Source organism: Achromobacter sp. SIMBA_011 (assembly GCF_046535435.1).
Taxonomy (GTDB): domain Bacteria; phylum Pseudomonadota; class Gammaproteobacteria; order Burkholderiales; family Burkholderiaceae_B; genus Achromobacter; species Achromobacter dolens.
This window is the reverse complement of the sequence record NZ_JAWRWN010000006.1, coordinates 223357-333847: the sequence shown is the minus strand read 5'-3', so window position 1 is coordinate 333847 and position 110491 is coordinate 223357. Positions and strand designations below refer to the sequence as shown.

122 protein-coding genes, 2 tRNA genes and 5 pseudogenes (1 of these 129 cut by a window edge) are annotated in these 110491 nt (G+C 64.0%); 85 read left to right on the top strand and 44 right to left on the bottom strand.

Translation table 11 applies throughout. The features are described from left to right. The first annotated feature begins 87 nt into the window (after positions 1 to 87). Positions 88 to 2355 (top strand): RNA polymerase sigma factor RpoD, encoded by a 2268-nt coding sequence (rpoD, locus tag SB816_RS21640; protein ID WP_064523216.1) that lies wholly within the window; start codon positions 88 to 90, stop codon positions 2353 to 2355. Between the two features lie 7 nt (positions 2356 to 2362). After that, positions 2363 to 2441: transfer RNA gene (locus SB816_RS21635), tRNA-Ile, on the top strand. A gap of 16 nt (positions 2442 to 2457) precedes the next feature. Here the strand turns inward: SB816_RS21635 and SB816_RS21630 are convergent. The 8 genes from SB816_RS21630 to SB816_RS21595 form a co-directional block, all read right to left on the bottom strand. After that, positions 2458 to 3543, bottom strand: coding sequence for a tyrosine-type recombinase/integrase (locus tag SB816_RS21630; protein WP_410547543.1), 1086 nt, complete (start codon positions 3541 to 3543; stop codon positions 2458 to 2460). 202 nt (positions 3544 to 3745) lie between these two features. Continuing rightward, positions 3746 to 4129 (bottom strand): hypothetical protein, encoded by a 384-nt coding sequence (locus tag SB816_RS21625; protein WP_410547542.1) that lies wholly within the window; start codon positions 4127 to 4129, stop codon positions 3746 to 3748. Then, the gene (locus SB816_RS21620) at positions 4126 to 4404 is read right to left on the bottom strand and encodes a hypothetical protein (protein WP_410547541.1); all 279 of its coding nucleotides are present in this window, start codon (positions 4402 to 4404) and stop codon (positions 4126 to 4128) included. Before SB816_RS21620 ends, SB816_RS21625 begins: the two co-directional genes overlap by 4 nt. Further along, a complete protein-coding gene (locus SB816_RS21615; protein ID WP_410547540.1) occupies positions 4397 to 5218 on the bottom strand; it encodes a hypothetical protein in 822 nt (273 codons plus the stop codon). Before SB816_RS21615 ends, SB816_RS21620 begins: the two co-directional genes overlap by 8 nt. Next, complete coding sequence (locus SB816_RS21610; RefSeq protein WP_410547539.1) at positions 5215 to 5619, bottom strand: hypothetical protein; 405 nt, start codon at positions 5617 to 5619, stop codon at positions 5215 to 5217. The genes SB816_RS21615 and SB816_RS21610 overlap by 4 nt, the downstream gene beginning before the upstream one ends. A gap of 379 nt (positions 5620 to 5998) precedes the next feature. After that, positions 5999 to 6967, bottom strand: a complete 969-nt coding sequence (locus SB816_RS21605) for a hypothetical protein (RefSeq protein ID WP_410547538.1) — start codon at positions 6965 to 6967, stop codon at positions 5999 to 6001. Positions 6968 to 7056: 89 nt separating this feature from the next. Continuing rightward, a complete protein-coding gene (locus SB816_RS21600) occupies positions 7057 to 7464 on the bottom strand; it encodes a helix-turn-helix domain-containing protein (RefSeq protein ID WP_410547537.1) in 408 nt (135 codons plus the stop codon). A gap of 361 nt (positions 7465 to 7825) precedes the next feature. Next, positions 7826 to 8032 (bottom strand): ECs_2282 family putative zinc-binding protein, encoded by a 207-nt coding sequence (locus tag SB816_RS21595; RefSeq protein WP_175144014.1) that lies wholly within the window; start codon positions 8030 to 8032, stop codon positions 7826 to 7828. Positions 8033 to 8184: 152 nt separating this feature from the next. Between SB816_RS21595 and SB816_RS21590 the strand changes: the two genes are divergently transcribed. From SB816_RS21590 to SB816_RS21550, 9 genes are all read left to right on the top strand, one after another. Next, a complete protein-coding gene (locus SB816_RS21590) occupies positions 8185 to 8385 on the top strand; it encodes a hypothetical protein (protein WP_410547536.1) in 201 nt (66 codons plus the stop codon). Between the two features lie 104 nt (positions 8386 to 8489). Then, positions 8490 to 8735: a hypothetical protein gene (locus SB816_RS21585; RefSeq protein ID WP_155873500.1), complete on the top strand. Its 246-nt coding sequence runs from the start codon at positions 8490 to 8492 to the stop codon at positions 8733 to 8735. Positions 8736 to 8746: 11 nt separating this feature from the next. Next, complete coding sequence (locus SB816_RS21580; RefSeq protein ID WP_410547535.1) at positions 8747 to 9829, top strand: hypothetical protein; 1083 nt, start codon at positions 8747 to 8749, stop codon at positions 9827 to 9829. Next, positions 9826 to 11553: a toprim domain-containing protein gene (locus SB816_RS21575; protein WP_410547534.1), complete on the top strand. Its 1728-nt coding sequence runs from the start codon at positions 9826 to 9828 to the stop codon at positions 11551 to 11553. The genes SB816_RS21580 and SB816_RS21575 overlap by 4 nt, the downstream gene beginning before the upstream one ends. A gap of 20 nt (positions 11554 to 11573) precedes the next feature. Then, positions 11574 to 11951, top strand: coding sequence for a hypothetical protein (locus SB816_RS21570; RefSeq protein WP_410547533.1), 378 nt, complete (start codon positions 11574 to 11576; stop codon positions 11949 to 11951). A 10-nt stretch (positions 11952 to 11961) separates the two neighbouring features. Next, positions 11962 to 12342, top strand: coding sequence for a hypothetical protein (locus SB816_RS21565; RefSeq protein WP_410547532.1), 381 nt, complete (start codon positions 11962 to 11964; stop codon positions 12340 to 12342). Then, a complete protein-coding gene (locus tag SB816_RS21560; protein ID WP_410547531.1) occupies positions 12339 to 12932 on the top strand; it encodes a hypothetical protein in 594 nt (197 codons plus the stop codon). Before SB816_RS21565 ends, SB816_RS21560 begins: the two co-directional genes overlap by 4 nt. A gap of 174 nt (positions 12933 to 13106) precedes the next feature. Further along, the gene (locus SB816_RS21555; RefSeq protein WP_410547530.1) at positions 13107 to 14120 is read left to right on the top strand and encodes a hypothetical protein; all 1014 of its coding nucleotides are present in this window, start codon (positions 13107 to 13109) and stop codon (positions 14118 to 14120) included. After that, a complete protein-coding gene (locus SB816_RS21550) occupies positions 14120 to 14647 on the top strand; it encodes a hypothetical protein (RefSeq protein WP_410547529.1) in 528 nt (175 codons plus the stop codon). The genes SB816_RS21555 and SB816_RS21550 overlap by 1 nt, the downstream gene beginning before the upstream one ends. Before the next feature lie 287 nt (positions 14648 to 14934). On the opposite strand, the gene SB816_RS21545 is transcribed toward SB816_RS21550, so the two are convergent. Both SB816_RS21545 and SB816_RS21540 read right to left on the bottom strand, forming a co-directional pair. Further along, a complete protein-coding gene (locus SB816_RS21545) occupies positions 14935 to 15261 on the bottom strand; it encodes a hypothetical protein (protein ID WP_410547528.1) in 327 nt (108 codons plus the stop codon). Between the two features lie 101 nt (positions 15262 to 15362). Continuing rightward, positions 15363 to 15644 carry a DUF3892 domain-containing protein gene (locus SB816_RS21540; RefSeq protein WP_410547527.1) on the bottom strand — a complete coding sequence of 94 codons (282 nt, stop codon included), beginning with the start codon at positions 15642 to 15644 and terminating at the stop codon, positions 15363 to 15365. A gap of 200 nt (positions 15645 to 15844) precedes the next feature. Between SB816_RS21540 and SB816_RS21535 the strand changes: the two genes are divergently transcribed. The 28 genes from SB816_RS21535 to SB816_RS21400 all read left to right on the top strand — a co-directional run bounded on the left by SB816_RS21535 (position 15845) and on the right by SB816_RS21400 (position 38473). Then, a complete protein-coding gene (locus tag SB816_RS21535) occupies positions 15845 to 16249 on the top strand; it encodes a hypothetical protein (protein ID WP_410547526.1) in 405 nt (134 codons plus the stop codon). 11 nt (positions 16250 to 16260) lie between these two features. After that, positions 16261 to 16584, top strand: coding sequence for a hypothetical protein (locus tag SB816_RS21530; protein ID WP_410547525.1), 324 nt, complete (start codon positions 16261 to 16263; stop codon positions 16582 to 16584). Positions 16585 to 16782: 198 nt separating this feature from the next. After that, the gene (locus tag SB816_RS21525) at positions 16783 to 17172 is read left to right on the top strand and encodes a hypothetical protein (protein ID WP_006387885.1); all 390 of its coding nucleotides are present in this window, start codon (positions 16783 to 16785) and stop codon (positions 17170 to 17172) included. Beyond that, the gene (locus SB816_RS21520; RefSeq protein WP_410547524.1) at positions 17120 to 19021 is read left to right on the top strand and encodes a terminase large subunit; all 1902 of its coding nucleotides are present in this window, start codon (positions 17120 to 17122) and stop codon (positions 19019 to 19021) included. Before SB816_RS21525 ends, SB816_RS21520 begins: the two co-directional genes overlap by 53 nt. Continuing rightward, positions 19021 to 20247 carry a phage portal protein gene (locus SB816_RS21515; RefSeq protein WP_410547523.1) on the top strand — a complete coding sequence of 409 codons (1227 nt, stop codon included), beginning with the start codon at positions 19021 to 19023 and terminating at the stop codon, positions 20245 to 20247. Before SB816_RS21520 ends, SB816_RS21515 begins: the two co-directional genes overlap by 1 nt. Further along, positions 20231 to 20878 carry an HK97 family phage prohead protease gene (locus tag SB816_RS21510; protein WP_410547522.1) on the top strand — a complete coding sequence of 216 codons (648 nt, stop codon included), beginning with the start codon at positions 20231 to 20233 and terminating at the stop codon, positions 20876 to 20878. Before SB816_RS21515 ends, SB816_RS21510 begins: the two co-directional genes overlap by 17 nt. Beyond that, positions 20875 to 22074: a phage major capsid protein gene (locus SB816_RS21505; RefSeq protein ID WP_410547521.1), complete on the top strand. Its 1200-nt coding sequence runs from the start codon at positions 20875 to 20877 to the stop codon at positions 22072 to 22074. The genes SB816_RS21510 and SB816_RS21505 overlap by 4 nt, the downstream gene beginning before the upstream one ends. 56 nt (positions 22075 to 22130) lie before the next feature. After that, the gene (locus SB816_RS21500; protein WP_410547520.1) at positions 22131 to 22424 is read left to right on the top strand and encodes a hypothetical protein; all 294 of its coding nucleotides are present in this window, start codon (positions 22131 to 22133) and stop codon (positions 22422 to 22424) included. Beyond that, positions 22424 to 22726 carry a head-tail connector protein gene (locus SB816_RS21495; protein WP_410547519.1) on the top strand — a complete coding sequence of 101 codons (303 nt, stop codon included), beginning with the start codon at positions 22424 to 22426 and terminating at the stop codon, positions 22724 to 22726. The genes SB816_RS21500 and SB816_RS21495 overlap by 1 nt, the downstream gene beginning before the upstream one ends. A 10-nt stretch (positions 22727 to 22736) precedes the next feature. Continuing rightward, positions 22737 to 23069 carry a phage head closure protein gene (locus SB816_RS21490; RefSeq protein ID WP_410547518.1) on the top strand — a complete coding sequence of 111 codons (333 nt, stop codon included), beginning with the start codon at positions 22737 to 22739 and terminating at the stop codon, positions 23067 to 23069. After that, positions 23066 to 23494: an HK97 gp10 family phage protein gene (locus SB816_RS21485; protein ID WP_410547517.1), complete on the top strand. Its 429-nt coding sequence runs from the start codon at positions 23066 to 23068 to the stop codon at positions 23492 to 23494. The genes SB816_RS21490 and SB816_RS21485 overlap by 4 nt, the downstream gene beginning before the upstream one ends. Further along, entirely contained in the window at positions 23487 to 23837 is a 351-nt protein-coding gene (locus SB816_RS21480) for a DUF3168 domain-containing protein (RefSeq protein ID WP_410547516.1), read from the top strand. The genes SB816_RS21485 and SB816_RS21480 overlap by 8 nt, the downstream gene beginning before the upstream one ends. 57 nt (positions 23838 to 23894) lie before the next feature. After that, complete coding sequence (locus SB816_RS21475) at positions 23895 to 24545, top strand: phage tail protein (protein WP_410547515.1); 651 nt, start codon at positions 23895 to 23897, stop codon at positions 24543 to 24545. Positions 24546 to 24554: 9 nt separating this feature from the next. Further along, complete coding sequence (locus SB816_RS21470) at positions 24555 to 24893, top strand: phage tail assembly chaperone (RefSeq protein WP_410547514.1); 339 nt, start codon at positions 24555 to 24557, stop codon at positions 24891 to 24893. A 56-nt stretch (positions 24894 to 24949) separates the two neighbouring features. Then, positions 24950 to 25201: a DUF1799 domain-containing protein gene (locus tag SB816_RS21465; protein ID WP_410547513.1), complete on the top strand. Its 252-nt coding sequence runs from the start codon at positions 24950 to 24952 to the stop codon at positions 25199 to 25201. A 1-nt stretch (position 25202) separates the two neighbouring features. Beyond that, positions 25203 to 28640, top strand: a complete 3438-nt coding sequence (locus SB816_RS21460; protein WP_410547512.1) for a phage tail tape measure protein — start codon at positions 25203 to 25205, stop codon at positions 28638 to 28640. Then, positions 28637 to 28975: a phage tail protein gene (locus SB816_RS21455; RefSeq protein WP_410547511.1), complete on the top strand. Its 339-nt coding sequence runs from the start codon at positions 28637 to 28639 to the stop codon at positions 28973 to 28975. Before SB816_RS21460 ends, SB816_RS21455 begins: the two co-directional genes overlap by 4 nt. A gap of 5 nt (positions 28976 to 28980) precedes the next feature. Then, entirely contained in the window at positions 28981 to 30456 is a 1476-nt protein-coding gene (locus SB816_RS21450) for a phage tail protein (RefSeq protein ID WP_410547510.1), read from the top strand. Continuing rightward, positions 30457 to 30897: a hypothetical protein gene (locus SB816_RS21445; protein WP_269875657.1), complete on the top strand. Its 441-nt coding sequence runs from the start codon at positions 30457 to 30459 to the stop codon at positions 30895 to 30897. It begins immediately after the preceding gene. Between the two features lie 8 nt (positions 30898 to 30905). Then, positions 30906 to 31634: a phage minor tail protein L gene (locus tag SB816_RS21440; protein WP_064525704.1), complete on the top strand. Its 729-nt coding sequence runs from the start codon at positions 30906 to 30908 to the stop codon at positions 31632 to 31634. A gap of 2 nt (positions 31635 to 31636) precedes the next feature. Further along, positions 31637 to 32410 (top strand): C40 family peptidase, encoded by a 774-nt coding sequence (locus tag SB816_RS21435; RefSeq protein WP_410547509.1) that lies wholly within the window; start codon positions 31637 to 31639, stop codon positions 32408 to 32410. A 3-nt stretch (positions 32411 to 32413) separates the two neighbouring features. Next, positions 32414 to 33028 (top strand): tail assembly protein, encoded by a 615-nt coding sequence (locus SB816_RS21430; RefSeq protein ID WP_410547508.1) that lies wholly within the window; start codon positions 32414 to 32416, stop codon positions 33026 to 33028. Then, positions 33025 to 36189, top strand: coding sequence for a host specificity protein J (locus SB816_RS21425; protein ID WP_410547507.1), 3165 nt, complete (start codon positions 33025 to 33027; stop codon positions 36187 to 36189). The genes SB816_RS21430 and SB816_RS21425 overlap by 4 nt, the downstream gene beginning before the upstream one ends. Continuing rightward, the gene (locus tag SB816_RS21420) at positions 36189 to 36473 is read left to right on the top strand and encodes a hypothetical protein (RefSeq protein ID WP_269875647.1); all 285 of its coding nucleotides are present in this window, start codon (positions 36189 to 36191) and stop codon (positions 36471 to 36473) included. Before SB816_RS21425 ends, SB816_RS21420 begins: the two co-directional genes overlap by 1 nt. Next, positions 36474 to 37157: a hypothetical protein gene (locus tag SB816_RS21415; RefSeq protein ID WP_410547506.1), complete on the top strand. Its 684-nt coding sequence runs from the start codon at positions 36474 to 36476 to the stop codon at positions 37155 to 37157. 91 nt (positions 37158 to 37248) lie between these two features. Further along, positions 37249 to 37434: a hypothetical protein gene (locus SB816_RS21410; protein WP_026384312.1), complete on the top strand. Its 186-nt coding sequence runs from the start codon at positions 37249 to 37251 to the stop codon at positions 37432 to 37434. Further along, complete coding sequence (locus tag SB816_RS21405; protein WP_410547505.1) at positions 37434 to 37988, top strand: lysozyme; 555 nt, start codon at positions 37434 to 37436, stop codon at positions 37986 to 37988. Before SB816_RS21410 ends, SB816_RS21405 begins: the two co-directional genes overlap by 1 nt. After that, positions 37967 to 38473, top strand: coding sequence for a lysis system i-spanin subunit Rz (locus SB816_RS21400; RefSeq protein WP_410547504.1), 507 nt, complete (start codon positions 37967 to 37969; stop codon positions 38471 to 38473). The genes SB816_RS21405 and SB816_RS21400 overlap by 22 nt, the downstream gene beginning before the upstream one ends. A 208-nt stretch (positions 38474 to 38681) precedes the next feature. Here the strand turns inward: SB816_RS21400 and SB816_RS21395 are convergent, their stop codons facing one another. After that, a complete protein-coding gene (locus SB816_RS21395) occupies positions 38682 to 39155 on the bottom strand; it encodes a hypothetical protein (RefSeq protein WP_410547503.1) in 474 nt (157 codons plus the stop codon). A gap of 120 nt (positions 39156 to 39275) precedes the next feature. On the opposite strand from SB816_RS21395, the pseudogene SB816_RS21390 reads away from it, so the two are divergent. Together SB816_RS21390 and SB816_RS21385 are read left to right on the top strand one after the other, a co-directional pair. Further along, a pseudogene (locus tag SB816_RS21390) lies at positions 39276 to 39766 on the top strand (hypothetical protein). Further along, positions 39763 to 40164 (top strand): hypothetical protein, encoded by a 402-nt coding sequence (locus tag SB816_RS21385; protein WP_410547502.1) that lies wholly within the window; start codon positions 39763 to 39765, stop codon positions 40162 to 40164. Before SB816_RS21390 ends, SB816_RS21385 begins: the two are co-directional and overlap by 4 nt. 134 nt (positions 40165 to 40298) lie before the next feature. Here SB816_RS21385 and SB816_RS21380 read toward each other — a convergent pair whose 3' ends face one another. From SB816_RS21380 to SB816_RS21365, 4 genes are all read right to left on the bottom strand, one after another. Beyond that, entirely contained in the window at positions 40299 to 41744 is a 1446-nt protein-coding gene (locus tag SB816_RS21380) for an ATP-dependent nuclease (RefSeq protein WP_156525731.1), read from the bottom strand. A 176-nt stretch (positions 41745 to 41920) separates the two neighbouring features. After that, a complete protein-coding gene (locus SB816_RS21375; protein ID WP_410547501.1) occupies positions 41921 to 42121 on the bottom strand; it encodes a hypothetical protein in 201 nt (66 codons plus the stop codon). Between the two features lie 75 nt (positions 42122 to 42196). Then, positions 42197 to 42445 carry a hypothetical protein gene (locus tag SB816_RS21370; protein ID WP_410547500.1) on the bottom strand — a complete coding sequence of 83 codons (249 nt, stop codon included), beginning with the start codon at positions 42443 to 42445 and terminating at the stop codon, positions 42197 to 42199. A 399-nt stretch (positions 42446 to 42844) separates the two neighbouring features. After that, a complete protein-coding gene (locus tag SB816_RS21365; protein WP_156525730.1) occupies positions 42845 to 43291 on the bottom strand; it encodes a hypothetical protein in 447 nt (148 codons plus the stop codon). A 136-nt stretch (positions 43292 to 43427) separates the two neighbouring features. On the opposite strand from SB816_RS21365, the gene SB816_RS21360 reads away from it, so the two are divergent. Beyond that, positions 43428 to 44696, top strand: a complete 1269-nt coding sequence (locus SB816_RS21360; protein WP_410547499.1) for a hypothetical protein — start codon at positions 43428 to 43430, stop codon at positions 44694 to 44696. A 283-nt stretch (positions 44697 to 44979) separates the two neighbouring features. Here SB816_RS21360 and SB816_RS21355 read toward each other — a convergent pair whose 3' ends face one another. Together SB816_RS21355 and SB816_RS21350 are read right to left on the bottom strand one after the other, a co-directional pair. After that, a complete protein-coding gene (locus tag SB816_RS21355; protein WP_410547498.1) occupies positions 44980 to 45822 on the bottom strand; it encodes a DUF2243 domain-containing protein in 843 nt (280 codons plus the stop codon). Between the two features lie 3 nt (positions 45823 to 45825). Further along, on the bottom strand, positions 45826 to 46107 hold the full coding sequence (locus tag SB816_RS21350) for a hypothetical protein (protein WP_410547497.1): 282 nt from the start codon (positions 46105 to 46107) through the stop codon (positions 45826 to 45828). A gap of 282 nt (positions 46108 to 46389) precedes the next feature. On the opposite strand from SB816_RS21350, the gene SB816_RS21345 reads away from it, so the two are divergent. The 4 genes and pseudogenes from SB816_RS21345 to SB816_RS21330 form a co-directional block, all read left to right on the top strand. Continuing rightward, positions 46390 to 46998, top strand: coding sequence for a hypothetical protein (locus tag SB816_RS21345; protein ID WP_054503909.1), 609 nt, complete (start codon positions 46390 to 46392; stop codon positions 46996 to 46998). Positions 46999 to 47135: 137 nt separating this feature from the next. Next, positions 47136 to 47270 (top strand): hypothetical protein, encoded by a 135-nt coding sequence (locus SB816_RS21340; protein WP_269201485.1) that lies wholly within the window; start codon positions 47136 to 47138, stop codon positions 47268 to 47270. A gap of 569 nt (positions 47271 to 47839) precedes the next feature. Beyond that, entirely contained in the window at positions 47840 to 48982 is a 1143-nt protein-coding gene (locus tag SB816_RS21335; protein WP_144655236.1) for a glycosyltransferase family 4 protein, read from the top strand. A 387-nt stretch (positions 48983 to 49369) separates the two neighbouring features. Next, positions 49370 to 49660 (top strand): annotated as a pseudogene (locus tag SB816_RS21330) (MFS transporter); the annotation flags it as partial. A gap of 13 nt (positions 49661 to 49673) precedes the next feature. Here the strand turns inward: SB816_RS21330 and SB816_RS21325 are convergent. Beyond that, entirely contained in the window at positions 49674 to 50810 is a 1137-nt protein-coding gene (locus SB816_RS21325) for an acyltransferase family protein (RefSeq protein ID WP_240806417.1), read from the bottom strand. Positions 50811 to 51317: 507 nt separating this feature from the next. Between SB816_RS21325 and SB816_RS21320 the strand changes: the two genes are divergently transcribed. The 10 genes and pseudogenes from SB816_RS21320 to SB816_RS21275 form a co-directional block, all read left to right on the top strand. Next, the gene (locus SB816_RS21320) at positions 51318 to 51548 is read left to right on the top strand and encodes a hypothetical protein (protein WP_006393994.1); all 231 of its coding nucleotides are present in this window, start codon (positions 51318 to 51320) and stop codon (positions 51546 to 51548) included. Beyond that, positions 51545 to 52963, top strand: a complete 1419-nt coding sequence (locus tag SB816_RS21315) for a hypothetical protein (protein ID WP_410547496.1) — start codon at positions 51545 to 51547, stop codon at positions 52961 to 52963. Before SB816_RS21320 ends, SB816_RS21315 begins: the two co-directional genes overlap by 4 nt. Then, entirely contained in the window at positions 52960 to 53562 is a 603-nt protein-coding gene (locus SB816_RS21310; protein WP_175142924.1) for a TadE family protein, read from the top strand. The genes SB816_RS21315 and SB816_RS21310 overlap by 4 nt, the downstream gene beginning before the upstream one ends. A gap of 110 nt (positions 53563 to 53672) precedes the next feature. Next, the gene (locus SB816_RS21305) at positions 53673 to 54332 is read left to right on the top strand and encodes a hypothetical protein (RefSeq protein WP_231132855.1); all 660 of its coding nucleotides are present in this window, start codon (positions 53673 to 53675) and stop codon (positions 54330 to 54332) included. Further along, positions 54329 to 55162, top strand: a complete 834-nt coding sequence (cpaB, locus tag SB816_RS21300; RefSeq protein ID WP_410547548.1) for a Flp pilus assembly protein CpaB — start codon at positions 54329 to 54331, stop codon at positions 55160 to 55162. The genes SB816_RS21305 and cpaB overlap by 4 nt, the downstream gene beginning before the upstream one ends. Beyond that, positions 55159 to 56520 (top strand): type II and III secretion system protein family protein, encoded by a 1362-nt coding sequence (locus SB816_RS21295; RefSeq protein WP_054503902.1) that lies wholly within the window; start codon positions 55159 to 55161, stop codon positions 56518 to 56520. The genes cpaB and SB816_RS21295 overlap by 4 nt, the downstream gene beginning before the upstream one ends. 4 nt (positions 56521 to 56524) lie before the next feature. Continuing rightward, positions 56525 to 58198, top strand: coding sequence for an ATPase, T2SS/T4P/T4SS family (locus SB816_RS21290; RefSeq protein WP_144655233.1), 1674 nt, complete (start codon positions 56525 to 56527; stop codon positions 58196 to 58198). After that, on the top strand, positions 58195 to 59040 hold the full coding sequence (locus SB816_RS21285; protein WP_144655232.1) for a type II secretion system F family protein: 846 nt from the start codon (positions 58195 to 58197) through the stop codon (positions 59038 to 59040). Before SB816_RS21290 ends, SB816_RS21285 begins: the two co-directional genes overlap by 4 nt. A gap of 12 nt (positions 59041 to 59052) precedes the next feature. Next, positions 59053 to 59958 carry a type II secretion system F family protein gene (locus SB816_RS21280; RefSeq protein ID WP_064523251.1) on the top strand — a complete coding sequence of 302 codons (906 nt, stop codon included), beginning with the start codon at positions 59053 to 59055 and terminating at the stop codon, positions 59956 to 59958. Positions 59959 to 60023: 65 nt separating this feature from the next. Then, a pseudogene (locus SB816_RS21275) lies at positions 60024 to 60188 on the top strand (DUF192 domain-containing protein); the annotation flags it as partial. A gap of 6 nt (positions 60189 to 60194) precedes the next feature. Here SB816_RS21275 and SB816_RS21270 read toward each other — a convergent pair. Further along, positions 60195 to 60998, bottom strand: a complete 804-nt coding sequence (locus tag SB816_RS21270) for a BPSS1780 family membrane protein (RefSeq protein WP_240806415.1) — start codon at positions 60996 to 60998, stop codon at positions 60195 to 60197. A 65-nt stretch (positions 60999 to 61063) separates the two neighbouring features. Further along, entirely contained in the window at positions 61064 to 62032 is a 969-nt protein-coding gene (locus SB816_RS21265) for a homoserine kinase (RefSeq protein ID WP_175142927.1), read from the bottom strand. A 185-nt stretch (positions 62033 to 62217) separates the two neighbouring features. On the opposite strand from SB816_RS21265, the gene dusA reads away from it, so the two are divergent. Then, positions 62218 to 63234, top strand: a complete 1017-nt coding sequence (dusA, locus tag SB816_RS21260) for a tRNA dihydrouridine(20/20a) synthase DusA (protein ID WP_410547495.1) — start codon at positions 62218 to 62220, stop codon at positions 63232 to 63234. A gap of 108 nt (positions 63235 to 63342) precedes the next feature. On the opposite strand, the gene SB816_RS21255 is transcribed toward dusA, so the two are convergent. Together SB816_RS21255 and SB816_RS21250 are read right to left on the bottom strand one after the other, a co-directional pair. Further along, on the bottom strand, positions 63343 to 63801 hold the full coding sequence (locus SB816_RS21255) for a CBS domain-containing protein (RefSeq protein ID WP_006387928.1): 459 nt from the start codon (positions 63799 to 63801) through the stop codon (positions 63343 to 63345). 31 nt (positions 63802 to 63832) lie between these two features. Continuing rightward, entirely contained in the window at positions 63833 to 65146 is a 1314-nt protein-coding gene (locus tag SB816_RS21250) for a YihY family inner membrane protein (protein WP_054503896.1), read from the bottom strand. A gap of 17 nt (positions 65147 to 65163) precedes the next feature. Here SB816_RS21250 and SB816_RS21245 point away from each other — a divergent pair, with 17 nt between their 5' ends. Together SB816_RS21245 and SB816_RS21240 are read left to right on the top strand one after the other, a co-directional pair. Beyond that, the gene (locus tag SB816_RS21245; protein ID WP_054503895.1) at positions 65164 to 65535 is read left to right on the top strand and encodes a DUF2069 domain-containing protein; all 372 of its coding nucleotides are present in this window, start codon (positions 65164 to 65166) and stop codon (positions 65533 to 65535) included. Further along, positions 65532 to 67019: a protein adenylyltransferase SelO gene (locus tag SB816_RS21240; protein ID WP_410547494.1), complete on the top strand. Its 1488-nt coding sequence runs from the start codon at positions 65532 to 65534 to the stop codon at positions 67017 to 67019. The genes SB816_RS21245 and SB816_RS21240 overlap by 4 nt, the downstream gene beginning before the upstream one ends. On the opposite strand, the gene SB816_RS21235 is transcribed toward SB816_RS21240, so the two are convergent. Beyond that, on the bottom strand, positions 67011 to 67418 hold the full coding sequence (locus SB816_RS21235) for a hypothetical protein (protein WP_240317403.1): 408 nt from the start codon (positions 67416 to 67418) through the stop codon (positions 67011 to 67013). The genes SB816_RS21240 and SB816_RS21235 overlap by 9 nt on opposite strands. Between SB816_RS21235 and SB816_RS21230 the strand changes: the two genes are divergently transcribed. Further along, positions 67302 to 67958, top strand: coding sequence for a response regulator transcription factor (locus tag SB816_RS21230; protein WP_240317399.1), 657 nt, complete (start codon positions 67302 to 67304; stop codon positions 67956 to 67958). The two genes, SB816_RS21235 and SB816_RS21230, sit on opposite strands and share 117 nt — an antisense overlap. Here SB816_RS21230 and SB816_RS21225 read toward each other — a convergent pair. Continuing rightward, on the bottom strand, positions 67940 to 69322 hold the full coding sequence (locus SB816_RS21225; protein WP_410547493.1) for a sensor histidine kinase: 1383 nt from the start codon (positions 69320 to 69322) through the stop codon (positions 67940 to 67942). The genes SB816_RS21230 and SB816_RS21225 overlap by 19 nt on opposite strands. A 164-nt stretch (positions 69323 to 69486) precedes the next feature. Continuing rightward, positions 69487 to 71460, bottom strand: a complete 1974-nt coding sequence (locus tag SB816_RS21220; RefSeq protein WP_240806413.1) for an EAL domain-containing protein — start codon at positions 71458 to 71460, stop codon at positions 69487 to 69489. A 590-nt stretch (positions 71461 to 72050) separates the two neighbouring features. Here SB816_RS21220 and SB816_RS21215 point away from each other — a divergent pair. From SB816_RS21215 to SB816_RS21160, 12 genes are all read left to right on the top strand, one after another. Then, positions 72051 to 73460 carry a putative bifunctional diguanylate cyclase/phosphodiesterase gene (locus SB816_RS21215; RefSeq protein ID WP_410547547.1) on the top strand — a complete coding sequence of 470 codons (1410 nt, stop codon included), beginning with the start codon at positions 72051 to 72053 and terminating at the stop codon, positions 73458 to 73460. 36 nt (positions 73461 to 73496) lie between these two features. Beyond that, positions 73497 to 74564, top strand: a complete 1068-nt coding sequence (gene aroC / locus SB816_RS21210) for a chorismate synthase (protein WP_054503889.1) — start codon at positions 73497 to 73499, stop codon at positions 74562 to 74564. Between the two features lie 42 nt (positions 74565 to 74606). Continuing rightward, the gene (locus tag SB816_RS21205; protein WP_410547492.1) at positions 74607 to 75446 is read left to right on the top strand and encodes a M48 family metallopeptidase; all 840 of its coding nucleotides are present in this window, start codon (positions 74607 to 74609) and stop codon (positions 75444 to 75446) included. Between the two features lie 197 nt (positions 75447 to 75643). Continuing rightward, positions 75644 to 77047, top strand: a complete 1404-nt coding sequence (gene leuC, locus SB816_RS21200; protein WP_054503887.1) for a 3-isopropylmalate dehydratase large subunit — start codon at positions 75644 to 75646, stop codon at positions 77045 to 77047. A gap of 22 nt (positions 77048 to 77069) precedes the next feature. Continuing rightward, positions 77070 to 77720: a 3-isopropylmalate dehydratase small subunit gene (leuD, locus tag SB816_RS21195; RefSeq protein WP_054417925.1), complete on the top strand. Its 651-nt coding sequence runs from the start codon at positions 77070 to 77072 to the stop codon at positions 77718 to 77720. A 37-nt stretch (positions 77721 to 77757) separates the two neighbouring features. Beyond that, entirely contained in the window at positions 77758 to 78834 is a 1077-nt protein-coding gene (gene leuB, locus SB816_RS21190; RefSeq protein WP_144655225.1) for a 3-isopropylmalate dehydrogenase, read from the top strand. A gap of 231 nt (positions 78835 to 79065) precedes the next feature. Then, positions 79066 to 80196 carry an aspartate-semialdehyde dehydrogenase gene (asd, locus tag SB816_RS21185; RefSeq protein ID WP_049075090.1) on the top strand — a complete coding sequence of 377 codons (1131 nt, stop codon included), beginning with the start codon at positions 79066 to 79068 and terminating at the stop codon, positions 80194 to 80196. A 250-nt stretch (positions 80197 to 80446) separates the two neighbouring features. Continuing rightward, positions 80447 to 82360 carry a FimV family protein gene (locus SB816_RS21180; protein ID WP_410547491.1) on the top strand — a complete coding sequence of 638 codons (1914 nt, stop codon included), beginning with the start codon at positions 80447 to 80449 and terminating at the stop codon, positions 82358 to 82360. Between the two features lie 3 nt (positions 82361 to 82363). After that, positions 82364 to 83185, top strand: coding sequence for a tRNA pseudouridine(38-40) synthase TruA (gene truA / locus SB816_RS21175; RefSeq protein WP_064523274.1), 822 nt, complete (start codon positions 82364 to 82366; stop codon positions 83183 to 83185). A gap of 35 nt (positions 83186 to 83220) precedes the next feature. Beyond that, positions 83221 to 84315, top strand: coding sequence for a TRAP transporter substrate-binding protein (locus SB816_RS21170; protein WP_175142930.1), 1095 nt, complete (start codon positions 83221 to 83223; stop codon positions 84313 to 84315). A 92-nt stretch (positions 84316 to 84407) separates the two neighbouring features. Continuing rightward, entirely contained in the window at positions 84408 to 85070 is a 663-nt protein-coding gene (locus SB816_RS21165; protein WP_175189101.1) for a phosphoribosylanthranilate isomerase, read from the top strand. A gap of 174 nt (positions 85071 to 85244) precedes the next feature. Beyond that, positions 85245 to 85321 (top strand) — tRNA-Val (locus SB816_RS21160). Between the two features lie 140 nt (positions 85322 to 85461). On the opposite strand, the gene SB816_RS21155 is transcribed toward SB816_RS21160, so the two are convergent. From SB816_RS21155 to SB816_RS21145, 3 genes and pseudogenes are all read right to left on the bottom strand, one after another. Beyond that, the gene (locus SB816_RS21155; protein ID WP_082889807.1) at positions 85462 to 86718 is read right to left on the bottom strand and encodes a tyrosine-type recombinase/integrase; all 1257 of its coding nucleotides are present in this window, start codon (positions 86716 to 86718) and stop codon (positions 85462 to 85464) included. A gap of 7 nt (positions 86719 to 86725) precedes the next feature. Further along, complete coding sequence (locus SB816_RS21150) at positions 86726 to 87871, bottom strand: AAA family ATPase (RefSeq protein WP_410547490.1); 1146 nt, start codon at positions 87869 to 87871, stop codon at positions 86726 to 86728. Between the two features lie 3 nt (positions 87872 to 87874). Beyond that, a pseudogene (locus tag SB816_RS21145) lies at positions 87875 to 87973 on the bottom strand (cell division protein FtsK); the annotation flags it as partial. Positions 87974 to 88441: 468 nt separating this feature from the next. Between SB816_RS21145 and SB816_RS21140 the strand changes: the two are divergent. Then, positions 88442 to 88639, top strand: coding sequence for a hypothetical protein (locus tag SB816_RS21140; RefSeq protein ID WP_410547489.1), 198 nt, complete (start codon positions 88442 to 88444; stop codon positions 88637 to 88639). Between the two features lie 64 nt (positions 88640 to 88703). On the opposite strand, the gene SB816_RS21135 is transcribed toward SB816_RS21140, so the two are convergent. Continuing rightward, positions 88704 to 89477: a hypothetical protein gene (locus tag SB816_RS21135; protein WP_410547488.1), complete on the bottom strand. Its 774-nt coding sequence runs from the start codon at positions 89475 to 89477 to the stop codon at positions 88704 to 88706. 60 nt (positions 89478 to 89537) lie between these two features. On the opposite strand from SB816_RS21135, the gene SB816_RS21130 reads away from it, so the two are divergent. From SB816_RS21130 to SB816_RS21120, 3 genes are read left to right on the top strand one after another with little or no spacing between them, the layout of a single operon-like run. Beyond that, complete coding sequence (locus tag SB816_RS21130; RefSeq protein ID WP_410547487.1) at positions 89538 to 90152, top strand: DNA adenine methylase; 615 nt, start codon at positions 89538 to 89540, stop codon at positions 90150 to 90152. After that, positions 90149 to 90586, top strand: coding sequence for a RusA family crossover junction endodeoxyribonuclease (locus SB816_RS21125; protein ID WP_410547486.1), 438 nt, complete (start codon positions 90149 to 90151; stop codon positions 90584 to 90586). Before SB816_RS21130 ends, SB816_RS21125 begins: the two co-directional genes overlap by 4 nt. After that, positions 90576 to 91205: a hypothetical protein gene (locus tag SB816_RS21120; RefSeq protein WP_410547485.1), complete on the top strand. Its 630-nt coding sequence runs from the start codon at positions 90576 to 90578 to the stop codon at positions 91203 to 91205. The genes SB816_RS21125 and SB816_RS21120 overlap by 11 nt, the downstream gene beginning before the upstream one ends. 316 nt (positions 91206 to 91521) lie before the next feature. Here the strand turns inward: SB816_RS21120 and SB816_RS21115 are convergent, their stop codons facing one another. Both SB816_RS21115 and SB816_RS21110 read right to left on the bottom strand, forming a co-directional pair. Then, complete coding sequence (locus SB816_RS21115) at positions 91522 to 91821, bottom strand: hypothetical protein (protein ID WP_410547484.1); 300 nt, start codon at positions 91819 to 91821, stop codon at positions 91522 to 91524. 229 nt (positions 91822 to 92050) lie between these two features. Further along, entirely contained in the window at positions 92051 to 92908 is an 858-nt protein-coding gene (locus SB816_RS21110) for a putative phage abortive infection protein (RefSeq protein ID WP_410547483.1), read from the bottom strand. Between the two features lie 239 nt (positions 92909 to 93147). On the opposite strand from SB816_RS21110, the gene SB816_RS21105 reads away from it, so the two are divergent. Next, the gene (locus tag SB816_RS21105) at positions 93148 to 93765 is read left to right on the top strand and encodes a putative metallopeptidase (RefSeq protein ID WP_410547482.1); all 618 of its coding nucleotides are present in this window, start codon (positions 93148 to 93150) and stop codon (positions 93763 to 93765) included. A 10-nt stretch (positions 93766 to 93775) separates the two neighbouring features. On the opposite strand, the gene SB816_RS21100 is transcribed toward SB816_RS21105, so the two are convergent. Next, positions 93776 to 93997, bottom strand: a complete 222-nt coding sequence (locus SB816_RS21100; RefSeq protein WP_410547481.1) for a hypothetical protein — start codon at positions 93995 to 93997, stop codon at positions 93776 to 93778. A gap of 177 nt (positions 93998 to 94174) precedes the next feature. On the opposite strand from SB816_RS21100, the gene SB816_RS21095 reads away from it, so the two are divergent. The 4 genes and pseudogenes from SB816_RS21095 (at position 94175) to SB816_RS21080 (ending at position 96264) form a co-directional block, all read left to right on the top strand. Continuing rightward, positions 94175 to 94618 (top strand): hypothetical protein, encoded by a 444-nt coding sequence (locus SB816_RS21095; protein WP_410547480.1) that lies wholly within the window; start codon positions 94175 to 94177, stop codon positions 94616 to 94618. A 2-nt stretch (positions 94619 to 94620) separates the two neighbouring features. Continuing rightward, positions 94621 to 95113, top strand: a pseudogene (locus SB816_RS21090) (hypothetical protein). 114 nt (positions 95114 to 95227) lie between these two features. After that, positions 95228 to 95590, top strand: coding sequence for an Rz1 family lipoprotein (locus SB816_RS21085; protein WP_410547479.1), 363 nt, complete (start codon positions 95228 to 95230; stop codon positions 95588 to 95590). Between the two features lie 101 nt (positions 95591 to 95691). Then, a complete protein-coding gene (locus tag SB816_RS21080) occupies positions 95692 to 96264 on the top strand; it encodes a hypothetical protein (protein ID WP_327764498.1) in 573 nt (190 codons plus the stop codon). Between the two features lie 6 nt (positions 96265 to 96270). Here the strand turns inward: SB816_RS21080 and SB816_RS21075 are convergent, their stop codons facing one another. The 6 genes from SB816_RS21075 to SB816_RS21050 form a co-directional block, all read right to left on the bottom strand. Next, complete coding sequence (locus SB816_RS21075; RefSeq protein WP_327764496.1) at positions 96271 to 96450, bottom strand: hypothetical protein; 180 nt, start codon at positions 96448 to 96450, stop codon at positions 96271 to 96273. A gap of 54 nt (positions 96451 to 96504) precedes the next feature. Next, positions 96505 to 97131 carry a hypothetical protein gene (locus tag SB816_RS21070; protein WP_410547478.1) on the bottom strand — a complete coding sequence of 209 codons (627 nt, stop codon included), beginning with the start codon at positions 97129 to 97131 and terminating at the stop codon, positions 96505 to 96507. A 418-nt stretch (positions 97132 to 97549) separates the two neighbouring features. After that, positions 97550 to 98416, bottom strand: a complete 867-nt coding sequence (locus tag SB816_RS21065; RefSeq protein ID WP_327764492.1) for a DNA-processing protein DprA — start codon at positions 98414 to 98416, stop codon at positions 97550 to 97552. Positions 98417 to 98496: 80 nt separating this feature from the next. After that, positions 98497 to 99075, bottom strand: a complete 579-nt coding sequence (locus SB816_RS21060; protein ID WP_327764490.1) for a hypothetical protein — start codon at positions 99073 to 99075, stop codon at positions 98497 to 98499. 521 nt (positions 99076 to 99596) lie between these two features. Next, complete coding sequence (locus SB816_RS21055; RefSeq protein ID WP_231132860.1) at positions 99597 to 99908, bottom strand: TM2 domain-containing protein; 312 nt, start codon at positions 99906 to 99908, stop codon at positions 99597 to 99599. 194 nt (positions 99909 to 100102) lie between these two features. Further along, a complete protein-coding gene (locus SB816_RS21050; protein ID WP_054503881.1) occupies positions 100103 to 100636 on the bottom strand; it encodes a phosphonate degradation HD-domain oxygenase in 534 nt (177 codons plus the stop codon). 131 nt (positions 100637 to 100767) lie between these two features. On the opposite strand from SB816_RS21050, the gene SB816_RS21045 reads away from it, so the two are divergent. The 3 genes from SB816_RS21045 to SB816_RS21035 all read left to right on the top strand — a co-directional run bounded on the left by SB816_RS21045 (position 100768) and on the right by SB816_RS21035 (position 103053). Next, positions 100768 to 101481, top strand: a complete 714-nt coding sequence (locus SB816_RS21045; protein WP_054503880.1) for a hypothetical protein — start codon at positions 100768 to 100770, stop codon at positions 101479 to 101481. A 46-nt stretch (positions 101482 to 101527) separates the two neighbouring features. Further along, the gene (locus tag SB816_RS21040; RefSeq protein WP_410547477.1) at positions 101528 to 101947 is read left to right on the top strand and encodes a YbaN family protein; all 420 of its coding nucleotides are present in this window, start codon (positions 101528 to 101530) and stop codon (positions 101945 to 101947) included. A gap of 158 nt (positions 101948 to 102105) precedes the next feature. Then, positions 102106 to 103053: an alpha/beta hydrolase gene (locus tag SB816_RS21035; protein WP_410547476.1), complete on the top strand. Its 948-nt coding sequence runs from the start codon at positions 102106 to 102108 to the stop codon at positions 103051 to 103053. A 9-nt stretch (positions 103054 to 103062) separates the two neighbouring features. Here the strand turns inward: SB816_RS21035 and SB816_RS21030 are convergent, their stop codons facing one another. Genes SB816_RS21030 through SB816_RS21015 form a run of 4 tightly spaced genes read right to left on the bottom strand, consistent with a single transcriptional unit; the run spans position 103063 to position 107830 of the window. Beyond that, positions 103063 to 104844 (bottom strand): IlvD/Edd family dehydratase, encoded by a 1782-nt coding sequence (locus SB816_RS21030; RefSeq protein ID WP_054503878.1) that lies wholly within the window; start codon positions 104842 to 104844, stop codon positions 103063 to 103065. 54 nt (positions 104845 to 104898) lie between these two features. Next, entirely contained in the window at positions 104899 to 105915 is a 1017-nt protein-coding gene (locus SB816_RS21025; protein ID WP_269873634.1) for a TRAP transporter substrate-binding protein, read from the bottom strand. A 59-nt stretch (positions 105916 to 105974) separates the two neighbouring features. Then, positions 105975 to 107255: a TRAP transporter large permease gene (locus SB816_RS21020; protein ID WP_054503876.1), complete on the bottom strand. Its 1281-nt coding sequence runs from the start codon at positions 107253 to 107255 to the stop codon at positions 105975 to 105977. Positions 107256 to 107287: 32 nt separating this feature from the next. Beyond that, entirely contained in the window at positions 107288 to 107830 is a 543-nt protein-coding gene (locus tag SB816_RS21015) for a TRAP transporter small permease (protein WP_116793103.1), read from the bottom strand. Positions 107831 to 107960: 130 nt separating this feature from the next. Here SB816_RS21015 and SB816_RS21010 point away from each other — a divergent pair, with 130 nt between their 5' ends. Continuing rightward, positions 107961 to 108986: a LacI family DNA-binding transcriptional regulator gene (locus SB816_RS21010; RefSeq protein ID WP_410547475.1), complete on the top strand. Its 1026-nt coding sequence runs from the start codon at positions 107961 to 107963 to the stop codon at positions 108984 to 108986. 7 nt (positions 108987 to 108993) lie between these two features. On the opposite strand, the gene SB816_RS21005 is transcribed toward SB816_RS21010, so the two are convergent. Then, complete coding sequence (locus SB816_RS21005) at positions 108994 to 109890, bottom strand: DMT family transporter (protein ID WP_054503873.1); 897 nt, start codon at positions 109888 to 109890, stop codon at positions 108994 to 108996. Positions 109891 to 109898: 8 nt separating this feature from the next. Beyond that, positions 109899 to 110491, bottom strand: partial view of a histone deacetylase family protein gene (locus tag SB816_RS21000; RefSeq protein ID WP_410547474.1) — the 3' portion only. It continues 466 nt past the right edge of the window; the window shows 593 of its 1059 coding nt (coding positions 467-1059); its start codon lies off the right edge, out of view — the gene reads right to left on this strand; it ends in the stop codon at positions 109899 to 109901.

Below are 110491 nucleotides of genomic sequence, written 5' to 3'. Positions count from 1 at the left end.
GCATGGATGCCGCGATGGGCCTTTGCCCGGCAGCGGTTTCATGCGGTGCACATGCCCGAACGGGTTGCGACGACCACGGAAGCGACTATGACCAAATCCACCGGCAAATCCTCCTCTGCAATTGATGCGACCGACACCCTGGCCACCAAGGCCAAGCGTGTCGTCAGCATGGCGGCGGAAAAAGCGCCCGCCAAGACGGCGGTGAAGGTCGCCAAGCCTGCCGCGAAGACGGCCGCCAAGAAGGCGGCTGCCAAGACGGCGGCGGCAGACAAGCCCGAGAAGGTGACCAAGGCGCGTGCCAAGAAGGCCGAGGACAAGCTCGCCGATCTGGTCGGCAGCGCGCGTCCGGTCCCCAGCGGCCGCCGCCCCGGCCGCCCGGCCAAGAATGCCAACAACGATTCCGACGGTTTCGACGACACCATGGACGGCGAAGGCGAAGTCCTGCCGGATCTGAAGCCGCCCAAGCGTGGCGGCAAGCGCGGCAAGGCCGATCCCAAGGATCTGATTGCCCGCGGCCCCGTCTCGGCCGAAGAATACGAAGCCCGCCGCAACCGCCTCAAGCAGTTGATCAAGCTGGGCAAGGATCGCGGCTACCTGACCTACGGCGAAATCAACGACCATCTGCCTGACGACCTGGTCGACGCCGAAGCCATCGACGGCATCATCAGCACGTTCAGCGACATGGGCATCGCGGTCTACGACCAGGCGCCCGATGCCGAAACGCTGCTGATGAGCGAAAACGCGCCGGTCGCGTCCAACGACGATGACGTCGAAGACGAAGCCGAAGCCGCGCTGACCACCGTGGACTCCGATTTTGGCCGCACCACCGACCCCGTGCGTATGTACATGCGCGAAATGGGCTCGGTGGAGCTGCTGACGCGCGAAGGCGAAATCGAGATTGCCAAGCGCATCGAAGACGGCCTGAAGCACATGGTCATGGCCATCTCGGCCTGCCCGACCACCATCAACGAAATCCTCGCCCACGTCCTGCGCGTGCGTGAAGGCCAGGCGCAGATCGACGAAGTGGTCGACGGCCTGGTCGATCCGGAAGACGGCGAAGAGTACGCCGGCGCCGGTGTCACCGCCGACGAAGACGAGAGCGACGACGGCCCCGCCGGCGGCATGTCCAGCAAGCAGTTGGAAGACCTGCGCGTGAAGGCGCTGGCCAAGTTCGACGAGGTCGGCAAGCAGTTCGACAAGATGCGCCTGTCGTACGAGAAGGACGGCTACAAGTCGGACGTCTACGTGCGCGCGCAAGAGTCGATCCAGAACGAACTGATGGGCATCCGCTTCACCGCCAAGATGGTCGAGAAGCTGGCCGACACGCTGCGCAACCAGGTGGAAGAAGTGCGCCAGCTCGAGCGCGCCGTCCTGCACACGTGTGTGGACCGTGCCGGCATGCCGCGCACGCATTTCATCAAGGTGTTCCCGGGCAACGAAACCAACCTGCAGTGGGTCGTCGACGAAGTGGCCGCGGGCCATCCGTACGCCGAAACGCTGGAGCGCCAGATTCCCGCCGTGCAGGAACTGCAGCAGAAGCTGATCGATCTGCAGACCCGCGTGGTGCTGCCGCTCAAGGACCTCAAGGACGTCAACAAGCGCATGGCCACCGGCGAAGCCAAGGCCCGCAAGGCCAAGCGCGAAATGACCGAGGCCAACCTGCGCCTGGTGATCTCGATCGCCAAGAAGTACACGAACCGCGGCCTGCAGTTCCTGGACCTGATCCAGGAAGGCAACATCGGCCTGATGAAGGCGGTGGACAAGTTCGAGTACCGTCGCGGCTACAAGTTCTCGACCTACGCGACGTGGTGGATCCGTCAGGCCATCACCCGCTCCATCGCCGACCAGGCGCGCACCATCCGTATCCCGGTCCACATGATCGAAACGATCAACAAGATGAACCGGATCAGCCGCCAGATCCTGCAGGAAACCGGCGCCGAGCCGGATCCCGCGACCCTGGCGCAGAAGATGGACATGCCCGAGGACAAGATCCGCAAGATCCTGAAGATCGCCAAGGAACCGATCTCCATGGAAACGCCGATCGGCGACGACGACGATTCGCACCTGGGCGATTTCATCGAGGACACCTCGACCCTCGCGCCTTCGGACGCCGCGCTGCATGGTTCCATGCGCGACGTGGTCAAGGAAGTGCTAGACTCTCTGACCCCGCGGGAGGCCAAGGTGCTGCGCATGCGTTTCGGTATCGAAATGAGCACCGACCAGACCCTGGAAGAAGTGGGCAAGCAGTTCGACGTCACGCGTGAGCGCATCCGCCAAATAGAGGCCAAAGCGCTGCGCAAGCTGCGTCACCCGAGCCGGGCCGACAAGCTGAAGAGCTTCCTGGAAGGGCAATAAGTTTCCTGGGCCTCTAGCTCATGCCTGGTTAGAGCAGCGGACTCATAATCCGTTGGTGCCGAGTTCGACTCTCGGGGGGCCTACCAAAAAATACCCGATAAATCAGGTATTTACAGCCGCCAGCAATGGCGGCTGTTTCGTTTCCAGCTCCGACATTGACGTAATCTTGACGTTCTCAGCGTGGTGGGCGAGGTGCGTCGGGGCAAGGTGGGCGTACTTCTGCACCATCTCGATCCGTTCCCAGCCCCCCAGTTCTTTCAAGACCATCAGTGGCGTGCCGGCCTGAACATGCCATGACGCCCAGGTGTGGCGAAAGTCGTGGAAGCGAAAGCCGGTGATTCCAACCTGCTTGCAAGCACTGGCTAGGATCGAAGAATCGATCTGGCTGATCTGGGCGGGTTCACGTCCAGGCCGCGGGCGCCGGCTGAAGACGAGGATGGGGTGAGTTCCGCGCCGGCGTTGCAGCACAGCCATCGCGTCGGAGTTGAGCGGGACGGCACGCGCCCGCTTGTTCTTGGCACGGCCATGCGTGATCCAGGCGTGACGTTTGCCCATATCGACCTGCGACCAGGATAGGGACAGCACTTCTGTTGCCCGCATCCCGGTAGCCACAGCAAATAGGCTGACTTCGCGCATCCAATCCGTGGACATGGCTTGAATCAGGCGCACGATCACGGCCGGTGGCTCCCAGCGAACGCGTACATCCGGTTCGACGAATTTGCGGAGCTTGGGGGCGCGGTTGAGCCAGCCCCATTCGACACACAGCGACAACACGCGCTGGATGGTAGCAAGATAGCGATTCTTCGCTGCCGCAGTGAGAGGTTTTGCCTTGCGGTGAGCGTGGCTCGTGTGTGTCGGCAGGGCTTGTAGTATGGCCCCGCTTGTTAAAGAGCTGACTGCCGTGCCGCCACCCAGGGCACCACGCCAATATTTGACGTGGCGCACCTTGGTGTCGTAGTCCCGTTGACCTTCCGAAAGCCGGAGCATCTGCAGCGCGGCTTCGTCGAAAGTGTGGGTCGGTTCCTCCCCAAACTTCACTTTTCGCCAAGCTTCAGCCTTCAGTCGGTCGTGGTACTCCTGGGCGGCCTTTTTTTCTGTGGTGCCAGAAGAGCATCTAATTCTCGGGATGCCTGGCGAGCAGATGTCGATCTGCCAAACCCCGGATGCTTTGTCTCTGCGGATTGACATGGTGAATCTCCGTCGACCTGCAGCGATAGCCGGGTCACATTGTTGCTTTTCTGCCCCAGCAGGGCAAGTTGGGATGGCCAGACGCGCCAGGCGCGACCGCCCGGCAGTCTGAAGCCGATCTGTTTTCGGCTGGCGAACACGGTTTGGTAGGACAGTCCCAACCGCTTCGCCGCCTCCCGTAGGGAGATGGCGATTTCTTCGGTCATGCCTCGTCCGCCTTATCGAAGAGGCTTTCCAGGCCGGCTCTTGCTGCCCGGGCGGCCACCGGGTCGCGCCGGCCTGGTGGTCGCGCGGCCCGCGGGCCGTGGCCGCTATTTGCCGCGGCGACCGGGATGTCGCTGCCCTCCAGAGGGCTTGCCGCAGCTATGACTCGCCGCGCGTCGTCCATCGCAGCATTCCACCCGCGCACGTAGACCCGAATTTCCGCGTCCACGTGCTTAGGCAGCAGTAGGCTCCAGACCACATCGTCCTGCTTCGTGACCTGGTTGCGCTTCGTGTGGGCGCCGCAGCCTGGCCATTGGCGCTCGAGTTCCTGGATGAGTAGGGCCCGCCGACGCTGGTTTAGGAGTTCGATGATTGTGATCATGCCTTCCTCTCCGCTTCAGTCGGACGCCCAGCCGTGTTGAGCAGGCTTCGCGCCGCGGCGGCGCCGGCCTTCAGTTGCGGATCCGCCGAGGCGTCCAGAATGCGAGTCGTGATCTCGAGCGCGCTTGCCAGTGTGGCGCAGCGTTCGCGCATGGCAGCCGCCTCCGCTTTGGCCTCGGAGAGTTCTGCTGTGGCCTTGTCGTACAGGCGCGTATACAGCGCGCGGCCGCGCACGGCCGCCGCCAATTGCTCGGTAGGGGTGCGCACCTTACTCATCCTTCACCTCCAGCGAGCCAAAGGTGTGTACAGGTCGGCAGCCTTGGCTCCCTCCATCGCTCAAAAGCAGGGACTCGGGTAAGTAGTGGCCGGGGTTCCGCTGAACCTTTGCTTCGTATTCCTGCGCCCGCCGTGTCACTGCTGGCGAGACATCAGGCCCGATCCAGAGAGCCGCGTCGCTGCGTGCGAGCATGCGGAGCGGCACCGCGTGATATCGGCCCGGCTGTACATGGGGCCAGGGGTTGGCGTGGTTGCGCGGTCCTCCCGTGATCCCGTCCAGGTACGCGAGTTCCGCCGCCAGTGCCTCCTGGTGCTTCTGGCCGCGCGGAGTGAGTGGCATCGGCCGGTCGCATACCTGCGACCAAGCCCACCTATCCGCCAGCACTTCGTTGGCATATTCCATGCGGCACAACGTGTCTGCATAGAGCGGATCTTTCCCGAAATGCTTGAACTGATAGGACAGCGTGCTGTAGTTGTTCGCCTTGTGCCCGATCTCGTGGAACAGCCAGAAGCGATACATCTCGGCATCGGTCAGCTTGCTCAGATCGCACTCGTAGCGATCTTGCCCGCGCCGACGGACCTCGCTCGCATTGATGCTCGAGCAGAGAAGCAGGAAGGGGACTTCGACCAGCGATCCGATCTCGCTGCTGGATGTTGCGTCGATCGCAGCGGGGTCGAGGCCACCGACCAATCCGATGATGCGAGCCGGCTGCTCAAACAGGCGCAGCACCATGCCGTGGGCCTTGGCGATTTCCGCATATTCCCGGTATTGAGCCGGGGTGATGTGCAGGACGGTATCGGTCCGCTTGCTCATTCGGCACCTCCAGCCGTGAGGTGCTCGTTCGCCCAGCGCTGCAGATCACTGCACTTGGAATGCAAGGCCCATGCAGTGAATTGCACCAACCCAAGCAGATTATCGGTGTCATACGCCGACAGCTTCAGGTCATCGGAATCCGGATCCATCATGCTGCATCGAAGCAGGCCAACTAGACTCTCGATGCCGGCTGAGGCGGCATGCGCATCTTCCGCGAAGCTGATGAAAGGAAGGACTTTGCGGTGGCCAGCTTCTTTGGTGATGCTTGGGCCAAAGACGAAATGCTGGGTGTCAATGGGGGCCGACGTTGACGATTCGTTGACGGTCAACGATGCTTTTGCTACATTGCAGGGATGAGAAATCCCCTCCGCGCCTTGCGGGCGGATATCTTTCTTGGACATATTGGCCTCCTAAGCCGTCCAGATTGAGGGCCGCAGCTCCACTGCGGTACTTCGCTCAAAAGCCCTGATCGCTCCACGGTCGGGGCTTTGTTTTGCGTAAGGAAACTGAATAATGAGGCACACCTAAGATCGAGTCAATAGGTGTACCTAATATTGGCTGGGCGCTTGATGGACCGCCTTCTGGGATTTTTGAGCGGATTGATGTGCCTCGGGGCCGCTGGTGAACGTTCTGGGCGCATGCCGGCTCGCGACATGACATCCATAGTGAGCTGAACTGCGTTGCAAATTTTTTGTGACCATGCTGCAGCGTAATGCCTACCTAACGGCCTTGGCATCTGATTAGCTGGCAAGTGGTACAGGCGCCGTGCGGAATGTACGTTTAGCTAGCTTGGTGAACAGTCTTTTTTAAGGCTGCAATGGTGTCTCGGACGGTACGAAAAGGCAGTGGCACGACTTTCATGCCTAACTCGGCTACTTTCTCGTTGCTCAAGTTCTTGAACTCTTCGTAGTTAGCCATGTACCAGTCCGAAAGCTCAGTTTTCAGTTGCTTAACTTCCTGGTGTTTCTTGTTTTGACGGGCAGCTTGGCGTGCTCGGTCCGACAACGTCGTCTTGACTGTGGCCGCCACGGAGGCCCGATGCGAGCATGTGGATTCGATATGCTCAGAGGTGCATACCGCGTCCATTGCCTCAATAGCCAGATCCATGACAACGGATAGGCGCCACAGGTGATGCTCGCTTCCAATGGGAATCTTTGTCTCAACTAGCTCTGTACCGCCGTCGTCTGTGTTTGTCACCGATAATTGGCGCAGTCGAAGCAATCTCGCAGCTTCGTCCAACTTCCAGAGGGCAAAGACTGCGTACATCTCTTGTTCGGTCGCATTCTTCATCTCACGCCATTCCCAGTCGTCGACGTCGAAAGCGGCCTTAAACAACTCCAGATCAGTGTATTCCTCGTCTATCGGAGGAAAGCCGATCGAAGTCGCGTCGCCGTCAAATTCCAATCTGTAACCGTTCGCGCTGAAGAGCTTTCGATACTCAAAATACTCATCCGGCGCGTAGAAGGTTTCGCCGCGGCTCTCCCGCCACTCAACGTCTAGAATTAAGTCCCGAAGTTCATCGACCCTGCGGGCTACGTTCTGCTCCCGCTCTTCCTCCAGCCTCTCGGTCTGCCACGCGATGATGGCCTGGATATCTCCGACTCCATTCCGAAGCTCGTCTAGCTTCCGCCCTGGCACGAGATGGTGTCTAGCGCGACGAGCAATGTCGCTCAGCCTTGCCTGCCCGTAAAAGGTGCCGTGGAGAGGATTGAAGTACTTAAAGACATCAACGAGATCGATGAGAGCCATGTCGTCGGTTGTGCGGGCTTCCGTTCAGCGGCTGAGCGTATCGGGCGATAGCCGAGACGCCAACCGTCGATATACCATCTGAGCCTTGGTCATTCGTGGCGCGCTTGAGGTGAGGTGTCTTCGTTAGAGCGTGAGCGTGCCTCCCATGCCTCGATCTCGGCTAGGACACGGCCTTCAATCAACCCTTTTATGTAGTCTGGCAATTGGGCGTATCGCCCAGGGCTGATGGAGCGGAACGGCCATGATTCCTCCGGCTTGGGGAGAGGGGTGGGGCCAGAAGTTCGCAAGCGGGGGCCAGAGCCTTCTGCCAGCCATAAGTCGTTGACGCCTAGAACCGAGGCCGCCTTGACCAAGCTCACGCCCTTAAGGGTCCGCGTCTTGCCCGATAGCCAATTGTTTACCGACGGCGCGCTGACGCCTGTGGCGCGGGCTAGGTCCAGTTGGCGTACGCCGGCGTCGGCCATAGCGGCCTTCAAGCGGTCTGCGAGAGTATTCATAGACGCAATCCTATTCGGAAAGAAATTAGGTGTGTTGTTGACTTTAAATTAGGAGTACCTAATAATAAGTCAATGCGACTTAAACACAACGACTCCGCGCTCATTGACCGCCTAGGCGGCACAACTGCCGTTGCTCGCCTCTGTGAAGTGAGGCCTCCGTCGGTGTCCCAGTGGCGATATGAGGGGATTCCTCGAGCTCGGCTGCAGTTTCTGCGGCTTGCTTGTCCCGCCGCATTCGGCGCCGCGGACCCTGTTGTGCCCCTCACCCTGGGGGGCGTCCATGCCTAACGCCGAAACCACCCTTGTGCTGCGCTTTGACAGTGCCCAGGCTGACCAAGCCCTGGGCACTTTGAGGCACCGTCTACTTGAAGAATTTCCCGAGGCTTCGCTTGAGTTGGTCAGCGATCTGCTTCTTTGCGCTCTCGATAGCGGAGCCATACGTACCGGCAGCTCCGCATCCCTTGCAGGTGATGGTGTCGGTGGTCTTGAGATTTGCCTGGACACCGCCCGGGTAGTCGAATTCCTTGCTTCCACACTTCGCGCAGGACAGGGTAATCGTGTCGCTCATGGTCAGCCCCTTTCGGAATTGATTGATGTTGAGGAACGCCAATCATATCCGGCTGGGGCTGGCCGCCTCATTTCTTGCCGCCACGTTCCCGGCGACACCCGGACGCCGCCGGCGCCTGGTGCCGTCCGCATCGGCCCCGAGGACGTGTAGCCATGGATACCGCCGTCCTCTCTCTGGTCTTGTTCGCCTCTATCACGTGGGCGCTGGCCCTGGCCATTGGGGGCGGCATCGGCCTTTGGCTGCTGTGGCGCCGCCGCGCGATGCGCAAGTGGATCGCAGCTTTCGATCGAGGCCTGGAGCGCGAAGAGCGCATCCGGGCCGACTTTCAACGCCGCCACCGGTTCAGGCCGTAGGCGGATAACGGTGTGCACGCGCCCGGGTAGCTCCCGAAAGCCGGACTCCTCCACCCGGCCCGGCGCTGTGCCTTCATGTGGAGAAGAAAGGAATGGACACGGAGATGAACAAGAGCTTCGACTTCATCGTGGGCGATTGCGGGCAGGTCTATCAAGAAGTGGGTAAAGAGTCGCAGATATCGCTGACGTTTTTGCCGTACCTAGTGGATATCGATGGGCGGAATTTCGAGGACGAGCCTGCCATACGGGATGCCATGGTGGTCAACATCGGCCCGATTACGCCAGAGCAAGCCTATTTGCTCGGGAAATCCTTGCTGCTTGCCGCTAAGGCAAACGGCGTGAGCGAATAGGCGAACACCGAATGGCAACAGATGCACGTCTTGCCGTGGGCTTGGCCACGCACCCGAAGACCAAGAAGCTGGTCCGCCGTCTGGGCGGGGATGGCGCATGGCGCCTGGTCTGCCTGTTCCTCTGGTGCGCTGCCAATAGGCACGATGGGAACCTGACGGGCCTGTCCGATGAAGATATCGAGCTTGCCGTCGACTGGGCCGGGGGCGAAGGGGAACTCGTCGCCACGCTCCGCGATGTCGGCTTTCTGGATGGCGACGAATACTGCCGGACCCTTCACGACTGGGAAGAACACAACCCCTGGGTCGCCGGTTCCGAAGCGCGCAGCGAGAAGGCACGCTGGGCTGCATTGTGCAAGAAATACGGCCGCAAGGAGGCTGCCAGGCGCATGCCCGAGTATGCCGAACGCATCGGGAGCGTAAGCGGCGAGGATTCTCCCGAGTGCCAAGCGCAAGCCGCTGGCACTTCTGCCGCAGTGCTAGAAAGTGCCAATAGTGTGCCTGTGGTGGTGCCCGAAAGTGCCAGTAGCATGCCACTAGCAGAATCTGGCACTGCCCCGTCTCCGTCTCCGTCTCCGTCTCCGTCTCCGTCTCCGTCTCCAAAAGATCAACCCACTTTGTCGGCTGGCGCCGACCCTGGGGCGCCCGCTGTCGCCCTGGAATCACCGGCGGCGCCCAAGCAAGACCCGGTCCAGGAGCTTTTCGCCTACTGGCAGGAGGTCATGCAATCGCCGCGTTCGGTGCTGGACGACAAACGGCGCAGGGCGATCAGGACCGCGTTGAAGAACGGCCATAGCCCCGATGATCTGCGGCGCGCCATCCGTGGCTGCAGCAAGACGCCACACAACATGGGCCAGAACGACAGGCGGGAGAAGTACAACGGGATCGAGCTGATTCTGCGGTCTGCGGACCAGATCGACCGGTTCATCGCCAACGACACGGGCGAAGATTCTCCGGGGGCGGTTGATCGCGTGTCGGTGCTGGCTGCCCTCCAGGAGCGATACCCGGGCGCGAGTGTGACGCAACTGGACAGCGGCCGCTACCGCGTCGGAAATCGCTTCTTCGGCGCCGACGGCAACCCGGAGCCTGTGCTGTGAAGACCTTCAACGACTTCGGCATCGACCTGCGCGGCCGCACCGGCGTGGAGGTGAAAACCACCTGCCCGCGCTGCTCGCCGTCGCGTCGGAAAAAGAACTACCCATGCCTGTCGGTGAACACCGAGAAGGGCTTGTGGAACTGCCATCACTGCGGCTGGGGCGGGTCGCTGGGCCACGGCGAAGAACGCCGGCCCGAGGCGCCGAAGATCTACCGCAAGCCCGACTACGTGGTGAACCGCACCGATCTGCCCCAAGCCGTCGTGGACTACTTCGCTGGGCGCGGGATCAGCCAGGGAACGCTGCTGCGCAACTGCATCGGCTACGGCCAGCAGTACTTCCCCCAGGTCGAGGAGGAGCGCACCTGCGTCATGTTCCCGTACCTGGACGGCGACGAGGTGATCAACGTCAAGTACCGCACCGGTGACAAGCTGTTCCGGCTGGCCACCGGGGCGCAGCGCGTGCTGTACGGACTGAACGACGTCGACGCCGTGCTGATCTGGGTCGAGGGCGAAATGGACAAACTGTCGGTGGAGGAGGGCGGCTTCAAGAACTGCGTTTCCGTGCCCGATGGCGCCCCGACACCGGACACCAAGAACTACGACAGCAAGTTCGACTTCCTGGACAGCGAGCGGCTTGCCAATGTGCGAGAACACATCATCGCCGTGGACAACGACGCGCCAGGCCGCCGCCTGCAGGAAGAACTCGTCCGCCGCCTGGGCCGCGACAAGTGCCAGATCGTGACCTGGCCGGAGGGCTGCAAGGATTCCAACGACGTACTGGTCAAGCACGGCCCGGACGTGTTGCAAAAGTGCATCGAAGACGCGAAGCCGGTGCCGATCGAGGGCACCTTCTCGGTGACGGACTTCCGCTCGCAAATCCTGCGCCGCTATGAAGGCGAAACGACGCGAGGCACCCCGACCGGGTGGAGTTGCATGGATGGGCACTACACCGTCTTGCCCGGCGAGTGGACCCTTGTGACCGGCATTCCCGGACACGGTAAGTCTGAATGGCTTGACGCGCTGGCGGTGCATCTCGCGGACAAACAGGGGTGGAATTTCGGGGTTTTCTCCCCCGAGAACTTTCCCGCCGACTACCACAGCGAAAAGCTGATGGAAAAGTTCATCGGCAAGCCGTTCGCCCCGGGCCCGAGCGAGCGCATGAGCGTGGCCGATCTCGACCGGGCCATGGACTTTCTGGAGGACCACTTCACCTTCATGATGCCGGAGACCCCCAGCCTAGACGCGCTGCTGGAGCAGGCGAGCCGCCTTGTCACCCGGAGGGGCATTCGCGGCTTGATCATGGATCCATGGAACGAGATCGAACACGGGCGCGCAGCCGGCCAGACGGAGACCGAGTACATCTCCCTGGCCTTGTCGCAGATCCGCAAGTTCTGCCGGGCGCACGACGTACATGCCTGGGTGGTGGCGCATCCCGCGAAGCTCTACAAGGACAAGGACTCGGGTGATTACCCCATTCCGACGCCTTACGACGTTTCGGGTTCGGCGCACTGGCGCAACAAGGCCGATAACTGCATCACGGTCTACCGGCACGTCAAGGACGAGAACAAGCCGGTGGAGATCCATGTCCAGAAGATCCGCAAGAAGTTTGTCGGCCGGGTGGGCATGGTCGAGTTGCACTATGACCGCGTGACGGGCCGGTATCAGGACTACGCGCATTTCAGTCGCGCGCCCATCTACTCGATGCAGAACCGGGGGGCGGCGTAATGGCGACCCGGCCCGTTCGATTGCCAGCGACCAAGGCCACCGTCAAGCGCGCCCCGAAGGCTCCGAGCAAGTTGGAAGAACGGTTTGCCCGCGACCTACGCGCGCTGAGGGTGCTGCCGCCGGAGCGGGAGTACCGCTTCGCGCCCCCGCGCATGTGGCGCATCGATTTTGCGTGGCCCGCCGAGAAAGTGGCGGTTGAGATTGAAGGCGGCGTATGGACGAACGGGCGTCACATCCGAGGATCCGGATTCGTCGCTGATTGCGAGAAGTACAACGCCGCCACCCTCGCGGGCTGGAAGGTGTTGCGCTTTACCGAGGGGGCCGTCCTGGACGGTTCCGCGGTTGAGCTTGTGGCGCGGCTGTTGCGCGTCCCTCCCTACAACCCTGGAATCGTTTGAAGGATAGATCATGCTCGATCAACAAGACCCCGGAACCTGGACCGAGATCCCGTATGTGGCCGACGCGCCGATGCGGGCGCCATCTATCACCGTCCACTTGAGCGAGACGAAGAGGGCCGGCTCGCTGTTCGGCAACTATTCGCCTTGCCGGTGCTGGCGGTGCCGCGGGGGCGTGGCGCTGGCTGACAGGCCGATCCTGGATCGCCTGCTGGCAAAACACCTGGTCGGCCTGCCGGCCGCCGCCGCGTCGGAGTTCCTGACCCAGTGGCGCCTCCACCCCCGGCATGATGCCGAGGCCCGCGGGCAGCTGGGCGCTTGGCTGCGGATCGCGCAGGGCAGCCGCGAACCGGAACCCACGTATCCGATCTACGCTTTGCCGGAGGCCGCATGACCGAGCGCACGACACCGTTTCCCCGGCTCGCTGTAGCGCTGGCGTATGCGTTCAGCGATGAGCGCAGCACGGCCAACAGGCCAGCGATGGCCCGAGCCGCAGATGATCGCCTCGGCGAGCCGGGACCGCTGTCAGGGATGGACGGCGCGGCCGAGACGGGCACCGCCCGAAAGTTCCTGGAACGCGGCCTTTCCCCGCTGCACTTCGCCGTGCTGTATGCCCGCTACGGGCAGCGGCAGACGCAATGCAAGTGCTGCGGTGGCGTCGGCGATCATTTGCAATGGTTGGCGTCGTTGCGCACGCTGGCCGATTCGCTGGCGGCATTTCTTGGGATGTCGAGCGTGAATGCCGAGATGCGGTTTAGCCTTGTGCGCCGCCACTTCGACGAGAACTGGGCGCCCACGCTGGACGACCTGGCGCGCCGGCATGAATGCAGCGAGAGAAGCGCAGACCGTGCCAACGTGAAGACCGCGGAGTGGATCCGAGGCACACGAAAGAAGCGTGCGGGCGAAGAGCCGGTTTACGGAATAGAGCAGGCCGCCCACGCCTCGGCCGAGCGGCTACTGCGTGACGGCGGCTTCATCCCGTAATTTTTTTGACAGTGGCGCTTTTGGTCGTCATAATCAGTGATAACGGATTTCCTCAGAAGTCCGTCCCAGGAAACCCGCCACGCGCACGCCGGCGGGTTTTTTGCATTCCGGAGACAAGCGGCTTCGTTGATTGTTGTAATCTCACGTTACAACAAACAGAAGGAGCACTTGAGAATGCCGGACATGACACTTACGTTCTTTGATTTGGAAGACTTTGGTTTTTACCGACATGGAACGCGGGCGCTGCTATTCGGCGACCTCCGGCCCGCGATGCGTGAGCTTCATGAGTGGTCTGCCGGCAAAGATGTCGGCATGACAGAACTGGCATCGCCGTCTCGCTTGTATCGAGGCGCTCTGCCGGTCTATGTGTTCGGCATGCAGCCAGTTGGTGATGACTGGCTATTAGCAACGTGGAATACTGTTCCTGCCGCAGACGGTAAAGTGGCCTCGTTGGCTCGGGACTCGCGCGTGGGACGGCCCCCCACGGTGCACGACAATCCCGTAGTGGAAGGGTCTATCCCCGGCTTTCCGACCTATTTTTGGTTTTTGCCACAGCACAATGCATTTGCGACGTTAAGGTTCGAGAATCCCATCACTGCGGCTAGGCCGATGCTGGGATACGTTAAGCAGTTCTTAAAAACGGAAAGTGGCTACGTCGTCAAAGATGAAGACGACAAAATTATCGGGTATCGAGATCTGAACGGTGAAGGTGATCACACGAAGGCGCACGTGAAAGTGACCGCGAATGTGCGATCTAAGCCTGGTGAGGTGGCGCGCCTGCGCCGGGAACGGGTGAACATTCGCACGGTAATCCGCGACAGCTATCTCATCCAGCGTGTGCGGCGCGATAGAAGTTGGTTCCAGATTCTTTCGCAGAGAGTGCGTGATAGCGAGCAGGCATCTGAGCTTACGCACGACACCAAGGTTCACATTGCGATCAACTACACGCCGACAGCGGAAGAGCTTGAGCAAATGATTCAGACTGAACTGAACACGGACCGAGAGACTGAGTACGACGATCTCGGCTTCAAGCTGGCAGGATCGAGCGAGACGATTTGGATCAATAGCGCCATGTCGAGGAACACCGTGAACGTAAATTTGCAGATTCCGGCAAACGGAGTTGTTCCCGTCCGTGATTTGGCTGAGGTCTTGGCTGCTCGGCGAAGGGAGTTCCTAAGGGGTATCTGATGGCTTGGTTTAGATTTCTATTCTTCACAACAGCTATAGCCGTCAGCACACTGCTGATCGTGGGAGCGTGCTGGGTCGGGTATCAAATCCCATTTGCGCAGCAATGGCCGTTGTATGAAGCATTGAGAAACACCGCTGCTATCATTTTTGCCGTCGTTGGGGCGTGGTTGGCCATTATCTATCCGGAGAGGTTGAAGCTATCCTTCGGGAAAAAGGCGGAGGACAAGTCTTCGTCTACAAACCTGCGCGTGTTGTTGGCGCCGGCGGTGCATTCGACGATTATTCTGGTAGCACTGCTGGCAGTAGGGGTCGCAGCACCGATCATCAAGAGGATTCCCTACGCAATCGCCCACGTTGAGGTCTTCCGCGGGATCTCGTTTGTTTTGCTCGCGTTACTCACGATTTGGCAAATAGCGATTGTCGTAATTGCGATAGTTCCAATCGAGCTTCTTCTCAACCAGGCAACCGACGACGACGCTAGGAAGAAGTTGGCTGACCATTACGGAAGTCGACACCAAAGGCTGTAGCTGCCGGGTCCGGTGTTACCCCAAGCCCCGACGATTCCTCAACCGTCGGGGCTTTTTCATTGGAGATCACTATGCTGCAAATGATGTGCGACCGCTGCCACGGCTACTTCCGCAACTTCACGTAGATCGTGCGCTAATGCGCTGACACCTACTGCGCGCAATACGACGCAGCAATTAAGCCTGGAGCGCCGATGCGGATGCACGCAGAAAAGCTGCCTATGCAATCCGTGTTTGAATGTTCTGAGGGCGCCGGGGTAGCTAATTCTTGTAGTACCTAACGTATCGGATCAAGCGTTCCACCCGGCCCATCGTGGCTGAGACGTTTCGCACGCGGAAACCCAGTCCGCAATCTCTTGGATCATTTCTTGAGCTCTCGCGTCGTCTATGTCGCGCGCGTCCAGTTGCCTCCAGACGAAGCTCAGAAAACCGCCGACACCGATCGGGTACCGGATGTAGTCCTGATTGAAGTTCCCAATCAAGTGGGGCGAGCCCTCCTGATCGCAGGGGCCACTGTGCGCCATGTGCTGAATATCCCAGCCAGTCGCCGTTTTGGTCAGTCGGTAGGTGTCGTTATGGCCCCAGCGGCGCGAAAAAACTGCGAAGGTAAATTCCATGCTTATCTCCGGAAAGTAGTCAGAAAACGATCGAAAGCGGCGTCGGCGGAGGAATCGCGAGTTTCCCAGTTGATAGCCGCAACACGGAATAGACCCGTGGTCTATGGGCATTCTGGCAGGCTAAGCAGATTGTTGGATGTGCTGCCATCTGCTTCAGTCTTCAGATACTTGTTTCCAGCGCGACTGGTTGCAACAACGACCCACACGCTTTTCCCTCCCACGTGAACGTAGAAGTTCCACTCTCCGCGCTCAATCTTCCCGATAGCGTCATCCAAGGTCAGTTTCCAAGCGGAGGTAACGAACCCTCCAACATGAGTGATCGATTCGTTCGGGTCGTTTCGTGGGACTTTGTTAATGCAAGTGATTTGTGCTGTCTTGGCCATAGCCGCTGTCTCCAAAAGCCGGGAAAAACAACTGACGGGGGTTACCTGCAACATCAGCCCTGACATTAGCAATTAATCCTTACGTCTATGTAAGGATCGCCAGTTTGCGTGAGATTAATCGATGCACTTATGGCGACCGGGATCATCGCGCCGGGCGGTGTGCAGTTGGTGGCACCCGGCGAAAATTCATGAGGTGAAGCATGGCAGGATTTCCCGAAAGTACGCCGCCAGCACCGCCGCCTATTGGTGCGCGGTCCAGCACGATCAGTGTCCGACATGATGGGCACCGCACGCTTGTCGAGGTTGGCGGCGTGCCGCTTTCCCATCTCACCAACGTGGATGTCTCGTTCGGCGGTTGGGGGAAATTGCCTGAAGTCCGCGTCAGCATGGCTCCATTGGAATGCGATATGCAGATCGAGGGCTGCGTGCTGGTGATTGATGGCGTGGAAATGCCCGATGCCGTGCTGCGCGCGCTGTATATCCATCTCCGGAACAAGTACAGCGTCAGCGAGCGGTGGCCGCCGCCTGCACCTGACAGCTTCACTGATGCGGCCCGCGCACGCTTCTACCAGGCCTCCCTGGCGGGCGCCAAGGACACGAAGTAGGAGAGTGTGCGATGTATGGCGCCAAGGGAACGATCAGGCAGCGCGGTGGTAGTGCCTTCGCGCACCTGTACGGCACGGCCAGGTGGCAGCGCACCCGCAAGGCCCAACTGGACCGCGAGCCGCTGTGCAAGTTCTGCGAGCGGCGCGGCCTGGTGGTACTGGCCACCGTCTGCAACCACGTGAATGGCCACCCGGCGGGCGAGACCGAACAGCAGTTCTGGGAAGGCCCGTTCAACAGCCTGTGCGCTGACTGCCACAACTCCGACCAGGCGCGGCTGGAGCGTGGGGGCAAGCAGATACGCGGCTGCGATGAGGATGGATGGCCGGTAGGGTAGGTTGCCCTGTCGTGCGATCCGAAATGCGTTTCTGCGGCGTGTAGCGCGGCCGCAGGGATATGCCTACCCCCCCGGGGGGGGGGGTGAAATTATGGGAATGGCCCTGGCTCTAGACCGACCGTTCCCAGAAACGCGCGCATCCACAATTCGCCGGACGACCCTGACCGTCTCGGTATTGATCACAAAAAGAGCAGAAAAATGGCCCGTCCCCGACTTCCTGTCGACAAGGCGGCGGCGTCCGGTGCCGCGGTGAAAAACCCTGGCCGCCACGCCGGCCGAACCAAACCGAAAAACACTCGACCGCTGGGTGTTCCGTACAAGCAGATGACCGTCACGCAGAAAAAGGCGTGGAAGGACTTCGCGGCGGAAATGCCCTGGCTGAACTCGTCGCACCGCGTGCTGTTGCGCCTGGCCTGCATCTGGGTGGCGCGCATGGACGATCCCGAAGCCGAATTCGGTGTGTCGGCCACGCAAGCGCTGAGTTCGATCCTTTCGAAGTTGGGGGCGACCCCGGTTGATGAATCCAAGGTAGCGCATGACCCAGGCGGAGACGAAGACCCGGACGAAGCGTTCTTCAAACGCAAGTGATCGGACCACAGCCTACGCCGAGGCGGTTGTCGCGGGCGACATAGTGGCCGGGCCGCATGTGCGCAATGCGTGCCGGCGCCATCTACTCGACCTGGAGACGGCACACGAACGCGGCCTGCGCTTCGACCTGGACGCAGCCCAGTACGCCTTCGATTTCTACGAGAACGTGTTGCGCCTGTCAGAGGGGCAGTTCGACGGGCAGAAGTTCCACCTGCAGCCGTCGCAGGCGTTCATCGTTGGGTCGATCTTCGGCTGGCTGCAAGAGGACGGGACCAGGCGCTTTCGCCGGGCATACATCGAGCAGGGCAAGGGCAACGGCAAGAGTCCTCTCGCTGGCGGCCTCGGGTTGCTGGGTATGACCGCAGATGGCGAGGCGGGCGCGCAGATCTATTCCGCCGCGGCGAAGAAGGACCAGGCCGGCATTCTGTTTGCCGACGCGGTGAAGATGGTCAAGCAGTCCCCGGCCCTGGCAAAGCGGGTTTCGTTCTCCGGGGGCGAGGGGCGCGAATTCAACATGGCGCACCACGCCAGCGGCAGCTTTTTCCGGCCTGTCTCGCGCGACACAAGCCGCACCGGGTCCGGGCCGCGCCCTTACTTCGTGCTGGTGGACGAGGTCCACGAACTGCCCGATCGAAAGATCATCGAAATGCTGGAGCGTGGCTTCAAGTTCCGGCGCGCGCCGCTGCTGTTCATGATCACGAACTCCGGCAGCGATCGAAACTCGGTTTGCTGGGAAGAGCACGAACACGCGGTCAAGGTCGCTGCGGGTCATACCGAGGCGGTCAATGACCCGACATTTGTGGGCGGCGTGATCGACGATCGCACATTCAGCTACGTGTGCGCGTTGGATGATGGTGACGAACCGCTCAAAGATCCGTCCTGCTGGATCAAGGCGAATCCGCTGCTGGGCGTCACCATCACCGAATCGTACCTGGCCGACCTGGTCGAGCAGGCCAAGCTGTTGCCGAGCGCGTTGAACGGCATCCTGCGCCTGCATTTCTGTGTCTGGACCGATGCTGAAACCGCGTGGATGACCCGCGAAATGCTGGAGCCGGCGCTCGATGACTTCGACCCGGCGGAGCACCATGGCGCCAAGGTCTACCTGGGGCTGGATCTGTCCCAGTCCCGAGATATCACCGCCATGGGGGCGGTGGTCAAAACCGGTACTGTGGACGTCTCAATCGAGGTCGACGGCGAGACGCGGATGGTTTCCAAGCCCACCTACGACGCGTGGGTCGAGGCGTGGACGCCGGGCGATACGGTTGCAGCGCGTGAGTTGCGCGACAAGCTGCCCTACAGCGTCTGGGTACGCCAGGGGCATCTGCACGCGCCGCAGGGGCAGACGATCAGCTACCGCCATGTGGCGCAGACGATAGCCGAGTACGACCGGGACTACAGCATTCAGCTGGTCGGCTATGACCGCTACGCCTTCAAGAAATTCGAAGAGGATGTGGCGGCGCTGGGCTTGACCATCACCTTTGCCGAGCATCCGCAGGGCGGTCTGAAAAAAGGCAAGCCGTTGGAGTCGGCCGTCAAGGCGGCCGAGCGTGACGGCGTGCCGCCGCCGGAAGGTATGTGGATGCCGGGGTCCGTTCGGATGCTGGAAGAGGCCCTGCTTGAAGGCCGCATCAGGCTGCGGCGAAGCCCCGTTCTGGTATCCGCAATCATGTCGGCCGTTGCGGAAGAGGACAAATGGGGCAATCACTGGTTATCCAAGGTGCGATCGGTCAACAAGATCGACGCCGCCGTCGCGCTTGCTATGGCGCTGGGGGCGGCAAACGCCGTGGTGGAAGAAAGCGCGGGCTTGGATGACTACCTTGAAAACGGATTTTTTGGGCTGATCGGCTAATGGCTAAAACGCGTTGGTACAACCCGCTCACCTGGCGCATGTTCGGCTACAACGACCCGAAGACGGGTGATTTCGTTGAAGTGGATATGTCAGTCGGCGGTAAGCAGACGCAATCCGGCGAGCGAATCACGCCCAAGAAGGCGGTTACGGTTCCCATCATCTGGACGTGCATCAAGATTCTCAGCGAGTCGGTGGGGGGGCTCCCCGCGCCTCTGTACGTCGAGCAGACGGGGCGGAAGGCCAAAGGGGACAGCGCGCTGGAGCGGCGCGTCTTGCGGCTGCTGCGCAAGCCCAATCCCTACATGACGCGGCTGACGTTCTTGAAAACGGCAGTCGTGAACATGGGGCTTGTCGGCAACTCCTACAACCTGATCGAACGCAATGCGCAGGGCGAGTGGATCGGGCTGACGCCTCTGCCCTGGGATGGGGTCGAGATCGACACCGAGACGGCCGACCTTCTGTATTGGGTCACGCTGAACGGCCAGAGATTCCCGGTATCCCCGGAGAACATGCTGCACTTCAAGCTGTTCAGCGCGGACGGCATCTGCGGCCTTTCACCCGTCGAGTTCCAGGCCGAGTCCATGGGCCTGGCGAAGGCGGGCCAGAACTGGTCGGCGCGCTTCATGCGCAAGGGTGGCTTCACCGGCGGATACGTCATCTACGAGCAGTTTCTGACCAAGGAACAGCAAGAGCAGGTGCTGGCGAAGTTCCCTGACGTGCGCCAGGGGGACGCCGCGGACATCGGCAAGATGGCCATCTTGCAGGGCAACCCGAAGATTGTGCCGGCGGGGCTCAGCCAGAAGGATTCGCAGTTCATCGAATCGCAGCAGTTCCAGGAAGAGGCGCTGGCGGGCATCTGGGGCGTGCCCTTGTGGCTGGCCAATCGCGCAAGCAAGACCTCGATCATGGGGTCGAACCTGGAGCAGCAGAAAAGCGGCTTCGTGACCTTTGGCCTGAAGCCGTACATCGACGCCATCGAAGACGAATTCAACGACAAGTTGCTTTCGAAACTCGGCCTGTTCGTCGAATTCGTGGTCGAGGGCCTGCTGCGCGCCGATAGTTCGGCGCGTGCGCAGTACTACCAGGCTGCCCTGGGCGGCTCCAATGGCTCGGGCTGGATGTCTGTCAACGAGGTCCGGCGCAAAGAGAACATGGAACCCCTCGTCGGCGAGGAATACGACCGGGTCACCCGGTGGGAGATGAGTACAAATGCTCAGCAAAGTTGAATGCCCGTTTGAAGTCAAGGCGGTGGATGACCAGGGCAATTTCGAGGGATACGCCTCCGTCTTTAACAACGTGGACCTGGGCGACGACATCATCCTCCCCGGGGCCTTCGTGAAAGTGAAGACCACCCGATCGGGCCAGCTGAAGCTGGCCCTTTTTCATGACCTGCGCAAGCTCGTCGGCACGGCGTCGTACACGCAGGATTCCCACGGCCTGCACCTGAAAGGCAAAGTGAATCTGAACGTCAGCTACGCCAAGGACGCCTACGAGCTGATGCGCGACGGCGGCCCGCTCGACTCCATGTCGATCGGGTTTAACACCATCACCGCCGCCTACGAAGAGCGCTCGGGCCGCACTGTCCGGGTGATCAAGGAAGCGGAGTTGTGGGAAGCCTCCCTCGTGCCCTTCGGCATGAATCCGGAGGCGCAGATCACCAGCGTTAAGTCGGATATCCGGCTGTTTGAATCCGCCCTGCGGGATCGCATGGGCCTTTCCCAAAAAGAGGCAGCTGCTGTTGCCTCCCTCGGCTTTCCCGCCATCCGCCGCGACGGCGCGATGGCGGACACGGCGATCGTGGACGAGCTGAAAAACCTCTCTCAATCCTTTCAAGACATATTTGGAGCGTCGAAATGACCGATGTGAAAGAACTGCGTGATTCGCTGGAAAAGCAGCTGAAGGACGGCTTTGCCGGCCTGCAGCAAAAGTACGACAAGGCTTCGGAAGCCATCCAGAAGGGCGAAACCGTCACGGCCGAAATGAAGGCGGCCATCGATAACCAGAAGGGCGAACTGCAAAAGCTCGTCGACAAGGTTCTCGAAATGGAAGAAAAGGGCGTGCAGCTGCGCGGCCGCCAGCCCGAGAAGAAGGGCTTCATCGACTTCGTGAAGGACCACGGCGAATACAAGGCGCTGCGCGAGAACGGCAGGGTGGCCGCTGAGATCGAAGTTTCCAAGGGCGATATGGCCGCCATGCAGGAAACCAAGGTCACCAGCGCCGGCCTGGTTGTGCCCCAGTTCGATCCCACCATCCAGGCCGGCCCGCGCCAGGAACTGCGCATCCGCGACCTGATCCCCTCGGTGCAGGTGACGGGCCAAAACTACACCTACTACAAGGAACTGCTGCACACCCGCGGTGCGGCGCCGGTGGCCGAAGGCGCAGCCAAGCCGCAGAGCAACGTCACCTTCGAAGCCAAGACCGACGTCATCAAGAAGCTGGCCGTGTGGATTCCGGTGTCCGACGAGGCCCTGGACGACGTGCCGCAGCTGTACGGCTACCTGCAACAGCTGCTGCGCTACGACCTGAAGCTGGAAGAGGAAGAGCAGATCCTCAAGGGCGACGGCACAAACAACAACCTGCCCGGCATCATGACCCAGGCCACCACGTTCACGCCCGCGCTGTCCAAGGCGGGCGACACGGCGATCGACACGGTGCGTCGGGCCATCTACCAGGTGCGCAAGCAAGCCAAGCTGGCGGCCGATGCCACGGTCATGACCGAGCAGGACTGGATGGACATTGAACTGCAGAAGGACTCGCAGAACCGCTACCTGTTCGCCAACCTGCAGGGCTTCGTTACCCCGATCCTGTGGGGGCGGCCGGTCGTCACGTCGGACAGCATGGACGAAGGCAACGGCACCGACACGGGCGGCGAGTTCCTGGTGGGCAACTTCCAACGCGGCGCCACCATCTACGACCGCATGTCGTTCCTGTTCAAGGTCGGCATGATCAATGACGACTTCATCAAGAACCAGCGCGCGCTGCTGGTCGAAGAACGTCTGGGCCTGGCGGTGCGCCGCAACTACGCCTTCGTCAAGGGCCGCTTCGCGGTCTAAGCGGTGTCACCCGGCGGGGTGCGAGGTTTGCACCCCGCTATACCTCTGGAGAAAACATGAAAATCAAAGCACTGTGGGGCTTCCGTGGCGATCCCGCGAAACTCGGCAAAGGCGATGGTCGCGTGCGCGCCGGCGATACCTTCGACGATGCCGACCCCGAGTATGGTCACGCGCTGGTGGGCAAAGGCCTGGTCGAAGCGCTGGACGATGCCAAGGCTTCGCCCCGGGCGTCTGACGGCATGTCGCCGGCGCAGCTGAAGAAGGCGCTGACCGAGAAGAACATCGCCATTCCCGAAGGCGCGACCAAAGAGCAACTGGCGGCGCTGCTGGACGGCGCGGGGGCGCAGTAATGGACATCGGCCGGGTGAAGGCCCATCTGCGCATCGACCCGGCCTTTGTCGCTGAAGACGCGCTGATCCAGGGCTACATCGACAGCGCCACGGCGCACGTCGAGCAGCATTGCGACCGGAAGATCGTATCGGGCGAACCGGCCGGGCCGGGAGAAATGGCGATGACCAAGGACGTGGAGCAGGCCATTCTGCTGCTGGTCGGTCACTGGTACAGCAACCGCGAAGGCGTCGTCGTCGGCGCGGTGTCCAATGCTGTGCAATTGGGCGTGGACCGCCTGCTTTGGTATCGAAAGCAATTTTGAAGGGGGCGCCATGCTGAGAGCAGGACGGCTCAACACGCAGGTATCCATCCGGCGCCAGGACAAGGTCCAGACGGGCGGCGGCCAGGTCGTGGGCCAATGGGTGGAGCATGCGAGGGTGTGGGCCAATGTGAAGTTCCCCAGTGGCATCGGGACGATCAAGGCCGGCACCGATGTCTCGTTGGTGCGCGCCAGCATACGCATCCGCTTCCGCGAGGATATCCGTTCCGACATGCGTCTTGTGGCTGGTGGCCTGGTGTTCGACGTCAAGGCCGTTCTGCCGGATCTGGTGAGCCGCGAGTATGTCGATCTGGTTTGCCAGTCTATACCCGGGGCGAAGCCGTGAAACTCACTTTTGAAATGGACGGCGACCCCGTGGAAGGGCTGACCCGATTCGTTGACGCGATCGAGCAGCGCGTGGTTCGGCCGGCGGCGCGTGCTGGTGCGTTGGTCTTCTACGATCGGGCGCGGGAACTGGCCCCGGAGTACAGAGGGCCATTGAAACCGGGCATCAAGCCTGGCCAGCTGCGGGCGGCGATCTACCACGTGTTTTCCGAAGACAAGTCGACGGATGACTACAAGATCTACCAGATCAGCTGGAACCACTCCAAGGCGCCCCACGGCCACTGGATGGAGTACGGCAACAGTCGGCACGGTCCGAAGTCGTTTATTCGCCCCGCGTTCGACTTCTACGAGAAGGCTATCGATGCGTCCCGGGACCGCTCCAGAGTCCTGATCGCGGAAATCGTTGTGGAGCTTTCGAATGGTTGAAGACGATATTTGCGCGGTCCTTGGCCCGCTGGTCGATGGCCGGGTGTATCCAGGCGTCGCGCCGGACGGCGCCGAAGAGCCGCGTATTACCTACCACTGGGTCGGGGGCAAGCCCCTCAACTTCCTGGAGGGCGTGCCCGACCTGCGCAACGGTCGCCTGCAGGTCGACGTATGGGCGCTGCTGGACCAGGACGCCGCCCGCATCATCCGCCAGGCCGAGGACGCATTGCGTCTTAGCCCGGTATTGCGCGCTGTCACCGAGGGCGGCGCGCTGTCGGATCACGAACCCGACACGAAGCTCTACGCGCGAAAACAGACTTTCTCGGTTTGGTTCAAGGATTAGCCCGCTTCGGGCAAAAACTCAGCCGCCTTCGGGCGGCTTTTTTTATGGAGGCCCGACATGGGCGTGAAACTTCCCAACGGCGCAATCTTCTCGGTTGCGAAGACCTATGCCGCGGCCGCTGTAGCGACGGCGGTGACCAATGCGACCCAGGCCGTGGTGACGGCGGCGGCCCATGGCGCAGCCGACGGCGACATCGTGGAAATGGTGTCGGGCTGGACCGCGCTGGATGGCCGTGTCGCTCGCGCGGACGCCGTCACCACCGACAGCCTGGCGCTGGAAGGCATCGATACGACGGACACCAAGCGCTATCCCGCCGGCACGGGCGGCGGCAGCGTGCGCCGCATCGAGGACTGGACGCAGATTTCGCAGGTCATGGAATCGGCCAGCCAGGGCGGCGAACAGCAGTTCTACAACTATTCCTTCCTGGAAGACACCGGCGACGAACGCCAGATCCCGACCACGCGCAGCGCGCGGTCGATCACCCTGACGATCGCCGACGACGACACCTTGCCGCACTACCCGGTGCTGAAGGCCGCGAACGACGACCGCCAGCCGCGGGCGATCCGCTTCCAGCTGCCCAACGGCTCGGTGATCTATTTCCGCGCCTACGTCTCTTTCAGCGAGATGCCCACCACCACCAAGAACGAAGCCATGACGCTGCAGGTCACCCTGTCGCTGACCGGCGCTCCGACCCGCTACGTCGCGTAAGGACCAACCATGCCGAGAAACAACGAAGACCAGCTGTTCTCCCTGACCCCGCCGGCGACCTTTGCCGCGACCGTCGATATCCCGCGTCCCGGCGCCGAGCCGGCCAAGCTGCGGCTGACCTTCCGTCACATGACCAAGGAAGAACTCAACGCGTGGCTGGCCAGCGGCACCGATGTGAAGTCGGACGCCGAGTGGCTCGGCGTCATCATCGCGGGCTGGGAAGGCGTGAACACGGCCTTCTCGCCCGAGGCGCTGGCGCTGCTGGTCAGCAACTACCACCAGCCGGCTGTCGAGGCCATCGTCGCTAAGTTCCTGTCGGAACTGACGGAGGTCCGCCGGGGAAACTGATCGCCGCGGCCCGGCGGCGTTACTGGCGGGCGCCGCCGGCGGACGAATACGAATGGATGGGCCTGACGTTGGCGGACATCGCGCCGCCCCTGGTGGCGCTGTTGCCCGAGAACCAGCTGCCGTTCAACGTCTTCTGCGCCATGGATACGCAATGGCGGGTCGGTGCCGGCGGCGCCACGGGGCTGGACTACGGAGCGCTGCCCTCCGTGATGCGCTTCATGGGCATCAAGCGGGGGCTGTGGCCTGAAATCTGGGATGCGGTGCGCGTGATGGAAAGCGCCGCCCTGGAAGAAATGCACAAGGATTGATATGACGGACGTTGTAGGCAAAGCCACACTGGAGTTCGGTGCCGACAACAGCGGCGTCAAATCGGCTGTGCAGGAGGTTGGCCGCGAGGTCAACAACATGGCCACGGTCGCCGCGGCTGCCGCCGTGAAGGCATCGGGGAGTCTCCAGGGTATCGGCACCACTGCCGAGGGGGCGGCGCAGAAGCTGACCGCCTCGCAGCAGCGCGCCCGGCAGTCGCTGGAGCGCCTGGCCAACACGTTGGGCCGGTCGCGGGCCGAGGTCGCGCAGTACAAGGCCGAGGCGGCCGGCCTGCCGCGGGACGTGTATGAACCGCTGGTGGCGAAGATCCGCGAAGCCGAGGCTGCAATGGGCGGGCTCAGCGCCGGCCAGCGCGCCGTGGCCGCTGCGGGTGCCCAGGCGGCGCAATCCGAAGGGCAGACCGCAGCGCGTTACCGCGATATCGGCCAGGCTGCGGTGGAACGTGCCGCGGCGTTGCAGCGCCAGGTCGAACAAGCCCGAGCCGCGGCCATCGCGGAGCGGGAACTGTCGGCCGCCTCGGGCGCAACGCGCGGTCAGGGTGCCGGCGTCATGGCGGGCCAGAATCGCGGCTTCCAGGAACTGACCCGGGATATCAACGAGGTCAACGCGGCCCTGGCGGCGATCGAGCGCGGGGCTGGCTCGCAGTCGGCGATCCAGGCCCAGACCGACAAGCTGGTTTCGCTGTGGAGCCAGGGCCGGATAACGGCCGAGCAGTACGGCGCCGCAGTGAAGCGCCTGGACGCCTCGGAAGCGGCGTTGGCGCGTTCCAGCGCGCAGGCGGCCGCCCAGGGTGACCGGTTCATCGCCGGCCTTCGTGAGCAGGCGGAAACCGCCGGCATGACGGCGCGGCAGATCCTGGAGTACCGGGCGGCCCAGCTGGGCGTGGGCGACCGTGCAGCGCCTCTGATCGCGCGGCTCGCCCAGGTCAACAAGAGCCTGGACGGCACGGGCATTTCTGCCCGGCAAACCGCCGCTGCCATGCGGATGGTGCCGGCGCAGATGACCGACATCGTGACGCAGTTGGCGGGCGGCCAGAATCCGTTCCTGATCCTGATCCAGCAGGGTGGCCAGCTGAAGGACAGCTTCGGCGGCATCGGGCCGATGTTCCGCGCGCTGGCGGGCATGATCACGCCGTTCGCGGTGACGGTCGGGGCGGCGGCAGCGGCCATTGGTGCAGTCGGGTATGCCGCGTACAAGGGCGCCAGCGAAACGCGCGATTTTGCGAATTCGCTCATTCTGACCGGTAACTATGCCGGCCAGACGGCGCAGCAGCTTTCCGACATGTCCCGGCGTGTGGGCGAAGCCCATAGCACCGTGGGCCGATCGGCCGACGTGCTGAACAAGCTGGTTGCTTCCGGCCGGGTGGCGGGTGGCTCGCTGGAGACGGTGGCCGGCGCCATCGTCAACATGAGCGAAACCGGCGCGCGGTCGGTCGATGACCTGGTGGCCGAGTTTGTCCGGCTGGGAGAAAGCCCCAGCCAGGCGGTCGCCAAGATCAACGAGTCCATGCACTTCCTGGACGCGGCCACCTATGACCGCATCCGGGCGCTGGAGCAGCAGGGGCAGAAGGAACAGGCGGTAGCGCTCGCCCAGGCGACCCTGGCGGACGCGACCAACCGCGCCGCCGACCGCGTGCGGGCCAGCGCCGGCACGCTGGAGCGAGGCTGGAACACCCTCGGCCTGGCGGCCCGTAAGGCCTGGGATGCAATGCTCAACATTGGCCGGCCTACGCCGATCGCGGAGCTTCGCAAGCAGGCCGAGGAACTGACGAAGACGGTCGAGAGCCTGGAAAACAACCAGGGATTCTCGACCAACGACGGAGGCGCCGCAATCGGTGGGGGCCGGAACCGTGCCCAGCAGGCGCTGAAACTCAAGCGACAGGAACTGTCTGCGATCACCGCAGAGATCCAGCGACAGGAGAAGGAGCAGGCAGACGCGAGGGCCGAGGGCCTGAAGGGGCAACTCACTCAGGACAGGATTGCCGCCGACACGCGTCTGGACGAACTCATCAAGGCTGGACGCACGCGGGCGCAAATTCGTCAAGACGAGTTGAAGCGCCTGGATGCTGAAGCGCAGAAGTACGGATGGGCGGCGGAAAAGGTCGAAGCAGCGCGGGCGGCCATCAACGAGAAGTACAAGGACCAAAAGGGGGCCTCGTACAAGGACGATGCGGCCACCCGGCGCCTGGCAGACCTGCGCCAGCAGGAAGCCTCCCTGGCCGCGCAGTTGGTGGGCGAACGCAAGCTGACGGACGCCGGCAAGGCCCGCGCCGAGTTCGAGCAGGAAATCGCCGACCTCAAGGACAAGAAGATCCTGACGGCGGATCAAAAGAGCTTGCTCGCCAACCAGGACGCGATCCGCGCCCAGTTGGTGAAGAACGAGGGTCTGGCCAAGGAACTGGCCGCCAAGCAGGCCATGCTCAAGATGGACGAGCGGGCGGCGCAGATCCAACAGGCGATCGCCTCGTCGGCCGAGTCGCGGCAGGAGCAGTACGACCGCCAGCTGGGCACCGCCGGCCTGGGCCAGGTTGCACGCCAGCGGGTGGAGGCCGAAAACTCGATCCGCCTGGAGTTCAAGCGCTACCAGGACCAACTTGCCAAGGCCACGCCCGAGGATCAGCTTGGCTCGGACCGGTTCCGGGAAGCGCAAGGCAAGATCCGCGATTCCCTGCAGGCGGCGCTGGCCGACCAGCAGGCCTACTACGACAAGGTCGACAAGCTCAACGCCGATTGGCGTAACGGGGCGCGTGAAGCGTTTTCCGACTACGCCGAGTCCGCCGGGAACGTTGCCCAGCTGTCGCAAGGCGTCTTCTCGGGCGCTTTCCGGGGCATGGAGGATGCGTTGACCCGGTTTGTGACCACGGGCAAGGCAAGCTTCAAAGACCTCGCCACGTCGATTCTGGCGGACCTGGCGCGTATCGCCGCCCGGCAGGCCATTGTCGGAGCCATCGGCAGCATTGTCGGCTCTCTGGCTGGCGGCATTACCGCCGGGGCCGGCGCCACGTCGGGCGGCACTATGACCGGCAACGTCGACGGCATGTCGGGCGCCTGGGGCGCGATTGGGCGCCGGGCTATCGGTGGTCCTGTCGCCGCGCGGCAGATGTACGAGGTCAACGAGCGCGGCATGCCGGAGTTGGCCCGTATCGGGGACAAGTCGTTCCTCCTGATGGGTTCCCAATCGGGGCACGTCAGCCCGATGGTGGCGCAGGGTGCGCCGGCGGCGGGAGGCGTGGGGGCGGCTCCGAACATCTCCATCCAGGTCAATGTCACGCAGGGAGGTGGCGAAGATCGTAAGGGGACAGGGCAAAGCGAGCTTGGCGATCGGCTGTCGGACAGCATCACGGCGGTAGTTCGTCGAGAAATCGACCGAGCCAACCGGCAAGGCGGTGCCAATTGGAACAAGAGGAATGGTCGGGTATGACGACAGAGACGTTTCGCTGGAAGCCCGTAGGGCAACCAGCCGGCACGGTCACCTTCCGGCGGCACGTCGCGCAGTTCGGCGACGGCTACCGGCAGGTGGTCGGCGACGGCATCAACCACAAGGTCCAGTCGTGGCCGGTGCAGTTCGCCGGCACGCGCGCGCAGATGCAGGAAATCGTCGACTTCCTGGATAGGCATGCCGGTATCCGCTCATTCCTGTGGACGCCGCCTTTGGGCGTTGAGGGCTACTACGAAGTTGCCGAGTACAGCCCCTCGCCCATGGGCGGGACCGCCTACACGGTTTCCGCGAAATTTCAACAGGTTTTCAGGCCGTAGACACGATGGAACAACTTGAACAGATTCCCATTGGCCAGCAAGCCAATGACGGCACGGGTGACCCGCTGCGCAACGGCATGGCCAAGGTCAACGCCAACTTCACCAAGGTGCAGACGGGCGTCGACGCGGTGGAGTTGACCGCGGCGAACGCGGAGCAGACTGCCACCGAGGCCAAGACCACGGCCGCCGCCGCGATCCCCGCGACCCAGAAGGGCATGGCCGGGGGCGTCGCACCACTGGATGCCACCGGCAAGGTGCCGGCGGTGCACCTGCCGGAACTGGCCGATTACATCCCGGTGGAAGAAAAGGGCGCCGCTGGAGGCGTGGCGCCGCTCGATGCGCAGGGCAAGGTGCCGGCCGCCAACCTGCCGGCGGCGCAGGACTCCATCCCGTTGACGGAAAAAGGGACTGCGGGTGGAGTGGCGACGCTCGATGCTGCGGGCCAGGTCCCCGTGGGGCAGTTGGGCGGCGCGGTGAAGGCCACAGAGAAGGGCAGCGCGAGTGGTGTTGCGACGCTGGACTCTGGCGGCAAGGTGCCGACCGCACAGCTGCCGCCCATTCCGACTGGACCGCCCGTGGCTTCCATCGCCTGGTGGCCGTTGCGCTCGTCGATTCCGTCCGGTCAGATACCGGCCGATGGGCAGACCGTCAGCCGGGCCACGTTCCCCGACCTGGCGGCCATGGTGACAGGCGGCAAGGTGCCCGTGGTGTCCGAGGCGGATTGGCTGGCGGATCCGCTCAAGCGCGGCGCCTATACGGTTGGCGACGGATCCACCACTATTCGCGTTCCCGACTTCAACGGTCAATCTTCCGGCGCTTTCGGGGCGCTGTTCCTACGCGGCGACGGCGTCAAGGCGGGCGCGGTCGGAGTGGTGCAGGCCGACCAGCTTGGCCCGATGCAATACTCGGTCGCGCAGGGGTACGCTTCGGCCACCAACCTTCTGGTCAATGGAACGGGGTCGCCGGTCATGCCGTCCGGGTCTTCGGCTATCGGTGCCATTTCCGGGGTGGCGCAGGCTGGAGACGGCAACCGCTGGATACGGAATACCGGCACTGAAACCCGACCGGTGAACGTGGCCGGGGTTTGGATCATCCACGCTTTCGGTGCCGTCACGAATCCCGGCGCGGCCGACGCCGCGCAGCTGGCGAGCGACTATGCGACGCTTAATGCTGCGTTTCAGACCTTGCGCGGCCAGGTCTTTGGTGTGGGGCAGTCGCTACAAAACGTGCTGGCAAATCGCACTGCGGGTGTGGTTTACACGAACTCCACCGGGCGGCCCCTCGTCGTATATGTCGAAGGTGATACCAACTCAAGCGCAGGCGGGAATATCGGCATTCAGATAGGCGGCATTTACGTTACCCGGGCGCTTTTTGGGGTTAACGGAATTCGACTATCAGCAAATGCTGTCATTCCCCCTGGCGCATCTTATCAGGTGGTGGTTTCGGCTATCACGTTTACGGCTTGGCAGGAGTATCGGTAAATGAAGACGTTTAAAGACACCGAGACTGGCAAGTTCTATCAGTTCGAAGATGAGGTCGTGGCGGACAATTCGGCCGGCTACTACGTGTTTCGCTCGCCGCTTGGATTGATGGACGTGCCACCTACGCTGGTGCCCGCCTCGTTGGACGACATGCCCGCGCCACGTCCTGTGGATCCCGGGCCAGTGTCGCGCTACCAGGGCCGCGAGGCAATGCGCCTCACGCCATATCCGAAGGAAGGGCGGCCGGACTGGACGCTGTTCGACGCCTTCGAGGAATTGCTGAACGATCCGGCCACGCCAGCCTATTACCGCCGCGCCTGGGACGAGTTGCAGGCGTTCGAATGGGGCAGCGCCATGCTGCACGCGGCGGCCGACGTGCTGGGGCTGACGCTGGCCCAGCGCCTTGACCTGTTCGCCCTGGCCGGCACTTTGAAGGCATAGGGGGCGGCATGCGGATCTATGCTGATGTGCAAAAGCTGGAGGTCGGCGACCTGGTCGAACTCTACGAGCTGGACGCCACGCCGATCGGCGGGACGCTTCAGCGCTTCCATGGTTACACGCAGGTCGGCCCTATCTGGTGGCAGGGCAACCAATACGACCCGTGGGCGATCACAGCGGAAGGCTTCGAGCAGGTGGGGGACGGCCAGCAGCCCACGCCCACGCTGTCGGTCGGAAACATCGGCGCGGACGCCGAGGGCAAGCCGATTGCGGGCGTGATTTCCTCGTTGTGTATCGCGCTGGATGACCTGGTGGGTGCCTGGGTGCGGGTGCGGCGCACGCTGGGCAGCTATCTTGACGCCCAGAATTTTCCGGAAGGCAACCCAACCGCGAACCCGGCCGAAGAACTACCGACCGAGGTCTGGATCGTGCAGCAGAAGACGGCCGAAACCGCCGAGGTGGTGGAATTCCAGTTGTCGAGCGCGCTGGACTTCGACGGCCAACAACTGCCCAGCCGACCGATCATCGCCGGCGTGTGCGGCTGGCTGCGCAAGGGCGGCTACCGCGGCCCGTACTGCGGCTACACCGGCAGCCGCATGTTCGATTTGGCCGGCAACCCGGTCACGGACCCGGCGCGCGATCGCTGCTCGGGCCTTATGTCGGACTGCAAGAAGCGATTCGGTGAATACGAGGTCATCAACTTCGGCGGGTTCCCCTCGGCCGACCTCATCAGGGGATAGACATGCGCAAGAAGACGATGGAGGCCATCCGCGCCCACGCGGTGGCCGAGTACCCGCGCGAGTGTTGCGGGCTGGTCGTGATGGCGACGCGCCGTGAGGTGTATGTGCCGTGCCGGAATACGGCGGCCAGCGCCGACCATTTCGTGCTGGCCGCCGACGACTACGCCGCGGCCGAAGACTCGGGGCGGATCGTGGCAATCGTGCATTCGCATCCCGACGAGACACCGACGCCCAGCGAGGCCGACCGCGTGGCCTGCGAGACTACGGGCCTGCCCTGGTTCATCGTGGCCGTGGCCAAGGACGACGACGGCGCCGTGGTGGCGAGCGAGGTCCGGGGCTTTACCCCGGTGGGCTTCCAGGCCCCATTGCTGGGCCGTCAATTCGCGCATGGGGTGCTGGACTGCTACAGCCTGGTGCGGGATTGGTACAAGCGCGAGCGCGGTATCGAGCTGCTGGACTTCCAGCGCGATGACGGTTGGTGGGAGCCAGGCCGCAAAGGCGACCTGTACATGGACCACTACGCCGAGGCGGGATTCCGGCCGCTGCAGGCCGGCGAGGAGATGGCGCCAGGCGACGTGATCCTGATGCAGATCCGATCCAACCGCGCCAACCACGCCGGCGTGTTCCTGGGCGCCGAAGGGCTTAAAGAGGCGCCGGGTCTGTTCTCGGTTCCGGACGCGATGCTGCACCACCTGTACGGAAGGCAGTCGGAGCGGGTGGTGTATGGCGGTTACTGGCGCGAGGCAACGCGCCTGGTGCTGCGTTATCAAGGGTGAAGCATGAACGAAACACTACGCACCGTGCGGCTGTATGGGCGCCTTGGCACGAAATTCGGCCGGGTGCATCGGCTGGCAGTCAACAGCACCGCAGAGGCCGTCCGCGCGCTCTGCGTGCTGTTGCCTGGCCTTGAGGCTGAGATGGCGTCCAGCGCTGGCCAGGGCATGGCCTACGCCTGCTTTGTCGGAAAGCGGAACCTGAGCGAGGACCAACTTTTGCACCCGGTTGGTGATGCCGATATCCGCATCGCGCCAATGCCTGCCGGTGGCAAACGCGGCGGGCTGTTTCAGACCGTGTTGGGCGCTGCTCTTATCGTCGCGGCGGTCTATTTCGCGCCCGCAATGGGCTTTGCAGCGCTGGGTTCGCAAGGCGCAATCGCGGCTCCGATGATGCTCTCCATGGGTGTTTCCCTGGCTCTCGGTGGTGTGGTGCAGATGCTCTCGCCCCAACAGCGAGCCCTAAGTGCCGCAGATCGGCCCGAAAACGGCGCTTCCTACAACTTCAATGGGCCGGTCAACACGTCAGCCCAGGGCAACCCTGTACCGGTGTTGTACGGGCACATGATTATCGGCAGCGCGACGATCTCGGCCGGAATATTCTCTGAGGATCAGGCATGAAAATGAGGCAACGCAGAAAGGCACCTTCGGGTGCCTTTTTTTATGGGCGTCGTTGGGGTGAAGTCGCGCCTGTCGTCGGCCATAAGGGCGGCAAGGGCGGCGGAGGTGGCCGAGGCCCCAGCGAGGCCCCGGATAGCCTGCATAGCATCGCCTATGCCCGCGTCATCGATTTGTTGAGCGAAGGCGAGATCTACGGCCCTGTGCATGGCCTTGGTGGAGCGCTGCGCGACGTATACCTGAATGGCACGCCCGTTGCGAACGCCGACGGCTCGCTGAACTTTTCCAACGTGTCGATCGACTTCCGGACTGGCACGCAATGGCAAGACCCGTTGCCTGGATTCCCGGCGTCCGAGAACACCATTGGCGTCAACACCGAACTGAAGGCCACGCAGCCCTGGGTCCGCTTGTTCACCAATCGCCAGTTGTCCGCGGTGCGGGTTACCCTGGCCGTGGAAGGCCTGAGCAAGGTAGACGCGTCGAGTAACGGGATCAATGGCTATCGGGTCGAGTACGCTATCGATGTGAGCCGGGACGGCGGCGCCTACCAGCAGGTGCTGGCCAGCGCCTTCGACGGCAAGACCACGCAGCGCTACGCGCGGTCGCATCGTGTTGATCTGCCGGCCGGTGCGCAACAGGGGTGGAGCGTTCGCGTTCGGCGCCTGACTGCCAACGCGAACAGCAACACGATCGCGGATCGCACCATCGTCGACGCCGTAACCGAGGTGATCGACGCCAAGCTGCGCTATCCCATGTCCGCCGTCGTCGGTATCAAGATTGACGCGGCGCAGTTCCAGAGCGTGCCCACGCGGGCCTACGATCTGAAGGGCCGCATTATCCGGGTGCCGAGCAACTACGACCCGGAGACGCGCGCCTATATCGGAACCTGGGATGGCACGTTCAAGACGGCGTGGACCGATAACCCGGCCTGGGTGTTCTTCGACCTGGTGGGCAATGACCGCTACGGCCTGGGCGAGCGGGTTCCGGCCGGCTGGCTGGACAAGTGGGGCCTGTACCAGATCGGCCGGTATTGCGATGAACTGGTGGACGATGGCTTCGGCGGAAAGGAGCCGCGATTCACCTGCAATGTCTACTTGCAGACGACGGCCGATGCGTACCGCGTTGTCCAGGATCTGGCATCCGTGTTTCGCGGCATGGCGTACTGGGCGAATTCTTCGGTGATCGCCGTGGCCGACATGCCGAGTGATCCGGTCTATACGTACTCGTCAGCCAACGTCATTGATGGCCGGTTCTCCTACACCGGGTCGGCGTTGAACACGCGCTACACGGTCGCGCTGGTGTCCTGGACCGACTTGACGGACATGGGACGCCAGAAGGTCGAGTATGTCGAGAACCGAGAGGGCATTGCCCGCTACGGCATCAAGCAGCTGGAGGTGACGGCTTTCGGATGCACGTCGCGGGGCCAGGCGAACCGTGTCGGAAAGTGGCTTTTGCTGACCTCCAATCTGGAGACCCGCGGCGTCACCTTCAGCGTCGGCTTGGAGCATTGCCAGATCCGACCCGGCAGCATCATCCGCATTGCCGATCAGCATTTGGCCGGGCGGCGTATCGGCGGACGCATCCGGGAAGCGACGGCCAGCCGAATCGTGGTCGACGCCGAACTGGGTATCCGGCCGGGTGACCGCCTGACCGTGAACCTGCCCAGCGGCAAGTCCGAGACACGGATCGTGTCTTCGGCGATGGGCGAGCCGTTGACGCTGGACAGCGGGGTTTACTGCTACGACTCAACCGCGCTGACGTGGGACTTGATCGGCCTGCCCGGCACTGCCATGCATATCGATGTCAGCACGCCGTTTTCTGAGGTTCCGGAGCCGGACTGCGTATGGACGCTGGAATCTGAGGCGCTGTCGGCGCAGACGTTCCGCGTCCTGAGCATCAAGCGCAAGGATGGTGTGCTGGCCGATATCTCGGCTATCCAGCACGAGCCGGGCAAGTTCAACAACGTCGACTTCGGTACGCGCCTGGACCGCCCGCCGATTTCAGTGGTGCCGCCGGGTGTGCAGTCGCCGCCCACGGAACCGAAGATCAGCGCCTATTACATCGTCAGCCAGGGCATTGCGAATCACACCGCCGTCTTCGAATGGAAGGCGGCCGATAGCGCGGTGGCCTATGAGGTGCAGTGGCGCCGCGATAACTCCGACTGGATCAACCTGCCGGGCACGGGCTACACGCGGGTGGAGGTGCCGAACATTTACGCCGGCGGCTACACGTTCCGCGTGCGGGCGCTGAACTCGCTGGGCGTGGCGTCGATCTGGACCACGTCCACGCTGACCCAGCTGGACGGCATTGTCGGGCCGCCGCCGGTGGTGACGAGCCTGATTGCCAAAGGCCTGTTGTTCGCCATCCAGCTGGACTGGGGCCTACCGCCTGGACCGTCGATCATCGAGCGCACCGAGGTCTACTACTCGCAGAATTCCAGCTTTGAATCGGCCATCCCGTTGGGCGTCTTCGCCTACCCGCAGAACACGCACACATTGCTGGGCCTGCGTGCTGGCCAGGAATTGTGGTTCTGGGCTCGGCTGGTCGACAAGAACGGGGTAGCGGGGGAGTGGTATCCCGCGGCTTCCGGCATCGGTGTACGCGGACAAGCGAGTTCGGACGCCGGGCCGATTCTGGACCAGATCGGGGGCAAGATCGAGAAATCGATGCTCGGCCAGGATCTGATCACTGAAATTGAATCGGGCGGCGGTGCAGCGACCGAGATCAAGGAAGTGAAAGACGGCCTCAATGCGATGGTGAGCATCAAGGCCGGCGTAACCGTGGACGGCAAGTATTACAGCGCCGGCATGGGCGTAGGCGTCGAAAACACGCCCGAGGGCATGCAGACGCAGGTTCTTTTCTTGGCCGACCGTCTGGCGCTCATCAACCTTGCCAACGGGGCGGTTTCCACGCCCTTCGCTATCCAGAACGGGCAGACCTTCATAAGCCAGGCTTTCATCCAGGACGGCACGATCACCAGCGCCAAGATAGGCGAGTACATCCAGTCCAACAACTTCGTTGCTGGTCAACAGGGATGGCGCTGGAGTAAGAGCGGTGCCTTTGAGAACAATGGCGTTGGGGGCGGGGGGCGGCGTGCGGAGAACAACACGCAGAGTCTCTGGTACGACGCTAACGGAACGCTTCGTATAAGGATCCAAGTCTGATGCCGGTATTTCAGTTGTTTAACGCCGACGGCAGCCTGCAATTTGATCTGTCGGCCCGGATTCCCAAGTACTTGGGCGAGGAGGCCATCGGTGCGGCTGCTGGTTCTGTCGTGGTGGGAGGGCCGGCGTATTCCGACGTTTGGTTTTACGTTGTTCCAAAGTCGGTGACGCCGCTGTTTCAGGGCGTCCTGCCGACGATTAGCCGCCAGGGTCGAACGATCTCGTGGGGGGCAAGAAGCGCCAGCAGCGCCATCGAGGCAACCCTTATCTACGGAATCTATTGAATGGCTCTGATCGAAGTTCTAGGCGACAGCGGGTCGGTGCTCATTGATGATGAGTATTCCAACCTGGTGCTTGCAACCAAGGGGACGGCTTCCTTTTCCGGGAACGTGGCGACCATTGATTACAGCAGCGCAGATGGGGCAATGCCTCTTCTGGCCATCCGGTCGTCGTTCTACGTGGCGCTTGTCTCGATATCCAGGCCCTCGTCCTCAATCTACCGCTTCACCTTGTACAAGGCTACGGACGAGCCGAGTACGAGTTTCGACTATTTTCTGTTTCATCTGCCGCACGCCGTGCAATCGGCCGGCGGCATTGTCCAGCTTTTCAATGCGCGGGGAAGGTTGGTTTTTGATAGCAACCTGAAGTACTTCAGGTTGGCGATGATGGGCCAAATAACGGATATGTCTGGGCGCTCCTGGATCTTGCCATCGGGCCGATCCTACGCCGTTTGTGCGCCTTGCCCCGTGTATTCCAGCGTGAACGCGCCTGTGGGGCCTCAACCACCGCCTAACGTGCCTTTCCTCGCCCTGGCTACGGCCTACGGGTATAGAACCTCGGGCAACGTTATCCAGGCGGGGCAGGTGACAGTGTCAGCGTCGTATTCGGTGTGTCCGAATGGCCAGTGTGGATGGCAGTACTTCAACTTGAATGCATCCATGATGGTTGTGGACGTGACTGGCTTTTAGCAGCGAGCAATCTCAATCCCCCGCTTCGGCGGGCTTTTTTTCGTCCACACAACGGGAGGCAGCAATGCAGACCGGCAATAGGAGCAACACGATGCACGAAGACCAGGCAGCGATGGTCAAGATGGGGATTGGCGCAGGAGGGGCGGTGTTCTATGGCCTGACGCTCAACGAATGGGTGGCGATGGCCACGTTGGTGTATCTCGCCATGCAGATCGGGCTGCTAGTGCCTAAGTACTGGCGCCTGGTGCGCGATTGGTGGCTGGGCAAGGGGGCGTGATGAAACTCGGAACCAAGATCACGGGCGGCGCTGCCGCCCTTGTCGCTTCTGGCTACCTGGCGCTGCTCTCGCCTACGCTTCAATCTTTCCTCGGCAAATGGGAAGGCGAGGGGAAAAACGTCGTCTATGCCGACAAGCTGGCCGGCGGCCTGCCCACGGTGTGCAAGGGGATCACCAAGCACACCAGCCCGGAGCCGCTGGTGGTGGGCGATTACTGGGCGCCGGAGCGCTGCGAGCAGATCGAGCGCTTGGTGGTCAGCAAGGGGCAGCTCCGGCTGGCCGATTGCATCGACGTGGTGGTCAGCCAGCCGATCTTCGACGCCCTGAGCAGCCATGCGCACAACTTCGGCACGCCCAGTACCTGTGCGAGCCGCGCCGTGGGCCTGATCAACGCCGGCCGGCTGCGCGAAGGTTGCAACGCCCTGGCGCACGCGCCAAACGGTTCCCCGGTCTGGTCGTATGTCACGGACGCCAAAGGCGCCAAGGTCTTTGTGCCGGGCCTGTACAACCGGCGCCTGGATGAGGAACGGCTATGTCTTTCGGGTCTGCGCTGATCGGGTGGCGGGGGTACGCTGCCGCGGCGCTGGCCGGCGGGCTTGCGTTTGGGGCAGCTGCATGGACGGCGCAGGGCTGGCGCTATGGCGAGCAGTTGGCGGTCCAGCGCGCGGCCCGAGCAGAGGAAGTGGCTGACGGCCAGCGGCAGGCCCGCGAGATCCTGGCACAGCGGCATGCTGCCGTCGCCGATATCAACGAACGGAATGCGCGTGCCGAGTGGGCCGCCTATGGAGGGTTGCGCAATGCGCAGATACAAGACGAGGGTTTGCGGGCTGATGTTGATGCTGGGCGCCAGCGGCTGCACGTCCGTGCCGCCTGCCCCGCTGCCGGCGGTGGAGTGTCCAAAACCGGCACCGTCGCCGGCGTGGATCATGGAGCCCGCGCCGAACTTGATCCCGCTGCTCGATCGGATTATTTCGCCCTCAGGGCTGGGATCCAAAAACTGATCGCACAGCTGGGGGCGTGCCAAGCACGGCTACGCTAACACCTTAGGCCCTATTCGCTCGCCAGATTGCTGCGTCGCTGCAAATGATGGCGGCGATGCAGGCTTCGCTGGACGTTGCTATCGCGCGGCTGGCCGAGTACGAGAAGGCCCAGCGCCGGACGGGGTGACGTCCAGAAATTGGACGTCACTGCCAGCCCCTCTTCGGAGGGGTTTTTCGATTGAGACGACCATAAGATGTCGTAGCCCGCTATGTCGAGGCGGCCTGCCTGTCCTTCATGCGGGACCAACTCAACGACATTTCCAGTCCGACGGCCGAAACCAAAAATATCACGCCTGGCCAAGCCAATCCTGAACTGCGGTCAAATATTAGGCCGATGACCAGCGCAATAGAGGCTGCGTTCTGAACGCTAGATACTACTTCGTCCAAGAGTCTTCGAAAGCCGCTGACCAAGAAGCTCCGAATTTTTAAAAATGCGACGTAGCGCTCTAGCCACAAGGCCAGTAGGGCAATAAGCACGACGCCAGCGGCGGAAATTGCGGCAGTGGTGGCCAGGACGGGCACAGATATTGTGCTCGTCAACATTGAGGAAAGCGGGCCGTAATGCAACTGAAATGCCCCAAGGATTAAGAACCAGAGGACGATATTTGCAACGTACATCTTCGCCCTGGTTTTGCATCCAGGACTGAACTGGGCGAATTCTGCATTCCATTCGATACGCATGTTCAAGCCTCTTTTCTGGGTTTCGGTTCTGAACGGATTCTAGTGGGTATTGGAAATTGATTTTTCTTCTGTGAGTTCGTTGCCCCGCCACAGAATGGCTCATCCCCACAGGAGCCATTCATGGACCTCAAGATGATCACCGAAACAGCGATCATCCGGCGCTCGCGCTGCTGCCGGCGCGCATGGACACGCCGGCGGCGCGCGTCATGCTGTTGGCGATTGGCCTGCAGGAAAGTCGATTCACGCACCGCCAGCAGATCGGTGGACCGGCCCGGGGCCTATTCCAATTTGAGAAGGGCACGCGAGCGAGCCGCGGCGGCGTGTGGGGCGTATATCTGCACCCGGCTAGCAAGGACCACGTGGCGACATTGTGCAAGGCGCGCAGCGTGGTGTGCGATCCGGATGCGATCTATGCGGCGCTGGAGTACGACGACGTGCTGGCCGCTGGCGTGGCGCGGCTGCTGCTGTGGACCGATCCCAAAGCGCTGCCGGCTATTGGCGACGCTGACGCGGGATGGTCGCTGTATCTGCGCACCTGGCGGCCCGGAAAGCCGCATTCGGAAACCTGGCCGGACCTCTACCGCCAAGCCATCGCGCAGGTACGGCCATGAACCCCTTCCTGCGCATGGCGCTGCCCTGGATCGGTGGCGCTGCGGTGGTGATGGTGCTTGGCGCCGGCGTCGTGCTGTACGGATCCAGCCGATTCAACGCCGGCACGGCCAAGGCCAACGCCGACCACGCTCTGGCCGAGCTGAACGAGTTCAAGGCCCAGACCGGCCGCCTGGCCGGCATCGCCACCACCTTCGAGACGAGCGTGGCCGAGCTGCGCGCCGCCGAGCCCAAAATCATCGAGAGGTACACCCGTGTCGAAGTCCAAAGCCCTTTGCCTGCTGGCTGTCGTATTGACGCTGGCCGGCTGCAGCACATCAACGAAGCCGGCCGCCTGGCCAATACTGCCGGCCAACCTCGCGCAGCCGTGCCCGCCGGTGCCCGAGGTGACCAGCGATAGCTGGGACGACTTCGCGCGCAGCTACATGGCGCTGGCGATGCAGTACGGGCAGTGTGCGGCGCGTCATCGGGCTACGATTGAGGCGTGGCCGAGATGAAAAAGCCACCCGGAGGTGGCTTTGGAGTAACGGAAGATTAGCCGATCGCCTCTCTAACAATGTCGGCAACTCGTACCAAATCATCCTGTGGGGCCGACTTGGCGGCCCATACCGCACACATAGCCGTCCAAAGTGCACTACCACCGCACACCAGAGCGTCGGCTGCGGAGGGTGTCCATTCGTGATGATCATCAAAGGTCATGGCGCGTTCACACGCATCTACGACGTCTGAGTGCCGCCGCCCAAGACGCGCCGCCAGACCCTCCCATCCTATTTCGCTCAAAGCTTCAAAAATAACGCGTTCTGGGGCGTCGCCACCCGGCAGAAGATGGCAGCCCTGAGATTCTGGTTGATCACCGTCGAGAAAGACAACCGTCGGGCGGGGGAACCCTTTATCTGCAGACATCTGGCCTAATGCCTTACCGACAGTGGCCCCGCCGTACGGAGAGATCAGGCAACGGCGCACCAAGCTGGGGTCTTGGGATATGAGAATCTCCTGAACTAGAGTTGCAGCGTCCCGATCTTCAACATAGATATCGCACTCCGGATGGCTTTCTAGGTCCATCTGCGTCATCGCGAAGCTGGGACTCACTCCTTTCATAACTTCCTTTCCAGAGGATCCTTCCCATATGTATAGGCGAGCCTCTTCGGGCAGTTCATCCAGAATGTAAGGCGAGTGCGTCGACAATACAATTTGGAGCTCTTTTAACCTCGCCAACTCGGCCAAGTGCCGCATAAGTCGTCGCTGCGCTCGCGGGTGAAGAGAGCTCTCGATCTCATCGATGATGACCAGCCCATAGTCTGGTATTTCGTTCCTGAGCAGTTCTACGATCGTTGTTTCGCCTGCGCCACTATGGAACCCCGAATATCTGGCTCCGGCCTGGGCTATCACTGGCACGTATCTCGTCTTGTCCAGACTTGTGCTGGACATGGCGGCGATTTCATATTTCTTCCCCAGAATGGACGTCAGGTTTTCGAGCTTGTCTTTGTCGAATGGTTGCGACACCCCTTCTTTGAGGGTGGGCTTGGCTAACCGCATGAAGCCAACACGAGCAGAAAAAGGCTGGATCCGACTTAGATCAATGTTCAGCACAGGTCTCTCGCGGCGGTCAGGGTTTCCACGCCAGCGCCCGGGGAACTTACGAATACTCCCTTCGCGGTGCATCTTCCCTTCTTTTACCCACCAGCGAATAGAGGCCTTTTCAATGCGTTCCCATGGCGTGTCGGGGAAATAGGTCGATGCGAACTTCTGCTTACCCGAGCTCACTCCTGGAGCCTTATAGACGGACGCGGCTGCTTGCAGAATTGTGCTTTTCCCTGCGCCGTTCTCGCCGACTAGCGCCACGATAGGAAATTGGAAGTCGATCTTTTGACCCTTCCAGCCGCGTAGTCCGTCCACCTCTAAAGCTTCAAGGTGCTTTGGCCAATGTGTCCCAGCACCCCATTTCTTCAGCAGTAACCGCATTTCTTTGCTCAGCGACACGTCAAACCCTCCGTTGGTTCAAATTGGCGGCAGCCCATCTGCTAGCCTGCCGCGCTGTTAAGCCTCGCACTCACTCATGCATACCATCCCGTGCGCCGCCGCCCCGGCCAGGCTGGCTCGGCATGGCTCACGTCAAACGCGCCCTTCGTAGGGAACCGAAAACAAAATAAATTTGGTTACAATTCCCCGAGCGCGACCATATAGCTGGCCATAGGTTGGGCGTCAAAGTCGCCGGCGAGGCGGTGCATGGTCAGCGGCCTTGTGCCTGCCGGGATGTTGTAGAGCGGGCCGGCCCGGTCATCGAAGACCCGGCGAGGGTTGGGAAAGATGCGCTCGACGTAATCGAGCGGCCCGGACTTCTGGACGATGCGCCGCACATGATGCGCTCCTGATCGGGGGGCTGCATAGGTTCAGCCGCCAGCGACGGGCAGCACGCTCTGGCGGCGCGACTTTTACTCGTAGTCCGCATTCATGCGGACATAGAATGAATCCACTCCGGACACACCTTCCGTATCGAGGCTTAACAGGTGGTGGAATCCAGGATCGCCCCGCTTGACAACAAATGCGTCATTTCCATCCCCTACAAGGAATTTCACATCCCCGTTACTGTCATCATCGGGCTCGGCACAGACTGGTTTAAATCCGAGGTAGACCACGGGCCCGATCACGTCCCCCCCGACAAGCCTGCCCTTGATTTCCATTTCTACTGCCCTGGCACTCTGCCCGGCCACTCGCCAGGTGTATGGACCGCAGCCTCGGTGGATAGTGACGTCGAACGTCCTTGTCTTTTTGGGTGGAGATATTTTTGTCATGGTTTCTATATCAAAATTGGGAGTTTTTCTGGACGGTATCAAAAAGTATCACAAATGGCGTATTGGATGTTCACCGACACGGCTGGCATCGCTAAAACCTATGCTACGCAAGCCGATGGCAACCATGCCGAACGAATCGGCGGCGCGGCGTGGGCGGGGGGGGGGGGTGACGGGGCGGGCAGTGCGGCGCCCGATCGCCAGTCGGCTCGAAGCTGGTGCTAGCTATGATGGTGCAGTGCTGCCAGACGTTCCCGCAGGTAGTGGACTTGGTCGTTTTGAACCGAAGGCCTAGTTATCAACAGGTCGCCGTGATCTTGTTCTTTCAGACTCACAAACCAACGCCAACAATGAAAATGCAATCCACATCGTCGCCAGCGTTATCTCGATTGACCGTGCTGCTGCAACCGCACAGGAGTGGCATGTGGCCTGGGTGTTCTTAAGACATTCTTCTGAAGGAGCAGCTTGTAATAGTCCAATCCATTCTGCAGGTGCGCCAAAGCTGACCGTTGCTGCTAGTCCGATCACCATTGAGAAGCCGATTTGCTGCATGCAATTCCTGACGGAGCTTGCATCGTAGGCGTATATGAGTACCCCGATGGTTGCCCCCAAAATGGTTGAAAGCATGGAGAACGAACCAGATCCGAGCATAGTCGTGCCTAGCAGCACCACGGCGGCGACTATTAAGGCCGCTGGATCGATTCCGCCGGCGTGTGGTGGCTGATGTGTTTTCGTCATTTGCTATGGAGTGAAGGGAACTCCATATGATGAACGGATCAGAGGCGGAAAACTTTAGCTCACCGCCTTACTCGCCGCGCCTATACGGGCGCTTGATATCCTTAAAAAGCTGTCGCTTTGGCAAGAGGGAGGTGAAGTGCAAAAGATCATTCGTCGCGCGGACCTGTACAGGCAGGTTTGGAAAACGCCACTGACGAAGCTGTGTCAAGAGTACGGTTTGTCCGACAATGGCCTTAGAAAGATCTGCAGATCCCTATCTGTTCCAACGCCTCCTGCGGGATACTGGGTGAAGCTTGAGGCGGGGAAGCCAGTGACCATGCCGCCACTTCCGCCAGCGGGAGCGCAGGAGACGTATGTGTTGGAGGCTCGCGAGAGCACCTCCCTATCGGAAGGCATGCGCAGTGCGATTGCTGCGGATCTGGTCGATCGTATAGCTGCTGAATCGGACAATGCTTCGCGCATAGTGATACCTCCCGCCGGTCGTTGGCATAGCGCTCTGATTCCGTTTCGTGATCGCGTACTGGAGAGGGTCAAAAAATGGCGACAAGAAGAAAAGATCTACGAAGCGAGCCGAGCAAAAAAAGCAAGCCGATCACGGCAAGAACCTTCGCTTGATGGCTACGTATGGAAGATGTTCGTCGAAGAGGGGGGCTTTATTTTTCCCAAGCATAAGTCGATTGCCGCTAGAGTTACGCTCAACACATACGAACGAGGTCTGGCTCTCCTAAATGCACTTTGCTTCGCGGCGGAGGCCCGGGGCTTCGTCGTCGAACCGACAACAGAGAGCTCCGACAGCATCCGATTGGAGCTCAGTGACGTTCGAGTTTGGCTGCGCGTGGTGGAGCGCACCGGCATTGAAGTGCTTCACGAAGACGGAACTCCCTCTGAAAACGGAATGGGCACGCGGCGTTGGACGAAGCCTACTGGCATGCTGCGCTTCTACTGTTTGGTTCTGTACTCGAACAACAAGGTGCTTGACGAATCTGAGGCGAGTCCTTGGGAAAACCGCCTGAATGAGGTATTTCTTTACATCTATCGTGCAGTCGCACGGGCAAAAGAGAAAATCCTTAGCAAGCAACTCGCCGAGGCTGAGCGGAGGATCGCAATTGCTAGGCGGGATGAAGAACGCCGTCAGGAAGAGATGTACAGGCAGCACCTGTCCTTGACTAGAGCAGACCAAATGCGGGCAGAGCAAGAGCGGCTTGCGCGTGAACGCGCTTTGCTCGATGAGGCCGACAGATGGAGGCAGGCTCGAATGCTAGAGGACTACATCGGACACATTGAGCGGGAGACTCGCGCGGAAGTGGGGGCGGTCGAATGGGTTTCCTGGGCTCGAGAGGTTCTGAGGCGATTGGACCCCACAGCAGGCAGGATCAAGTCGTTCCAGGAGGGCGACGGCAAGTGATCTGCGGGGCAGTCTAACCTTGACGTAATCTTGACGTAATCCAATCGAATCTCTGGTGAAAAGGTACTAGATCACGATCAAATTGAGGGATGGCTATCTCTGCAAGTCATTGATTTTTAAGTGATCTCTATTTATGCCTTTTTCTAAAACGCCTGACTCATAATCCGTTGGTGCCGAGTTCGACTCTCGGGGGGCCTACCAAAGAAACATGCGGGTCTTGGAGCAATCCAAGACCCGTTGTCTTTTCCGCAATCCCGGGCCTTTTCCGCAAATCGACGCAAGGTCATGTCGGTTCCGTGAAAGCGGTTGACGGTCGGGTTGGCGCTTCCTGCGTTGACCGCACCCACGCGGCACAACCTGCCGGCGAGGCCGTGCCGCTGACGAAGAGCGCGCCGGAACGGTACAGCGCGAGGCCCTGGCGCATTGAAAGGCCCTTCATCACCCATACGCCGCCGGCCGTGTCAGCCCAGAGAATACGGGCCTGCGTACCGTTCAGGGCCAGCAATAGTCTGGCGGCTGACGCGTTCGGCATCAGTGCCACGACAGTTGTGTCGTTATCGCCACGTGGCGGAAACAGGTTCGCCGCCGCAGCCCCGACCAGTGCAACAAGCAGCAATCGTATCGACGCATGTTGTCCGCGTTGCGGCGGGCTTCCCCCCGCAGAACGGCTGCGCCAGCCCAGGATAAACGGTATCAATCCGAACACCGCCAGCCAGGTCAGGTCCCAGAACAGGGGCATATCCGAATCCATCCGAATTCGGTGAATGCCGGTGATCCAATGCGAGAACAGCGCGTCGACAATATGCCAGCCTCCGAAGCCCATCCAGAACGTCGGCCAGAGCGGCCGCATCGACGCCACTGGTGTGTGGGCGCGCGCATGATAGAGCGTCCACAAGCCGGCCGCGGCAATGACGTACATCAGAGCATGAAAGAACCCGTCGGCCGCAACCTGAACCCGTAGGTCCCCGAAGACTCCGGTACGGACAGCCGACAAAAGGTGGTGCCATTGCAATATCTGATGCAGCAGGATGCCGTCGAAGAAGCCGCCCATTGCAAAGCCGAGGAGGCCGCCCGCACGTCGCATTCGGCGGTCGGAAGTTGACAAAGTAGTGGCGGGAATAGGCATGTCCTACTCCGGGTTCTTTGGCCCTTGGCGTGTGGGCATCACGGCGGGCGTGTCATCGGCGGGTTTGAATACCCGGGCGCCCTCATCTGCGCGCGGGTTCGGCGATCCATCGAACTCGGTAGCCTTATGGCCATCGGGAGGGGGTTGCCGATCGCTTTCGGATTTGTTATTCGCTTTCTCCAATCCTCGTTGTACATCGGATGCAATATCGACTTGGTCTTCGTCGCTGGGTTCGGGGGCGGGTTGAACCGGCTTGCGCGGGTCGCGGTTGGGTGATTGGTCCATGGCTGTCTCCGTTGATAGCTCGTGGCATCATCGGCAAGCGGCATGCCCATCCGAATTCTGCCGGCGGCCATATGGCTTCTCCAGGAGTGACAGTCCAGGGACCAGGGTGGGTTTGCACGTCCGGCTCTGTGGCCGCTGGACGGTTCCAATAATTAACACGTTCGCAATCCTGGCCCAATCGGCCGACTGATGTAGTGCGGTAGCCGTCAGCGGAAGGGGCTCGGCAGGAACGGAACTTGCTCCACAGGTGGTCCCAATGGACGTCACCCCCGGGAGGGCAATATGGCGAAGAAAGCTGGCAACCTCGAGCAAATCCACGACCTTCTGTACCAAGCGCTTGAAACTGAACTGGGCGGAGAGCTTGTTTACAAGGCGGCGCTCGAATGTGCGGTCAACGACGACCTGCGCGAGGAGTGGCAGGGGTATTTAGACGAAACGAAGACGCACCAGCGCGTGTTGCTGACCGTATTCGAGGAGCTCAACCTTGACCCGAACGCGGCGGTGCCCAGCCGCGCTGTGGTCAAGCACCATGGCGAGAGCCTTGTTGTTGCGATCGAATTGGCGAAGTCGCAGGGAAATCCTGAGGCGGCTCAACTGGTGGCGGCGGAGTGCGTCGTGCTCGCCGAGACCAAGGACCACCAAAACTGGGAGCTGATTGGCCTGGTGGCGGAAAAGCTGTCCGGGCCGCAGGCGAAAGTGCTGCAGCGCGCCTATGACGCGGTGGAAAAAGATGAAGACCACCATCTCTATCACACGAAGGGGTGGGCCCGTGAGCTCTGGATTCAATCGCTCGGGTTCCCGGCGGTGCTGCCTCCTCCAGAGGAGGCCAGGAACGTGGAGACGGCGATAGGTGCGTCGAGGGCAGAGCAGGCGCGAGACAAGATGCTTTGACGTCCCGGGTGGCGCGTCCCGCGTCAGCGTGCTCGCAGGCGTGCGGGCGCCGCCGCGGGAAATCTCACGGCTCCGTAGTGTATCGTCGGTTTTCAGGCGGTTGCGCCGAATCGTTCGTTCCGTTTCAAACGACATCCATGACCGCTAGCTCGTTCATCAAGCCCGGCAATCGTCTGACGATCCTCCTCGTTACGATTTTTGCCGCGGTGGCCCTCCTGCTGACGCGGGTTGACTGGCTGACGCTGGGGTTGGGACGGTATTGCATCTTCTGAACCGGGTTTCCGTTCCTGTCGGATGACCTGATCCGGCGCGTCCAGCGCGCCCGCCTGGTGCCGAAGGCTCGTGGCGCCCCTTTCCCTTTCCCGATTTCGCCTGCCCGACGGCTGGCGGGCGTTCTTGCGGCCGTCAGCGTCTGTCGGCCGATATTGGCGCGCGAGGCGAGCGTACTGTTGAAGCGGGGCTGGCGGTACAGCAGGATTGATTTATTTTGTTACATAAAAAGCAAAAATATTCACAATGGTTAAAAGTTCTCTCCAACTCTTGCCATACCTCGCGCCTATATTCCTGACTCGTAGCTAAATTTCACAAAAATGGCGTTTCAGTCGGTTTCAGCGATGCGATAGCCAGGCCCGCCAAGCATTAGAACCCATCTAGCCCAGTTCGCCGACAGATGTTTCCGCGCTCACGTCCATTGCCCTGCCGCTACGGCATTCGCCTTCGCGAAACGCTCGCTAACAACGCGCCGCTTGCCCGCAAGCATCCTCTCGCTAGCGCCCCCTCGGGCGCCCCGTCTAGTGAGCCCAATACGCACCGTTCGTGTTTTCCGCAGTTCTAGATTTTCATGCAAATCTTGCACACTCTCTCCAGCCCGAACCTGGGTGGACTGGAATTCCGTGTCCTGGATCAGGTGCGCTGGCTTCGCGAGCAAGGTCACGCCGTGGCGATTGCCGCCCCGCCTCAAAGCGAGACCTTAAAGCTTGCACGTAGTTGGGGCTTGGCGGCCATTGGCATGGATTTCACCTCACCGTATTCCTGGTCAGGCATGTTCAGGCTGCGGCAGATCGTGAAGGATCTGCGCATCCAGGTAATCGATGCGCATGGTACGTCCGACGCCAAGGCCAGCGCGCTGTGCCGCGATCTGTGTTCGCTGGTGCGGACCCGGCATTTCTCGCGGCCGCTGCGCACGTCCTGGCGACGCCGGCTGGAATGGCGCCTGGGTTGCCATCGCGTCATCACGACAAGCGAGGGAGGGGCGCGAGACATCGTCAAGGCGGGCTTTGCCGAACGGGATCGCATCAGCGTCGTTGGCGAGTGGGCCGACCAGGGTTTTTTCGTGACGGCAGACAAACTGGCGTTGCGCCATACTGTGCGCCAGGAGCTGGCTATCGATCCCGCCGCGTTCGTAGTGGCGACCATCGGCATGCTGCGGCCTGACAAGCGGCAGGAAGACTTGCTGCGCGTGGTGCATCTGCTGCGCCAGCGTGGTCTGCCTGCGCGCGCATTGGTGGTGGGCGCGCCGACCCGCGCCACGGCGGCGTATGGCCGTCAACTGCTCGACCTAGCCACGGAACTGGGTATCGGCGATCATGTGACGTTCGCAGGGCATCGTGAAGATATTCGCAACGTCATCCATGCAGCCGACGCGTTGCTGGTTCCATCGATCAACGAGGCCTGGTCGCGCGTGGTGCCGGAAGCCTATGCCTCCCGCTGCCCCGTGGTGGCGAGCGCGGTCGGCGGGTTGCCCGAGATCGTGCACCCCGGCAGCACCGGCTGGTTGGCGCCCGCGGGAGACGTTGCGGGTTTTGCGGATCACCTGGCGTGGATCTGGTCGCATCCCGGCGAAGCAGCCCGGATCGCCGAACAGGCGCGGACCTTTGCCGACCGGCACCTGATGCTGTCACAGAAAATGGCGGAGACCCTGAGCGCCTACGAGGCCGCGATGGCGCACGCCGGCGTGGTCAGGAGCATGAAGGCGACCGCCTAAGCGAGATATTCCAGCGGTGGCATATCACCGGTATTTGCCGCTCAGGGAAGGTAGCTGCAGCCTTGAGGGCCTGACGGATGATGCTGCATGCCCTGGCAGGGCGCCTGCGCGATCTGTGCCGATGAATCTGCCTGACTCGTGGACCTCGGCGGCGACGCCTTCGATCAGGTCGTTTGTAGCCTATGCGGGTGAGGTCGTCGAACGGGCTGTCCGGATCCATCTGCACGACGAGGTCGTAGCCCGTCAGACCGGTGAGGTCCGCTGGCAAGGGCCGGATGTCGCAATCGGGAAACCATTCATGTAGGCGTAGCCGTGCACACCGCAGATGGTGACGCCGCGGCCGGCCTTGGGCAGGTTGTGGGCGAGCGTCATTTGGTACAGCGAGTCGCCATGCAGTTCGCGGCCATGAACAGCGTCACCCTCAAGGGCCTGAACGCACGCGACGCGGGCAGTGGCAATAGTCTGTTCTCGATGGTGCAGATGCTGGCCATCGGCTTGGGGGTGACCATTGGCGGGGGGCTGGTCGGCGTGTTCTCGGGCGCGGATGATGCCATGCTGGCCCGCGCGTTCACGCTGGCGTTCCTGTGTGTCGGCGCCATCACGCTATTGTCGGCTCTGGTGTTCCGGCGCCTGGACGCCGAGAGCCTGAATGGCTCGGGCCGGCGCGCGGCGGGCTAGCGCGTCGTTCCGCTCATGGCGTTCTGGCTCCCGCGATCCAACGGCGCAGAGGCGTCGAGTAATAGCGCGCCACCAGCCCACCCAGCATCGCCGAGAGCAGGATCGCCAGCACGCTGGCGGCGGTCAGCGCGCCGGCGCGCCACCAGGTCGACACGACGCCCCCCGAGTTGCGGCAGGACGCCGCCGCCAGCAGCAGGACCGGGAACATGTGCGTCAGATAGATCTCGTAGCTGTTCTGGCCGGCCCATCGCAATGCGGCGAGAAGCGGGTTGGGACGCGTCGGGCGAGGGTTGCGGGTCCAGCCGATCAGCAGGCAGGCCACGCCGATTTCCAACGCGGTCACATTCAGGCCCAGCGCGGTGAGCCCCAGCATGCCGGTGGCCTTGCGCAGGAAGAAAACCAGCACGAACAGCGTGGCGCCGACCAGTAACAGCTTGCGGGCTGGTCGGCCGCGGGCGGCGGGCCGCGCGGCATACAGTGCGGCCAGGCAACCGATGGCAATGCCGTCCATGCCGGCCAGGTAGGCGTGGTCGGCCCAGATCGCGTTGCTGGTGAAGGCGACGCGGGCGAACGGCCCGAGCGCGACGAACAGCAGTAAGACCATGACCAGCGCGCGCTGGCCCGCCGCCAGCGACAGCAGGCAGATCGCGGGAAAGGCCAGGTAGAAGACTTCCTCGATGGACAGCGACCACAGCACGGTCCAGGCCGCCGGCAGGTAGCCTACCTGCGCCTCCAGCCAATTCAGGTGCAACGTCAGCGCGCTGATGATGGCGCGCGCCAGGCTGGTGTTCTCGATGACGAATCCCGGCATCTCGATCGCATGCAGTATGGCCAGCAATGCCAGCAGCAACAGCAGGCAGGGATAGATGCGGGCGAAACGGCGGCGCAGGAACTCGCCCCAGCGGACGGCTTCGAGGCAGCCCCAGCGCTCGATGGCCGCGCCGGTGATGAGATAGCCCGAGATCACGAAGAAGATGATGACGCCGTAATAGCCGCTGCGATAGACGATATTGAAGAGGGCGGCGGGTAGCACCTTGCCCAGCAGGCTTTGTTCCTGCGGGATGTGGATCTGCACGTGCAGCAGCACGACGCTCAGGATCGAGATGCCCCGCAGGGCATCGATGGCGGGATTGCGGGAGGCGCCCCGCACGGGGCGCTCGGCCCTGGGCGGCGGGGCGAAAGCAGGCATCGATCAGTCTGGATACGGAAAGACGCCATGCTAGCCAGCGCACTGTGAGGGGATTGGGCGACTGTGTATAGATTTTGTAATGGCGGGGAAGCAATCTCCGCGATGCGCCGCAGCCCGCCAATGGAAGAGCGCCCCAGCTCGAGATGAGTCTGGGGCGCTCCTGCCCGGCTTCGCACGCGATGGGTGTCAGACAGCCCGGCAAGTCCAATCTACTGCCGCTCCAGAGGGGCGGCAATAGGGAAAACCCGATATAAATTAGAGGGTTACAACATTTTCTCCGCGCCATTCGCGAGAGAGACACGGCAATGACCGTTGCCTGGCGGATCGTCAAGGACTTGGGACGAATTCATCCAGCTCGGCATCCGCGAATTGTTGCGCATTCCCCATCCACCGACACTGGATCCCTCAATTCATCGCGAGCGGAGATCGACAGTGTGGGGATACCTGAAGCGGCAAGCCGGACAAGGCATGACGGAGTACATCGTGGTCGTGGCCCTGGTGGCGGTTGCGGCGATCGCCGTCTACCAGTCGCTTGGCCAGGTGGTGCGGTCGCAGACGGCGGCCATGGCGCGGGAGCTGGCGGGCGAGGACGGCAGCGCGCAGTCGAACGCCGCGAGACTGGCGGTGCAAAAGGCGGCGGGCCAGACCAAGGCGCGTTCGCTCAAGTCCTTCACGGGCAATGCGGCGGCGGATCAATGACGGGCCTGGCGACGCGCGCGGCGCCGCGCACCGTTCAACGAGGCCAGGCGTTGATGCTGGGCGTGATGCTCGCGGCCACGGTCTCGGCGGCGCTGGTCATGCTGTATACGCTGGGGCGCACCGTCGAGGCGCGGGCGCACTTGATCCACGCCGCGGATGCTGCGGCCTACAGCGGCGCGCTGGAGCAGGCCCGTCAGCTGAATTTCCTGGCTTATGCGAATCGCACGCAGATCGCCCATCAGATCGCGATGGCGCATCTGGTCACGCTGGGGGCGTCGCTGTCGTTCGCGCATACGCTTGCCGACCAACGCGGGCGTAACAATCCGCCCGCGCGCCTGCTGTCCACGCTGTTCGGTCGTGATATCGGACTGGCTTATGGCGCGGCACGCGCCGCACCCGGCGCGCAGGCGGCGTTGATGCGCGCCTATGCCGAGCATGACCGTGTCGTGCATCAGGTGCTCGAGGCGGGGGCCGCTTCGGCGGTGGCGGAGTTGCCTGCTGCGCGCGATCGCCTCATGCGGGCTGTGCTGCGCGAAAACTATTCGGCGGCAGGCGCGGCGCCGCGGACAGGATCGGCGCGGGCCGCGGCCGACATGCCGACGATCCGCCTGTTGAGCGATGGCTGGCCGCAATTTCTCCAGCGTCGCGCGGCGTTGCCCGGTAGCGCCCTGCGTTCGGCCGTCGAGCATGCCGTTGGGCGTTACGGCTTTCTCGCGGGCCGTGATGCGACGCGCGTCAGTTCCGCGACCGTGAATGCGCAGTGTCCGCTGGCGCGGCATCAACTGCGTCGCCGTGGCGCCACCTGGCTCGGTGCAGACGGGCGCTGGGGCGCGGTGGATACGCAGTCGTTCCATTCCCAGCGCTTCAACCGTTGGGCGGGGTGTTACTACCGCGAATATGCGATGGGCTGGGGCGTGGTGTCGGCGCCCGGATCCACGGGCCCGGATGGGCTGGAGTATGTCGAGAATCCGCCTGACAATTTCACATCCCAGGACTTCTGGCACTGGGTGAGGCGGTCCACCACCTGGGACGTCCGTGGCGGCACAGGTAATCCTCTGGCCAATTCCCGTGCCATCGCGCAACTGCGGCCTTGGCCCGGATCGGGTTTGCCTGGTTATTACGAGGTGGCGAGCGCGCGAGGCGCTGAGCCCCTGCGATTTGCCGTGGCGGTCAGCGCGGCGCGCGGTGGGCTCGGGCATGTGGACTTCGCAGCGCCTGTGCGCACGCCTCGCGGCGCGAGCGCCGGTCCGGGTGCGTGGTTGAGGGTCACCAGTGCTGCCGAGACCTACTTCGCGCGACCCGAGCCGCATCCCGGCGATCCCGAGGAACCGCCGACGCTGTTTCTCCCGTATTGGCAGGCCCGGCTGGCTTCGGTGACGGCTGAAGAGGCCCTGCGGGCCCGGGAGGCGCCATGAAAACTCTTCCAGTATGGCAAAGCGGCCAGGCGCTGGTCGAGGCGTTGGTTTTGCTGCCCGTGTTGATCCTTTCCTTCATGGCGGTGGCGTGGCTGGGGCAGTTGCTGTTCACCGCGCAACAGGTTGGCGTTGCAAGTCGCTCGACCGCGATGGTCGCCGCCGCGGGCGGGATTGTTCCCGCGCAATCTGGATCGTTCGTTCTGGCCGGGCCGTCGGTCGATGCAGGGGATCCGCGATTGGCGCCTTTGCTGGCTGAGTGGCTGGGTGCCGAGGCCCGCTCGGTGTCGGTTACAGCACACGCCGACGTGGCGGGCGTGGGACCTTGGCGCGCGCTGCGTATCGAGCGGCGCATCCGTGTCGCAGCAGGCGCCGGCAACGCGGACGGCGACGACGATTTGCGTCGCCGTATCGGCGCGGCGGCGATTTCCTGGGCGCAGGCTGCGGAGCGCTCCCGGTCGCTGGCCCACGAGATCAGCGATCAGTTGATGATTGCGGATGGCCCCTGGCAGCGGCCGGCGCTTTCCCTGGATTGGCTGTCTTCCTGGGTCGACGTGGTGCCTGCGGAAGGATTGGCAAGAAGCGCGAGGGCGCCCCGATGAGTGCGCGGCCATTCCCCGGCGGGCATTGGCATGGCCCTTCAGGCCGCGGGCGGTCGCGCGGCACGCACCGGCGCTCTACGCCGTGCGTACGGGGCGCCTCGATATTGATCATGTGGGTGGCGCTGGCGTGGCCGGTGGCTTTCGCCGGAGCCGCTACGCAGGCCGGCCTCGCGTCATCGAACCCGGCATCTTTGGCCGGATTGCGCTTCCCTCCCGGTTCTCGGGTCGAACCCCTGGCGGATCGCATGTGGCTGAATGGCGCGCCGATGCAGGCATTGGTATTCGATGCGCCCGTCGATGTGCCGGAATTGATCAAAGTCTTGTCGCGCCAGCAACCCGCATTCAGCGATCTCCAGATACGGCAGGGACAGGCGATCCTGTCCGGCTGGGTCGGCGACGCCTTTTGGGTGGCGCAATTGGGCAGCCCTGGGGGCGGTCGCAGCATCGGAAGCGTTTCGTCGATCACTCCGGTGGCGGCCGTCGTCACTGACGTGCCCGACTGGCTGCCGGCCGATGCGCAGCCGATGCTGGATTTCACCGTGCGGCAAGGGCGGGGGACTGTCGTTGAGTCGATATGGCGCCATTTTCTTGCGCCGTCGCGTCTGGCGCCGGTGTTGCGGCAGGGATTGCTGCGCGCGGGTTGGCAGGAGCTCGATAGGGGTTGGGCCGTCGCCTGGCAATCATGGCAGCAGCGCGGCGAGCGCTTGCAATGGATGTTGACACCGCTGGATGGCGGCAGTGGTTTGTGGATACGGCGGTGGACGCCATGACCCGCCGAGTCGTGCCTGGTGCGCGCCAGATAGCCATCTTCGCGCTGGCGTTGGCGGCCGGCCTGTTGTCCGCCTGGGCAGTGCGTGAACATGTGCGCCAGCGTGTCGAAGACCTGGAAGCAGCGGGACGTGTTCCGCTGGTCAGTCGCCTGGTCGCCGCGCACGATCTGGCAGCCGGCACGGTGCTGGAGGAGCGGCATCTCGCGGTGCGTGACATTCCGGGGCAGTGGGCGCCGGCGAGCAGCCTCGAGCCTGGCGCCCTCGACAGCGTGCTGGGCATGCGGCTGGCGGGAGCGCTCACTGGCGGCGAACTGGTGCTCAATGGCTGCCTCGCCGCTGCGGATTCCCTGGTCAAGCCATCGTTGGCGTCGCGGCTCGAGGCGGGCCAGCGCGCCTTCGTGGCGCAGGCCGCCGATCTCGGAAGCCTGGCCGCGACGTTGCGGGCCGGAGACGCCATCGATGTATATCTGACGCTGCCGCGCCGCGGCCCGGGCGCGGTCGTGCCCGTGTTGCGAGGCGTGCGGGTGCTGGCCGCGACCGATGCCTCCGCGGTCGATGCAAACCCTCCGATCACGTTGGCGGCATCGGCGGATCAGATCGCCAGCTACCTCATGGCCAGACAGGCTGGCACGTTGACCGCCGTGTTGCGGAACGCGGCCGATGCCGTGGCCAGCGAGGCCATGCCGCCAGCTGAATTGATGTCGCTGCTGGATGGCGGTCGCAAGTCCCGGCCGGCGCCGCGGGTGGTCATCCTGTATGGCGATCGCCTGGGCGAAGGGGCGGATGCAGCGATCGTCTCGTCAACGGACCTTGAATCGGAATTTCCATGAACGTCGGAATGATCGCGGCGCTGTCCGCAGTGTGCCTGTGGACAGTCGTATTTCCCGCATGGTCCGCCGGGCAGGCGCTCGACATGCAAGTCGGGGAAAGCCGCGTGTTGGCGGCGCCCGGCGTGACCCAGGTGGCCATCGGCAATGGCGAGGTGCTCAGCGCCGTCGCCACCGCGGGTCGCGAGGTTGTGGTTTTCGCACGCGCCGAAGGTATGTCGTCGGTCCAGGTGTGGGCCGACGGCGGCGTCAAGACCTACGCGGTCGAAGTGGTGCCGGCGGGGGCTCCGCGGTTGCGGGCGGAAATCGAATCCCTGTTGTCGCGCATTCCCAGGGCCCGCAGTTCGGTGGTGGGCGGACGCATCGTGATCGAGGGGGATGACCTGTCCGATGACGACCGTGACCGTATCGCCGCGTTGGCGCAGCGCTATCCCGAGGTCGTCGATTTCACGGGCCAGGTGGGGTGGGACAGCATGGTGCTGCTGGACGTGCAGGTAGTGGAGATCCCCTCGTCGAGGTTGCGCGAGCTCGGGGTCCGCTGGGACGGCACGACGCAGGGTGGCCTGAACGCCGCGCTGGCATGGGATGCCGGGTCGCTTGGCCGCATGGCGCGGCCCGGCGAGCAGGTGGTCCAAGCTCCGGCGCCGTTGTCATCCGCCGCAGGCTACTTCGGCGTCAATGCGCTGTTGTCGGCCCGTATTGCCGCGCTGGCCCAGAGCGGCGAGGCCGTCATGCTGGCGCAGCCGCAACTGTTGGCTCGCAGCGGCGCAAGCGCAACGTTCCTGGCGGGTGGCGAGGTGCCTTATGTCTCGACCGACTCGCGCGGCAATCCGACGACGCTGTTCAAACCCTACGGCGTATCTTTGCGGATCACGCCGCGCATCGATCGCAATGGCGTCATTCGCTCGCTGATCGAGGTCGAGGCCAGTTCCGTCGACATGGCGCTGACCGCCGCGGGCGGGCCGGCGCTGCGGACACGCCGGGCTTCCACCGAATTCAACGTGCGCTCCGGCGACACGCTGGTCATCGGCGGCTTCCTGTCGCGCGAGCGCGCTGACGATGCCAGTGGCATTCCCGGCTTGAGAGACATCCCGATTCTGGGCGCGCTGTTCTCGTCGCGGCGTTACCAACTGCGCGAGACCGAGCTGGCGATTTTTGTAACCCCGCGGATCGTGTCGCGCGACGAGCCCGCCATGGCGGATCGGGTGCGGCGTGCGCACGCGCTGGTTGACGCCGCATTTCCGCAACCGTCCCGGTTGGGAACCGCGTCGCGCGCGACCGCGGGCTGGAACACCCGCGCCGGGGCGGGGTCGCAGTGGGACGATGACGAGCCGAAGCCCGCGCCGGCCAACCAGGAGTAGCACCATGCTTGAAATCCAGATGACTGTTGATGACGCGGCCACGCGACGAATCGTGGCTGCGGCGCCCGTGCTGATCGGCCGCGGCGTCCACTGCGACCTGCGCATTGCCAATTGGCGCGTAGGCCGCCAGCATGCGCGGCTGCGGCGCGAAGCGTCGGTGGTCGTGCTCGAGGATCTCGGTGCGCTTGGCGGCACCTTCGTCAACGGCCTGCGCGTGGCGAGCCATGTGCCGGTGGGGGCGGGCGACGAGATCCTGATCGGTCCCTGCCGCTTGAAGGTGGCGCCCGTCACGCACGACGACGAGCGCAACGCGGCAGTGCCTGCGGCGTCACCTCCGCCGTCACCTCCGCCGTCACCCCCCGTGCGGGAGGCAGCAGCGATACGCCTGCTTGTCCCGTCGTCGCCCTCCCTGCAATGGCGCCGCCGGCTGCACGCCGCGCTGCTGGGCGCGCTGGACCTTCGCCGGCGCGATGTGGCGGGTATGAGCGACGCCTCGCTGCGCGCCGAAGCCACGCGCCTGTTGACGCTGATCGTGGCCGAGGATGCCGGATTGCCGCTGGCCATCGACCGGGAGGCCCTGTGCCGCGAGGTACTGGACGAAGCGGTCGGGCTGGGGCCGTTGGAACCATTGTTGGCGGCGCCGGATGTCACCGAGATCATGGTCAATCGGCATGACGAAATCTACGTCGAGCGCGATGGCCGGCTGTGGCGCCATGCCGCAGCCTTCACCAGCGAACAGTCGGTGCGCCGGGTCATCGAGCGCATCGTTACTCCGTTGGGGCGCCGCATCGACGAAAGCTCGCCCATGGTGGACGCGCGGTTGCCCGACGGATCCCGGGTGCACGCCATCATTCCCCCGGTTGCATTGAAAGGCGCGAGCCTGACCATCCGCAAATTCCCGAAGCGCCGGCCGGAGATGGCGGACCTGTTGGCGGCTGGCACGCTCAGCGAGGCCATGGCGCAATTCCTTACCGGATGCGTACGCCTGCGCAAGAACCTGCTGGTCTCAGGCGGAACGGGAGCGGGCAAGACGACGCTGCTGAACGTTCTGTCCAACGAAATCCCGGAAGGCGAGCGCATCGTCACCATCGAGGACGCGGCGGAACTACGGTTGAGCCATGAACATCTGGTGTCGCTCGAGGCCAGGCCATCCAATCAGGAGGGGCGCGGGCGCATAGATATCCGCGAACTGGTGCGCAATGCGCTGCGCATGCGGCCGGACAGGATCGTGGTCGGGGAGTGCCGCGGCGCCGAGGCCTTCGACATGTTGACGGCCATGAATACCGGGCACGAAGGCTCCTTGACCACTTTGCACGCCAATTCCACCAGGGATGCGCTGGCTCGCCTGGAGTCGATGGTGCTGATGGCAGGGCTGGATCTGCCACTGGCCGTCGTGCGTGAGCACATCGCGGCCAGCATCGACATCATCGTGCAGCAGGCGCGATTGTCCGACGGGCGGCGCGTGGTGGTGTCCGTCGCCGAAGTCACCGGTATGGAGAGCGGGCGCATCCAGTTGCAGGAACTGTTCCGGCATGAGCGTCATGGCGGGTTCGCCGGATGCGGGGTCGTGCCCAGCTTCGCGCAGGCATGGCAGGAGGCGGGCCACGGCCTGGATGTTTCCTGGTTCGCCGTTGACGGGGGGGCCGCGGACGCCGTTTGCGCGGCGCGTTCGTCGTGATCTGGCTCGCCGCTCTGGCGGCGACGGTGTGCGGCACGGCATTGGCCTGGAGCTTGCAGTGCTGGCTCGCACCGGTATTGCGGCGCTGGCGCGAGCATTACACGCACGAGGCGCAAGGGCGCCTCGGCGAGTTGTTCCTGTTTGTCGACCCGGCATGGCTATGGACGGGCGCGATGGCGCTGTCGGTCCTCGTGGCGGCGGTGGCCTTCATGGTCACCTCCAGCGCCGGCGGCACGTTATTGGCGGCAGCTTTGGTCCTGCGGGCGCCGCGCGTGTTGATGGACGCCTGGCGACGACGGCGTATCCGGCGCTTCGAACAGCAACTGCCGATGGCCTTGCTGATGCTGGCCTCGGCCTTGCGCGCCGGCATCGCCTTGACGCCCGCGTTGCGGCAGGTGGTGGCTCAGGGCGATGCGCCGCTGGCGCAGGAGTTTGGGCTGGTGCTGCGCGAGCAGCGGCTGGGCGTGGCTTGGGACGAGGCGCTGGAACATCTGAACACGCGGATGGCGGCTGATTCGACCACACTCGTGGTGGTGGCAATGCGTGTCGCCGCGCAATCCGGCGGCGACCTGGCCGAGGCGCTCGACGGTATCGCGCAGGCGGTGCGGGCGGGATTGCAGTGGCAAGCGAAAGTGCGGGCCCTGACTTCGCAGGGCCGCATGCAGGCCTGGATCGTCGGCGGTTTGCCGGTGTTGCTGCTCGCGGTGCTGGACCGCTTGGAGCCGGACAGCATGGCGTTGCTCTGGCATACGAGGCAAGGCTGGATGGTGCTCGCCCTGCTGGCGACGCTGGAAGCCGCGGGCGTCCTGCTGATCCGGCGGATCGTTCGGATCGATTTTTAAGAGAGGGCGGTGATGTGGCGATATCTGGACATGGTTGTCCTGGCGCTGGGCGGAGCGCTATGCGCGTGGCGGGTTTTGCGCTCCAGCGGACGCGGCATGCCGGCAGTCGCCAATTTGCCGGAGTGGTGGCGTCTGGCCTGGCCCGGGCTCGCGTGGACGGCGCCAGCGGTGGGGCGGTTTTGTCCGCGAACCTGGCGGACACGCCTGGCCGCGATGGCCGCCCGGGCGGGGCTGCCTGCGACCGTGCACGGCGAGCACATCATGGCGCTGAGTCTGGCGGCCGCAATGGCGGGGACCGCGTTCGCGGGCCTGGCGATGTTGGCGTTGCGAGGCAGTGGCATGTTGGCCGGAGCGCCGCCGAGGGATGCATTGGCCATTGGCTACTACATCGCGGGGGCCGTCGCCGGCGCGCTCATGGCGGGCGTGCAGCCGGCAATATGGCTCCGAGGCCGGATACGGGAACGCCAGCGCCGGATCGAACAGGGTTTGCCGTTCGTCCTCGAACTGATGGTCTTGTGCGTCGAGGCCGGCCTGAGCACGCATGGCGCCTTGCAAATGGCCGCCACGAACGGTCCCCGCGGCCCGTTGCGCGACGTCCTGGGCGAGGCGCTGGCGGACATGCGCGCCGGCGTGTCCCGGGCCGCCGCGCTGCAGGCCATGGCGGATCGCTGCGGCATTCCGCTGGTACGCCAGTGGACCGCGGCCCTGGCCCAGGCGGATGCACTCGGTATCAGCCTGGGGCCGGTATTGCGGGCGCAGAGCAGGCAATGCCGCAGCGAGCGCCAGTGGCGCGCCGAGCAACTGGCGCTGCAGGCGCCGGTGAAGATGCTGTTGCCGTTGATAGGCTGCATCTTTCCGTGCACGTTCATCGTGCTGGCGTTTCCCATCGCCGCGCGATTGCTGCAGGGGACCTGGTGAGCGCCCGCCTGCCGTGGCCCCGCGCACGGTTGCGGCTGCTGCGGGTCGGAAGCTGGCCAGGCCGGATGCGCGGATTGCTGGGGCGCCGGCCCCCGGGGCCGCGTTCAGGCCTGTTGCTGGCGCCTTGCCGGGCGGTGCATACCTTTGGCATGCGCCATCCCATCGACGTGGTGTTCGTGGCGCGCGATCGGCGGGTGGTGAAGGTGTGCAGGGCGCTGGCGCCCTGCCGGGTGGCGTTATGCCTGGGCGCCGTGGCCGTTGTCGAGATTCGGGCTGGGACTGTTGATGCCGAACACGGAGGTATACGACGGGTAGAAGCTGCAATAGAACACGCCTGCCGCGGCGATCGTGAACGGAATCTGCAGCGTGCTGGCCAATTGTGGCGACAGGCCGAGGGCGACCAGCAGCCCGGAGCACAGGTCCAGGAACAGGGCGATCAGGACCCAGGTGGCGGCATAAACCAGGAAGGCCCACTTGTTGCGCCAGCAGGCGATGCCGGAAAAGAACAGCGCCTGCGTCAGTCGCAAGCCGTGCCAGGCGACCAGTACCGGCGCATACCAGAAAAGCGCCGCGATCACGATGTAGAGAATCGTGAAAATGATGAGCGGGGCGCGCAAGGCCATCAGGACGGGTTCCATGCTGTTTTCGATGGACGCGATGCGCATGCCTTCCGAAAAGGCGGCCGAGAACGGCAGGAAGGTGGCGAGCCCGGTCGCCAGGCTGACGGCCGCGTACAGCAGGCCCATCAGGAACAGCTTGCGGAACACTCCCGGCTGCTTGAGCGGCTTGGCCCACATCGAGGGCAGCATGACGCGGTCTGCCTCGACGTGTTTGCAGGCCGCCAGGCTCATCAGCGTGACCGACGGCATGAGGGCAATGAACAGGATCGGACCGACGATCTGCGCCGCGAAGGCAAAAATGACCAGGAGACTGTTGACCAGCGCCCAGGTGTACATGGCCAGGGGTTGCTTGCGGAACAGACGGAAGCCGTCTCGAACCCATTGCCAGCCGGAAGACGCGGGTAGGAATGCTGCTTGCATGGCTCTCTTGGGAAGTGATCTCTCAATAAGGGACGTGCTACCCCCAATTATGGGGGGCATAACGATTACGGCAATACCGGCAGGCCGGGGCGGTGGCGCGCTTGCAACACTCTTTCGAAATGGCGGGGGTCGTGCGGCTTGAGCGTCTGGGCCGGGCGCGGCAGGAAAAAGTCGTACAGGCGCGACAGCCAGAAGCGCAGGGCGGCGCCACGCAGCATCAGCGGCCATGCCTGGCGCTCGGCGTCCGTGAACGGGCGCACGCTGGCATAGGCATCGAGCCAGGATTCGACCAGTTCGGGGATAAATTCACCCGTGTCGCGTTCGATGCACCAGTCGTTCACCCCGACCGCGACGTCGAACAGCCAGGTGTCGCAGCCGGCGAAGTAGAAGTCGATGATGCCGCCCATGAGCGGATCCTCGAAGGTGCCGGCAAACAGCACGTTGTCGCGGAATAGGTCGCAGTGCGCGGGACCGGCGGGCAGTGCCTGCCACGCGGGACTGGCGGCCGCGGCCTGTTGCGCGGCCAGCTCGGACTGCAGCAACTGCGCCTGGCCGGCTTCGAGGAATGGCAGAACCTTGGGTGCCGTCTCGGTCCACCAGGACAGGCCGCGCAGGTTGGGCTGCTGGATCGGGAAGTCCCGCGCCGCCAGGTGGGCACGGGCCAGGGTGGCCCCGGCCAGGGCGCAATGGGCGACGCCCGGGGCGGGTTCGTAGCCGCCGGGCAGGCGTGTGACGATCGCGCAGGGCTTGCCGTGCAGCGTGGTCAGGCGGGTGCCGTTGCGCAGCGTCTGCGGCTGCGGCACCGGAATGCCGCGGCTGGCCAGGTGGTACATCAGTTCGATATAGAACGGCAACTGGGCGTGCGTCAGCACTTCGAACAGCGTCAGCACGTATTCGCCGCGGCTGGTGTACAGGAAGTAATTGGTGTTCTCGATACCCGCCGTGATCCCCCGCAGCGAGACGAACTCACCCAGGTCGAAATGCCCCAGCAGGGCGCGTGCGTCGTCATCGGATACGGGGGTGAATACGGCCATTGATCTACGAGAAGAGGGGAGTTGGCGGACGTGTGCCACGGGCGCGGGCGCTCGCTTGCGCGCGGCGGCGGCGCAATTTTAGACCACATGGCCCGCGGGGGCGGCGCTATCGTCGGCCAGCTTGCCGGGCAGAATCCCGCCAAGCACCGTAAAATACCGCATCCCCTTGTTTTGACGAGTGATTCTTGGACTCCCCCGACTGGCGGCTGTGCGTCGCCCCGATGATCGATGTGACCGACCGGCATTGCCGCTATTTCCACCGGCTGCTGGCGCCGCGCGCGCGTCTGTACACCGAAATGATCACCACCGGCGCCTTGCTGTATGGCAACGTCGCGCGTCACCTGGACTTCGACGAGGCCGAGCATCCGGTCGCGTTGCAACTGGGCGGCAGCGAGCCTGACGCCCTGGCGCAGTCGGCCAAGTTGGGGCGGCAATGGGGCTACGATGAAATCAACCTGAACTGCGGCTGTCCTTCGGAACGGGTTCAGAAAGGCGCTTTCGGCGCCTGCCTGATGGCCGAGCCCGCCCTGGTCGCCGACTGCATCAAGGCGATGCAGGATGCGGTCGACATTCCGGTGACGGTCAAGCACCGCCTGGGGCTGGACTATGACGAGTCGTACGCCTTCGTGCGCGATTTCGTCGGCAAGATCTACGACACCGGCTGCCGGGTGTTCATCGCTCATGCGCGCAACGCCGTGCTCAAGGGGCTCTCGCCCAAGGACAATCGCGAGATTCCGCCGCTGCGCTACGACGTGGTGAGCCAGCTCAAGCGGGACTTCCCGGACTGCGTGTTCGTGCTGAACGGCGGGCTGGCCGATGCCGCGCAGTCGGTGCGCGCGGCCGCCGATTTCGACGGCGTGATGCTGGGCCGCGCGGCCTGGCACACGCCCCGGGTGTTGTCCGAAGTATCCCTGCAGTTGTGGCCGTCGGTGCGCCTGCCCAGCGATGCCCAGGTGGTCGACGCGATGATGGAATACGCCGCGGGCCAGGTGGCGCGGGGCGTGCCGCTACGGGTCATGACGCGGCCCATGCTGGGACTGGTGAATGGCCAGTCGGGCGCGCGGCGCTGGCGCCGCATGTTGTCGGATCCAGCGCTGCTGGCCGCGAACGATCCCGCGCTGATCTACGACGCCTGGCGCAGCCAGCGGCATGCGCCGCCGGAACGCGGCGCCGCGCTGGCGGCGGCGCCGGCGGGCGTCTGAACGCGCCTCCCTCCTGAATGCAACAACGCCCAGGCGGCCGCGAGGTCGCCTGGGCGTTGTCCATTGGACGATCGCCGCGGGCCGGCGATGACGCCGCCCGCCGGTGGCTCAGGACTGGGTCGACTCCGCGCTTTCGGCGGGCCAGTCGCGGATGTAGGCCTTGAGCATGTTGTTTTCGAACTGCTGGGCCGCCACGATGGCCTGGGCCATGTCGTAGAACGAAATCACGCCCATCAGCGTGGGGCCGTCCATGACCGGGATGTAGCGCGCGTGCTTTTCGAGCATCAGGCGCTGCACTTCGTCGGCGCTGGTGTTGGGCGATACGCTGACCGGCGCGTCGTCCATGATGGAACGGATGGTGGTTTCGCCCGCGCCGCCATGCGCGTGCATGTGGCGGATGATCTCGCGGAACGTCAGCATGCCGACCAGCGTGCCGAATTCCATGATGACGAGCGAGCCGATATCCTGCTCGCTCATGGTTTGCACGGCCTGGGACACGGGCATGTCCGGCGATGCCGTGTAAAGCGTGTCTCCCTTGACGCGCAGAATCTCGCTGACCTTCAACATCGGTTTCTCCTGGGCGGTGGTGCCCTGATTGCTATTTCTTGTTCGCTTCCAGCTGCAATACCGGGGCGACGCCATTTCCGGTATTTTGCGCTTCTCCGCAGACTTCTTCCAGCACGGGCGCATTTTCCCGGGAAATCACGGCTGCCGCGACCCGCAGGATTTCACCGTCGTCGCGCACCCGCGGCTGGCCGCGATCGAGCAGGAAACGGTCCACCACCGGCGCCAGCGAGGTCTCCCGGGCGTCGCAGGTCAGCACCCAGAGATCGTCCGGGGTGCGTGTAACCAGGTTCATGTCACACAGGGTCTCCAGGACATCGTTCAGTTCGTCCTGGTGCAGTTTCAGTTTCGAGGCCAGTTGGCCGGCCGGCAGGCCGGGGGGCGTGCGGGACTGGGCGCGGCGCAACACGCGCAGCACGTCCAGCGCATCGACGAAGGGGGCGCCGGCATAACGGTTGAATTCCCAGCGTCCCAGGCGGATCAGCGGCGCGCTGGCCGCCAGGGTGGCGCCCAGCAGCACCGCCAGCCAGGACAGATAGATCCACAACAGGAAGATCGGCAGCGTGGCGAACGCGCCGTAGATGACGGTATAGGTGGGAAACCGCGTCAGGTAGTAGGCGAAGGCCGACTTCATGACTTCCAGCGCGATCGCCGTGACGCAGCCGCCAATGAGGGCGTCGCGCCACAGCACCTGGCGGTTCGGCACCACCATGAACAGGGCGGCGAAGCCCAGGGCCGTCAGCACCAGCGGAATGAACGAGATGGCCACGCTGACGATTTCCGGCACGTCGCGCACCAGTCCCAGCGATTCGCGCGCCACGAACGAGGTGGCCCAGAGGCTGGCGCCGGCCACCACCGGCCCCAGCGTGATGACGGCCCAGTAGACCAGCGCCCGCTGCGGCAGCGGGCGCTGCCGGGTGACATGCCAGATGTCGTTGAAAGCCGTGTCGATCGTCATGATCAGCAGCAGCGAGGTCACCAGCAGGAACGCGCCGCCAATCGCGGTCAGGCGCGAAGCCTGGCGGGCGAACTGGTTCAGGTATTCCATGATGTTGTCCGAGACGGACGGTGGCATCAGGCTGTTGGCGAGGAAGTCCTCGAGCGCTACCCGGAACTCCTGGAACACCGGGAAGGCCGTGAACAGCGACAGCACCACGGCCAGCATCGGCACGATCGCCAGCACCGTGGTGAAGGTGAGGCTGGAGGCGACCTGCAGCAGCTTTTCCTCGTCGGCGCGCTGCGCGGTGAAGACAAAGGCACGCCCGACCCGCGCCGCCCACGATGCGCGCGGGGGCGGGGACTCGGGGGCCGCCGGCGAGGCGGCGGCAGGCTCGGCGGGGCGGTTCATCAGGCGATAATAGCAGCATGAACCCTGAACTCAACCCCCGCTTGCGCCTGGCGGCCTCGGTGTCGCTGTTCGCCCTGATCGTGCTGTGCGTCACCTGGGAAACGCTGGTGGCGCCGCTGCGCCCGGGCGGTTCCTGGATGCTGCTCAAGGCCTTGCCGCTGGTGCTGCCGCTGCGCGGCGTCGTGCGCGGCAACCTCTATACGTATCAGTGGGCTTCGATGCTGTCGCTGCTCTACCTGATGGAGGGCGTGGTGCGCGCCATGTCGGATCCGGCGCCGCTGTCGGTATTGATGGCGTGGGGCGAGATCCTGCTGTCGACGCTGTTCTTCGTCAGCGCCATTTTCTACGTGCGGCCGGCCAAGCGGGCCGCCAGGAGCCAACGCGCATGAGCGCCCATTCCCTGTCCGAACTGCAAGCCGTCAACTCGTTCGCGGCGCTGCCGGCCGCGTTCTATACGCGGCTGGAGCCGCAACCGCTGAACAATCCGCGGCTGCTGCATGCCAATGCCGAGGCCGCCGCGTTGATCGGGCTGGACCCGGCCGCGCTGCGGACGCCGGAATTCCTGCGGGTGTTTTCCGGGGCGCAGCCGCTGCCAGGCGGCGACACCCTGGCGGCGGTCTACAGCGGCCACCAGTTCGGCGTGTGGGCCGGACAGTTGGGCGATGGCCGCGCCCACCTGCTGGGCGAGGTGCAGGGGCCGGCGGGGGCTTGGGAATTGCAGCTCAAGGGCGCCGGCAAGACGCCGTATTCGCGGATGGGCGATGGCCGCGCGGTGCTGCGCTCGTCGGTGCGCGAATACCTCGCCAGCGAAGCGATGCACGGCCTGGGCATTCCGACCACCCGCGCACTGGCGCTGGTGGCCTCGGACGACCCGGTTTGGCGCGAAACCGTGGAAACGGCGGCCATCGTGACGCGCATGTCGCCCAGCTTCGTGCGATTCGGCTCGTTCGAGCACTGGTCTTCGCGCCGTCAGCCGGACCTGCTCAAGACGCTGGCCGACTATGTCATCGACCGCTACTACCCCGAATGCCGTGCCGTGCCCGCCGGCGAGGCGCCAAGCGACACCGCGCCCTACGTGCGCCTGCTGCGCGAGGTCACCCGCCGCACCGCGCTGCTGATGGCGGACTGGCAGGCCGTGGGGTTCTGCCATGGCGTCATGAACACCGACAACATGTCCATCCTGGGGCTGACCCTGGATTACGGCCCTTACGGTTTCATGGACGGCTTCCGGCTTGGCCATGTCTGCAACCATTCCGATTCCGAGGGCCGCTATTCCTGGAACCGCCAGCCGTCCGTGGCGCTGTGGAATCTCTACCGGCTGGGCGGCAGCCTGCATACGCTGGTGCAGGACGTCGACGCCCTGCGCGCGGTGCTGGACGAATTCGAGGGCGTGTTCACGCGCGCGTTTCATGACCGCATGGGCGCCAAGATGGGCCTGGCGGCCTGGCGCCCGGCGGATGAGCCGCTGCTGGACGACCTGCTCAAGCTGATGGACGCCAACCAGGCCGATTTCACGCTGGCCTGGCGGCGGCTGGCGGATGCGGTGTCTGGCAACCGCGCGCCATTCCAGGATCTGTTCATCGACCGCGAGGCGGCCGCGGGCTGGCTCGATCGCCTGCTGGCGCGCCACGCGCAGGACGGACGTCCGGCGACCGAGGTGGCCGAGGCCATGAATCGGGTCAACCCCCTATATGTATTGCGCAATCACCTGGCCGAGGAGGCGATCCGCGCCGCCAAGACGGGCGACGCGGGCGAAATCGAGACGCTGATGACGTTGCTGCGCGAGCCGTTCACGGCCCGCGCTGGCTACGAAAAGTACGCCAGCCTGCCGCCGGACTGGGCCAACGGCATCGAGGTGAGCTGTTCATCCTGATGTTCGCTGCGCGCGCGTATTGATGACAAAGCGGCCATTTTGAGGGCGTAAAACGCAGAAAATTGGCGCATTGAGACGAAAAATCGCGGTTTTTTTCTCTGCAAACATTCGTTTCCATTGTAAAAGTCGTAAGATTGTCGCCTGCGGGACACTCAGGATGGCATGCCTGTCACTGGGGCATTTGTCGACAATTTTCAATATAAAAGCACTCTGAATATGCCTGGCGCAGATGGTTTGCTGTGTATCGGCCTGCTTGAGGATGATGCGGACTTCCGGGAGGAGTTGGCGTTGGGCCTGGGCGGGTACGGTTTCCGTGTGGCGTTCGCCTGTGACAATGCCGCGGCGTTCTACCGTCGCTTGCAGGAGCAACCCTGCGATATCGTCATACTTGACGCCCATCTTCCTGGAGAGGACGGTTTTTCCGTCGCGACGCGCCTGCGCGCGTTGAGTCCGGTGGGGATCGTCATGCTGACGGGCCGCAGCGCGCTCGAGGACCGGGTGCGCGGCCTGGAGGGCGGCGCCGATGTCTACATGACCAAGCCCGTCGACCTGCTGGAGCTCAGTTCCGTCATCCGCAGCCTGGCGCGCCGCATGCGCCTGGCCAAGGCGCCGCGTCCGGCCGACGCCGAGACCCGCGCGGCGGCTGCCGACACCTCCTGGTCGCTGCAGGATGGCGGCTGGATCCTGGTGGCGCCGGACGGCGCATCGCTGCACCTGAGCGCCCAGGAACGGACCTTTCTCATGGCGTTGATGGATGCGGCCGGTTCGGCGGTCAGCCGACAGGCCCTGGCCGAGCTGTTCCTGCCGGACAGCCCGGGCGGGTTCGAGCTGCGGCGTATCGACGTGTTGGTGAGCCGGCTGCGCGCCAAGGCGCAGAGCGCCGGGCTGAAGCTGCCGGTGCTGTCGGTGCGCGGCCAGGGTTACGTGTTCGCGGCCTGAGCCTGCGCATCGGGCTCGGGAGGCCGGGCGGGCAGGGTGATGACGAAACGCGTCCCCACGCCCACTTCGCTGTGCATGACCAGCGAGCCGCCCTGGCTCTGGCAGATGCGTCGCGCCAGATACAGGCCGATGCCCATGCCCTGGGTTTCGCGATGGGCCGCGCGGCGAAAGCGCGGCTCGAAGATGCGGGCCTGTTCCTCCACGCCAATGCCGGGGCCGCGATCGGTCACGGCCACCCAGGCCATCGGCACGCCCTGCGCCTCGGTTTCGCCCGTCTCGATCCGGATCGGCTCACTGGCGGGCGAGTACTTGATGGCGTTGTGGATGAGGTTGCGCACCACCACGCTCGTCAGCGCGCGGTCGCAATAGACGGGCAGCGGCGCGCCGCCGGCCTGCAGCCGCAGCGCGTGGGCGGTATCGGGTTGCATGGCCGCGACGACGTCGCCCGCCAGCTCGGACATGTCGGTCTGCTCGCCGCGCGGAGTCCAGGCCTGTTCGCCGAGCCGGTCCTGGTTCAGCAATTGTTCCATCAGCTCCGTCATGCGGGTCACCGAGCGGTGGATCCGCGCCAGCCGGTTGTCGACGGCTTCACCGTTGCCCGACAGGATCATGTCCAGGGACTGCGCCGCCGCGCTGATGGTGGCTAGCGGGGCGCGCAGTTCGTGGGAGATCAGGGCGTTCATCTGCCGTTGGGCGTCCAGCGCGCCCGTCATTTCCACCAGCCGCAATTCGCCCTGGACCAACTGCTGGGCATCGTCCGTTTGCTGGCGGGCGGGATCCGCCTGCGTCCGCCGTTCCAGTCCCGCCAGCAGCAAGGCGGCCAGCGCCAGGAGCAGCCGCGCCAGCGGCATCACCGGCCCGCCGTCCGTCGACCCGGACCAGGCGTCGTGGGCCAGGATCCAGGCCGATGACAGATGTACCGCGCCCAGCGCCAGCGTCGCGGCGCGGCGCGGACAGGGGCGGGCGGCGACGGCCAGAAACCAGGCCGCCAGCACCACGCTGGCGGCGGCTCCGGCGCCGGCGATCAGGGTGGGCATCATGCCGTCATCGGAGTCATAGACGAAGATCAGCGCCAGCGCCGCCAGTCCGGTCAGCCCGATGCAAGTCCAGCGGCAGGCGGTGGCCAGGCGCGCGGCGCCCGGCTGGCCCGCAGCGATGAGAGAAACGGACATGGCCAGCAACGCCGCGTACGAGCCCGCCTGCAGTGCGCCCGCCGGGAACAGTGTCGGCTGGGTGCGCAGGATGCCCTCGACCAGCGCGAAGGCCAGGCCGGCGCCGTAGATCGCGGCGCGGGTGTAGAGCCAGGCGATGGCGCTGGCTACGGCGCAGGCCAGCGCGATGCCGGCGGTAAGGCCGATCAGCAAATCGGCAGATGCGTGGCCGGGCGCGTCGGCCAGTGCCGCGCCGGGCCACAAGAGCAGGCCTGCCGGCCATACGGGCCACGCGGAGCGCGCTGCGCGCTGGGCGGCCGCGCGGTCAGCGCGGCATTGGCGCGAGCGCCAAAGGGTGCGAAGAAACAATCCTTCCGTCAACTAGGAACCCATTGTTGGTCAGGCGCGTGGTCGTTCGCGCGGGCGAAGTTTACGACAGCGCCGCGAATCGCGTGGACACCGATTTTCTCAAGCGTGGCGCGGGTGGCGTCGTCGGGAACGTCCTCAGCGTACACCGACATGCCGAGCGAGGCGGCGGTCGCCACGACGGTCGCGGCCAGGTGCTGGCTGCCCGGGCTGTGCAGAATGCCGGTAATGAAGCCGCCACACAGCTTGACGTACGAGAGGGGGTATTCGTGCAGGTGTTCCATCGCGCCGAATTGCCGTGACAGGCGCGACAGGCCGACACGGCCGCCGGCCGCGGTGACGATGCGGCACAGTTGGCGCATTTCGTCGCCCAATTCCACCAGCGCGCCCGCGTCCGTTTCGACGATCAGCCGCGGGGACAGGGCCGGCCGGTCCGCCAGCATGCGTTCCAGCCGCGACAGGAATGCGGCCTGCGCCAGCGAGGCGCGCGATACGTGCACCGTCAGCGCGGCGTCGTGCGTGTAGAGCCAGTCCAGGCCCAGGCGCACGGCCTGGATGTCGCATTCGGCCGATAGGCCCAGGCGCACCGCGGGCGGCATGAAGATCGCGGCCGGCACCGGATCGGCGCCGCGGCTATCGTGCAGCGTCAGGCTCGCTTCGTAATGCAGCACATCCCCGCGCACGTCCGTCAGCGCCTGCACCGTCAACGAGAAGCGGTGCTGTTCCAGGGCCGTGGAGAGCGCATCGTGCCAACTGTATTCGCCGATGCGGGTACTGTCGGGCGCCTGGCTGGCGGGGGCGATCTGGTCATCGTCGGCGCTCTCGGCGCACATCAGGGCGTGATCGAGCCTGGCCAGCGTGTCGCTGACGTTGTCGTCGGGCGTAAAGGCCGCCATCGCCAGCGCCCAGCGGCACCAGCCGTGCTTGTCCATGGGCACGCGCAAGGAGCGCAGTTCATGCCGGACCCGTTCGGCCAGCAGGCCGGCCTGGGGGGCGGACGTGCGCGGCATCAACAGGGCGAAGTCGGAACCGCCGATCCGCGCCAGCGTCATGGCGCCGCCGCCGTTGGCGTCCACCAGCCTGCGCAGCCGGTCGGCGGATGAGCGCAGCCACTGGTCTGTGAAGGCGCGCGACAGGTGCCGGTTGATCTGCGCCAGATCGCGTTGCCGGAACATCAGGATGTGGCCGCCGGTATCGGCCGCCTGGCCGGTCAGCGCCTGGCGGAAGTGGTCGATGAAATACTTGCGGTTGGGCAACCGGGTGACGGCGTCGCGCTGGATTTCGCTTTCGAGCGATTCGATGCGGGCGTTCTGTTCCTGCACCGTGGCGGCGGCCTTGCGCTGGGCATCGATCAGCGCCTCGTCGATGCCGGCGGGCCCGCGCGGTTGCGGGTTATCCGCTTCGCCCCGCGCCAGCGGGCCGGCGCGGCCCAGGCCGTGCCGCCCGGTCTTCGCCTCGAGCCAGCGCATCAGGTTGGCGGCGAACAGTGTCCAGAACACGCCAGCGGCCAGGCTCAGGCCGATGACACGGACGCCGCCTTGCCACAGGGTGTCGCGCGCCGGCCGCGCGTCCGCCTGCACCGTGACCGTGCCCAGGCGCCGGCCATCCGGCCCCAGATAGGGGCGGGTGGCCGCGGGGGCGTCCATGGATAGCCAGGTGTCGCGCCAGTCGCGCGCAGCCCCGGCTTGCCCTTTCTGCGCGGGTTCGCGGCGTTCGGCCTCCGTGTCCCCGTTCTCACCGGAAATGCGCACCAGCGCATACATGCCGGCCCCGAACAGCTCGTCGGCCAACTGACGCTTGTCCTGCACGCCTCCCGGGTCGTGCGACAGCGCCCAGGCCAGCGCGCTGGCGCCGGCCTGGCCCTGCTGGGCCAACTGGGTGTTCAGATAACGGTGGGCGGCCAGCATCCCCAGCGCCTGTGCGCCAAGCAGGATGAAGGCAGTCAGGAGAGCGGTGCAGAGGATCAGCCGGCGTAGTGTGGACATGGATTAGAGGTTCCCTTCGTGGCCCGCACCGTTGCCGGTGCCGCGCAATGCCGGCCTGCCAGTGAAAGGGGAGACGTCGGGCAGCGCAAGTGCCCTGACGGGAAAAATGCTGGATAAGAAACGTGACACACGTTACTAATACCTCAGTGTCGCCGCGCACGCTGTAATTCCGTATGTCACAGAACATACAGAATATTACGAAATCAACTGCGATATCAGACAACCTGTGCAATTATTTCGCTCGTGATAATTGCCCGGATGATAACTATTGAGACAGGCCGTATTAATTTTCGGGCTTCGGCTGTCGTAGTAAGGGCACGGCATGGCGCAAAGGACCGGCCAGCGACTGCTATCCAAGGACCGTCATGACCCCCAACGAGCAACCAGATCAAGGCAGGAATCGAAGGAAAGGGAGCGCGTTGCTCCTGAAGTGTGGCGTTTTTTTGCGAAAATAATGCATAATTTAAAAAATGTTACAGCCCTTGGGTTTCTTTCCGGACCACAACGCCAAGGGTTTCTAGATAGGGGGCTCCGTGCGTGAGAGTTACCTGCTCGCACTGTGCCTGACGCTCGTGGGCGCACTTGCAGCGATAAGTTTGTTTTTCGTCCGCCGGGAACGCGTCCTGCGCGGGCGATTGACGCGTGATGAATTGACCGGCGTCCTGAGCCAGCGGGAGCTGCATCGCCGCGCGCGCGCGTGGCTGGTCCAGTCGGAGCGGCAGGCTGGCCGGGGGGGGGTCGGCCCTGGCGGACCGGCGCAGGACCACCAGGAGTCCCTGGGTATCGCGCGCGCCCGTTCGGGCTCGCGCGGCATTGGCGCGTTTTTCCTGGTCAGTTTTGACCAGTACGCCGAGATCAGCGCGATGCTGCGGGCCGGCGAAGACCAGGCCCTGCTGGTGATGGTGGCCGATCGGCTCAGCCTGTTGACCCGCGCGCTGGGCGGCATGGTGGCCCGCACGGGCACCGACACCTTCACCGTGTGCATTCCCGACGTCGATGAGGAGGGCGCGGCCCAGGTCTCGGCCAAGCTGCTCGAGGACCTTTCCGTGCCTTACGAGCTGGGTGGCCGCCCCCTGATCGCGGTGTTCCGCGTGGGGGCGGCGTTGTATCCGGACCACGGTCGCAGTGTCGAGGAATTACAACGTTGCGTGCAGGTGGCCATGGTGCCGCTCAAGGAGCGTGGCGGCCCCGGCTGGAACATGTTCGACTTCCGCATGCTGGCGCGTCAGCGTGACCAGCAGGGTCTGGAGAACGACCTGCGGCTGGCCCTGACGACTGCCTCGATGGACCAATTCGAGTTGTACTACCAGCCTGTCTGCGACAGCGGCACCGGGGTGGTGCAGGGCTGCGAGGCGTTGCTGCGCTGGCATCACCCCGAGCTGGGCAGCGTATCGCCGGCCGTGACCATCGAGCTGGCCGAACGCAGCGGGCTGATCGTGCCCCTGGGCGCCTGGATCCTGGAACGCGCCTGCTCACAGGCGGCGCTGTGGCCGGCGGCCTGGCGCGTGCACGTGAATCTGTCGGTCAAGCAGTTGAACGAGGACGGCCTGGTGCAACTGGTCTCCGACGTGCTGGCCGCGACCAAGCTGGCGCCGCGCAAGCTGGTGCTGGAGATCACCGAATCGATCTTCATCCTGCACTACGAGCGCCACGTGAAGATCCTGAACACTCTGAGGGCCAAGGGCATCGGCGTGGCGCTGGACGATTTCGGCTGCGGCTATTCCAGCCTGAACCATCTGCGGCACCTGCCGATCGACTGGGTCAAGATCGACCGCAGCTTCATCTCCGCTCTCGAGTCCGATGCCGGCAGCCGCGAGGTGGTGTCGGCGTTGTTCGGATTGTGCCAGGCGATGCACCTGCCGGTGGTGGCCGAAGGCGTCGAGACCGAAGGGCAGCGCGAGATCCTCAAGTCGCTGGGTTGCCGTGTGATGCAGGGTTTCCTGCTGGGACGTCCCGCGCCCGCCGCGGAAATTCAGGCTTTGGCGTCGGCGGTGTCATAATCGGGGTTGCTTGCAAACCCCACCTGTTGATTTCCTATGCCCGGCAATACCCTCGGTACCCTGTTCACCGTCACGAATTTTGGCGAATCCCACGGGCCGGCGATCGGTTGCGTCATCGATGGCTGCCCGCCCGGATTGCCGCTGGAAGCGGCCGACATCCAGCACGAACTGGACCGCCGCCGCCCCGGCACCTCGCGTCACGTCACCCAGCGCCAGGAAGCCGACCAGGTCGAGATCCTGTCCGGCGTGTTCGAGGGGCTGACCACGGGTACGCCCATCGGGCTGCTGATCCGCAACACCGATGCGCGCAGCAAGGACTATTCCAATATCACCGACACGTTCCGGCCGGGCCACGCCGACTACGCCTACTGGCGCAAGTTCGGCCTGCGCGATCCTCGCGGCGGCGGCCGTTCGTCCGCGCGGCTGACCGCGCCGACGGTGGCGGCGGGCGCCGTGGCCAAGAAGTGGCTGGCCGAGCAATACGGCGTGAAAGTGCGCGGCTACATGAGCCAACTGGGCCCGATCCCGATTCCCTTCGTCTCTTGGGACGAGGTGCCGAACAACCCCTTCTACGCGCCCAACGCCGACATCGTGCCGGAGCTCGAGGCCTACATGGACCAGTTGCGCCGCGACGGCGATTCGGTCGGCGCGCGTATCGAGGTGGTGGCCGAGAACCTGCCGGCCGGCTGGGGCGAGCCCATCTATGACCGCCTGGATGCCGACATCGCGCACGTGATGATGGGCCTGAATGCCGTCAAGGGCGTGTCGATCGGCGCCGGTTTCGACTGCATCGCGCAGCGCGGTTCCGAGCATGGCGACGAGATCACCCCCGACGGCTTCGTCACCAACCATGCCGGCGGCGTGCTGGGCGGCATATCGACGGGCCAGCCGGTGACGGTGTCGCTGGCCATCAAGCCCACGTCCAGCATCCGGGTCGAGCGCCGTTCCGTGAACCGCGCCAACGAGCCGGTGATGGTGCAGACGCTCGGTCGCCACGACCCCTGCGTCGGCATTCGCGCCACGCCAATCGCCGAGGCCATGCTGGCCCTGGTGCTGATCGACCACGCCCTGCGCCACCGCGGCCAGTGCGGCGATCAGGGTTGAGGCCTGCGCGCGTCCCGTTGTTCCTGACTGTTGGAGGCTGACATGAGCCGTAATCGCTATCCGTTGCGCCGCTTGGCGGCGGCGCTGTTCCTGGCTGCCCTGGCGGGCTGCACCGGGATGAACACCACCCAGTCGGGCGCCATCGGCGTCAACCGGACGCAGTACATGTCCAGCATGGTGCCGTCTCAGGCGCTGGAGCAGGAAGCGAACCAGCAGTACGCCGACATCCTCAAGCAGGCGCAGGCCAAGAACCTGCTGGACCGCGACGCTCAGCAGGTGGCGCGGGTGCGAGCGATCTCGCAGCGCCTGATCGCGCAGACCGGCGTTTTCCGCCCCGACGCGTCCGGCTGGAAATGGGAAGTGCACGTCCTGACCAGCGACGAGATCAACGCGTGGTGCATGCCGGGCGGCAAGATCGCCGTTTACACCGGCCTGATCAACAAGATCAAGCCGATGGATGATGAGCTGGCCGCGGTGCTGGGCCACGAGATTTCTCACGCGCTGCGCGAGCACGCGCGCGAGCGCGTCTCGCAGCAGATGGCCACCAACCTCGGGTTGCAGGTGTTGTCGATCGCCACCGGATCGAGCGCCGCCTCGGACCTGGGCGGCAAGCTCAGCGACGTGATGTTCACGTTGCCCAACAGCCGCACCCACGAAACCGAAGCCGACCGCATGGGCGTGGAACTGGCCGCTCGGGCCGGCTTTGATCCGCGCGCCGCGGTCACGCTGTGGCAGAAGATGGGGGCCGCGGACAACGGCAGCGCACCGCCCGAGATCCTCTCGACCCACCCGTCGGCCGCCTCGCGTATCACCGACCTGCAGGCGGCGGCGCAACAGGTGCTGCCGCTGTACGAGCAATCCAAGGGCCGCGCGTCGCGCTAGGCATTGGTTGCGCCCCGGGCGGCGTCCTGCCGTCTCGGGGACTCACCGTGGTATTGCCAGTACTAGTATATTCGGTGTGATTGTACTAGGTTCAGAGGCTGGGCATAATGCCTCACATGCCGCAGCGGCCGGCGTGGATGCGAGGGATTCGCTCCATGCGAGGCACGAGCCGGATTGTCTATTTGCTGAGCGCATCCATGGCCCAAACCCTTTACGACAAACTCTGGGACGCCCACATCGTCCACCAGGAATCAGACGGCACCTGTCTGCTCTATATCGACCGCCACCTGCTGCACGAAGTGACCAGCCCGCAGGCGTTCGAGGGCCTGGCCATGGCCGGGCGCAAGCCGTGGCGCAACGGCGCCAACCTGGCGGTGGCCGACCACAACGTGCCCACGATGAACCGCGCCCAGGGCATCGACGATCCGATCTCGCGCCTGCAGGTCGACACGCTCGACGCCAACTGCGACAAGTACGGCATCACCGAATTCCGCATGAACGACCTGCGCCAGGGCATCGTCCACGTCATCGGGCCGGAGCAGGGCGCCACCCTGCCGGGCATGACCGTGGTCTGTGGCGACTCGCACACCAGCACGCACGGCGCGCTGGGCGCGCTGGCGTTCGGCATCGGCACCTCCGAAGTCGAACACGTGCTGGCCACGCAGACGCTGCTCATGAAGAAAGCCAAGAGCATGCTGATCAAGGTCGAAGGCGAGTTGCCGTTCGGCTGTACGGCCAAGGACGTCGTCCTGCACATCATCGGCATCATCGGCACCGCCGGCGGCACCGGCCACGCCATCGAGTTCGCCGGCAGCACCATCCGCGCGCTGTCGGTGGAAGGCCGCATGACGGTCTGCAACATGGCCATCGAAGCCGGCGCCCGCTCCGGCATGGTCGCCGTCGACGACAAGACCATCGAATACTTCCGCGGCCGTCCGTTCGCGCCGTCGGGCGTGCTGTGGGATCACGCCGTGGCCTACTGGCGCACGCTGCACACCGACGAAGGCGCCAGGTTCGACACCGTGGTCAACGTCAACGCCCGCGACATCAAGCCGCAGGTCACCTGGGGCACCTCGCCCGAAATGGTGCTGCCGGTCGATTCGCGCGTGCCGGACCCCGACCGCGAAAAAGACGACGTGCGCCGCAGCGGCATGGAGCGCGCGCTGGAATACATGGGCCTCAAGCCCAACACGCCCCTGACCGACATCCGCGTGGACCGCGTCTTCATCGGCTCCTGCACCAACTCGCGCATCGAGGACCTGCGCGCCGCCGCCGTCGTGGCGCGCGGCAAGCGCGTGGCCTCCAACGTGCGCCAGGCCATGGTGGTGCCGGGCTCCGGCCTGGTCAAGCAGCAGGCCGAACGCGAAGGCCTGGACAAGATCTTCATCGAGGCGGGCTTCGAATGGCGCGAGCCGGGCTGCTCGATGTGCCTGGCCATGAACGCCGACCGGCTTGAGCCGGGCGAGCGCTGCGCCTCGACCTCGAACCGCAACTTCGAAGGCCGCCAGGGCCAGGGTGGCCGCACCCACCTGGTCAGCCCGGCGATGGCCGCCGCCGCCGCCGTGGCCGGCCATTTCGTCGACGTCCGCACGTTCCGTTAAGCGCCCACCGAGTACCGACATCATGCAAGCATTCACCACTCACGAAGGCCTGGTGGCTCCGCTCGACCGCGAAAACGTCGACACGGACCTCATCATCCCCAAGCAGTTCCTCAAGTCCATCAAGCGCACCGGCTTCGGCCCGAACCTGTTCGACGAGCTGCGCTACCTGGACCACGGCGAGCCGGGCATGGACAACAGCAAGCGTCCGCTCAACCCCGATTTCGTGCTGAACCAGCAGCGCTACCAGGGCGCCTCGGTGCTGCTGGCGCGCAAGAACTTCGGCTGCGGCTCGAGCCGCGAGCACGCGCCCTGGGCGCTGACGCAGTTCGGCTTTCGCGCCATCATCGCGCCGTCGTACGCCGACATCTTCTTCAACAACAGCTTCAAGAACGGCCTGCTGCCGATCGTGCTGTCCGAGCTCGAAGTGGCGCGCCTGTTCGACGAAGTGAAGGCCTTCCCGGGCTACAAGCTCAACATCGACCTGGATCGCCAGGTGGTGGTGGCGGCCGACGGCCGCGCCATGAAGTTCGACATCGAGCCGTTCCGCAAGTACTGCCTGCTGAACGGTTTCGACGACATCGGCCTGACCCTGCGCCATTCGGACAAGATCCGCGCCTTCGAGGCCGAGCGCCTGGCCCGTCATCCCTGGCTGGAAAGCCGTCCGATCGCCTGATCCGACTCACCCCATCGACCATAGGATCGTTTTTTCCATGACTCACAACATCGCAGTCCTGCCGGGCGACGGCATCGGCCCCGAAATCGTCGAGCAGGCCGTGCGCGTCCTGAAGGCGCTGGACGTGCCGTTCGACATCAAGCAGGCCGCCGTCGGCGGCGCGGCGTTCGACGAGTTCGAGCACCCGCTGCCCCCGGCCACGCTGAAGCTGGCCAAGGAATCGCACGCCGTGCTGTTCGGCGCCGTCGGCGACTGGAAGTACGACAGCCTGCCGCGCGAATTCCGCCCCGAGCAGGCCATCCTGGGCCTGCGCAAGGCGCTCGGCCTGTTCGCCAACCTGCGTCCCGCCATCCTGTATCCCGAGCTGGCAAGCGCTTCGTCGCTCAAGCCCGAGATCGTGTCCGGGCTGGACATCCTGATCATCCGCGAACTGACCGGCGACATCTATTTCGGCACGCCGCGCGGCGTGCGCTCGTCGCCGGATGGCGCCTTCAGCGGCGAACGCGAAGGCTACGACACGATGCGCTACGCTGAATCGGAAGTGCGCCGCATCGCCCGCATCGGCTTCGAATCCGCCAAGAAGCGCAACAAGAAGCTGTGCAGCGTGGACAAGGCCAACGTGCTCGAGACCTCGCAGTTCTGGCGCGACATCGTCATCGAAGTGGCGCGCGAGTATCCGGACGTCGAGCTGTCGCACATGTACGTTGACAACGCCGCCATGCAACTGGTGCGCAACCCGCGCCAGTTCGACGTGATCGTCACCGGCAACCTGTTCGGCGACATCCTCTCGGACGAGGCGGCCATGCTGACCGGCTCCATCGGCATGCTGCCGTCGGCCTCGCTGAATGCCGGCGGCCAGGGCCTGTACGAGCCCAGCCACGGCTCGGCCCCGGACATCGCCGGGCAGGGCATCGCCAATCCGCTGGCGACCATCCTGTCGGCCGCCATGCTGCTGCGCTACTCGCTGAACCTGGCGCCGCAGGCCGACCGTATCGAAGCCGCCGTGCGCCGCGTGCTGGCCGATGGCCTGCGCACCGCCGACATCTTCGAACCCGGCACCACCAAAGTCAGCACCTCGGGCATGGGCGACGCCGTCCTCAAAGCCCTGGCCTGATGCCTGCAAGGGACGCGCCCTTGCGGCGCGGTCCCGATTCCAGGGGCCGCCCGCGGGGCGGCCCTTTTTTCATGCCGGTGTTGCCGCCGCGCCGCGAAAGCGGGTTGGCTTTCATTGTGGCCCCGTTTTTTCAAGCTGCGCCGCAACATCCCTGCGTGCATTCTGATAAATTGTTGGATTCCTGCACGTTTTTTCACCACACCTTGTCCCCACCTTTAAAGAGCGATTGAAATGAATCAAGCAGTAGGCCTTGTCGGCTGGCGCGGTATGGTCGGCTCGGTGCTCATGCAACGCATGCGCGACGAGAACGACTTCGCACTGATCGAACCGGTGTTTTTCTCCACCAGCAACGCTGGCGGCGCCGCCCCCACTTGGGCGACTGGCGCGGGCCCGCTGCAAGACGCCTACAACATCGACGCTCTGAAAAAACTGCCGATCATCGTGACGGCGCAAGGCGGCGACTACACCTCCGAGGTCTACCCGAAGCTGCGCGGCGCGGGCTGGAATGGCATCTGGATCGACGCCGCCAGCACGCTGCGCATGGCCGATGACGCCATCATCGTGCTGGACCCGGTCAACCGTCCCGTGATCGACGCGGCGCTCAAGCGCGGCGTGCGCAACTTCATCGGCGGCAATTGCACGGTCAGTTGCATGCTGATGGGCCTGGCCGGCCTGTTCAACAACGATCTGGTCGAGTGGATGACCACCATGACCTACCAGGCCGCCTCCGGCGGCGGCGCGCAGCACATGCGCGAGCTGCTGACCCAGTTCGGCGAGCTGAACCACGCCGTCAAGCCGCTGCTGGACGATCCGGCCTCGGCCATCCTGGAAATCGACCGCGGCATCCTGGCCAAGCAGAAGGACGCGGCGCTGCCCCACGAGCACTTCGGCGTGCCGCTGGGCGGCAGCCTGATCCCGTGGATCGACAAGGACCTGGGCAACGGCATGTCCAAGGAAGAGTGGAAGGGCGAGGTCGAGACCAACAAGATCCTCGGCCGCGGCGCCGCCTTCGGCACCGCCGCCACCCCGATCGACGGCCTGTGCGTGCGCATCGGCGCGATGCGCTGCCACAGCCAGGCGCTGACCATCAAGCTCAAGCGCGACCTGCCGCTGGATGAGATCGAAGCGCTGATCGCCCAGGGCACGCAGTGGGCCAAGGTGATTCCCAACACCAAGGAAGAAACCATCCGCGAGCTGACCCCGGTCGCGGTCACGGGCACGCTGGACATTCCGGTGGGCCGCCTGCGCAAGATGTCGATGGGCCCGCAATACCTGAGCGCCTTCACCGTCGGCGACCAGTTGCTATGGGGCGCCGCCGAGCCGCTGCGCCGCATGCTGCGCATCGCGCTGGCCGAAGCCTGAGGCCTGGCGGGCGGCGCATGCCGTCCTGCCGTGTAGGCCGCTCCGACAAAGGCACCCGCGGGTGCCTTTGTCGTTTGCAGCGTATCGGACCGGGCGCCAATGTGCCCGCCAGCCAACGCCGATGCGCCTTTCAGGTTTGTGAAACGCGCTCGATCCATTACACTTTTCCGGTGAATTGAGGCTTGTTCTCACGTAATGGCGACGAACAGGTCCCGCCCGAAAATCGACGATAAGAACGGAATTCCAGCTTATGACCCAGCGTTCGCGCCAAGTGAAGCATGCCCGCCGTTTGAAGGCCCTCCAGTGGGCGATCGCGCTGGCGATCGGCGCGGGCGCTTGCAGTCCGGCGTTGGCGATGCGGGTGGGGCATTCGCGGGTGGTGTCGGCGCCGGGCACGCCGTTGCAGGCGCTGGTCGGGCTGCAGGAACTGACGCCCGACGAGGTGTCGTCGCTGCGGGTGTCGGTGGCCGACGAGGTCGCCTGGCAACGCGCCGGCCTGAAGCCACCGGCGCCGCTGGCCAGTCTGGTGGTGCGGGTCGAGGATGGCCTGGACCCGACCCGCAAGAACCTGCGGGTGCGGTCGACGCAGGCGCCGGCGGGCGGCGCGGTCGACCTGCTGCTCGACATCAGTTCCAGTTCGGGCCAGCGGCAGGTGCAGGTCAGCATCCTGGTGCCGCTGCGCGGCGCGGGCGCCGACGTCACGCCGGCCGCCGTGGGCACGCCGGGCCGGGCGGGTGGCGCGGCGGGGGCGGTCAACGTCAAGTCGGGCGATACGCTGTTCGCCATCGCCCAGCGCAATGCGGTGCCGAACGCCTCGATCTACCAGATGCTGGTGGCGCTGTGGCGCGCCAATCCCGACGCCTTCATCCAGAACAACATGAATCTGGTGCGCGCGGGTCAGAAACTGGTGATCCCCGATGCGGCCACGGTCCGCGCGGTGGATCCGGCCGAAGCGCGCCGCATCTTCAATGAACATGCCGAGGCGTTCGCCCGCTACCGCGCGCGCATCGGCGCGGCGGCCGGCGCCAATCCGTCGGTGGTCAAGGGGCAGGACGCGGCGTCCGGCACGGTGACCAAGCCTGGCGACACCGGCGTGGCGAGCGCCTCGCCGCCGCAGGACCGGGTGCGCCTGTCCTCGGGCCAGGCGCAGGATGGCGCGGCGGCGCAGGCCGATGCGCAGGCGGATCAGCGCACGTCCAACCAGCGCGCCATGGCGGATGCCGAGGGGCGCGTGAATCAGTTGCAGAGCAACGTCGATGAATTGAACAAGGCCGTGGGCGGGCAGGGCGCGTCCGGGTCGGGCGGCGGCGCCTCTGGCGCTGCCGGGGCATCGGGCGCCACGGGGGCGACCGGCGCTGCTGGGGCCACGGGCGCGGCCGGAGCGGCTGGCGCTGCGGGGGCCTCGGGAGCAACGGGCGCATCGGGCGCCGCTGGAGCGACTGGCACGCCGGGCGCGACGGGTGCCGCTGGTGCGCCGAGGGCGACAGGCGCAAGCGGCGCCGCAGGTGCTCCTGGTCCGGCCGGCGCAAGCGGAACAGCAGGCGCTTCGGGCGCGACAGGCGCAAGTGGTGCGGCAGGCGTTTCAGGTTCGGCAGGCGCGGCCGGGACCGCAGGCGCTTCGGGCGCCGCTGGCGCAAGCGGAACAGCAGGCGCTTCGGGCGCGGCTGGCGCGACCGGCACGACAGGGACTTCGGGCGCATCGGGCGCGACAGGTGCCGCAGGGGCGGCCGGCGCCACGGGAATCGCGGGGGCCGCTGGCGCAACCGGCGCCACGGGCGCGGCAGGCACGCCTGGCGCCTCGGGTGCTCCAGGCGCCGCCGGTACCCCCGGCGCGTCGACGGCCGCCGCGCAACAAGACAAGGCGGCCGCGGATGCGGCGGCCAGCAACACCAAGGATAAGGATTTGACTTCTTCCATGCCGGCCTGGCTGGCCGACAATCTTCTCGTTATCGTCACCGCCGTCCTGGCGCTGATCGCCTTCGCCATCGCTTGGGTGCTGCGGCGCGCGGGTGCGCGGCGCGGCGACGATGACGAGGAAACCTACGCCTACAACGAGCCGGCGCTGGATACGGCGGCGTTGAACCGCAAGCTCGATTCCATCAGCCTCGACCTGGATGAGCCGCCCACGGACGAACCGCGCCCGGTCAGCGGTCCTCGGGTTTGAACGATGTCTAGAGTTGCATTGGGGCTGGCATACGACGGCTCCGCCTGGCAGGGTTGGCAGACCCAGCCGCACCGGCAGACGGTGCAGGACACATTGGAAGCCGCGTTGGCGCAGTTCTGCGGCGTGGCGGAGGCGGTACCCACCATTTGCGCCGGTCGCACCGATACGGGCGTGCATGGCGCGATGCAGGTGGTTCATCTGGACACGCTCCTGCAGCGCCGCATGGAGTCGTGGGTACGTGGCGTCAATGCGTTCCTGCCGCCGACCATTTCCGTACAATGGGCCAAGGCGGTGTCGGACGATTTTCACGCTCGCTTCTCCGCCCGTGCCCGCACCTACGTCTACCTGCTCTGGCGCGGGCGCGTGCGTCCGGCGCTGTGGGCCGGCCGCGCCGGCTGGTGCCACCACCCGCTCGATGTCGAGGCGATGCGCGCGGCCGCCGGCGCCTTGCTGGGCGAGCACGATTTTTCCAGTTTCCGTTCGTCGCAGTGCCAGGCCAAGCATCCGGTGCGCGTGATGCACCGGCTCGATATCGAAGAACGCGGACCGTTCCTGGTGTTCACGCTGCGCGCCAACGCGTTCCTGCATCACATGGTGCGCAACATCATGGGCGCGCTGCTGCAGATCGGCCAGGGCCGCGAGTCGGTGGACTGGATGGCGCAGTTGCTGTCGTGGCGCGACCGCCGGCGCGGCGCGCCCACTTTTTCTCCCGATGGCCTGTATCTGTCGGCCATCGAGTATCCGGACGAATTCGGCCTGGATGACCTGGACGGCGGGGCTGTGCTGCTGGCGCCCTTCACGCAGGCGCCGGGCAGCGCGTCCTAGCCGGACGCCGCGGGCGCCCACAGGAGGACTGTCTCATGCAACGCCGTGCGTTTTTGAAGCGAACCGCCCTGGGGGCCGCGAGCGGCGTGGTGATTGCCGCGCCCGTCTACGCGCAGGAAGCGCCTGCCGTCTCGTGGCGGCTGGCCTCCAGCTTTCCGAACGAATCACCGACCCTGTTCGCTGGCGCCGAGGACGTGGCGCGCTACGTCAGCGACGTCACCGATGGCAAGTTCCGCATCGAGATTTTCCCGGCCGGCGACCTGGTCGACGCCGGCCAGGTGCTGGACGCGGTCCAGCATCGCATCGTCGACTGCGGCCACACCGCGTCGACGCGCTTTTTCGACACCGATCCCGCGCTGTGCTTCGATGCCGGCGTGCCGTTCGGCCTGAACACCCGGCAGATGAATGCCTGGATGCTCCAGGGCGAAGGGCTGGCGTTGACGCGGGTGCTGTTCGACAAATACGGCATCCTGAACTTTCCCTGCGGATTCACCGGCGCGCAGATGGGAGGCTGGTTCCGGGGCGAGGTCAAGACGCTGGACGACCTGCGCGGCCTGAAGATCAAGGCAGGCGGCTTTGCCCGCCAGGTGCTGGCCCGCATGGGCGCCGAGCCCGTCGACCTGCCCATCGCGGAGACCTACGCGGCGCTGGAGCAGGGCGGCGTCGACGCCGTGGCCTGGATCGGTCCGCACGACGACGAGAGCCTGGCGCTCTACAAGGTCGCTCGGAACTACTATTTTCCCGGCTGGTGGGCGGGCACGTTGCAGTTGTCGCTCTACGTGAACCAGGCCGCGCATGACGAGCTGCCCAAGGCCTACCAGGCGGCGCTCGGGTTGGCCTCGCAGATGGCCAGCGCCAACATGATCGCCAAGTACGATGCCGGCAACCCCGATGCGCTGCGCCGATTGGTGCAGCGCGGCGCGCAGCTCAAGGCCTTTCCCAAACCGATGCTGCAGGCCGCGCATGAGGCCGCGCTCAAGCTCTATCAGGAATTGAGCGCCAAGGACCCCATGTTCAAGAAGCTGTACGAGAGCATGACCGCCTTTCGTGACAAGGACATTCCCTGGTTTCGCGTGGCCGAGGGCGGATTCGATTCGCTCATGGCCAACCTGGCGCAGCCGGGAGGGTAAGGCCCGGCGGGTTGCCTTGACCCGGCAGGCGTCGGGGCGCGGGCCGGCTCGCCTTATACTGACCGCATCCGTCGCGCTGGGCGACGCAAGCGATGAACTCCATGCGCACACGCATCAAGATCTGCGGCCTGACCCGCGAAGAAGACATCGACGCTGCCGTCTCAGCCGGCGTCGATGCGATCGGTTTCGTCTTCTATCCCAAGAGCAAGCGCTATGTCACGCCGACCCGCGCCGCGCAACTGCGTCGCGCCGTGCCGGCCTTCGTCGACGTGGTGGCGCTGTTCGTGAATCCCGATCCGGCCGATGTGCAAGCCGTGCTGGACGAGGCCGGTCCGGAACTGCTGCAGTTCCACGGCGATGAGACGCCGCAGCAGTGCGCCCGCTATGGCCGCCGCTATCTGCGCGCGTTTCGCGCGGGCGCGCCGGGCCTGGCGACGCCCGAGGACCTGGCCTCCTATTGCCGCGCCTATGGCGAAGCGGCCGGCTGGTTGTTCGACAGCTACAGCGCGGGTTATGGCGGCAGCGGCCATGGCTTTGACTACAGCCTGCTCGCCGACGTGAAGGCCGATTCTGTGTCCCGTCCGCTCATCCTGTCCGGGGGGCTGAACCCCGACAACGTCGCCGCCGCGGTGCAATCCGTGCGGCCGTGGGCGGTCGATGTGAGCAGTGGCGTCGAAGTCGAGCAAGGAATAAAAAGTTCTGATAGAATCTCGTTCTTCGTTGCTGCGGTGCATGCCGCAGACGCGAAGAGATAGGAAGTTTGTAGTGCTGGCGGGTGCGTTGAAATGCGTTTTCGAGCCCGGCCGATGCGTTTGAAGATAATGCGAGTGAACGCTCGCGACGCTTATGAAACGCAATAAAAACAGCAAAAAATCTGAAAAGACGATTTGCAGAGTTTAAAAAAGCACTATATAATTCTTCTTCTTTGCAGGCGGTTAGCTCAGCTGGTTAGAGCGCCACGTTGACATCGTGGAGGTCGTTGGTTCGATTCCAATACCGCCTACCAAATTCCTGCAAAGTGCTGTCAAGCACGGCAAAGAAAAAGCCGCTAGGTCAATGACTTAGCGGCTTTTTTGTTTCCCGCGCGAGAAGCGCTGCCAAGTGCCACAAAGGAAGTTTTCGGGGCACGTTTGGGGGTACGAATGCTCAGGGTAAGGGTATAGGTTTGTGAGCGCGGGACAACTGATCGTCCAGGTAGTCCGACCACCACTGCATTATCTCGCGGCGCTCCTCCAGATACTGCGCATGGTTGTATGCCCGGCGCACCTTGTTTTTATCCTTGTGGGCCAGTTGGGCTTCGATCGCCCTGTCCCGAAAGCGACCCGTTTCGTTCAGGATGGTGCTCGCTAGGCCGCGGAACCCGTGGCCAGTTTGTTGCTCCCCATAGCCCAGGATCTCTAGCGCTCGGTTAATTGTTTCGCTACTCATTGGGACCGCGCCCGGCTGTCGGATGCCAGGGAACAGGAACGCGTAGCGACCGGAATAGACTTCCAACTCATCCAGCAGCGCGAGGACCTGACGCGACAGCGGCACCAGGTGAGGTGGTCCATTCAGCTTCTGCTGGCGTGTGCCTTTCATCCGATCCGACGGGACTGTCCACAACGCGTTGGGGCGATCCCACTCCGTCCACTGCGTCCAGCGCAGTTCATTGGTCCGCACGAAAGTGCGCATCATGATCTTGATGGCGAGTCGAGTTTCAGGCCGGCCGTGATAACCCTCCACCCTCAGTAGTAGTCCGGGAAGATCGGTCAACTCGACGTGCGGGTGGTGTTCCACCGGAGGCTTCGGCTCCAGGAACTGCTCAAGGCCATAGGTGACGTCAGCTGGCGCGCGACCGGTACCCACGGCGTAGCGGAACACCTGACCGACGCTGCTCAGGACCCGCGCCGCCATTTCCAGCGCACCGCGGCATTCGACACGACGTACCGTGTCCAGCACCAGCTTGCCGGATACCTTGGCGATCGCTATTTTGCCGAAATAGGGATAGGCGTTGGTTTTGAGGGCGGATGTCATTCGCTCAAGATAAGCAGGGCTCCAATGGTCGACTCGGGTGGCCAGCCACTCTTGCGCGATTACTTCGAACGTGTCGGCTGCAGCTATTTTGGCGGCTGTTCGCGCAAGGTCGCGCTGTACGGCCGGATCCAGCCCGGCGTGCAGGTGGGCCTGGGCTGCGGCGCGCTGTTCGCGCGCCTTAGCCAGTGGCACATTGGGATACTGCCCGAACGTCAGGGACGTCTCTTTCTTCGTGCCCGGGCGTCGGTACTTCATGCGCCAGAATTTGGCGCCAGATTTCATCATTTCGAGGTACAAGCCGCCACCATCGAATATGCGATTTCCACCGGTGGGCTTGTATCTTGCCTGCCGGCATTTCGCATCGGTGAGGGGAATTACTTGGCGAGGCATGTGGCCGCTACTCCTTGATTTGGGTTATTTGCATTTCGTCCGCGTTGTAGCCGTCTGGATTGCGTAGCCAGGCCAGGATGTCGCTGCCGCGCCAGGCGGTGAAGTGGCGGTTGGGCACCGCGGCGGCGGCTTCGGTGTCGCCAGCCGCGCCGATCTTGCCGTACTGGCGCTCATAGGCCGCCAGCGCCGCCTTAATGTCCAGGCCAATCCCAAAGGCCACGTTCTTGGAGGCCTCGGATGCCCAGAGGCGCGAAAGGCAGGTAGCCAAGTCGTGGACCAGGCCGGCGCGCGGCCCGGTTCCAGCCTTGGCCTCCAGGGCGGCAACGTGCTCGACAAGGATTTGGTGTTCGGCCAGGTCGAATTCCAGCTTCTGGCGCAGCGCCGGCAGCTTGCCGCCTTGCGCCTGGAGGGCTGCATGTTGGTCCCGCGTGGCCGCGTAGGCGCTGGCCTTCTGCTCGAGCGCGCCCAGCGCCTTGGTGTGCTGTTCCAGCTCGGCGTCGATGGCGGCCAGCGCACCGCGCTCGGTCACCAGGGCGGCCTGGTCGAATGCCGGCACATCCGCTGCCCAGCCCTCGGCCTTCTGGCTGCCCCATTGCTCGCCGGTGGCTGCCTTCCATGCGCCCTTGGCCTGGGTGGCTTCCTGCTTGGCATGTTCGGCGCCAGCCGGAAAGCCCGTGCGCAGGATCGGCTTGATCTGCGTCACCAGTGCCGCGTCGCAGCCACGCGCCAGGAGTCGCCGTTCGATGTCGTCGGGACTGATTCTCTTGCCGGCCAGGGTGAACAACAGGGTTCGGCGCTCATCGGGCTTGCCCGCGGCGAAGCGGCGCGGGTCCAGCACGTAGGGAAGGGCCGGCGACTTCGGGACCAGCGCCTCGCCCGACTGCGTTCCCTTGGGCAAGGTGATGCCGACCGTGCCGCCGTCCAGTTGCAACGCCACGGCGCCCGTACGCTGGCCTTCGGTGACCAGGGCGCCGAATTCCTTCTTGTACTCGACGCGCTCGGGCTCGCCGAGCAGCGCCAGCCGTACCGCTTCCGCAATGCTGGATTTGCCGTTGCCGTTCTGGCCGGCGATCAGCGTCACCGGCGTGTGCAATTCCAGATCGACGGCGCGCGCGCCTTGGAAGTTCTCGATAGTGATGTTGGTGATGCGCATGGCTCAGTCCTCTGCCTGGTCTTCGCCGTGCTCTTCGTGCCACTGCTTCCAGCCCTTCACCCACTGGATGCAGAGCTGGCCATCCATGACCGGGCAATCGGATTCGGGCTGGCCCGCGGCGGCGGCGTTGTAGCCGTCTACGCACGCTTGTTCGAGCTGGTCTGCACAGGACGCTGGAGGGGTTAGGGGGAAAGAGGCCGCTGCGGAACATGGCGGCGGCGTGTTCGATGAGGCCGGGCTTGCCGGCTTCGCCCACCATCACGCGGCGGGCATCGAAAATGGGGCTTACCGCCGCCGCCGGCCGGCTGCTGGTGGACAGGGCGATGATTTGCGAGCCGACCGTTGTGACCTTCTTGGTGGCCTCGTACATGAGCTGGTAAGTGCCGGTCTGCGCGGCGCGGCCCTGGGTCACCGCCTTGCCATCGAGCAGAACGCGGGTGAAGACCCCGCATCAGCTTTGCGCAGAGATCTATCCCAATCCGACAGATGGGCTTCCGCCGGAAGTGTTGGCGCGAGCCGCGCTACGCGCTAATGGGCTTGCTATCCAAGACGAAGGGAAGGCGAGCTGAGATGTTTGAGACCGCTTTGGTGCGCGAAGTTGCTCTACTGGCTGCGCCGCTCGACGGCAAGGCCACAAACGGCGAGCTAATCCAGGCTCGCTGCGAGACGTCGGAGGCGATTGTTGCCAAGCGCGCCTCGCGTGCGGTGGTGGAGCGTCAGATGGCGCATGCCAGCGTAGATATTCCAGCAGATGAGGATCCGCAATGAATGTGCTTCACGTATTCAGCATCCCTGGATTCCACTCGCCTTTTATCAGCATGTTCGGTTCATCCTATTTGGGTTTATCTGGCTGCGGTGCCCCGGGCAATTTAGGGGCTATTGCTACTCCATCGTTCGACCTACTGGGATGTTCACCTGAGTCACTTTCCATTTTGACGGCATGGGTCTGCTCGTTCGAGGTAGCTGAAGAACCTGAAGCCGATGAGGCTGCTGCATCAGTTCGCGAGGGTTTTGTTTCAGACGCAGGCGTTGTCGGCGATGTCAAAAGCGGTACTACAACCGCTGCAATCGCAGCCGCAACCGCTCCGCACGCCGCTATTGCACCCCAAAGCACTTGGCGGCGCGAGAGTTTGGCGGTGACTACGCCAACGCGGACACTGCGGTTTGCGGCTCGGGCGCTGCGCACAGACGCATCTAACGCTCTCGAGGAAATGTTGAGGCCGTCTTTGGATGTGTTAAGTGCGGCGATTGTGACCTCTAGTTCCGCCCGCGTTACGCCTAAAGAGTTTTCTGCGATCGTTGTTGCTCTCACTGCAGCATCCGCTGACTGCGCGGCGGCCTTGGCAGAAGTTTCGGCGGCCCGAGCTTGGTCAAGCATCAGATTGAGCATTTTTTCGTTGTACTCGTCCCGGGATTTTTGCTGTTGTGCGCGTGCACGAGATATCGCGCCCATCAGCCGCGCTCGATCGTCAAAGGTCACAAATTGCTGGTGGATTCCGCCTTTGCTGTCCTCGTCGAGATACGCCTGCGCGCCCTCGATCGTGTTTTCGCTGACGAATTGGTCTGCCGATGCAGGCGTAAAGCTCATCTTTTGCCTTTGCACCACTTCGCTCTCTCCTAATTTGTTTGAGCCCGTTACAGCATGTGACTTTACAGGAACTGTGACATGACGTGGCCGAAACGACCACTAATTCGATACCACGGCGGGAAATGGCGTCTTGCGCCCTGCATCCCCCAGCACCTGCAGCCGCATCGCTGCTACGTGGAGCCATTCGGCGGCGCTGCCGACGTGCTGCTGCAAAAGCCTCGGGCCGCCGCCGCTACGGATTGCCCGAAAGCGGCGAGCTACGCCGCGCTGCTCGACGGCTGGGAACGAGCCCGGGGCAAGGCAGGCGTGTTCCGTTCCGACGACCCGCTGCTCGCTGCCTGGGCGGAGGCCGATATGAACCGTCGAAGTGCCTACGGCGCGTTTTCCGGCACCTCCACGGCTTCATCGGGGGCAGGGTGGTGGGGATGTTCGGGTGACGCAGATTCGGCGCCTCAAAGCGCCGATTTTTCGAACGAGCAAGTTCGCTGCGCAGCCTGCCAGCACTTCACGTTGCGCGAAGTGCCGAAGTACGCCGAGCTTGGCCTCGGGCATTGCGTAGGCATGGTCGATCGGCCCGGGACGTTCGTCAGTCCGACCTACCCGCGCAAATGCCACCAGTACCAACCGGCGCCGCAGGCCAAGGCTGCGGCGCGTATCGAATGGCTGCGCGACCTGCGTGGCGAGGAGCCATGATGCCCAAACAGATCATTTTCACTGTGCCTGGCACGCCGAAGGGGAAGGGCCGCGCCAGGTCGAGCGCACGCATCGGCCGAGATCCCAGGACTGGGGGCCCGCGTGTTTTCACGCGCCACTACACGCCGGAGGAAACGGCGGCCTACGAGAGCCTGGTGAAGCTGGCCGCGGCCAAAGCCATGAGCGGACGGGAACCCTATACCGGGCCGATACGCATGGACCTGGACATCGTGCTGCCGATCCCCTCGTCCTGGTCGGGCGTGCGCCAGCGCCGCGCCGCTGCGGGCGAGATCGCGCCCACCGTCAAACCGGACTCCGACAACGTCGAGAAAGCCGTCAAGGACGGGATCTACGGCCTGACGCCGCGCGTGACCGTCGTGGTCACGGTCCTGGACATGGAAGCCGCCCAAGGAGTGAAGAAGCATGCAACGTGAAGCCGGAACGTTTTCTTGCCCCGAGCACGCGATCGCCGTGGCCTATCTGATGCTGGCCATGCCCATCGAGCCGAAGAACCCGACGCAATTGGTCTGCGAGACCCTGCGCGAGCGCTTCGACGTGGAGTACGAGCGCAAGGCGCTATCGGGCCTTTCACCGCATGAGTGGCATGCGCAGGCGGTGTTTATCGTCAAAGTTCTGGAGCGCACGTTGGGCGATGGGATTGGCTTACACATCCTGCGGGCGCAGTATGGGACGGGCGAGGAGGGCGCTGCCAGCGCGCGTCGGATCTCGGAATGGTTGAACCCTGAAGCGTCGGCGGACAGCCGCGAGCGGGAAGTGACGGATCTGCTGGCCGCGCATATCCTGCGGGGGCGGCCGCGGCTGCGCGACCTGTGCGATCGGTTCGACCTGCCGTACTCGGCGCTGCAGCGCCCCGCCAGCGCCTACCGGGTCCTGGTGCAGGGCGCCCGCCGGGCGGCGCTACAGCGACTGGACATTCGCATGCGGGATGCCGGCATCGTGGTGGACCGGGAGGGGGGTGTGGCGCCGACGCCGCTTGACGATGTGAATCAGGATGAGCATAATTCTGCCAATAATACGGTGATTGCACCCTGATGTTTTATGAGTGTGCTTACGGAGCTCGGCTCCGTGTGCACAACACAGATTGAGCCTACGGCCCAAGTGCAGATCGAAGTACCTGTTTTCCCCCGTGACCACGACCAAAACTACGCCCTTCAATCTCGGGCGGAAATCAGCGTCACACAGGGAGCAAGTATGGGAAAAACTAAAAATCGAGCATTGCGCTCACGTTTGATGTATCTGTTGGCACGAATTGGCTTTTCGTTCGCTGTAACGCTCAATCCAGCACCGTAAGCACACTCGCGTAACGACAACGCCCCGGCCAAAAACCGGGGCGTTTTGCATTGAATGGCTATTCAGCTTGGTCGGAAGTATCGTCCCAAGGGAACTTCACATCCTTCATTTTTGCGGCGTCTTCGAAGATGGAGCCGATATGCTCCATCGCATAGAGTCTGTCGCGCTCCGCCATGGGATATAGCTGTTTGTGGGCATGTGCAAGCCCATCCAATTGTAGGCGAATGTGCGCCAGCGCCTCGTCATGTTTCGCATAGCGAGCAACGAAGGCGAGCGCAGCAGAGATCACGAGCGACTGTGCCTCAAGCGTCGCCTCGACGCGCTTCTGGAAATCCTGTGGCGTGTCTTTGTAAGCCATGCTGAAAGTGCGAGCCATAAATCCTCCCGAAGGTTGATGGAAAATCGACGATAGTGATTTGGTAACGGGGATGCAAGGGCTGCGCTGCGGCTCCGCATCTAAACTAGAGAAGAATGAAAAATTGTAGGCACCTCAAGAAGTTTCCCAAAACGGCCGAGCGTATCTAGGCTAGGCATCTGGCGGCTGTAGCTCGGGAGTAGGAGAGAGAAGATGTCTCCCCCGTAACCTTCTAAGCAGAAGGATGTCCAGTCGCTCCTGGTGCTGCCGACTTTGACGCACGTAAAGCCGAGATGCTTCTTTGCGAGGAAGGGTCTTTAAGCAATTTTTCTCTAGCCGTCTGGGATGAAAAGGCCATTTCAGAAAAACCATGGTTTTCGAGTTCAATCATGAGCTTGACGTAAATATGCGAATCAAGCGGCATATTGTCGAGTAAAGCGTATCGCTCGACATAGTCGGTAAATCTCTCTCCACGTTTTGTAGTCTTGTTGAAGAACAGAACTATGAGTTCTGGCGTCGACATTCGTGCCCTAAGAATCGACACGTAGTCCCACTTTTGCTGCCAGCTTATGGCCTCGTGTTCGTCTATCGATCTAATCAGCGTGTACAGGGTTCGAAGGAGCATGGCCAAATGTGGCTCGTTCTCTTTGTATACGTCTTCCCACCATCGAATTGGTCTTAGTGGAAGGCTGGCGGTACGTATGATGCGCTGTATTTGTGATTCGCTAGAAAAGCTAGGCGGGGAGACGGACGCATAAAACTGGGCGGGAGTTGGCAGATGTTGGCTCTTGACGATTGCTTCCAGAGCGCGTAGCCCAATGAGGCGTGATTCTTGCTGTCCCGCTCGTTTGATGAAGTCTGTTTGATATACGGCCTCCCGATAGGCGGTGAGCCAACTGGTGAACGTCTGTTCAAATCCCTGTATCGCAGCTTGAGATCGCTGTTCGGCCAGCTCCCTTTGTTGGGACTGCAAAGTGAAGATAAGCAGCACAATGGTCACTAATCCGACGACCGGGTTGACCACGCCGCCAAGGAAATCGCCAAATTGACCCCAGATCTCGTGCGAACGAGAGAGCGCCCAGCCGAACATGTCTGTGTACTTGTGGAGCGCAAATAGCGTGATCCCTGCCGGTACGGCAAGAATCCACCAAACGTGTCTCACTCGATTTCGCATCTACCGGATGAGGCCTAGGCAGCATAAATCCTCCGAAATGTTAGAAAATAATAATAACATTTAGTTATATTTCATTTTGGAGAGGCAGCACTGGGGAGCAGGCTGGCCGAAATCTCGAGTGATTCAGCATGAAGGGAAGACGGGGACAATCGCCAATGCTGCTGCGTCCACAGCCGTCCGCCGAGTGGCTGGCGCGAGCGGAGGCCGCTGGTGGCTTGCTGGCGCCGGCGCCTCAGCTGCTGGAATGGAGTGAACGAGTGATACTCGCCGCGGACGGGCCGCTTCATAATCCTGACCACGCTCACTTGATGGATGCCGATCTGGCATTCCTCTGGGCGTCTTCAGGCTTCCAGAAGGCCGGGCGCGTGGTGCTGGGCCAGGCCGAGCAGGTGATGTTTCGCGCAGGCGGCTGGCAGAAGGCGCGCCAGGAGCAGCAAATGATGGAATGGTTTGGCCGCGTGCCGGCGTTCCTGATCACACTGGCGGCGGACTACTGCGCGACCTGCAGCGACGCGGAGTTCTGCGCGCTGGTGGAGCATGAGCTGTACCACATCGGCCATGCGCCTGATGCCTACGGCGCGCGGGCGTTCGACAAGCAGGGCCGGCCGAAGCTGCGCATCGTCGGGCACGACGTCGAGGAATTCGTGGGCGTGGTGGCGCGGTATGGGCCGACGGCGGATGTTCGGCGCCTGGCCGCGGCCGCCAGCGCTGCGCCGGCCGTGCTTCGGCTGGACGTTGCTCGCGCTTGCGGGTGCTGCTTGAGGGCCGCGTAGCGCAGGGGCTTTAGAAATTGGCCTGCAACTCGCGCAGATGCCCTTCGATCTCAGCAAGGACGCGCGGAGCACATTCCGCGCAAATGTTTTCGCGGACCATTCCGCTGTCGTCGTATTGAGCCAGGTGTTTCTCCCCGGCGGCAATCGTGTGCTTCGAATTCGCGTGGCATTTACGGGTACCAGCAGCGGTCGCGATTTTCAGATTCTTGAGCGGATTGCGCGCTTTAGGCATTGTCGTCTCCCGTTATTAGTCGAGTTACCCGTTTAGCGCCTTCTGTGTTTATTGGCAACATATTGGTATGGCAAAGCTTATGGAGGCGCACATCCACATCGCTCATAGACCGCCTCGGCGGTCTTTTTTTCGTCCATCCGGGAGGCCGCAATGCGACCCCATCAAAGGAATTTCTGCATGGAACCCACATCTGCCGGCTTCGGCGGCGGCGCCGCGGTGAAGGTGGCGCTGGCCTACGGCGCGCCTGCCGCGCTGGCCGCCATCCTCGGGCTGCTGATTATGCCGCCCCAGACCTCAAGGGAGTTCACCGTGCGCTCGATATGCACGGTGGCGTGCTCGTTCATTTTCGGGCCAGCGCTTGCCGTTGCCGTCCTTACCTGGAAGCCCAGCCTGATGGAGGCCATGACCTGGCTTGCTCGGCACGGTGCCGACGGTGAAGACCTGGCGCTGGCCAGGTTCTATGTCCTCGGGCCGAGCATGCTGCTCGCGGGCCTGCCGGCCTGGTGGGTGCTGGGCGCCTATATGCAGTGGATGTCGCGCATCCGGGAAATTGGGGTGGTGGCTTGGGTGAAAGAGGTGCTGGCGCTATTGCCCTGGCGCCGGACTGGCGGGGAGGGGTGACCATGGACTTGAAAGCGGTTATCGAACGGGCGATCGATCCTGCGCTGGCGTTGCTGCCGGCTCGAATGGACTCGCTAGCAGCGCGTGTCATGTTGCTGGCCATCGGCCTGCAGGAAAGCCGATTCCTGCACCGGCGGCAGATTGGCGGGCCGGCCCGGGGGCTGTTCCAGTTCGAGAAGGGCTCGCGTGCGAGTCGCGGTGGTGTGTGGGGCGTGTATCTGCACCCGGCGAGCAAGGGCCACCTGACGGTCCTTTGCAAGGTTCGAAGCGTGGCCTGCGACCCGGACGCGATCTACTCGGCGCTGGAGTATGACGACGTGCTGGCCGCCGGTGTGGCGCGGCTGTTGCTGTGGACTGATCCGAAGTCGCTACCGGCCGGTCGGCGATGTGGACGCCGGCTGGGCGCTCTACCTGCGCACCTGGCGCCCGGGGAAACCGCATCCGCAGACCTGGCTGGATCTCTACCGCCAGGCCGCGGCCGAGGTGGCACCGTGAGCGCCCTGACGCGCGCTGCGGGCGCGCTGGCCGCCTGGAAGGGGTACGCCGCGGCCGCACTGGCCGGCGGGCTTGCGCTCGGCGCTGCCTCGTGGACAACGCAAGGCTGGCGTTATGGCGAGCAGCTCGCGAGCCAGCGCGCGGCACGGGCAGATGAGGTTGCTGAGGGGCAGCGGCAGGCGCGCGAGATCCTGGCGCAACGCCATGCGGCCGTCGCGGAAATCAACGAACGGAACGCGCGTGCCGAGTGGGCCGCCTATGGAGGGATGCGCAATGCGCAGATTCAAGACGACGGCCTGCGGGCTGATGTTGATGCTGGGCGCCAACGGCTGCACGTCCGTGCCGTCTGCCCCGGCGCCGGCCGTGGAATGTCCGACGCCTGCGCCGCCGCCCGCGTGGATCATGGAGCCCGCGCCGAACTTGATCCCTCTGCTCGATCGGATTATTTCGCCCTCCGGGCCGGGATCCAGCAACTGACGGCGCAACTCCAGGCGTGCCAGGCGAGACTGCGCTAAAGAGGTTGTGCAGTATTTGAAGCGCTGTGTAGTTAGAATTGTGTCCCTATTGAGGAGACTCGCGTGTCAGACAAAAAAGACTGCCTTGACAAGATAAAAGACTATGCCCAAATCTTCACATGGGTCGCAGTGCCGATCTTGGTGGCCGCATTTGGCTGGTGGTATCAGACCTCAGCCAAAGACAGAGAAATTGCAAGGGATTACGTTCAGGTGGCTGTAGGTCTGTTGGCTTCAAAGAACGAAGATAAGGAAGTTCGAACCTGGGCAGTCGAGTTGCTAAACAAGAACTCGCCAGTGCCGTTTGGGAAAAAACTTCAAGAGCAATTGGTTGAAGGTGGCTCTGGATTCACTTTTGTTCCCAGGAGCTTGGCCCCGATTGCAGACGTTATGGCCGATTTGCCTGCGCGACAGCTTGACCGGATTGGACCGCTCCTCACGGAACAAGAGGTCTTAGCTTCGAAATTCGCCAGAGGCGAGATAGCAAAGGAAGAATTTTTCCCGCAATTGCTCGACCTTTTATCTAAACTCAATCACGAGCATGCAGAGACCGCTCGAATCGCGGATGAGTCGCGCGCGAAACTGAGTTATCTGCAAGATTGGGCGCGCCGAGCGATGGGGGAGGCAACGCGGAACTAATTTCAGCTACCCCGACGCCATGCCCCTGTGCAGCTTGCGCAGTTCTTCCTGTAGCTTGGCCGTCATCTGGTCGTGCTCGATCACACAAGGCTCGTCGGCCAGGCCGGCCATCATGTCGTCGTAGACCTGCCCCATCAGGCTGGGCGGCCGCTTCAGGTCGCAGGACACTTGGTGCAGGCGCAGCACGGTGGGCCGACCAACGGGCTACAGGGATACATCCGAGCGCTGCAGCCGAACACATTAGGCGGCGGTAATGGAGGCTGGCGGTGGTTCAAACGGTTCAAATTGGACTTTCCACTGCTTTGTCGAGTCGGACGTCACTGACCGGTCATTGCATAGGAAGCCAAGCGCGCCCAAGCTGTGACCAAATACGATCAGAAATGCGCTTGTGCTCAAGTCTCCGGACACAGCATATCGGTAGGAAAACTGCGTCGATAGGTCGTTGTTAGAACGCTTGAGCTCTGTACTGTGTGGCAGTCTTGCCGCGGCCTCTTCGAACGCTCCATTTGGTATTTGTTCGCCATTTGCGAACCATCGTAGGTAGCCGATGCCTTGTTTTGGCATTATTGTGCGAGTGTGCATGTAATGCAGGCTCAGCAACAGTTTTTGAAAGCAGATGGCAATAATCTGCTGGATCTCGGGGTGGCCAAGGGTGATGATGGGAATGTCTTGGATCAACTGGCCGGGCTCCGGGCGTAAATTCCGCTCGCGTAGTACTGAGCGCTTTCCCTGTCTAGAGAGTATGAGCGCATGCATCAGTTCTGGGTGGCGGATTCGTTGCCCCTGCGCCTGCTTCTCCAATTCTGCCAGTGCGACAGGGCTGTCGTCGGTTTCATGAGGCGCGAGTCGGCAAATCAGTCCGAACATTCCCTCGATATTTGCCGTGCGCTGCTGGCAAGACATGCAAGCAGGAAACACGTAACCATGGGGCCAGGCCCTTTCGACGAACACTGTCCGCGGAGGCCAATGGTCTTCCGTAGTGGCAGGGGTGAGACCACCGCAATAACAGCAGTTCGGATGTTTGGCTAAAAACCCGGTTAATCGACGATTTTTATTGCCCATTGAGTGCGGCCCTTGGTTTGCAGGCCAAAGATTTTACGCTGCGGCTTGGGTCGAGTCTCGGCAGGGGGGCATTGCATCCACCAGCCCTAGTAGTAGCGCACGCCGGCGATTTCTTCGAAGCCACAGACCATCATCCCTCTGTCTGGCGCGAAGGGGAGTACTTCAAGGCCCGTCGCGACGGTAAATTGCTCCGTTTCGGTCTCGCGAGCGCTAGGGGCGTTGGCTAGTCAGCTACCGACGAACGTGGACCAGCGAAGGCGATAGAGCTTCGAACGGTCTCCATCGACTTCAGGGCGGCCGCATAGTCTTCCTTCGACCGCAATGGCGTCGCTCCACGCTTGTTCACCAGGATCAACGGTCCCGTAGCGACGAGCTTTAACGCATCTATTTTCTCGGGCAAGACTGCGAACAGTTTGCGCTTATTGCGCAGGCAGAACTCAGCCTGCGTCATTGTGCCACTGCGCTCTTCGCCCTCGACGATGATCGATCCGGCGGATAGTCCGATTTGAATTCTATTCCTGAGGACAAATTGTTCGGGCTTGGCGGGAATGTCAATAGGATACTCGGAGACCCACGCTCCTCCGCTCTCCAATATTTCGCTGCCGAGGTGCGAGTTGATCTTGGGTGACGCACTTCGCAGCCCATGTGCGAGTACAGCAATAGTCGCCCCGCGGACGCTCAGAGCCCCTCGATGTGCCGCAGCGTCGATGCCCATTGCGAGGCCGCTGACGATTGTCCACCCCGATTCTGCAAAGTACTTGGATATGCGTTCAGCAATGATGATGCCGTTTGGCGAAGCCTTCCGAGTGCCGACGATTGCTACACCAGCAGGCTTGCGCAAAAGCTCCAAATTGCCCTTCACGTAGAGAACAGGTGGCGGATCTTGAATGGCAGCAAGGTATGCCGGGTAGTTCTCGTCGCCGATAGGAATAGCGACGATGCCGGCGCTTTGCGTGAGGTTCGCTACCTTGGCTGCTGCGTCCCAGTCTGCGCGATTTAGGCGCGAGTCGCCAGTCGCATGGTGTTCGTTGAACCATTCAATGGCGTGCCCTTCGTTCTCCCACGTGTCGGGAGGGGCAGATAGAAGCAAGTCGGACGCACGGCCAGGCGAGACGCGCGCGAACCGAGTCAGTGCAATTGCGAGAGTCGTAGCGGCTACCGCGCGCGCGCTCATACAGTCGTACGTCCAAGGGCGAGGGGATAAATCAGGTCGGCACCGTATTGTTCAAGCAGCCTGCTGCATGCTCGAATCGAGTTGCCAGTGGTTGTCACGTCGTCCAACAACAAGACCGCCTTCTTCCCGAAGTATCTCTCATAACGCTCCGCAGGGGCAATCGATGCGAGATGAACCTCCACGCTGCGGTTCCCGCCACGAGCTAGTTTGTCGATGGTGCGAGTGCGCACGAGGGAATGGACGGCCGGCACGAATCGTAAGGGCTGTGCGGTGCAGATTGAGGCTGCAATAGCGCATAGTCCTTCGGACCAGCGCCCTTTGCCACTGGATGGTACTACTACTACGTGAAGCGGAATCGGAATTAGGGTGTAGGGCAAACTATTGACTGCTTCGGAAACCAACCTCGTCATTTCTTGGACGGCGAGTTTGTGCTTTTTGGACGATGGATCTTTGAGGTCAAGAATGCGTCCACATGCTTCGTCGAAGGCGGGATTCTTCTTCTTTTCGCCACTGTCGGTGTTGATCCAGTACGAGTGGTATTCGATAAGGGAGCGAGTCGGATGGATGAGGCCCATGTCTCTTGTTCTTTGCGTTCAACGCACCCGCCGTGAACGCCGGATGAAGTATTGTTCGATTTCAAACTGTTACTTACTGCGTTGAAGTTAACAACAATTCTTGCAGGGCGCAAGTTTGGGGGCACAGGACAGGGTATGGCGGCCTCGCGCAGGGAGAGTGAGGCATGAGTTCATGTGGGTGTGCCAATGGAATTTGGTTTAAATACCGCCTACCAAATTCCTGCAAAGTGAGTGCGTGATAGAGCTAGTCATGCACCACCTGAAAAGCCGCGATAGTCTGAGACTTTCGCGGCTTTTTGCTTTTTGCCTGGATATTTCCCGCCTCGTCCCGCGACGGCGGCAATATCAATCACGTGATTATCGAGCTCGTTTCGTCGAGCCCGCTTTGTCGAGATTTACCGATAAAGAAGGATGGCCGCCGGTCAACAGGGATTTTTCGATGCGCATGGGTCGTGCCGCTGGCAAATACGCTGTCGGCCCAATGCGCTGTCGGCCCAATGCGCTGCCGGCCAAATGCGCTGTCATCGGGGCAACGCTCCGCTCGTGAGTTTCGCCGCAAGTTCCATGTTGATGCTGCGGATCCATCCCGGAATCAGGAAGGCATCCACGATCGCCCAGGCGCTGACGGCGAGCAGCATGATGAAACCCACGCCGAGCACGCTGAGCGCGATGCCCAGCAGTGTCAGGATGACCATGGCGCCAGCGCTGGCGGCCCTGCCGGTATAGAAGCGATGACCGCCAAAGCCGCCCAGGAAGAACCACAGCAGATAGGCCACGCCGACGCTTTTACGATTGGCGTCGTACATCATGGTTTGCAGGGCGGGATTGTTCACGTTATCTCCGGAAAGAACCTGGGCGCGTTTTGAACGGCGCGATTTGAATTGGCGTTTGGTCGGATCAACGCCGCGTCAAATGATTGGTTCTTTCTTCATGGCCTGCCATATAAGGGGACCATATTTCGGACCCGCAGACAGTCCGGGGATAACGTGCGCCAGGGTTGTCATTCAATCCGGCGCGCGTTGGCCGTTCAGCGCGTCCGCAAACAGCGCCCCGCCATTTCCATGTAGTGTCCCAGCCTCGGCGTCGATAAACCGACCACCTTGGCCTGGTCATCGTAGCGACGCAGCCGCACGGCATCCAGGGCGTGCGGCTGGGTGGCGAAGGCTTCGGCCTGGACCGGCGTGAAGACGCCGCCTTGCAGTTCGAGGCTTTGCACGGATGCTGGCGACAATGTATTCAGGTAGGCCGGCTCGATCGCGCCCAGGTAGCGCTTGGCGGCGACGTGCAGGCGCACCGGGGTGGTGACATCGTCGCCGAACAGGGGGGCCAGGGCGTCGGCGGCGATTTCCTGGTGCCGCATGTCGGCGGTGATGCTCTCGGCGAGCATGAGGTGGCCGATGTCATGCAGCAGCGCGGCGACGATCACGGCTTCGGGCTCCCCGGCCTGCTCGGCCAGTTGCGCGCATTGCAGCGCGTGCTCGGTCTGGCTGATGGCCTCGCCGCCGTAGTAAGCGGCGCCGTGGTGGGCGAACAGGTTCTCGATGATGGGCAGGGTGAGCATGGGATGCCTTCGTGGACAGGGAGCGAGCGACGATATCGCTCCCTGGTGACATCTAGATGACTAGAGCGCGCTGGGCGCAATCCAGCCGCGCCGGTTTCGGTGATAGTCTTGGGCCTCACCAGGGGGAATCAATGCGCGTCTTACCGTTCAAGCTTGCCGTCGCGAGCGCCTGCCTGTCGCTGTCGGGATGCGTGGCCACCGCGCCGGTCGCGCAGCAGCCGCGCGCGGACGAGATTCCGATGTATGGCGGTGTCGATCGTTCCGCGCCGGCGGTGAAGGCGGCGGATGACAAGCTGATCGCGGACGCGACGAGCGCCTTCGGCTCGCGCGCCAGCGCGGCGCAGGCGTGGGTGGAGCAGGGCTTCCGGTTCTACCAGGCGGACCAACTGGGCATGGCCACGCGGCGCTTCAACCAGGCCTGGCTGATGAATCCGGACAATCCCGGCGTCTACACGGGATTCGCGGCGGTGCTGCACGACCAGGACAGGTTCTGCGACGCGATGAAAATGATGGAGAAAGCGCTGGTCCTGAAGCCGCCGTCGTTCCGTGGCATCTATGCCGATGCCGGACGCATCGCCGCGCGTTGCGCGGCGCAGGATCCGACGTTGACCGGCCCGGAGCGCGCGGCCATGATCGCGCGTTCGGATGCCCTGTATCGCAATGGCGAGCGGGTGGAGCCGGACAAGGGCTATCTGTACTACTCGTGGGCCACGGCGTACTACTGGAACGGCCAGTACGCGGATGCCTGGACCATGGTCGCCAAGGCGCGGCAGGCGGGCGGGCGCGGCAATCCGCAGTTCCTGGAGATGCTGCGGGCGAAGATGCCGGAGCCCGCGCAGCACTGACGGCGTCGTGGCGCGCGCATGCAACTGCGTTATCCTGCACCTCATCATGATGAGAGCACTGTGGCTGATCCTGGGTTGCGCGATGCTGGCGCTGGGCGTGATCGGCGCCTTCCTGCCGGTGATGCCGACGACGATTTTCCTGATCCTGGCGGTGGGCTGCTTTTCGCGTTCGTCCCCGCGCCTGGAGCGTTGGCTGCTGGACAGTCCGACGTATGGGCCGTCGCTGCGCGCCTGGCGCGAACAGGGCGCGGTGTCGCGCAAGGGCAAATGCTATGCGTCGCTCGGCATGGCGGTGGGTTATGGCCTGTTCTGGTGGGGCGCGAAGCCGTCGCTTTGGCTTGCATCCGGCGTGGGGCTGTTTTTCCTTGCAAGCGCCGCTTATGTGCTGACGCGTCCCCGGCCGCAACCGCTTGATTCCGAAATGAAAACCCGCGTCGATCGGGATGGCCCGGCGGCAGGCGCCTGAGGCCTTATTGAAAGCTGGCGACGCGCGTAACGCGTCGAAACCAACCTGACTTTGCCGCCTGCCTTGGCGGGTGTCTTTCTCTGCTTAAATGGCTTGCAGCGCCGCCGGGCCGGCGGGTGTGTCGCCCGCCCGGCCCTGTGGGCGCGCGAGGAAGATCCATGCATATCAAACGACGAGAACTCCTGTTGGCCGGCCTTTCAAGCGCCGCGTTGGGCATGATGACCGAACCGGCGATGGCCATCGCTGCGCCCAGCGGCCAGCAAAGCATCGACCTGTGGCCGGACAATCGCGCACCTGGCGGACCCGGTCCGCAAGAGGCCGAGAAGGTCAGCGCCAAGGGCTCGGTCACGCGGGTGTCGCAGCCACGGCTGGTGGTGTACCGGCCGGAGCGTCCCAACGGTAGCGCGATGCTGGTGATCGCGGGCGGCGGCTATGCCCACATCGAGCGGGGCACGGAAAGCACACCCGCCAGCCTGTGGCTGCAGTCGCAGGGCGTGACCGCCTTTGAACTGGTGTACCGCCTGCCCGGCGAGCATTGGCCCGCCGTGGCGCCGCTGCAGGACGGCCAGCGCGCCATGCGCGTGATCCGCGCGTCGGCGCAGGCGTTCGGCCTGGATACCGGACATATTGGCGTGCTGGGGTTTTCCGCGGGCGGCCATCTGGCGGGCATGACCGCCGCCACCCCGGGCGTGGCGCGCTACCAGCCGGTCGACGAGGCCGACAAGCTGTCGTCGAGGCCCGACTTTGCCGGGCTGATCTATCCGGTGTTGACGTTCATGCCGCCGTTCGACCATACCCATGCGCGCCGTTCGATCGTCGGCGACCACCCCTCCGCCGAGCAGAGCGCGGCGTTCTCGGTGGACCATCTGGCGACGGCGCAGATGCCGCCGACCTTCCTGGCGCAGGCGCAGGACGATCCGATCGCGCCGGTGGACAACAGCCTGCTGATGTTCGGCGCGTTGAGGCGCCTGGGCGTGCCGGCCGAGATGCATATTTTCGCGGCCGGCAAGCACGGCTGGGGCATGGGCAAGCCGGGCTCGCTGGTGCATGCGTGGCCCGCCCTGTTCACGCAATGGGCGGCGTTCAATCAGTTCTTCAAGGCTTGACGCCCGCTGTCAGTGCGAGTGGCGCGGGTCGCCGCGGGTCTCGACCACCTTCAGGTACAGCGTCGCCGGCTCCAGGCAGCCGCCGGTGGACAACTGGCCCACCAGTTGCCGGTAGAGTTCCTGCCACGGCGTCTGTGCCGCTGGCGGCTGATAGGGCGGGTCCTGCCGGCGCCGTTCCATTTCGGCCTCGTCCACCAGCGCGATCACGCTGCGCTGGTTCAGGTCGACGCGGATGCGGTCGCCGGTGCGCAGCAGGGCCAGGCCGCCGCCCACCGCGGCCTCGGGCGACATGTTCAGGATCGACGGGCTGGCCGAGGTGCCGCTCTGGCGGCCATCGCCCAGGCAGGGCAGTGAGTCGATGCCGCGCTTGATCAGGTGCGAGGGCGGCGCCATGTTGACGACTTCGGCGCTGCCGGGGTAGCCAACCGTGCCGGCGCCGCGGATGACCAGAATGCAGTGTTCGTCGATGTTCAGCGCGGGGTCCTCGATGCGCGCGTGGTAATCCTCCGGGCCCTCGAACACGATGGCGCGCGCCTCGAAGGCGTTCTCGTCGCCGGGCGCGGACAGATAGGCACGGCGGAACGCTTCGCCCACCACCGACATCTTGATGACCGCGCTGTCGAAGAAATTGCCGGAAAGCACGATGAAGCCGGCGCGATGCTTGAGGGGCGCGTCGCAGCCACGGATGACGTCCGTGTCGTGCGTCTTGGCGTTGGCCGCGATTTCGCCCATGGTCTTGCCGGACACGGTGGCGCATTCGGCGTGCAGGCGGCCGGCGACCAGCAATTCGTGCATCACGGCGGGGACGCCGCCGGCGCGGTGGAAGCCTTCGCCCAGGTGTTCGCCGGCGGGCACGCAGTTCACCAGGAGCGGCACGTCTTCGCCCAGCCGCTGCCAGTCGTCCAGGCTCAGGTCGATGCCGGCATGGCGCGCCATGGCGATCAGGTGCGGCGGACAGTTGCTGGACGCGCCCAGCGCCGAGGCCACGACAATCGCGTTTTCGAAGGCCTCGCGCGTCAGGATATGGGACGGGCGCAAGTCCTCGCGCACCATGTCGCAGATGCGCAGGCCGGTGGCGTAGGCCATCTGACCGCGTTCGCGATAGGGCGCCGGGATGCTGGCGCAGGTGGGCAGCGACATGCCCAGCGCCTCGGCCAGCGAGTTCATGGACAGCGCAGTGCCCATGGTGTTGCAGTGGCCCACCGACGGCGAAGACGCCGTGGCCAGCGTCATGAAGCCCTCGTAGTCCAGCTTGCCCGCCGCCATCAGGTTGCGGGCGTGCCAGATGACCGTGCCGGAGCCGACCCGTTGGCCGTCGTGCCAGCCGTCCAGCATGGGGCCGCCCGACAGCACGATGGCGGGAATGTCGACGGTGGCCGCCGCCATCAGGCAGGCGGGCGTGGTCTTGTCGCAGCCGGTGGTCAGCACCACGCCGTCCAGCGGATAGCCGTGCAGGATCTCGACCAGGCCCAGGTAGGCCAGGTTGCGGTCCAGCGCCGCGGTCGGGCGCCGGCCCTGTTCGGCCAGCGGATGCACCGGGAACTCCATCGGGATGCCGCCGGCGTCGCGGATGCCGGCCTTGACGCGCTCCGCCAGCGCCAGGTGGTGGCGGTTGCAGGGCGCCAGGTCGCTGCCGGTCTGGGCGATGCCGATGATGGGGCGGCCCGATTGCAGTTCCTGGCGCGTCAGGCCGTAGTTCAGGTAGCGCTCGACGTAGATCGCCGTCATGTCGGCGTGGGCGGGATCGTCGAACCATTTCTGGCTGCGCAGCTTGCGGGGAGTGTCGGTCATGGGTGCCTCGTGTGCTTCGGTGATGCGTGGCGCGCCGGAGGGCACGCCGGGGACCTAATTGCGTGCCTTGCTGATCTCGGTGTTCAGTTGCCGGACCAGGTCCGGGCCGAGTTCCTGGGTGTACTTGTCGACCACGGGCTGCACCTTCTCGCGCATCCGCGCCACCTCCTCGGGCGACACGGTGTTGATCTTCATGCCGGCCTGTTCCAGCGTGCCCATCGCCTTGAGCGAATCGGCGCGGCTGTCCTTGCGCTCGAAATCGCGCGAGGCCTCGGCGGCCTGGCGCACCAGCTTTTGTTCGTCGGGCGACAGCTTGTCCCACCATTTCTTGGAGGCCATCACCACCCAGGGCGTGTAGACGTGGCGGGTGATGGTCAGGTAGGGCTGCACCTCGTAGAACTTGCTGCTCTGGATGGTGGTGATGGGGTTTTCCTGGCCATCGACCGTGCGCGTTTCCAGCGCCGTGAACAATTCCGAGAACGGCATCGGCACCGCGTTCGCGCCCAGGGTGTTGAAGACGCCCAGCGCGATCTGGTTCTGCATCACGCGCAGTTTGATGCCTTGCATGTCCTCGGCGCGCACGATGGGGTGCTTGGAGTTGGTCATGTTGCGAAAGCCGTTTTCCCAATACACCAGCCCCACCAGGCCCTTGGCTTCCAGCTTCTTGAGCAGGTCCTGCCCAAGCTGCCCATCGAGCACCGCATCGGCTTCCTTTTCGCTGTTGAACAGGAACGGCAGGTCGAACACGCCAAATTCCTTGACCATGCCGGCCAGCGGCGCGGTGGAGCCGACCATCATTTCCTGCGCGCCGCCGACCAGCGCGCCCTGCATCTGTTCGTCCGAGCCGAGGTTGGCCGAGCCGAAGGTCTTCATCTTGAGCTTGCCGCCGCTGATCTTCTCCAGCTCCTGCGCCAGATGGCGCGCGGCGCGGCCCTGCACGCTGTCCTCGTTCAGGCCGTAGCCGAAGCGGATCAGGCGCGGCTTGACGTCGGCGGCCGCGGCGGCCCCGGCGAAGGCGCAGGACAGCGCCGTGGCGAGCACGACGAGGCGGGTCTTGAAACGGATGTTCATGGTTGTTCCTCCTTGGCTTCTTCTGAATGGCGCCGGGTCGGCGCCTCTGTGTACGGGCCTCAGTGCATCCAGCTCGCGGGGACGGTGATCAGTTCGGGGAAGATCACCAGCAGTACCAGCAGCAGCGTGTAGGCCACGACGTAGCGCCACACGCCCCTGCAGATGGTTTCCATGTTGATGCGGGCGACGCCGCAGACCACGTTGAGCACCGTGCCGACCGGCGGCGTGAGCAGGCCGACGCAGCCCACCATGACGAACATGACGCCGAAATACACCGGGTCGATGCCGGCCTGGGTGACGACCGGCATGAGCACCGGCGCCAGGATCAGGATGGTGGGCGTCAGGTCCATGACCGTGCCGACCAGTGTCAGCAGCACCAGCAGCGCGAACATCAGCAGCTTGGGATGGTCCAGCACCGGTTCCAGCAGCGCGATCAGGTCCTGCGGCATGTCGGCCAGGGTGATCATGTAGGACGACACCATGGCGGCGGCCACCAGGAACATGACCACGGCGGTGGTGCGGGCGGCGTTGATGAACAGCGGCAGCAGGTGGCGCAGGCCGATCTCGCGATAGACGAACAGGCTGATCAGCAGCGCGTAGACGGCGGCCACCACCGCCGCTTCGGTGGGGGTGAAGATGCCGCCGCGCAGGCCGCCGATGATGATGACGGGCAGCAGCAGCGCCCAGGCCGATTCGCGCAGCGCCCGCAGCCGGGCGCTCCAGGGCTGGCGCGGCGCGGGCTTGATGGCGCCGTGCTTGCGCGCCACCCAGGTCCACACCGCCACCAGTGTCATGCCCATCATCAGGCCGGGGGCGATGCCGGCGAAGAACAGCTTGGTGATGGAGACGTTGGTGGCGACGCCGAAGATGATGAACGAGATCGACGGCGGGATGATCGGCGCGATGATGCCGCCTGCGGCAATCAGCCCCGAGGCCTGGCCGGCGTCGTAGCCTTTCTCGCGCAGCATCGGGATCAGCAGCGATCCGAGCGCGGCGGCGTCGGCCACGGCCGAGCCGGAAAGCGCCGCCAGCAGCACGCTGGCGAAGATCGCGACGTAGCCCAGCCCGCCCTGGATATGGCCGACGAACATGCTGGCCAGGTTGACGATGCGGCGCGAGATGCCGCCGGCGTTCATCAGTTCGCCGGCCAGCATGAACAGCGGCACCGCCATCAGCGTGAAGCTGTTGGCGCCCGACAGCATGTTCTGCGCCAGGATCTGGGTGTCGAAGAAATCGAGTTGGAACATCATGGCGATCGCGCTCAATAGCAGCGCGAACGCGATCGGCATGCCCAGGGCGATGAAGCCGAGCAGCACCAGCAGGAAGACGGTCAGGATCATGTGGGCGGGTCCGAGCGAGGGGCGGGGAAGGGTCAGACCAGCGGGTCTTCGGGGCTGGATTCGGCGGGCAACGGGCCCCCGGCCAGCACGCGGATCAGGTCGACCAGGGTCAACAGCCCCATCGCGACGGCCGCATAGAGCGCGGCGGCGTTGAATACCGCCAGTGGCATCCCGGTCACCGGCAGGCGGGTGTCCAGGCCGATCACGGTCTGTGCCCAGCCGCCATCGGCCAGCAGCCACAGCATCCACAGCACCAGCAATTGGCAGACGACGTGCGAGACACGGCGGGCGGCGGGGCCGAAGCGGTCCACCAGCATCGTGACGCCGATGTGCTGGTGGTCGCGCAACGCCAGCACCGAACCCAGGAAGATCATCCAGACGAAGGCCAGGCGGGAGATTTCGTCGGACACGTTGATACCGGAATTGAACAGGTAGCGCATGGCGACATTGCCGAACAGCAACACCACCATGACCACCAGGCAGGCGGCCATCAGCCAGGTCTGCAACCTGGCGCACCAGTCGGCCGCGCGCGCCAACGGGGCGACGCCGGGCCGCCCCTTGGGGGAACCATGCATGCTTGTCTCCTCTCCGTTTTCCGGAATTCTTATGGATATCGCGAGGCTGATGTTAGCGCTAACATTTTTGGTTTGGCAAGCCCCGATCTTTAGGTCAGACTACGTGCTCGCCAACCGCTCAGAACGGCCGATGTCCATCCGAAAGCCCCGCAGCACCCGCGCCGGGCGCGTGACCATGCAAGAGGTCGCGCGCCGTGCCGGGGTCAGCGCGATCACCGTGTCGCGCGCCTTGCGCACCCCCGACAAGGTGGCCGAGGCCGTGCGCCAGCGCATCGCCGAGGTCTGCCAGGAACTCGGTTACGTGCCCAACCACGCGGCCAGTGCGCTGGCGTCGGCGCGCTCGCAGACCATCGTGGTGCTGATCCCGTCATTGAGCAACGTGGTGTTCGTCGACATCATCAGCGGCATCAAGGAAGTGCTGGACGAGCAGGGCTACCACCTGCTGATCGGCGTCACCGGGTATTCGCCCGATGCCGAGGAGGCGCTGCTGCGCAAGTACCTGCAGCACCTGCCCGATGGCCTGATCCTGACCGGCATCGACCACAACCCGGGGGTTTGGGAACTGCTGCGGGCGCAGGGCATGCCCACGGTCCACACCATCGAGACGCTCGAAGGCAGCGATGGCATGAGCGTCGGGTTTTCTCAGTTCGAGTCTGGCTATGCCGCCGGCCGCCACCTGGTCGAACGCGGCCGCAAGCGCATCGGCATCGTCGGCGCCCAGCTCGATCCGCGCTCGCTGCGGCGCTGCGAAGGCTGCCGCCAGGCGTTGCGCGACGCCGGCCTGTACGATCCGGCGCTGGAGATCATGACGCCCGAGAAGTCGTCGATCGCGCTGGGGGCGGCGCTGCTGGAAACGCTGCTGGCCGGACATCCCGATTGCGACGCGGTGTTTTTCTGCAATGACGACCTGGCGCAGGGCGCGGTGTTCCAGTGCGGCCGCCTGGGCGTGAGCGTGCCGGACCAGATGGCGCTGGTCGGCTTCCACGATTTCGCGGGCACGGCCTGGACCACGCCGCCGCTGTCGACCATCGCCACGCCGCGCTACGAGATCGGCCGCGAGGCGGCGCTCTTGCTGATGCGCCACCTGGCCGGCCAGCCCATCGAGCAACCCCACATCGACCTGGGCTTCACGCTGGTGCGGCGCGAAACCACCTGATTCCGCCTCAGCCGGCGCGGCGCAGCGCCAGGAACACGCCGGACGCCATGATCATGGCGATGCCGGTCAGCGCCAGCGCGTCGGGCGGACGCTGGAACCAGAAGGTGCTGAAGGCCACCGCCAGCAGCAATTGGAAGTAGTTCAGCGGCGCCAGCGTGGCCGCCGCGACGCGTTGGAACGCGGCAATGAGCAGGATCTGCGCCAGTCCGCTGCAGGCGCCCAGGCCCACGATCAAGGCCATGTCCGTCAGGTCGGGCCAGGGGTCCGGCAGGAAGAACGGCGCGGGCAGGGCGGTGACAATCAGGCAGATGAAGGCGGTGTAGGCGTATTGCACCGGTCCGGCCACCTTGCCAGACAGCTTGCGGGTCAGCACCTGGAAGATGGCGTAGCTGATCGCCGAGACCGCCATCAGCAGCGTGCCCAGCGCAGGCAGATCGGCGCCCGGCCGCACGATCAGCAGCATGCCGGCGAAGCCGGCCGCCACCGCCATCCATTGCACCGGCCGCACCCGTTCGCCCAGCAGCCAGGGCGACAGCGCGACCATGATGAGGGGCGAGGTGAAGTAGATCGCCGTGGCCTCGGACAGCGGCATCCAGATCAGCGCCGTCATGAAGCAGGTGCCGACGGTGGCCAGCATCAGGCCGCGCAGGATCAGCAGGGGCTTTTGCGGCGCGGCGCGCAGGTCGGGCCAGCCATGGCGCCACAGCAGCCCCAGCGCCAGCGTCGCCACGGCGAGATAGCGCATGATGTTCAGGAACGGCGCCGGGTAGCGCATCAGCATCTGCTTGGAGCCGGCGTCGAAAGTGGCGAAGGCCACCAGCGCCGCGAAGAACAGCAGGATGCCGGCCCGCCGTGAACCGGCGGCCGGGATGGCGCCGGGCGCCGTGGCGGAGGTGATGGCCATGGCGGGGTTCAGGCGCGGGCCAGGCCTTGCAGGAATGCGTCCAGCGCCGGGCCGATGGCCTGCACCATGTAGCCGCCTTCCTGCACCACCACCGTGGGCACGCCCAGGCTGGCCACGCGCGCGCCGATGTCGCGGTAGGCGTCGATGTCCAGTTTCAGGACGCTGATGGGATCGTCCTTGTAAGTGTCGAACCCCAGCGCCAGCACCAGCGCCTGCGGCCCGTAGCCGGCCAGCGCCGCCAGCGCCGTGTCCAGCGCCCGCAGGAACGGGTCGTTGCCGGCGCCGTGAGGCAGCGGCAGGTTGAGATTGCAGCCTTCGCCGGCGCCGTGGCCGCGTTCGTGCGCATAGCCGGTGTAGAACGGGTAGTAGCCGGCGGGATCGGCATGCAGCGACACCGTCATGACGTCGGCGCGCTGGTAGAAGATGTTCTGGGTGCCGTCGCCATGGTGCGCGTCGACGTCCAGCACCGCCACTTTGGACCAGCTCTGCAACAGCCGGGCGGCGGCGGCCGCGCTGCTGTTCAGGTAGCAGAAGCCGCCGGCGCGGTCGCGATGGGCGTGATGGCCCGATGGCCGGCACAGGGCATAGGCCGCGCCGCCGT

Coding starts and splice junctions, on each gene's coding strand:
- rpoD (WP_064523216.1), top strand. CDS start 88: ATGACCAAATCCACCGGCAAATCCTCCTCTGCAATTGATGCGACCGAC.
- SB816_RS21630 (WP_410547543.1), bottom strand. CDS start 3,543: ATGTCAATCCGCAGAGACAAAGCATCCGGGGTTTGGCAGATCGACATC.
- SB816_RS21625 (WP_410547542.1), bottom strand. CDS start 4,129: ATGATCACAATCATCGAACTCCTAAACCAGCGTCGGCGGGCCCTACTC.
- SB816_RS21620 (WP_410547541.1), bottom strand. CDS start 4,404: ATGAGTAAGGTGCGCACCCCTACCGAGCAATTGGCGGCGGCCGTGCGC.
- SB816_RS21615 (WP_410547540.1), bottom strand. CDS start 5,218: ATGAGCAAGCGGACCGATACCGTCCTGCACATCACCCCGGCTCAATAC.
- SB816_RS21610 (WP_410547539.1), bottom strand. CDS start 5,619: ATGTCCAAGAAAGATATCCGCCCGCAAGGCGCGGAGGGGATTTCTCAT.
- SB816_RS21605 (WP_410547538.1), bottom strand. CDS start 6,967: ATGGCTCTCATCGATCTCGTTGATGTCTTTAAGTACTTCAATCCTCTC.
- SB816_RS21600 (WP_410547537.1), bottom strand. CDS start 7,464: ATGAATACTCTCGCAGACCGCTTGAAGGCCGCTATGGCCGACGCCGGC.
- SB816_RS21595 (WP_175144014.1), bottom strand. CDS start 8,032: ATGAGCGACACGATTACCCTGTCCTGCGCGAAGTGTGGAAGCAAGGAA.
- SB816_RS21590 (WP_410547536.1), top strand. CDS start 8,185: ATGGATACCGCCGTCCTCTCTCTGGTCTTGTTCGCCTCTATCACGTGG.
- SB816_RS21585 (WP_155873500.1), top strand. CDS start 8,490: ATGAACAAGAGCTTCGACTTCATCGTGGGCGATTGCGGGCAGGTCTAT.
- SB816_RS21580 (WP_410547535.1), top strand. CDS start 8,747: ATGGCAACAGATGCACGTCTTGCCGTGGGCTTGGCCACGCACCCGAAG.
- SB816_RS21565 (WP_410547532.1), top strand. CDS start 11,962: ATGCTCGATCAACAAGACCCCGGAACCTGGACCGAGATCCCGTATGTG.
- SB816_RS21560 (WP_410547531.1), top strand. CDS start 12,339: ATGACCGAGCGCACGACACCGTTTCCCCGGCTCGCTGTAGCGCTGGCG.
- SB816_RS21555 (WP_410547530.1), top strand. CDS start 13,107: ATGCCGGACATGACACTTACGTTCTTTGATTTGGAAGACTTTGGTTTT.
- SB816_RS21550 (WP_410547529.1), top strand. CDS start 14,120: ATGGCTTGGTTTAGATTTCTATTCTTCACAACAGCTATAGCCGTCAGC.
- SB816_RS21545 (WP_410547528.1), bottom strand. CDS start 15,261: ATGGAATTTACCTTCGCAGTTTTTTCGCGCCGCTGGGGCCATAACGAC.
- SB816_RS21540 (WP_410547527.1), bottom strand. CDS start 15,644: ATGGCCAAGACAGCACAAATCACTTGCATTAACAAAGTCCCACGAAAC.
- SB816_RS21535 (WP_410547526.1), top strand. CDS start 15,845: ATGGCAGGATTTCCCGAAAGTACGCCGCCAGCACCGCCGCCTATTGGT.
- SB816_RS21530 (WP_410547525.1), top strand. CDS start 16,261: ATGTATGGCGCCAAGGGAACGATCAGGCAGCGCGGTGGTAGTGCCTTC.
- SB816_RS21525 (WP_006387885.1), top strand. CDS start 16,783: ATGGCCCGTCCCCGACTTCCTGTCGACAAGGCGGCGGCGTCCGGTGCC.
- SB816_RS21520 (WP_410547524.1), top strand. CDS start 17,120: ATGACCCAGGCGGAGACGAAGACCCGGACGAAGCGTTCTTCAAACGCA.
- SB816_RS21515 (WP_410547523.1), top strand. CDS start 19,021: ATGGCTAAAACGCGTTGGTACAACCCGCTCACCTGGCGCATGTTCGGC.
- SB816_RS21510 (WP_410547522.1), top strand. CDS start 20,231: ATGCTCAGCAAAGTTGAATGCCCGTTTGAAGTCAAGGCGGTGGATGAC.
- SB816_RS21505 (WP_410547521.1), top strand. CDS start 20,875: ATGACCGATGTGAAAGAACTGCGTGATTCGCTGGAAAAGCAGCTGAAG.
- SB816_RS21500 (WP_410547520.1), top strand. CDS start 22,131: ATGAAAATCAAAGCACTGTGGGGCTTCCGTGGCGATCCCGCGAAACTC.
- SB816_RS21495 (WP_410547519.1), top strand. CDS start 22,424: ATGGACATCGGCCGGGTGAAGGCCCATCTGCGCATCGACCCGGCCTTT.
- SB816_RS21490 (WP_410547518.1), top strand. CDS start 22,737: ATGCTGAGAGCAGGACGGCTCAACACGCAGGTATCCATCCGGCGCCAG.
- SB816_RS21480 (WP_410547516.1), top strand. CDS start 23,487: ATGGTTGAAGACGATATTTGCGCGGTCCTTGGCCCGCTGGTCGATGGC.
- SB816_RS21475 (WP_410547515.1), top strand. CDS start 23,895: ATGGGCGTGAAACTTCCCAACGGCGCAATCTTCTCGGTTGCGAAGACC.
- SB816_RS21470 (WP_410547514.1), top strand. CDS start 24,555: ATGCCGAGAAACAACGAAGACCAGCTGTTCTCCCTGACCCCGCCGGCG.
- SB816_RS21465 (WP_410547513.1), top strand. CDS start 24,950: ATGGGCCTGACGTTGGCGGACATCGCGCCGCCCCTGGTGGCGCTGTTG.
- SB816_RS21460 (WP_410547512.1), top strand. CDS start 25,203: ATGACGGACGTTGTAGGCAAAGCCACACTGGAGTTCGGTGCCGACAAC.
- SB816_RS21455 (WP_410547511.1), top strand. CDS start 28,637: ATGACGACAGAGACGTTTCGCTGGAAGCCCGTAGGGCAACCAGCCGGC.
- SB816_RS21450 (WP_410547510.1), top strand. CDS start 28,981: ATGGAACAACTTGAACAGATTCCCATTGGCCAGCAAGCCAATGACGGC.
- SB816_RS21445 (WP_269875657.1), top strand. CDS start 30,457: ATGAAGACGTTTAAAGACACCGAGACTGGCAAGTTCTATCAGTTCGAA.
- SB816_RS21440 (WP_064525704.1), top strand. CDS start 30,906: ATGCGGATCTATGCTGATGTGCAAAAGCTGGAGGTCGGCGACCTGGTC.
- SB816_RS21435 (WP_410547509.1), top strand. CDS start 31,637: ATGCGCAAGAAGACGATGGAGGCCATCCGCGCCCACGCGGTGGCCGAG.
- SB816_RS21430 (WP_410547508.1), top strand. CDS start 32,414: ATGAACGAAACACTACGCACCGTGCGGCTGTATGGGCGCCTTGGCACG.
- SB816_RS21425 (WP_410547507.1), top strand. CDS start 33,025: ATGAAAATGAGGCAACGCAGAAAGGCACCTTCGGGTGCCTTTTTTTAT.
- SB816_RS21420 (WP_269875647.1), top strand. CDS start 36,189: ATGCCGGTATTTCAGTTGTTTAACGCCGACGGCAGCCTGCAATTTGAT.
- SB816_RS21415 (WP_410547506.1), top strand. CDS start 36,474: ATGGCTCTGATCGAAGTTCTAGGCGACAGCGGGTCGGTGCTCATTGAT.
- SB816_RS21410 (WP_026384312.1), top strand. CDS start 37,249: ATGCACGAAGACCAGGCAGCGATGGTCAAGATGGGGATTGGCGCAGGA.
- SB816_RS21405 (WP_410547505.1), top strand. CDS start 37,434: ATGAAACTCGGAACCAAGATCACGGGCGGCGCTGCCGCCCTTGTCGCT.
- SB816_RS21400 (WP_410547504.1), top strand. CDS start 37,967: ATGTCTTTCGGGTCTGCGCTGATCGGGTGGCGGGGGTACGCTGCCGCG.
- SB816_RS21395 (WP_410547503.1), bottom strand. CDS start 39,155: ATGCGTATCGAATGGAATGCAGAATTCGCCCAGTTCAGTCCTGGATGC.
- SB816_RS21385 (WP_410547502.1), top strand. CDS start 39,763: ATGAACCCCTTCCTGCGCATGGCGCTGCCCTGGATCGGTGGCGCTGCG.
- SB816_RS21370 (WP_410547500.1), bottom strand. CDS start 42,445: ATGGAAATCAAGGGCAGGCTTGTCGGGGGGGACGTGATCGGGCCCGTG.
- SB816_RS21365 (WP_156525730.1), bottom strand. CDS start 43,291: ATGACGAAAACACATCAGCCACCACACGCCGGCGGAATCGATCCAGCG.
- SB816_RS21355 (WP_410547498.1), bottom strand. CDS start 45,822: ATGCCTATTCCCGCCACTACTTTGTCAACTTCCGACCGCCGAATGCGA.
- SB816_RS21350 (WP_410547497.1), bottom strand. CDS start 46,107: ATGGACCAATCACCCAACCGCGACCCGCGCAAGCCGGTTCAACCCGCC.
- SB816_RS21345 (WP_054503909.1), top strand. CDS start 46,390: ATGGCGAAGAAAGCTGGCAACCTCGAGCAAATCCACGACCTTCTGTAC.
- SB816_RS21340 (WP_269201485.1), top strand. CDS start 47,136: ATGACCGCTAGCTCGTTCATCAAGCCCGGCAATCGTCTGACGATCCTC.
- SB816_RS21335 (WP_144655236.1), top strand. CDS start 47,840: ATGCAAATCTTGCACACTCTCTCCAGCCCGAACCTGGGTGGACTGGAA.
- SB816_RS21320 (WP_006393994.1), top strand. CDS start 51,318: ATGACGGAGTACATCGTGGTCGTGGCCCTGGTGGCGGTTGCGGCGATC.
- SB816_RS21315 (WP_410547496.1), top strand. CDS start 51,545: ATGACGGGCCTGGCGACGCGCGCGGCGCCGCGCACCGTTCAACGAGGC.
- SB816_RS21310 (WP_175142924.1), top strand. CDS start 52,960: ATGAAAACTCTTCCAGTATGGCAAAGCGGCCAGGCGCTGGTCGAGGCG.
- SB816_RS21305 (WP_231132855.1), top strand. CDS start 53,673: ATGTGGGTGGCGCTGGCGTGGCCGGTGGCTTTCGCCGGAGCCGCTACG.
- cpaB (WP_410547548.1), top strand. CDS start 54,329: ATGACCCGCCGAGTCGTGCCTGGTGCGCGCCAGATAGCCATCTTCGCG.
- SB816_RS21295 (WP_054503902.1), top strand. CDS start 55,159: ATGAACGTCGGAATGATCGCGGCGCTGTCCGCAGTGTGCCTGTGGACA.
- SB816_RS21290 (WP_144655233.1), top strand. CDS start 56,525: ATGCTTGAAATCCAGATGACTGTTGATGACGCGGCCACGCGACGAATC.
- SB816_RS21280 (WP_064523251.1), top strand. CDS start 59,053: ATGTGGCGATATCTGGACATGGTTGTCCTGGCGCTGGGCGGAGCGCTA.
- SB816_RS21270 (WP_240806415.1), bottom strand. CDS start 60,998: ATGCAAGCAGCATTCCTACCCGCGTCTTCCGGCTGGCAATGGGTTCGA.
- SB816_RS21265 (WP_175142927.1), bottom strand. CDS start 62,032: ATGGCCGTATTCACCCCCGTATCCGATGACGACGCACGCGCCCTGCTG.
- SB816_RS21255 (WP_006387928.1), bottom strand. CDS start 63,801: ATGTTGAAGGTCAGCGAGATTCTGCGCGTCAAGGGAGACACGCTTTAC.
- SB816_RS21250 (WP_054503896.1), bottom strand. CDS start 65,146: ATGAACCGCCCCGCCGAGCCTGCCGCCGCCTCGCCGGCGGCCCCCGAG.
- SB816_RS21245 (WP_054503895.1), top strand. CDS start 65,164: ATGAACCCTGAACTCAACCCCCGCTTGCGCCTGGCGGCCTCGGTGTCG.
- SB816_RS21240 (WP_410547494.1), top strand. CDS start 65,532: ATGAGCGCCCATTCCCTGTCCGAACTGCAAGCCGTCAACTCGTTCGCG.
- SB816_RS21235 (WP_240317403.1), bottom strand. CDS start 67,418: ATGGGCGTCAAGTATGACGATATCGCAGGGTTGCTCCTGCAAGCGACG.
- SB816_RS21220 (WP_240806413.1), bottom strand. CDS start 71,460: ATGTCCACACTACGCCGGCTGATCCTCTGCACCGCTCTCCTGACTGCC.
- aroC (WP_054503889.1), top strand. CDS start 73,497: ATGCCCGGCAATACCCTCGGTACCCTGTTCACCGTCACGAATTTTGGC.
- SB816_RS21205 (WP_410547492.1), top strand. CDS start 74,607: ATGAGCCGTAATCGCTATCCGTTGCGCCGCTTGGCGGCGGCGCTGTTC.
- leuC (WP_054503887.1), top strand. CDS start 75,644: ATGGCCCAAACCCTTTACGACAAACTCTGGGACGCCCACATCGTCCAC.
- leuD (WP_054417925.1), top strand. CDS start 77,070: ATGCAAGCATTCACCACTCACGAAGGCCTGGTGGCTCCGCTCGACCGC.
- leuB (WP_144655225.1), top strand. CDS start 77,758: ATGACTCACAACATCGCAGTCCTGCCGGGCGACGGCATCGGCCCCGAA.
- asd (WP_049075090.1), top strand. CDS start 79,066: ATGAATCAAGCAGTAGGCCTTGTCGGCTGGCGCGGTATGGTCGGCTCG.
- SB816_RS21180 (WP_410547491.1), top strand. CDS start 80,447: ATGACCCAGCGTTCGCGCCAAGTGAAGCATGCCCGCCGTTTGAAGGCC.
- truA (WP_064523274.1), top strand. CDS start 82,364: ATGTCTAGAGTTGCATTGGGGCTGGCATACGACGGCTCCGCCTGGCAG.
- SB816_RS21170 (WP_175142930.1), top strand. CDS start 83,221: ATGCAACGCCGTGCGTTTTTGAAGCGAACCGCCCTGGGGGCCGCGAGC.
- SB816_RS21165 (WP_175189101.1), top strand. CDS start 84,408: ATGAACTCCATGCGCACACGCATCAAGATCTGCGGCCTGACCCGCGAA.
- SB816_RS21155 (WP_082889807.1), bottom strand. CDS start 86,718: ATGCCTCGCCAAGTAATTCCCCTCACCGATGCGAAATGCCGGCAGGCA.
- SB816_RS21150 (WP_410547490.1), bottom strand. CDS start 87,871: ATGCGCATCACCAACATCACTATCGAGAACTTCCAAGGCGCGCGCGCC.
- SB816_RS21140 (WP_410547489.1), top strand. CDS start 88,442: ATGTTTGAGACCGCTTTGGTGCGCGAAGTTGCTCTACTGGCTGCGCCG.
- SB816_RS21130 (WP_410547487.1), top strand. CDS start 89,538: ATGACGTGGCCGAAACGACCACTAATTCGATACCACGGCGGGAAATGG.
- SB816_RS21125 (WP_410547486.1), top strand. CDS start 90,149: ATGATGCCCAAACAGATCATTTTCACTGTGCCTGGCACGCCGAAGGGG.
- SB816_RS21120 (WP_410547485.1), top strand. CDS start 90,576: ATGCAACGTGAAGCCGGAACGTTTTCTTGCCCCGAGCACGCGATCGCC.
- SB816_RS21115 (WP_410547484.1), bottom strand. CDS start 91,821: ATGGCTTACAAAGACACGCCACAGGATTTCCAGAAGCGCGTCGAGGCG.
- SB816_RS21110 (WP_410547483.1), bottom strand. CDS start 92,908: ATGTTCGGCTGGGCGCTCTCTCGTTCGCACGAGATCTGGGGTCAATTT.
- SB816_RS21105 (WP_410547482.1), top strand. CDS start 93,148: ATGCTGCTGCGTCCACAGCCGTCCGCCGAGTGGCTGGCGCGAGCGGAG.
- SB816_RS21100 (WP_410547481.1), bottom strand. CDS start 93,997: ATGCCTAAAGCGCGCAATCCGCTCAAGAATCTGAAAATCGCGACCGCT.
- SB816_RS21095 (WP_410547480.1), top strand. CDS start 94,175: ATGGAACCCACATCTGCCGGCTTCGGCGGCGGCGCCGCGGTGAAGGTG.
- SB816_RS21085 (WP_410547479.1), top strand. CDS start 95,228: ATGGCGAGCAGCTCGCGAGCCAGCGCGCGGCACGGGCAGATGAGGTTG.
- SB816_RS21070 (WP_410547478.1), bottom strand. CDS start 97,131: ATGTTCGGACTGATTTGCCGACTCGCGCCTCATGAAACCGACGACAGC.
- SB816_RS21060 (WP_327764490.1), bottom strand. CDS start 99,075: ATGGGCCTCATCCATCCGACTCGCTCCCTTATCGAATACCACTCGTAC.
- SB816_RS21050 (WP_054503881.1), bottom strand. CDS start 100,636: ATGCTCACCCTGCCCATCATCGAGAACCTGTTCGCCCACCACGGCGCC.
- SB816_RS21045 (WP_054503880.1), top strand. CDS start 100,768: ATGCGCGTCTTACCGTTCAAGCTTGCCGTCGCGAGCGCCTGCCTGTCG.
- SB816_RS21040 (WP_410547477.1), top strand. CDS start 101,528: ATGATGAGAGCACTGTGGCTGATCCTGGGTTGCGCGATGCTGGCGCTG.
- SB816_RS21035 (WP_410547476.1), top strand. CDS start 102,106: ATGCATATCAAACGACGAGAACTCCTGTTGGCCGGCCTTTCAAGCGCC.
- SB816_RS21030 (WP_054503878.1), bottom strand. CDS start 104,844: ATGACCGACACTCCCCGCAAGCTGCGCAGCCAGAAATGGTTCGACGAT.
- SB816_RS21025 (WP_269873634.1), bottom strand. CDS start 105,915: ATGAACATCCGTTTCAAGACCCGCCTCGTCGTGCTCGCCACGGCGCTG.
- SB816_RS21020 (WP_054503876.1), bottom strand. CDS start 107,255: ATGATCCTGACCGTCTTCCTGCTGGTGCTGCTCGGCTTCATCGCCCTG.
- SB816_RS21015 (WP_116793103.1), bottom strand. CDS start 107,830: ATGCATGGTTCCCCCAAGGGGCGGCCCGGCGTCGCCCCGTTGGCGCGC.
- SB816_RS21010 (WP_410547475.1), top strand. CDS start 107,961: ATGTCCATCCGAAAGCCCCGCAGCACCCGCGCCGGGCGCGTGACCATG.
- SB816_RS21005 (WP_054503873.1), bottom strand. CDS start 109,890: ATGGCCATCACCTCCGCCACGGCGCCCGGCGCCATCCCGGCCGCCGGT.